General features: G+C 69.0%; 111 protein-coding genes, 2 tRNA genes and 3 pseudogenes (2 of these 116 only partly in view). 50 read left to right on the top strand and 66 right to left on the bottom strand.

The window, feature by feature from the left end; genetic code table 11:
• From NV348_RS26615 to NV348_RS26580, 8 genes are all read right to left on the bottom strand, one after another.
• A protein-coding gene (locus NV348_RS26615) for a vWA domain-containing protein (RefSeq protein WP_447149292.1) crosses the window boundary here: on the bottom strand, positions 1-635 show its 5' portion. The gene continues 607 nt to the left of window position 1, outside the view; the window shows 635 of its 1,242 coding nt (coding positions 1-635); it begins with the start codon at positions 633-635; its stop codon lies off the left edge, out of view.
• A gap of 111 nt (positions 636-746) precedes the next feature.
• A complete protein-coding gene (locus NV348_RS26610; protein ID WP_447149291.1) occupies positions 747-1,148 on the bottom strand; it encodes a hypothetical protein in 402 nt (133 codons plus the stop codon).
• Positions 1,112-1,762, bottom strand: coding sequence for a hypothetical protein (locus tag NV348_RS26605; RefSeq protein ID WP_447149290.1), 651 nt, complete (start codon positions 1,760-1,762; stop codon positions 1,112-1,114). The genes NV348_RS26610 and NV348_RS26605 overlap by 37 nt, the downstream gene beginning before the upstream one ends.
• A gap of 82 nt (positions 1,763-1,844) precedes the next feature.
• On the bottom strand, positions 1,845-2,465 hold the full coding sequence (locus tag NV348_RS26600; RefSeq protein ID WP_447149289.1) for a response regulator transcription factor: 621 nt from the start codon (positions 2,463-2,465) through the stop codon (positions 1,845-1,847).
• Positions 2,462-3,604 carry a sensor histidine kinase gene (locus NV348_RS26595; RefSeq protein WP_447149288.1) on the bottom strand — a complete coding sequence of 381 codons (1,143 nt, stop codon included), beginning with the start codon at positions 3,602-3,604 and terminating at the stop codon, positions 2,462-2,464. The genes NV348_RS26600 and NV348_RS26595 overlap by 4 nt, the downstream gene beginning before the upstream one ends.
• Entirely contained in the window at positions 3,601-4,407 is an 807-nt protein-coding gene (locus tag NV348_RS26590; protein ID WP_447149287.1) for an ABC transporter permease, read from the bottom strand. Before NV348_RS26590 ends, NV348_RS26595 begins: the two co-directional genes overlap by 4 nt.
• A complete protein-coding gene (locus NV348_RS26585; protein ID WP_447149286.1) occupies positions 4,404-5,345 on the bottom strand; it encodes an ABC transporter ATP-binding protein in 942 nt (313 codons plus the stop codon). Before NV348_RS26585 ends, NV348_RS26590 begins: the two co-directional genes overlap by 4 nt.
• A 160-nt stretch (positions 5,346-5,505) precedes the next feature.
• A complete protein-coding gene (locus NV348_RS26580) occupies positions 5,506-5,958 on the bottom strand; it encodes a hypothetical protein (protein ID WP_447149285.1) in 453 nt (150 codons plus the stop codon).
• A gap of 176 nt (positions 5,959-6,134) precedes the next feature.
• Between NV348_RS26580 and NV348_RS26575 the strand changes: the two genes are divergently transcribed.
• Positions 6,135-7,001, top strand: coding sequence for an alpha/beta hydrolase (locus NV348_RS26575; protein ID WP_447149284.1), 867 nt, complete (start codon positions 6,135-6,137; stop codon positions 6,999-7,001).
• 100 nt (positions 7,002-7,101) lie between these two features.
• Complete coding sequence (locus NV348_RS26570; protein WP_447149283.1) at positions 7,102-8,295, top strand: NAD(P)/FAD-dependent oxidoreductase; 1,194 nt, start codon at positions 7,102-7,104, stop codon at positions 8,293-8,295.
• A 56-nt stretch (positions 8,296-8,351) separates the two neighbouring features.
• Here NV348_RS26570 and NV348_RS26565 read toward each other — a convergent pair whose 3' ends face one another.
• Genes NV348_RS26565 through NV348_RS26555 form a run of 3 tightly spaced genes read right to left on the bottom strand, consistent with a single transcriptional unit; the run spans position 8,352 to position 12,399 of the window.
• Positions 8,352-8,852: a DoxX family protein gene (locus NV348_RS26565; protein WP_447149282.1), complete on the bottom strand. Its 501-nt coding sequence runs from the start codon at positions 8,850-8,852 to the stop codon at positions 8,352-8,354.
• A gap of 47 nt (positions 8,853-8,899) precedes the next feature.
• Positions 8,900-10,615 (bottom strand): ABC transporter ATP-binding protein, encoded by a 1,716-nt coding sequence (locus NV348_RS26560; protein ID WP_447151146.1) that lies wholly within the window; start codon positions 10,613-10,615, stop codon positions 8,900-8,902.
• Positions 10,615-12,399: an ABC transporter ATP-binding protein gene (locus tag NV348_RS26555; RefSeq protein WP_447149281.1), complete on the bottom strand. Its 1,785-nt coding sequence runs from the start codon at positions 12,397-12,399 to the stop codon at positions 10,615-10,617. Before NV348_RS26555 ends, NV348_RS26560 begins: the two co-directional genes overlap by 1 nt.
• 183 nt (positions 12,400-12,582) lie before the next feature.
• Here NV348_RS26555 and NV348_RS26550 point away from each other — a divergent pair, with 183 nt between their 5' ends.
• A complete protein-coding gene (locus NV348_RS26550) occupies positions 12,583-13,179 on the top strand; it encodes a TetR/AcrR family transcriptional regulator (RefSeq protein WP_447149280.1) in 597 nt (198 codons plus the stop codon).
• 158 nt (positions 13,180-13,337) lie between these two features.
• A complete protein-coding gene (locus NV348_RS26545; RefSeq protein WP_447149279.1) occupies positions 13,338-13,802 on the top strand; it encodes an anti-sigma factor antagonist in 465 nt (154 codons plus the stop codon).
• 3 nt (positions 13,803-13,805) lie between these two features.
• On the opposite strand, the gene NV348_RS26540 is transcribed toward NV348_RS26545, so the two are convergent.
• Positions 13,806-13,879, bottom strand: a tRNA-Ile gene (locus NV348_RS26540).
• A 107-nt stretch (positions 13,880-13,986) separates the two neighbouring features.
• Between NV348_RS26540 and NV348_RS26535 the strand changes: the two genes are divergently transcribed.
• Together NV348_RS26535 and NV348_RS26530 are read left to right on the top strand one after the other, a co-directional pair.
• Entirely contained in the window at positions 13,987-14,427 is a 441-nt protein-coding gene (locus tag NV348_RS26535) for a nitroreductase family deazaflavin-dependent oxidoreductase (RefSeq protein ID WP_447149278.1), read from the top strand.
• A gap of 952 nt (positions 14,428-15,379) precedes the next feature.
• Positions 15,380-15,883 (top strand): UCP032817 domain-containing protein, encoded by a 504-nt coding sequence (locus NV348_RS26530; protein ID WP_447149277.1) that lies wholly within the window; start codon positions 15,380-15,382, stop codon positions 15,881-15,883.
• 7 nt (positions 15,884-15,890) lie between these two features.
• Here NV348_RS26530 and NV348_RS26525 read toward each other — a convergent pair whose 3' ends face one another.
• The 5 genes from NV348_RS26525 to NV348_RS26505 all read right to left on the bottom strand — a co-directional run bounded on the left by NV348_RS26525 (position 15,891) and on the right by NV348_RS26505 (position 21,464).
• Entirely contained in the window at positions 15,891-17,663 is a 1,773-nt protein-coding gene (locus tag NV348_RS26525) for an SDR family oxidoreductase (protein ID WP_447149276.1), read from the bottom strand.
• Positions 17,664-17,695: 32 nt separating this feature from the next.
• Positions 17,696-18,802 carry a PDR/VanB family oxidoreductase gene (locus tag NV348_RS26520; protein ID WP_447149275.1) on the bottom strand — a complete coding sequence of 369 codons (1,107 nt, stop codon included), beginning with the start codon at positions 18,800-18,802 and terminating at the stop codon, positions 17,696-17,698.
• On the bottom strand, positions 18,799-19,701 hold the full coding sequence (locus NV348_RS26515) for a metal-dependent hydrolase (protein ID WP_447149274.1): 903 nt from the start codon (positions 19,699-19,701) through the stop codon (positions 18,799-18,801). The genes NV348_RS26520 and NV348_RS26515 overlap by 4 nt, the downstream gene beginning before the upstream one ends.
• Before the next feature lie 132 nt (positions 19,702-19,833).
• A complete protein-coding gene (locus tag NV348_RS26510; RefSeq protein WP_447149273.1) occupies positions 19,834-20,829 on the bottom strand; it encodes a YdcF family protein in 996 nt (331 codons plus the stop codon).
• Positions 20,830-20,885: 56 nt separating this feature from the next.
• On the bottom strand, positions 20,886-21,464 hold the full coding sequence (locus NV348_RS26505; protein WP_447149272.1) for a rhomboid-like protein: 579 nt from the start codon (positions 21,462-21,464) through the stop codon (positions 20,886-20,888).
• Between the two features lie 119 nt (positions 21,465-21,583).
• Here NV348_RS26505 and NV348_RS26500 point away from each other — a divergent pair, with 119 nt between their 5' ends.
• On the top strand, positions 21,584-22,336 hold the full coding sequence (locus NV348_RS26500; protein ID WP_447151145.1) for a DUF72 domain-containing protein: 753 nt from the start codon (positions 21,584-21,586) through the stop codon (positions 22,334-22,336).
• A gap of 53 nt (positions 22,337-22,389) precedes the next feature.
• On the opposite strand, the gene NV348_RS26495 is transcribed toward NV348_RS26500, so the two are convergent.
• Positions 22,390-24,423 (bottom strand): CocE/NonD family hydrolase, encoded by a 2,034-nt coding sequence (locus tag NV348_RS26495; protein ID WP_447149271.1) that lies wholly within the window; start codon positions 24,421-24,423, stop codon positions 22,390-22,392.
• A 162-nt stretch (positions 24,424-24,585) separates the two neighbouring features.
• On the opposite strand from NV348_RS26495, the gene NV348_RS26490 reads away from it, so the two are divergent.
• A complete protein-coding gene (locus NV348_RS26490) occupies positions 24,586-25,239 on the top strand; it encodes a TetR/AcrR family transcriptional regulator (RefSeq protein ID WP_447149270.1) in 654 nt (217 codons plus the stop codon).
• Between the two features lie 73 nt (positions 25,240-25,312).
• On the opposite strand, the gene NV348_RS26485 is transcribed toward NV348_RS26490, so the two are convergent.
• Complete coding sequence (locus NV348_RS26485) at positions 25,313-26,233, bottom strand: alpha/beta fold hydrolase (RefSeq protein ID WP_447149269.1); 921 nt, start codon at positions 26,231-26,233, stop codon at positions 25,313-25,315.
• A 178-nt stretch (positions 26,234-26,411) separates the two neighbouring features.
• Between NV348_RS26485 and NV348_RS26480 the strand changes: the two genes are divergently transcribed.
• Together NV348_RS26480 and NV348_RS26475 are read left to right on the top strand one after the other, a co-directional pair.
• Positions 26,412-27,497 (top strand): S-(hydroxymethyl)mycothiol dehydrogenase, encoded by a 1,086-nt coding sequence (locus NV348_RS26480; protein ID WP_447149268.1) that lies wholly within the window; start codon positions 26,412-26,414, stop codon positions 27,495-27,497.
• A complete protein-coding gene (locus tag NV348_RS26475) occupies positions 27,494-28,120 on the top strand; it encodes an MBL fold metallo-hydrolase (RefSeq protein WP_447149267.1) in 627 nt (208 codons plus the stop codon). Before NV348_RS26480 ends, NV348_RS26475 begins: the two co-directional genes overlap by 4 nt.
• Positions 28,121-28,201: 81 nt before the next feature.
• Here NV348_RS26475 and NV348_RS26470 read toward each other — a convergent pair whose 3' ends face one another.
• Positions 28,202-28,558 (bottom strand): DUF6223 family protein, encoded by a 357-nt coding sequence (locus NV348_RS26470; protein ID WP_447149266.1) that lies wholly within the window; start codon positions 28,556-28,558, stop codon positions 28,202-28,204.
• A 212-nt stretch (positions 28,559-28,770) separates the two neighbouring features.
• Here NV348_RS26470 and NV348_RS26465 point away from each other — a divergent pair, with 212 nt between their 5' ends.
• Both NV348_RS26465 and NV348_RS26460 read left to right on the top strand, forming a co-directional pair.
• Entirely contained in the window at positions 28,771-29,871 is a 1,101-nt protein-coding gene (locus tag NV348_RS26465; protein WP_447149265.1) for a sensor histidine kinase, read from the top strand.
• Entirely contained in the window at positions 29,868-30,536 is a 669-nt protein-coding gene (locus NV348_RS26460) for a response regulator (protein WP_447149264.1), read from the top strand. Before NV348_RS26465 ends, NV348_RS26460 begins: the two co-directional genes overlap by 4 nt.
• A 9-nt stretch (positions 30,537-30,545) precedes the next feature.
• Here the strand turns inward: NV348_RS26460 and NV348_RS26455 are convergent, their stop codons facing one another.
• The 5 genes from NV348_RS26455 to NV348_RS26435 all read right to left on the bottom strand — a co-directional run bounded on the left by NV348_RS26455 (position 30,546) and on the right by NV348_RS26435 (position 33,094).
• Positions 30,546-31,145, bottom strand: a complete 600-nt coding sequence (locus NV348_RS26455; RefSeq protein ID WP_447149263.1) for a methyltransferase family protein — start codon at positions 31,143-31,145, stop codon at positions 30,546-30,548.
• Positions 31,146-31,158: 13 nt separating this feature from the next.
• Positions 31,159-31,821, bottom strand: a complete 663-nt coding sequence (locus tag NV348_RS26450; protein ID WP_447149262.1) for a cation diffusion facilitator family transporter — start codon at positions 31,819-31,821, stop codon at positions 31,159-31,161.
• A complete protein-coding gene (locus NV348_RS26445) occupies positions 31,821-32,150 on the bottom strand; it encodes an ArsR/SmtB family transcription factor (RefSeq protein WP_447149261.1) in 330 nt (109 codons plus the stop codon). The genes NV348_RS26450 and NV348_RS26445 overlap by 1 nt, the downstream gene beginning before the upstream one ends.
• 75 nt (positions 32,151-32,225) lie before the next feature.
• Positions 32,226-32,684: an anthrone oxygenase family protein gene (locus NV348_RS26440; RefSeq protein ID WP_447149260.1), complete on the bottom strand. Its 459-nt coding sequence runs from the start codon at positions 32,682-32,684 to the stop codon at positions 32,226-32,228.
• Between the two features lie 17 nt (positions 32,685-32,701).
• Positions 32,702-33,094 carry a nuclear transport factor 2 family protein gene (locus NV348_RS26435; RefSeq protein WP_447149259.1) on the bottom strand — a complete coding sequence of 131 codons (393 nt, stop codon included), beginning with the start codon at positions 33,092-33,094 and terminating at the stop codon, positions 32,702-32,704.
• 77 nt (positions 33,095-33,171) lie between these two features.
• On the opposite strand from NV348_RS26435, the gene NV348_RS26430 reads away from it, so the two are divergent.
• A complete protein-coding gene (locus NV348_RS26430; RefSeq protein WP_447149258.1) occupies positions 33,172-33,759 on the top strand; it encodes a TetR/AcrR family transcriptional regulator in 588 nt (195 codons plus the stop codon).
• A gap of 21 nt (positions 33,760-33,780) precedes the next feature.
• Here NV348_RS26430 and NV348_RS26425 read toward each other — a convergent pair whose 3' ends face one another.
• Entirely contained in the window at positions 33,781-37,008 is a 3,228-nt protein-coding gene (locus NV348_RS26425; protein WP_447149257.1) for an AfsR/SARP family transcriptional regulator, read from the bottom strand.
• A gap of 110 nt (positions 37,009-37,118) precedes the next feature.
• Between NV348_RS26425 and NV348_RS26420 the strand changes: the two genes are divergently transcribed.
• The 3 genes from NV348_RS26420 (at position 37,119) to NV348_RS26410 (ending at position 39,539) form a co-directional block, all read left to right on the top strand.
• Positions 37,119-38,015: an alpha/beta fold hydrolase gene (locus tag NV348_RS26420; protein WP_447149256.1), complete on the top strand. Its 897-nt coding sequence runs from the start codon at positions 37,119-37,121 to the stop codon at positions 38,013-38,015.
• Positions 38,015-38,596, top strand: coding sequence for an NADPH-dependent FMN reductase (locus NV348_RS26415; protein ID WP_447149255.1), 582 nt, complete (start codon positions 38,015-38,017; stop codon positions 38,594-38,596). The genes NV348_RS26420 and NV348_RS26415 overlap by 1 nt, the downstream gene beginning before the upstream one ends.
• Positions 38,597-38,672: 76 nt before the next feature.
• Positions 38,673-39,539, top strand: coding sequence for an alpha/beta fold hydrolase (locus tag NV348_RS26410; RefSeq protein ID WP_447149254.1), 867 nt, complete (start codon positions 38,673-38,675; stop codon positions 39,537-39,539).
• Between the two features lie 42 nt (positions 39,540-39,581).
• Here the strand turns inward: NV348_RS26410 and NV348_RS26405 are convergent, their stop codons facing one another.
• On the bottom strand, positions 39,582-40,808 hold the full coding sequence (locus NV348_RS26405; RefSeq protein ID WP_447149253.1) for a serine hydrolase domain-containing protein: 1,227 nt from the start codon (positions 40,806-40,808) through the stop codon (positions 39,582-39,584).
• A gap of 674 nt (positions 40,809-41,482) precedes the next feature.
• On the opposite strand from NV348_RS26405, the gene NV348_RS26400 reads away from it, so the two are divergent.
• Positions 41,483-41,836: a MerR family transcriptional regulator gene (locus NV348_RS26400; protein ID WP_447149252.1), complete on the top strand. Its 354-nt coding sequence runs from the start codon at positions 41,483-41,485 to the stop codon at positions 41,834-41,836.
• A 31-nt stretch (positions 41,837-41,867) separates the two neighbouring features.
• On the opposite strand, the gene NV348_RS26395 is transcribed toward NV348_RS26400, so the two are convergent.
• From NV348_RS26395 to ehuB, 6 genes are all read right to left on the bottom strand, one after another.
• Positions 41,868-42,452 carry a copper resistance CopC family protein gene (locus NV348_RS26395; protein WP_447149251.1) on the bottom strand — a complete coding sequence of 195 codons (585 nt, stop codon included), beginning with the start codon at positions 42,450-42,452 and terminating at the stop codon, positions 41,868-41,870.
• An 84-nt stretch (positions 42,453-42,536) separates the two neighbouring features.
• On the bottom strand, positions 42,537-43,019 hold the full coding sequence (locus NV348_RS26390) for a nitroreductase family deazaflavin-dependent oxidoreductase (RefSeq protein WP_447149250.1): 483 nt from the start codon (positions 43,017-43,019) through the stop codon (positions 42,537-42,539).
• A 32-nt stretch (positions 43,020-43,051) separates the two neighbouring features.
• On the bottom strand, positions 43,052-43,816 hold the full coding sequence (gene ehuA, locus NV348_RS26385; protein WP_447151144.1) for an ectoine/hydroxyectoine ABC transporter ATP-binding protein EhuA: 765 nt from the start codon (positions 43,814-43,816) through the stop codon (positions 43,052-43,054).
• 4 nt (positions 43,817-43,820) lie between these two features.
• Entirely contained in the window at positions 43,821-44,498 is a 678-nt protein-coding gene (gene ehuD, locus NV348_RS26380; protein WP_447149249.1) for an ectoine/hydroxyectoine ABC transporter permease subunit EhuD, read from the bottom strand.
• The gene (locus NV348_RS26375; RefSeq protein WP_447149248.1) at positions 44,498-45,226 is read right to left on the bottom strand and encodes an amino acid ABC transporter permease; all 729 of its coding nucleotides are present in this window, start codon (positions 45,224-45,226) and stop codon (positions 44,498-44,500) included. Before NV348_RS26375 ends, ehuD begins: the two co-directional genes overlap by 1 nt.
• A gap of 3 nt (positions 45,227-45,229) precedes the next feature.
• Entirely contained in the window at positions 45,230-46,117 is an 888-nt protein-coding gene (ehuB, locus tag NV348_RS26370; protein ID WP_447149247.1) for an ectoine/hydroxyectoine ABC transporter substrate-binding protein EhuB, read from the bottom strand.
• Between the two features lie 375 nt (positions 46,118-46,492).
• Between ehuB and NV348_RS26365 the strand changes: the two genes are divergently transcribed.
• The 3 genes from NV348_RS26365 to NV348_RS26355 all read left to right on the top strand — a co-directional run bounded on the left by NV348_RS26365 (position 46,493) and on the right by NV348_RS26355 (position 49,101).
• Positions 46,493-47,203 (top strand): response regulator transcription factor, encoded by a 711-nt coding sequence (locus NV348_RS26365; RefSeq protein ID WP_447149246.1) that lies wholly within the window; start codon positions 46,493-46,495, stop codon positions 47,201-47,203.
• A 52-nt stretch (positions 47,204-47,255) separates the two neighbouring features.
• Positions 47,256-48,578 carry a sensor histidine kinase gene (locus NV348_RS26360; protein ID WP_447149245.1) on the top strand — a complete coding sequence of 441 codons (1,323 nt, stop codon included), beginning with the start codon at positions 47,256-47,258 and terminating at the stop codon, positions 48,576-48,578.
• A gap of 304 nt (positions 48,579-48,882) precedes the next feature.
• Complete coding sequence (locus NV348_RS26355) at positions 48,883-49,101, top strand: hypothetical protein (protein WP_447149244.1); 219 nt, start codon at positions 48,883-48,885, stop codon at positions 49,099-49,101.
• A gap of 54 nt (positions 49,102-49,155) precedes the next feature.
• On the opposite strand, the gene NV348_RS26350 is transcribed toward NV348_RS26355, so the two are convergent.
• The 4 genes from NV348_RS26350 to NV348_RS26335 all read right to left on the bottom strand — a co-directional run bounded on the left by NV348_RS26350 (position 49,156) and on the right by NV348_RS26335 (position 51,529).
• Positions 49,156-49,827, bottom strand: coding sequence for an MspA family porin (locus NV348_RS26350; protein ID WP_447149243.1), 672 nt, complete (start codon positions 49,825-49,827; stop codon positions 49,156-49,158).
• A gap of 38 nt (positions 49,828-49,865) precedes the next feature.
• Positions 49,866-50,531 (bottom strand): MspA family porin, encoded by a 666-nt coding sequence (locus NV348_RS26345; RefSeq protein WP_447149242.1) that lies wholly within the window; start codon positions 50,529-50,531, stop codon positions 49,866-49,868.
• Positions 50,532-51,017: 486 nt separating this feature from the next.
• Positions 51,018-51,335 carry a hypothetical protein gene (locus tag NV348_RS26340; protein ID WP_447149241.1) on the bottom strand — a complete coding sequence of 106 codons (318 nt, stop codon included), beginning with the start codon at positions 51,333-51,335 and terminating at the stop codon, positions 51,018-51,020.
• Complete coding sequence (locus NV348_RS26335; RefSeq protein WP_447149240.1) at positions 51,332-51,529, bottom strand: hypothetical protein; 198 nt, start codon at positions 51,527-51,529, stop codon at positions 51,332-51,334. Before NV348_RS26335 ends, NV348_RS26340 begins: the two co-directional genes overlap by 4 nt.
• Positions 51,530-51,842: 313 nt before the next feature.
• Between NV348_RS26335 and NV348_RS26330 the strand changes: the two genes are divergently transcribed.
• From NV348_RS26330 to NV348_RS26305, 6 genes and pseudogenes are all read left to right on the top strand, one after another.
• The gene (locus NV348_RS26330) at positions 51,843-52,463 is read left to right on the top strand and encodes a hypothetical protein (RefSeq protein ID WP_447149239.1); all 621 of its coding nucleotides are present in this window, start codon (positions 51,843-51,845) and stop codon (positions 52,461-52,463) included.
• Positions 52,463-54,334 (top strand): SPFH domain-containing protein, encoded by a 1,872-nt coding sequence (locus NV348_RS26325; protein ID WP_447149238.1) that lies wholly within the window; start codon positions 52,463-52,465, stop codon positions 54,332-54,334. The genes NV348_RS26330 and NV348_RS26325 overlap by 1 nt, the downstream gene beginning before the upstream one ends.
• A complete protein-coding gene (locus tag NV348_RS26320) occupies positions 54,331-59,331 on the top strand; it encodes a DNA repair ATPase (RefSeq protein WP_447149237.1) in 5,001 nt (1,666 codons plus the stop codon). The genes NV348_RS26325 and NV348_RS26320 overlap by 4 nt, the downstream gene beginning before the upstream one ends.
• A gap of 79 nt (positions 59,332-59,410) precedes the next feature.
• Positions 59,411-59,583 (top strand): annotated as a pseudogene (locus NV348_RS26315) (IS5-like element ISMra2 family transposase); the annotation flags it as partial.
• 229 nt (positions 59,584-59,812) lie between these two features.
• Complete coding sequence (locus tag NV348_RS26310; RefSeq protein WP_447151230.1) at positions 59,813-59,983, top strand: hypothetical protein; 171 nt, start codon at positions 59,813-59,815, stop codon at positions 59,981-59,983.
• A gap of 79 nt (positions 59,984-60,062) precedes the next feature.
• On the top strand, positions 60,063-61,001 hold the full coding sequence (locus NV348_RS26305) for a hypothetical protein (protein ID WP_447149236.1): 939 nt from the start codon (positions 60,063-60,065) through the stop codon (positions 60,999-61,001).
• An 18-nt stretch (positions 61,002-61,019) separates the two neighbouring features.
• Here NV348_RS26305 and NV348_RS26300 read toward each other — a convergent pair.
• From NV348_RS26300 to NV348_RS26290, 3 genes and pseudogenes are all read right to left on the bottom strand, one after another.
• Positions 61,020-61,881: pseudogene (locus NV348_RS26300) on the bottom strand (IS5 family transposase); the annotation flags it as partial.
• 46 nt (positions 61,882-61,927) lie between these two features.
• Positions 61,928-63,136 carry an FAD-dependent oxidoreductase gene (locus tag NV348_RS26295; protein WP_447149235.1) on the bottom strand — a complete coding sequence of 403 codons (1,209 nt, stop codon included), beginning with the start codon at positions 63,134-63,136 and terminating at the stop codon, positions 61,928-61,930.
• Between the two features lie 361 nt (positions 63,137-63,497).
• Positions 63,498-63,570, bottom strand: a tRNA-Asn gene (locus NV348_RS26290).
• A 214-nt stretch (positions 63,571-63,784) separates the two neighbouring features.
• On the opposite strand from NV348_RS26290, the gene NV348_RS26285 reads away from it, so the two are divergent.
• Complete coding sequence (locus tag NV348_RS26285) at positions 63,785-64,030, top strand: hypothetical protein (protein ID WP_218721605.1); 246 nt, start codon at positions 63,785-63,787, stop codon at positions 64,028-64,030.
• Position 64,031: 1 nt separating this feature from the next.
• Here the strand turns inward: NV348_RS26285 and dnaG are convergent, their stop codons facing one another.
• The 4 genes from dnaG to NV348_RS26265 all read right to left on the bottom strand — a co-directional run bounded on the left by dnaG (position 64,032) and on the right by NV348_RS26265 (position 69,288).
• Entirely contained in the window at positions 64,032-65,966 is a 1,935-nt protein-coding gene (gene dnaG / locus NV348_RS26280) for a DNA primase (RefSeq protein WP_447149234.1), read from the bottom strand.
• Between the two features lie 25 nt (positions 65,967-65,991).
• Complete coding sequence (locus NV348_RS26275; protein WP_447149233.1) at positions 65,992-67,245, bottom strand: deoxyguanosinetriphosphate triphosphohydrolase; 1,254 nt, start codon at positions 67,243-67,245, stop codon at positions 65,992-65,994.
• 6 nt (positions 67,246-67,251) lie between these two features.
• Positions 67,252-67,944, bottom strand: a complete 693-nt coding sequence (locus NV348_RS26270) for a YdcF family protein (protein WP_447149232.1) — start codon at positions 67,942-67,944, stop codon at positions 67,252-67,254.
• 666 nt (positions 67,945-68,610) lie between these two features.
• Positions 68,611-69,288: an MBL fold metallo-hydrolase gene (locus NV348_RS26265; protein WP_447149231.1), complete on the bottom strand. Its 678-nt coding sequence runs from the start codon at positions 69,286-69,288 to the stop codon at positions 68,611-68,613.
• A 72-nt stretch (positions 69,289-69,360) separates the two neighbouring features.
• Here NV348_RS26265 and NV348_RS26260 point away from each other — a divergent pair, with 72 nt between their 5' ends.
• Both NV348_RS26260 and NV348_RS26255 read left to right on the top strand, forming a co-directional pair.
• Entirely contained in the window at positions 69,361-71,370 is a 2,010-nt protein-coding gene (locus NV348_RS26260) for a TPM domain-containing protein (protein ID WP_447149230.1), read from the top strand.
• Positions 71,371-71,415: 45 nt separating this feature from the next.
• Entirely contained in the window at positions 71,416-72,234 is an 819-nt protein-coding gene (locus NV348_RS26255) for a MerR family transcriptional regulator (protein WP_447149229.1), read from the top strand.
• A 10-nt stretch (positions 72,235-72,244) separates the two neighbouring features.
• Here NV348_RS26255 and NV348_RS26250 read toward each other — a convergent pair whose 3' ends face one another.
• The gene (locus NV348_RS26250; RefSeq protein ID WP_447149228.1) at positions 72,245-73,513 is read right to left on the bottom strand and encodes a phthiocerol/phthiodiolone dimycocerosyl transferase family protein; all 1,269 of its coding nucleotides are present in this window, start codon (positions 73,511-73,513) and stop codon (positions 72,245-72,247) included.
• A gap of 127 nt (positions 73,514-73,640) precedes the next feature.
• The gene (locus tag NV348_RS26245; protein WP_387163000.1) at positions 73,641-75,041 is read right to left on the bottom strand and encodes a glycine--tRNA ligase; all 1,401 of its coding nucleotides are present in this window, start codon (positions 75,039-75,041) and stop codon (positions 73,641-73,643) included.
• Between the two features lie 191 nt (positions 75,042-75,232).
• On the opposite strand from NV348_RS26245, the gene NV348_RS26240 reads away from it, so the two are divergent.
• The 10 genes from NV348_RS26240 (at position 75,233) to NV348_RS26195 (ending at position 82,966) form a co-directional block, all read left to right on the top strand.
• Positions 75,233-76,129 carry a hypothetical protein gene (locus NV348_RS26240; protein ID WP_447149227.1) on the top strand — a complete coding sequence of 299 codons (897 nt, stop codon included), beginning with the start codon at positions 75,233-75,235 and terminating at the stop codon, positions 76,127-76,129.
• Positions 76,130-76,211: 82 nt separating this feature from the next.
• Positions 76,212-76,562, top strand: coding sequence for an ArsR/SmtB family transcription factor (locus tag NV348_RS26235; RefSeq protein WP_355278787.1), 351 nt, complete (start codon positions 76,212-76,214; stop codon positions 76,560-76,562).
• A gap of 4 nt (positions 76,563-76,566) precedes the next feature.
• Positions 76,567-77,016 (top strand): Fur family transcriptional regulator, encoded by a 450-nt coding sequence (locus tag NV348_RS26230; protein ID WP_447149226.1) that lies wholly within the window; start codon positions 76,567-76,569, stop codon positions 77,014-77,016.
• 127 nt (positions 77,017-77,143) lie between these two features.
• Positions 77,144-77,434 carry a hypothetical protein gene (locus tag NV348_RS26225; RefSeq protein ID WP_447149225.1) on the top strand — a complete coding sequence of 97 codons (291 nt, stop codon included), beginning with the start codon at positions 77,144-77,146 and terminating at the stop codon, positions 77,432-77,434.
• Positions 77,434-79,290 (top strand): alpha/beta hydrolase, encoded by a 1,857-nt coding sequence (locus NV348_RS26220; protein WP_447149224.1) that lies wholly within the window; start codon positions 77,434-77,436, stop codon positions 79,288-79,290. The genes NV348_RS26225 and NV348_RS26220 overlap by 1 nt, the downstream gene beginning before the upstream one ends.
• A 20-nt stretch (positions 79,291-79,310) precedes the next feature.
• A complete protein-coding gene (locus NV348_RS26215) occupies positions 79,311-79,790 on the top strand; it encodes a hypothetical protein (RefSeq protein ID WP_447149223.1) in 480 nt (159 codons plus the stop codon).
• A 136-nt stretch (positions 79,791-79,926) separates the two neighbouring features.
• Positions 79,927-80,508 carry a DUF3558 domain-containing protein gene (locus tag NV348_RS26210; RefSeq protein ID WP_447149222.1) on the top strand — a complete coding sequence of 194 codons (582 nt, stop codon included), beginning with the start codon at positions 79,927-79,929 and terminating at the stop codon, positions 80,506-80,508.
• Positions 80,509-80,521: 13 nt separating this feature from the next.
• A complete protein-coding gene (locus NV348_RS26205) occupies positions 80,522-80,902 on the top strand; it encodes a hypothetical protein (RefSeq protein ID WP_447149221.1) in 381 nt (126 codons plus the stop codon).
• Positions 80,899-82,209 carry a hypothetical protein gene (locus NV348_RS26200; protein WP_447149220.1) on the top strand — a complete coding sequence of 437 codons (1,311 nt, stop codon included), beginning with the start codon at positions 80,899-80,901 and terminating at the stop codon, positions 82,207-82,209. Before NV348_RS26205 ends, NV348_RS26200 begins: the two co-directional genes overlap by 4 nt.
• Entirely contained in the window at positions 82,196-82,966 is a 771-nt protein-coding gene (locus NV348_RS26195) for an ESX secretion-associated protein EspG (RefSeq protein ID WP_447149219.1), read from the top strand. Before NV348_RS26200 ends, NV348_RS26195 begins: the two co-directional genes overlap by 14 nt.
• Before the next feature lie 7 nt (positions 82,967-82,973).
• On the opposite strand, the gene NV348_RS26190 is transcribed toward NV348_RS26195, so the two are convergent.
• Complete coding sequence (locus tag NV348_RS26190) at positions 82,974-83,810, bottom strand: hypothetical protein (protein ID WP_447149218.1); 837 nt, start codon at positions 83,808-83,810, stop codon at positions 82,974-82,976.
• Between the two features lie 147 nt (positions 83,811-83,957).
• On the opposite strand from NV348_RS26190, the gene NV348_RS26185 reads away from it, so the two are divergent.
• Positions 83,958-85,568: a GMC family oxidoreductase gene (locus NV348_RS26185; protein ID WP_447149217.1), complete on the top strand. Its 1,611-nt coding sequence runs from the start codon at positions 83,958-83,960 to the stop codon at positions 85,566-85,568.
• A 108-nt stretch (positions 85,569-85,676) separates the two neighbouring features.
• On the opposite strand, the gene NV348_RS26180 is transcribed toward NV348_RS26185, so the two are convergent.
• On the bottom strand, positions 85,677-86,648 hold the full coding sequence (locus NV348_RS26180; protein WP_447149216.1) for a DUF1152 domain-containing protein: 972 nt from the start codon (positions 86,646-86,648) through the stop codon (positions 85,677-85,679).
• Positions 86,649-86,853: 205 nt separating this feature from the next.
• Positions 86,854-87,828, bottom strand: a complete 975-nt coding sequence (locus NV348_RS26175) for a hypothetical protein (RefSeq protein ID WP_447149215.1) — start codon at positions 87,826-87,828, stop codon at positions 86,854-86,856.
• A 103-nt stretch (positions 87,829-87,931) separates the two neighbouring features.
• Here NV348_RS26175 and NV348_RS26170 point away from each other — a divergent pair, with 103 nt between their 5' ends.
• Positions 87,932-88,540: a TetR/AcrR family transcriptional regulator gene (locus NV348_RS26170; RefSeq protein ID WP_447149214.1), complete on the top strand. Its 609-nt coding sequence runs from the start codon at positions 87,932-87,934 to the stop codon at positions 88,538-88,540.
• Between the two features lie 107 nt (positions 88,541-88,647).
• The gene (locus NV348_RS26165) at positions 88,648-89,400 is read left to right on the top strand and encodes an LGFP repeat-containing protein (RefSeq protein WP_447149213.1); all 753 of its coding nucleotides are present in this window, start codon (positions 88,648-88,650) and stop codon (positions 89,398-89,400) included.
• Between the two features lie 3 nt (positions 89,401-89,403).
• Here the strand turns inward: NV348_RS26165 and NV348_RS26160 are convergent, their stop codons facing one another.
• The 5 genes from NV348_RS26160 to NV348_RS26140 form a co-directional block, all read right to left on the bottom strand.
• Complete coding sequence (locus NV348_RS26160) at positions 89,404-89,757, bottom strand: YbjN domain-containing protein (RefSeq protein ID WP_355279261.1); 354 nt, start codon at positions 89,755-89,757, stop codon at positions 89,404-89,406.
• Positions 89,758-89,831: 74 nt separating this feature from the next.
• Positions 89,832-90,644 (bottom strand): isoprenyl transferase, encoded by an 813-nt coding sequence (locus tag NV348_RS26155; RefSeq protein WP_447149212.1) that lies wholly within the window; start codon positions 90,642-90,644, stop codon positions 89,832-89,834.
• Between the two features lie 77 nt (positions 90,645-90,721).
• Positions 90,722-91,495: a DNA repair protein RecO gene (recO, locus tag NV348_RS26150; protein ID WP_447149211.1), complete on the bottom strand. Its 774-nt coding sequence runs from the start codon at positions 91,493-91,495 to the stop codon at positions 90,722-90,724.
• A 54-nt stretch (positions 91,496-91,549) separates the two neighbouring features.
• The gene (locus tag NV348_RS26145; RefSeq protein ID WP_447149210.1) at positions 91,550-92,152 is read right to left on the bottom strand and encodes a TetR/AcrR family transcriptional regulator; all 603 of its coding nucleotides are present in this window, start codon (positions 92,150-92,152) and stop codon (positions 91,550-91,552) included.
• Complete coding sequence (locus tag NV348_RS26140; protein WP_447149209.1) at positions 92,139-93,005, bottom strand: alpha/beta fold hydrolase; 867 nt, start codon at positions 93,003-93,005, stop codon at positions 92,139-92,141. Before NV348_RS26140 ends, NV348_RS26145 begins: the two co-directional genes overlap by 14 nt.
• Positions 93,006-93,156: 151 nt before the next feature.
• Here NV348_RS26140 and NV348_RS26135 point away from each other — a divergent pair, with 151 nt between their 5' ends.
• Positions 93,157-94,584 carry an amidase gene (locus NV348_RS26135; protein ID WP_447149208.1) on the top strand — a complete coding sequence of 476 codons (1,428 nt, stop codon included), beginning with the start codon at positions 93,157-93,159 and terminating at the stop codon, positions 94,582-94,584.
• Positions 94,581-94,937 (top strand): hypothetical protein, encoded by a 357-nt coding sequence (locus NV348_RS26130; RefSeq protein ID WP_447149207.1) that lies wholly within the window; start codon positions 94,581-94,583, stop codon positions 94,935-94,937. Before NV348_RS26135 ends, NV348_RS26130 begins: the two co-directional genes overlap by 4 nt.
• Positions 94,938-94,983: 46 nt before the next feature.
• Here NV348_RS26130 and NV348_RS26125 read toward each other — a convergent pair whose 3' ends face one another.
• The 9 genes from NV348_RS26125 to hrcA form a co-directional block, all read right to left on the bottom strand.
• Entirely contained in the window at positions 94,984-97,815 is a 2,832-nt protein-coding gene (locus NV348_RS26125) for an ABC transporter substrate-binding protein (protein ID WP_447149206.1), read from the bottom strand.
• A 90-nt stretch (positions 97,816-97,905) separates the two neighbouring features.
• The gene (era, locus tag NV348_RS26120) at positions 97,906-98,811 is read right to left on the bottom strand and encodes a GTPase Era (protein ID WP_447149205.1); all 906 of its coding nucleotides are present in this window, start codon (positions 98,809-98,811) and stop codon (positions 97,906-97,908) included.
• On the bottom strand, positions 98,804-99,139 hold the full coding sequence (locus NV348_RS26115) for a cytidine deaminase-like protein (protein ID WP_447149204.1): 336 nt from the start codon (positions 99,137-99,139) through the stop codon (positions 98,804-98,806). Before NV348_RS26115 ends, era begins: the two co-directional genes overlap by 8 nt.
• Positions 99,132-100,505 (bottom strand): hemolysin family protein, encoded by a 1,374-nt coding sequence (locus tag NV348_RS26110; protein WP_447149203.1) that lies wholly within the window; start codon positions 100,503-100,505, stop codon positions 99,132-99,134. Before NV348_RS26110 ends, NV348_RS26115 begins: the two co-directional genes overlap by 8 nt.
• Positions 100,502-101,056 carry an rRNA maturation RNase YbeY gene (ybeY, locus tag NV348_RS26105; protein ID WP_447149202.1) on the bottom strand — a complete coding sequence of 185 codons (555 nt, stop codon included), beginning with the start codon at positions 101,054-101,056 and terminating at the stop codon, positions 100,502-100,504. The genes NV348_RS26110 and ybeY overlap by 4 nt, the downstream gene beginning before the upstream one ends.
• Before the next feature lie 63 nt (positions 101,057-101,119).
• Positions 101,120-102,181, bottom strand: coding sequence for a PhoH family protein (locus NV348_RS26100; RefSeq protein WP_218717394.1), 1,062 nt, complete (start codon positions 102,179-102,181; stop codon positions 101,120-101,122).
• A 209-nt stretch (positions 102,182-102,390) separates the two neighbouring features.
• Positions 102,391-103,131: a 16S rRNA (uracil(1498)-N(3))-methyltransferase gene (locus NV348_RS26095; RefSeq protein WP_447149201.1), complete on the bottom strand. Its 741-nt coding sequence runs from the start codon at positions 103,129-103,131 to the stop codon at positions 102,391-102,393.
• A 4-nt stretch (positions 103,132-103,135) separates the two neighbouring features.
• Positions 103,136-104,290: a molecular chaperone DnaJ gene (dnaJ, locus tag NV348_RS26090; protein WP_447149200.1), complete on the bottom strand. Its 1,155-nt coding sequence runs from the start codon at positions 104,288-104,290 to the stop codon at positions 103,136-103,138.
• Positions 104,291-104,421: 131 nt separating this feature from the next.
• The gene (gene hrcA / locus NV348_RS26085) at positions 104,422-105,456 is read right to left on the bottom strand and encodes a heat-inducible transcriptional repressor HrcA (protein WP_447149199.1); all 1,035 of its coding nucleotides are present in this window, start codon (positions 105,454-105,456) and stop codon (positions 104,422-104,424) included.
• Positions 105,457-105,747: 291 nt separating this feature from the next.
• Here hrcA and NV348_RS26080 point away from each other — a divergent pair, with 291 nt between their 5' ends.
• Complete coding sequence (locus NV348_RS26080) at positions 105,748-106,149, top strand: hypothetical protein (RefSeq protein ID WP_447149198.1); 402 nt, start codon at positions 105,748-105,750, stop codon at positions 106,147-106,149.
• 1,283 nt (positions 106,150-107,432) lie between these two features.
• Positions 107,433-107,708 (top strand): hypothetical protein, encoded by a 276-nt coding sequence (locus tag NV348_RS26075; protein WP_447149197.1) that lies wholly within the window; start codon positions 107,433-107,435, stop codon positions 107,706-107,708.
• Positions 107,709-107,798: 90 nt separating this feature from the next.
• Here NV348_RS26075 and NV348_RS26070 read toward each other — a convergent pair whose 3' ends face one another.
• From NV348_RS26070 to hemW, 3 genes and pseudogenes are all read right to left on the bottom strand, one after another.
• A complete protein-coding gene (locus NV348_RS26070) occupies positions 107,799-108,026 on the bottom strand; it encodes a hypothetical protein (RefSeq protein WP_218717366.1) in 228 nt (75 codons plus the stop codon).
• Positions 108,027-108,227: 201 nt separating this feature from the next.
• Positions 108,228-108,771, bottom strand: a pseudogene (locus NV348_RS26065) (DinB family protein).
• A 42-nt stretch (positions 108,772-108,813) separates the two neighbouring features.
• Entirely contained in the window at positions 108,814-110,001 is a 1,188-nt protein-coding gene (hemW, locus tag NV348_RS26060) for a radical SAM family heme chaperone HemW (protein ID WP_447151143.1), read from the bottom strand.
• Positions 110,002-110,571: 570 nt separating this feature from the next.
• Between hemW and NV348_RS26055 the strand changes: the two genes are divergently transcribed.
• The 4 genes from NV348_RS26055 to NV348_RS26040 all read left to right on the top strand — a co-directional run.
• Positions 110,572-112,362, top strand: coding sequence for a nitrite/sulfite reductase (locus tag NV348_RS26055; protein ID WP_447149196.1), 1,791 nt, complete (start codon positions 110,572-110,574; stop codon positions 112,360-112,362).
• Between the two features lie 20 nt (positions 112,363-112,382).
• Positions 112,383-113,102, top strand: a complete 720-nt coding sequence (locus tag NV348_RS26050; RefSeq protein ID WP_447149195.1) for a phosphoadenylyl-sulfate reductase — start codon at positions 112,383-112,385, stop codon at positions 113,100-113,102.
• A 72-nt stretch (positions 113,103-113,174) separates the two neighbouring features.
• Positions 113,175-114,134 carry a sulfate adenylyltransferase subunit CysD gene (gene cysD, locus NV348_RS26045; protein WP_355278694.1) on the top strand — a complete coding sequence of 320 codons (960 nt, stop codon included), beginning with the start codon at positions 113,175-113,177 and terminating at the stop codon, positions 114,132-114,134.
• Positions 114,134-114,878 carry the 5' portion of a sulfate adenylyltransferase subunit 1 gene (locus NV348_RS26040; RefSeq protein WP_447149194.1) on the top strand. The gene runs 551 nt beyond the window's last position, so 745 of the gene's 1,296 nt are visible here — the first part of the coding sequence; the start codon lies at positions 114,134-114,136; its stop codon lies beyond the right edge, outside the window. Before cysD ends, NV348_RS26040 begins: the two co-directional genes overlap by 1 nt.

Below are 114,878 nucleotides of genomic sequence, written 5' to 3'. Positions count from 1 at the left end.
CGTGCCCGGGTGCCGAACGCGCTCTTGTCGATGAGCACCTTCGCGACTTCGCGCTTGCGCAGGTCCAGCTTCGCGCGCTTCTCGAACGACAGCGCAGCCTCGCCCGGCACGCTCCGGACCTCCGGCTGGGCCGCTACCGCCTCGGGCTCGTCGTCGACGCTCACCCCGTGATCGGTGACCAGATCGGCGAATCCACCGGCATACCCCTGCCCGACCGCCCGCACCTTCCACTGCTCACCGCGCCGGTACAGCTCCAGCGCGATCACCACCGACTCCCGGTCGAGACCCTCGATCACATACTCGTACAGCGCGTTCCCCGCCGGGTCTGCCACCGACGCCACCGGTGCGACGGCCCCACCGAACGTATCCCCCTCGGCCGCAACGGTGATCACCGCGCGAATCTGCTCGATGTCGGCGGGCACGGCCGCGAGCGTCACAGTCAGCGCCGCCCCGTCGAGCCGAACGCCCGGCGCCTGGGGTTGATTGAAGAACACGAAATCGGCGTCCGAGCGGACCTTTCCCGCCCCGGTCACCAGCAGTGCCGATAGATCCGCCGCTACGCCGCCCCGCACGGTGAGCACCACCGCCGGCAGCGCCAACCCCGCGTTCTGCCCCTTCACCAGCCCAGCAGCCACCGCCACTCCTCATCCGTCGGCCGTACTGCCCACACCCTAAGGGCAGCGACCGGCACGGGCAGCGCGATCCGGGTCGGCCGGTCAGGTCATCGAACGTTTCCGGGCACGGAACTAGCAGCGTTCATAGAGACGCGCGAAGTGTTCCGACTCCGGTGAGACCTCGCGCCCGGATGACGGGCAGCCGCCGACCAGGACCGCGAAACCGGGGCCGTTGCGCGCGAAAATCGTGTAGTCGACCACAGCACCGGGCCGGGCCAGGTGCGGAAGATGCCTTTCGGCGAGTTCCGTCACCTGCGCGGCGTCGAATTTCTGTGTGACAGGCGGGAATACCTTGACGCCCAAGGTGCGTCCCGCTGTGTCGGGCGGGTCGAAGACCGACAGCTCGACGATGGCCGGGGTGGGTTGATCGGTCAGGAACCACTCCCACAATTCGAGTTCGCCGTGGGTGGGGAAGCGGGTCCGGCGGTCCGAATGGATCAGACTGGGTTCCAGTCTCGAGCAGTACTCGGACATGCTCTCCCATGAACGGGGGACACTGTCCAGTCGTTGGATGCCAGTTCCGGGAATTCCTGGATGATTCGGCGCATCGCCGCGGTGGCACGCTGCGGTTCGGCCTCGGAGCCCGCTCGGACACTGATGGATTCGGTCAACCCGTCCGCGTCGCCGGTGGCTTCGAAGCCGTGGGTGGCCCAGTGAATCTCCGCACCGGTTTCGGCGGATGACACTCGGGTCCAGGTGTTTGCCGCGTTCGCTTCCACGTCCACGTCCCGCCCGAAACGCCAGCTCCCGAAATAGGAGTCGGTCATCCGGCGGATCTTGACCATGGTCGAGTCGCCTCGATAGTGCGGCGGCAGTTGCTGAGCGCCCATGACCCGGACGACGGAGGCCGCCTCGGCTGGGGTGGCCTCGTCGTCGAGCCGCACGTCGAGCTTGGAGGTGTAGTACGAATTGTCACCGTACGGGTTATACGCGAACCGATGTGACGCGTCGGCCACCCCGGGAAGGGCCTCGACGGCCTTCGCGATCACCTGCGACCAGCGGTTGCGCTCGGCTTGATCGGGACCTTGCGCATACAGAGAACATCCGGTCAGCAGGACCGCCGCCATCATCGACACGATGGTCGGCACAGTGAAACGCATACCGCTCATCGTGCCAGCCACAGGCACGGGTTTCGGGTCGAGCGGCGACGGCATCGACCATGGGCGCGTGCTAGATCCAGCCCTTTTCCCTTGCCTTGAGGGCGGCTTCGTAGCGGTTGGAGACGCCGAGTTTGCTCATCGCCGAGGACAGGTAGTTGCGGGTGGTACCGGGGGACAGATGCGCGCGGCGGGCGATGTCGTCGACGGAGGAGCCGTCGGCGGCGAATTCGAGGACGTCGGCTTCGCGCGCGGTGAGGACGGTGTCGCCGGCGCTGATGGCCTCGGCGGCCAGTTCCGGGTCGACGTAGCGGCCGCCCCGGTGGACGGTGCGGATCACCTCGGCCAGCGTCGCCGCTGACGTCGTCTTGGGCAGGAAGCCGCGAACACCGGCGGCGAGCGCACGTTTGAGATAGCCCGGCCTGCCGTGGCTGGTGACGATCAGCGTGCCCGCGCCCGGGGTGATCCGCTGCAACTCGACGGCGGTGTCGACGCCGTCGATCCCCGGCATCTGCAGGTCGATGACGGCCACCGCCATCGGTTCGGCCGCCTCGGCCCGCCGCCGCCACAGATCGACGAGTTCGGTTCCGGAACCCACGTGCGCGATGACCTCGAGGTCGGTCTCCAGATCGAGCATCGTCGCCAGCGCGGCACGAATGAGGGTCTCGTCGTCGGCGAGGTAGACCGGAATCACAGCTTCTCCCAGTGGATTTCGAGGGTGAACTCGGTGGCGGTGGCGGTGATGTCGAGCGTCGCGTCGACGGCGGCGAGTCGTTCGGCCAGGCCGCGCAGTCCGGACCGCTCGCCGATGGTGGTGTGCGGCCGGTCGTTGCGCAGCGACATGCCAGCGCCGCCGAGCGCCAGCGTCGCGGCGGTCGCCGCCGAGTGCTCGACGATATTCGTCGTGCCCTCGCGGACCACCCACGCCGCGACGTCGTGGAATCGCTGGGGCACCGCGGCCGCGTCACCCTCGACGACGAGTGCACAGCCCACCGCCGACAGCAGCGACCGCGCCCCGGCCACTTCGCCGCGCAGATCGATATTGCGGTAGCCCCGTACCAGGGTGCGCATCTGCCCCATCGACTCGACCGCGAGTCCGCGCACCGCTTCCATCTCCACCACGGCCCGCTCGTGGTCACCGGCACGCGACAGCGCGACGGCAAGTTCGCTTTTCACCGCGATCGCGGAGAACCCGCGCCCGACCACATCGTGCAGGTCGCGCGCGAACCGCAGGCGTTCCTCAGCGACCTGGAGCTCTGCCTCGACGAGTTTGGCGCGGTCGAGTTCGTCGATGATGCCGAGGGCCCACACCGTCAGCAAGGTCATCCCGACGGCGAAGATCCCGATGATCAGCAGCGTCACCGCGGTCCGTACTCCACCCTCCAGCGACGGCGCGAAGACCAGCCCGGTGACGAGACTCAGACCGACCATGAGCCACCACTTGTGCCGGGTGAACGGCACGACCGCGAACATCACGAGCACCGCCGCGGACACTCCGGTCAGGCGAGCGACAGCGACGGCCGACTCGGCGGTCGCCAGCTGCGAGATCACCGCGCCGCCGACCCACAGCACGGCCAGCGTCGCGGTGGCGGCCTGCAGCAGCCACGGCCGTGTGACCACCCCGGCCACCGTCGCGAAGTCCGGTTGCGCCTCGACCGCGACGACGGCCGCGATGCCGCCGACGAGGATCGCGGGCATCGCGGCCACCGAGCTCGCGCTGGTCATCAACGCGATGACCAGCCCGACGATGGCCGCTTGGAAGGTGAGCCGCGAGTACAACCGGAACTTGGCCGCGCTCGACAGCTCATGCCACCAGGCGGTCCAGCGCCTCACCCCCGATCGTCCCAGCGGAAGCTCTTGCGGGTCAGCGCGAGTGCCAAGACGGTCCATATCGCCAGTGTCGCAAAAGCGGTGCCCGACGCGGCGAAGGTCCCGGCGGTGCTCAGCACCGGGTCGGCTTCCGCGGCCGTCGCGGTCTTGCCGGACGCGCCGAGGAACACCAGGTCGGAGACGGCGGCGAACGGCGTCCAGTCGGCGAGCGCGGCCAGCCGGTCGGGCAGGACGTTGCGGATCGAGGCGAGCCCCAGCATGGCGAGCAGCATCACCGGCAGCGAGGTGATCTGGGCGGCCTCGGCGTTCTTGGTGACCGCGCTGGTCGCCAGCGCCAGCAGCGCGAACACCACGATCCCGCCGAGGAGCGCGGCGATCATCAGCACCGGATTGGCCGGTGCGGGTGCCCCGCTGCCGTAGACGACGGCGGTGACGGCGACCGCGCACGCCAGGGTCACCAGCACTCCGGGAACCGCGGGGGCGGACTGGATCTGCCAGTCGGCGGCCTCGCCGGTGCGCAGTCGTTTCAGGACGCCCTCGCCGCGCCGGGTCGTCACCATCGACAGCACCGAGTAGTACTGGACGAACACCAGCGCCATCAACGCGAGCATCTCGATCGCCACCGCGGCCATCGAGGCGGTGGGCGCGGTGTCCCTGCGGGCGAGGAAGTAGGTGGCCAGCGGAATCCCGATCGGGAACAGCGTCGCCAGGTAGACGAGGGTCTTGTTGCGCCGGAACTGCAGCCACTCCGCCGCGGCGAGGGCGGCGAGCGGGCGGCGGACGCGGGACGCGGTGGCGGTGGTCATCGTCGGGCTCCGATCAGTGCGGTGGCGGGCGAGTGGGTGTCGTGGTCGCCCGCGATGTCGAGGAAGACCGATTCGAGGGAGGCGGCGCGGGCTTCGAGCCCCGCCAGTCGCACACCGGTCTCGCGCGCCCAGGCCAGCAGTGCGAACAGGTGCCCCTGGAGGTCGTCGGTGGTAACGGTGATGCGCTCGCGCGCCTCGATCCGCGCGCCGCGCAGTGGCGGCACCGGCAGTCCGGGATGGTCGAAGACGATCCGCGCCGGATGACCGTCGACGATCTCGCGCAATGTCCCGTGCCGCGCGACCGCGCCCTTGTCCATGATCACGATGCGGTCGGCCAGCGACTCGGCCTCGTCGAGATAGTGCGTGGTGAGCACCATCGTGACCCCGGCCGCTTTCAGATCGGCGAGCAATCGCCATGTCGCGCGGCGGCTTTCGGGGTCCAGGCCGGTGGTCGGCTCGTCCAGGAACAGCAGTCGCGGCCGACCGAGCAGCGCGCAGGCCAGGTCGACGCGGCGCTGCTCCCCGCCCGAGAGCGAGCCGACCCGCACCGCGGCGCGATCGACCAGCCCGACCTGGGTGAGCACGGTGTCGACGGTGGTCGGATCGCTGCAGGTCCCGCGCCACATCTCCAGCGTCTCGGCGACGGTCAGCTCCGCGGGCAGTCCCCCGGATTGCAGCATGATCCCGACCTGCGGGCGCACCTGATCGCGATGCCGGAGCGGGTCGAGTCCGAACACCTCGACCCGGCCCGCCGTCGGTGCGGCGAGCCCCTCCAGCATGTCCAGCGTCGAGGTCTTGCCCGCGCCGTTGGTACCGAGCAGCGCGAAGACCTCCCCCTCGACGATGTCGAGATCTACCCCGGCGACCGCCTCGAACGCCTGCGCACCGCGACCGTAGGTGCGGCGCAGCCCGCGTGCGGAGATGACGATGTCGTTCATCGTGTGCCCCTTTCTCACACTCTCCACGGTCGGCCATGCGGGCCCTCCCCAGTAGTAAGCGCGATCACCGATTGGCGATGAGTCCTGCACGGGCAACCGATGACAAAAGTCATGCCGCGCTGGTCCGGCGCTCGACCGGACGATGAATTCCGCAGCAGCGTCACGCCGTACGCGGCGAACCGGATCGCCCACAGCAGCCGACCGGACAAGCCGATCGGACCGAGCGGCACCTTCCCGTCGTGACCACCGGTGCGATGGTCGCGGCAGTGAATCGCAGTGCGGCGGTGAGGACCCCGATCACGCCGTGCCATCGCGGCACGAGGCCGCCGAGTCGTCCGGCGAGGGTCAGGCCGACCAGCGCCAGCGCCGGGAATGTGCCGTTGAGCGCGAGCACCGCATCATGGAGCGCCCACAGCGCCCCGGCGTCGGGCGCGATTCCCAGCGCGTAGCGGATCGCGACGATCACCGTGAAAGTGGCGTTCTGCAACAGCAATCCGGCGAAGCCGACCAGCAACCACGCGGCGCCGACCGCCTGTTCGGCCGTCGCGCCGCCGTCAGCACGCCCGCCCCGGAACACCACCGCGCACAACCACCCCAGCGGCGTCGGCGCCATGGGGCGGGTTCGGCGCCTACGACATCACCGCCGACGACCAGACCGAACTCGTCATCCGACGATGCCGCGAACTACTCGCGAGCTCACGCACCTGAATCCGCGGCACCCAGGAGGTAGACGGGCGACCGAACCCGGCTTTCCGTGCCCGCCATTTGCGCGAGACTACCGTCGACGACGTGCCCGAACTCGAAGAAGCCCGATTCGCCCCTCGATCCAGCCCGGAGGTTCGACCGACGTTCGTCCTCGTCCACGGTGCGCACGGCAACGCTGCCTCCTGGTCTGCCTTACTGCGGGAACTCGCGCTGCTCGGACACCGCGCACTGGCGGTCGATCTCCCCGGACACGGCCTCGACGCCCATTTCCCACTCGCTTACCAAGCGCCCCAGGATCTCGACGCCTTCGCATCGCAGCCTTCCCCCTTGGCATCGATCACGCTGGAAGACAACGTCACCCATGTCATCGACGCGGTGCGCCGAGTCCACGAACACGGACCTGTGGTTCTGGTCGGCACCAGCGGTGGCGGTGCGACGATCTCCGGCGTCGGGAACGCAGCGCCGGAACTCCTGGCCGGAATCGTCTATGTCTCGGCATGGTGCTGCGTGGAATTGCCCAGCGTCGCCGCCTATTTGGCAGCTCTGGGACACCACGGCGTCGCCGAGACGATGGTCAATTGGCGCTCCGCCGATCCTGGCCTGCTCGCCGCGCTGAAGCAGGGTCTGATGGCCGATGCCACCGATGACCAGTTCCGCGCCTGCCTCAACATGCTCGAACCGGCCGACTCGGCTCAGGTCCTCACCGCCGACAGTCGCGTTCAGGCCGCCACCTGGGGCCAGATCCCCCGCACCTATATTCGCCTGTCCCAGGACCGAGCGATCCCCCTGGACATGCAAGACCGGATGATCGCCGAAGCCGACGCCCTGACCCCGCACAACCCGTTCACCGTGCACACCGTCGAGACCAGCCATCTGGGCGTAGGCCTGCACGCAGCGCAGATCGCCGCGATCTTGGACACCGTCGCCCCACCGAACCGAACCGTCAGGTGACCAGGCCGCGGTGGTTCCGCAGTGACCTGAGTCACGACCTGTCACATCGGGCGGCCCGGCTGCGTCTTATGCCCGAAGCCCTCGAGTGAAGGAGAGACCGATGAGCGAGAAGATCGATGTGGTCGTGGTCGGTGGCGGATACGCGGGTGTGATGGCGGCCAATCGGCTGACGCAGCGGGCCGGGGTGGCGGTGACGGTGGTGAATCCGCGGGCGCGGTTCGTCGAGCGGATTCGGTTGCATCAGCTCGTGGGTGGGACCGATGACGCGGTCACCGAGTACAGCGAGGTGCTCGCTCCGGGTGTGCGGCTGGTGGTCGATGCGGTGACCGGGATCGACGCGGCCGGACGCACTGTGGCGCTGGCGGGCGGCGACACGATCGGCTACGACTATCTGATCTACGCGGTGGGCAGCGGCAGCGCGGCCCCTCGCGTGCCCGGCGCGGCCGAATTCGCCTATCCGATCGCGAGTTTGGAACAGGCGCAGCGGCTGGCGCCGGTGCTCGACGCAGCAGCACCGACGGCCACGGTGACGGTCGTCGGCGCGGGCCCGACCGGGATCGAGACCGCCGCCGAGCTGGCGGAGTCGGGTCGCGCCGTGACCCTCATCTGCGGTGATGTGCTCGGCCCGTACCTGCACGCGCGCGGTCGGCGCGCGGTCACCAAGCGGCTGACCGCGCTCGGCGTGACGATTCTCGAAGGTCCGGACGCGAAGGTCGTCGAGGTGACCGAGGACGCCGTGCGACTCAGCGGCGGTCATCTCCTGCGCAGCGCCGTCACCATCTGGACCGCCGGTTTCGGGGTCCCCGACCTGGCGACCCGCAGCGGCCTGCGCACCGACGCCGTCGGCCGCCTGCTCACCGACGAGACCTTGACCAGCATCGACGACGAGCGGATCGTCGCGGCGGGCGATTCGGCGGCGCCGTCGAACCTGCCGTTCCGGATGAGCTGCCAGGCCGCGGGTCCGCTGGGCGCGCACGCCGCCGACACGATCCTGCACCGGATCGCCGGCGACCGGCCCGACCCGATCGATCTGGGCTTCGCGGGTCAGTGCCTCAGCCTCGGCCGCCACGCGGGCGTCTTCCAGTTCGCCGACAAGGACGATGCCGCCAGGTGGTACCACCTCGGCGGCCGCCCCGGCGCGACGCTGAAGGAGTTCGTGTGCGCCCACACCATCAAGCAACTGGCCACCGAGGCGCGCAAGCCGGGCACCCATACCTGGGCCAAGGGTGACCAGCGCGCCCAACTGCTGCGGGACCGCACCGACACCGACGCGGCACCTGCCGGGCACCGGTGACCGCCCGCCGAGATCGGCCCCGGAGACCGCGGTAGGTCATCGGGGCCGACGGTCCGCTACCCCGGGACGGTCGCGCCGCGCCGGTCGGACAGCCGCACCCCGGCCGCCCACACCGCGATCGCGATGAACACGAGCTGCTCGGGAACCCGGAACCACAGCGGCGTGGCCGGCTTGCCGTTCAGCGGAATGTCCGAGACGGCCGCGTGCACATTCGCCGGGAGCATCAGCACGAACAGCACCGCGAGACCGAGCCCGGCGTAGCGGCGGGTGCGGGCGAAGACCAGCCCGGCCGCGCCGAGCAGCTCCAGTACGCCGGTCAGCAGGACCATCGCCTCCGGGAACGGAACGAACCCCGGAACCATGGCAGCCAGATCGTCACGGCTGGGCATCGCCTCGACCGAATCGGGGAGGAAGTGCGCGATGCCCGTGAAGACGAGCATCACGGCCAGACCGTGCGCGAATGCCACGCGCCAGGTGGCGAACCGGCGCACGCCGACGGCGCCGAGCACGCGGAATACGAGAGCGGGGACGAGCAACAACAGCGGGGTGGTGAGCACAATGGACTTTCTGTTGGGGGGATTCTGGGTGAAAAGGGCTGTGCCGGTCAGGTATTCAGCGGTGGTGTCGCGGTGATGCGCCAGAAGCCGGCGTAGCGGCCGCCTCGTTCCAGCAGCTCACGGTGGGTGCCTGCCTCTACGATGCGTCCACGGTCGACGAACACGACGCGGTCGGCGCTGCGGACGGTGCGTAGCCGGTGCGCCACCAGCACCACCGTTCGGCCCGCCATCAGATGTTCGATGCCCTGGTGCACGGCGGCTTCGTTCACGGGGTCCAGGGCGGAGGTGACCTCGTCCAGCAGGACGATGGGCGCGTCCCTCAGCAGGGCGCGGGCGATCGAAACCCGTTGACGCTCACCGCCCGAGAGCAATGCGCCGCCCTCGCCGACGGCGGCGGACCAGCCCCCGGGCAGGCGCTCGATCACCTCGTCCAGACGGGCGGCCGTCGCCGCCGCGCGGACCTCGGCGTCGGTGGCGTCGGGGCGGCCGAGGCGGATGTTGTCCTCGATGGTGCCGTCGAAGAGGTAGACGTGCTGGAAGACGATGGCGATGCGCGACATCAGGGTGGCGGTGTCGATCTCGCGAACGTCGACCCCGCCGATCCGGACGGCCCCGGCGTCCACATCGTGGAACCGCGCGAGCAGTTGGAGCAGGGTGCTCTTGCCCGCGCCGGAGGGACCGACGATCGCGAACCGTTGTCCCGCGGGCACGGTCAGGGAGAGGTCGTCGAGGACGGTGCGGTCGCCGTGCCGGAAGGTGACGGAGTCGAACTCCAGGTCGTGGCGATCCGGTGCGGTGGGTTGGTCGGGTTCGGGCAGTGGTTCCGTGCGCAGCAGATCGTCCAGCCGAGTGAGCTGGGCTCGCGCGCTGCGCAATCGGCCGCCGATGTCCGCCAGCGACAGCAGCGGTTCCGCGCACCGGGCCGCCAGGACGAGGATCGCCAGCAGCTCGGCCGCGCCGACCTGCCCGCCCAGCGCGAGGGCGGTGCCGAGGGCGAGCAGCACGGTGAACACGACCTGCACGGCCAGCGTCAGGCCGACGATGCCGGGCAGGGCCGAGTGCGCGGATCGGCGGGCGGCACGCTGGAGTCCGCGCAGCGCGTCGTCGAGCAGACCGAAACGTTCGGTGGTGCGGCCACCGGCGCGCAGAACCGGCTGGGCCTGCAGGTATTCGATCACCCGGCCGGCGGCCTCGTGGTCACGATCGTGGCGTTCGGCGTCGGCGGCGGCCATCGCTCGACCAGTCCATCCCTGGATCACCGCTACCACCGGAACGGCGACCAGGGCCGCCAGCCCCAGTTGCCAGTTGAACGCGAGCATCACGACGACGATCGTCAGCGGCGTCACCACCGCGCCGACGAACGGCGCGAGCAGATGCGCGATCACGCTCATCGCTTCCAGCACACCGCGACTGGCGAGCACCGACACCTCGCCGACCCGATCGGGGCCGTACCAGCCGAGCGGTAGCCGGGCCAGATGGTCGCCGAGCCGGTGATAGGTGCCGCGCAGCAGGGTGGTTCCGGCGCGGAAACCGGCGAGGTCGCTGAGATAGCGCAGCGCACCGTAGACCGCGACCGCGATCCCGAACGCGATCAGCCACGGCCGGGCGCCACTCGGGTTGTCCCCGAACAGTTCCCGCAGGACCGGGACCAGCAGGGCATACGACAGCCCTTCGAGGATCGCGGTGGCCGTCATCAGCGCGACGGTGCGGCGTACCGGGCCGGCGTACTGATGGCCGAGCACACGCAACAGGGTCCGGATCATCATTCGACTCCTCCGTGGGATCGCCGGAACGCGGCGAACCTGCCGTGGCCTGCCAGGAGTCGCGCGGGTGCGCCGCGCTCGACGATCACGCCGTCCTCCACCATGACGACGGTGTCGGCATCGGCGATCGTCTCCCAGCGGTGCGCGATGACCAGGATGGTCCGATCGTTTCGCAGGCTCGACAGTGCTTGCCGCACAGCCAGTTCGGTCTGTGGATCCGCGAAGGCCGTGGCCTCGTCGAGCACCAGGATCGGGGTATCGGCCAACAGCGCGCGGGCCAGCGCGAGACGTTGCGCCTCGCCACCGGACAGCCCGGCCTCCACGCCGAGCACCGTGTCGTATCCGCGCGGGAGCTCGGTGATCCGGTCGTGGATGCCCGCGAGCCGGGCGGCGCGGACCACCCGCTCGTGATCGGCGTGCGGCACGGCCAGCGCGATATTGTCGGCCACCGACGCGCGCAGCAATCGCACATCCTGGAAGACGAACGACACCGCGCGATACAGCCGGTGACTGGCGATCTCGCGCAGGTCGACGCCGCCGAGCGTGATCGTGCCGTCCGTCGGATCGAAGAATCGCGGAAGTAACTGCACGAGAGTGGATTTGCCGCTGCCCGACGGCCCGACGAGGGCGGTGACCGTACCCGGCTCCAGCACCAGATCGATCCCGCGCAGTACCTCGCGGTCGGTGTCGTAGCCGAACCGGACGCCGCGCAACTCGACTCGATGCCCGCGTGGCTCGACCGGCACGACCGGCTCGGGCAGCGGTGCGACATCGAGAACGTCCCGGATCCGGCCGACCGCGCGGCCCGCGGCCTGCAGATCGTCGAATCCGTGGCCCAGAGCCGCGACCGGAGCGGTCAATCCGAGGCCGAGCAGCAGGAACGGCAGGAGATCGGCGGGGACCATTCCGCCCGTCGTGATCAGCAGGGCACCGCCCACCAGCACGACCAGCAGCACGAACGGCGGTGACAACGCCAGCTGCATCCCGGCCGCGATCGGCGAGAGCCCGCGCGCCCAGTGCAGGAAGGTGTCGGCGAAATCGTCCACCGCCGAACGGAATCGGCGATGTGCCCGGTCGCCGCCGCCGAATGCCTTGACCTCGGCGATCCCCTGCACGAACTCCACGACGGCGTCGGCGATTCGGCCCATCGCCGCGTCGAACTCGGCCTGCTCGCGCTGTCTGGTCCGCGTCATCATCAACGGGACCAACGCGATCGCCAGCAGCACCGGGATCAGCGTGATCAGAGTCAGCCGCCAGTCGACGGTCACCAGATAGACCAGCGACACCAGCGGCACCACGAACGCCGACACCAACTCGCCGGGCGCGTGGGCGATGAACGGATGCACCGCGCTCACATCCTCACCGACCACCTTCGCCAGCTCGCCGGTGCCGCGCCGGGAGAACCAGCCGATCGGCACCCGCCCGAGATGGGCGGCGAGCTGCCGCCGGAACGACAGCTGCACGGCGCCGTCGAGGAGGTGTCCGAGCCCGGAGGACGCGGCGGTGAAGACCAGCCGGACGAACAACCCCGCCGCCCCCAGGGCGACCACGAGCCACACATGACCGTGGTCGACCGGGCCGGAGGACAACAACGTGCGCCCCAACTCGACCACGGCGAGCAGCGGCGCCAGACCCGCGACCGCACCGACGATCTGCAGGACGATCACGGCCGCGAATTTCCCGATCTGGGGACGCAGCAGGGCCGTGAGGCTCTGCCCCGCGAGCCCGGTGTCCGGCGGCGGAGTGGACGCCTCCCTCACCTCGACAAGGCCGGTGGTGGTCATCGCTCTCCCCTTCTCCTCATACGACGGGCGACATCAGCACTGGTCAGAGACCTAACGCATGATCCTCATGCCGTTTGAGAAAGTCACTGTCTCTAGCAAGTGACTGTAGGCAAGGGATTTCAGACAGTCAATGTCTGTAGCAAGTCACTCTCTGAAACGAGTAGCTATTGCTAACCTGCTCGCATGACCGGACTTCGCGAGCGGTGGCGGCTCAAGGCCATGCACACCATCCAGGAACGCGCACTGGATCTCTTCGACGAGAAGGGCTTCGGCGCGGTCACGATCGACGAGATCGCGGCGGCCGCCGAGGTCTCACCGTCGACGGTCTACCGCCTGTTCGGCACGAAGGAAGGGATCATCGTCGCCGACGAGTTCGACACCATGAGCGAGGCGGAGATCGCCGACCTGGTCGACCCCCGCAACCCCATCGAGAGCCTGCTCCGCTCGGTCCGCGCCGACGAATCCACCGGCGCCGAACCCACCCCGGCCGACAAAGGCCCCTGGCGTCGCGTCCGCTACCACTTCACCGAGCCCTCGGTCCGCATGGCCGCCTGCGCCTCCGCCGACCGCACCAGCCGACGACTCCTCCCCCTCATCGCCTCGACCGGACAGTTCACCGAAACCCAGGCCCGCGTAGCCACCAACGCCTTGACCTTCGGCTATTTCGCCGCCCTCGAACAGTGGTACCTCGACGGCGGCGACCGCCCCATCGCCGACTACGTCGAAGAGGGGCTGCGCCCCCTGCGCGCGCTGTGGCCGTCCGACGACCAGCTCGGCTGAATCCCGGCCCCGTTCACGCGATGTCGGCGGGCCGGCGCCTCGGGGAGCCCTGAAAACGAACGAGTTCCTCCTCGGCATCAGCTGCGTCACGACCGGGGACAAACGCGCGCCGACCGGTTAGCGTCGGGCCTGCAGGTTCCGCCGAGGAGGCAGGTCCGATGAGCAACCCGTACCGCCACGACGAGGACCTGTTCCCCGCGGTCGCCGGCGAGCCCGCCGACGTCTGCCGGCGCCTGCACGCCGAAGTCGAGTCCCGCAGCACCGTGGTCATCCTGCACGTGCACGGCGAAATCGACGCCTGCACCCTCGACCGCTGGCATCGCATGATCGACACCGCCGTCGACCGCGCCGCCGAGGACGGGCACCTGGTCGTCGACCTCAGCGACATCGAATTCATGGCATGCCGGTCGGTGCTGGATCTGGCCGCCCGCGCCCAGCGAGCCGCCGCCCATGGCGTGGTCGTCAGCGTCGTCGATCCAGGGCCCTCGGTGGTCGCCCGCGTCGTCGCCGTCGCTGGGCTGACCGAATGGCTCCCGTTGCACAGCGCGTTGATCGACGCGCTCGCCGCGCACACCCCGCGAGTTCGACCCCTCGCGCACACAGAACCGCAGGTCAAGGGATAAAAGTGGGGCGGGTGGGGCTCGAACCCACGACCAGCGGATTATGAGTCCGCGGCTCTAACCGACTGAGCTACCGCCCCTGGCCGCGGGTGTCCGCGGGCGAGTCGCATGGTACCCGCTGGGGTGCGACGTCGACCACTCGGCGAGCCGGGTCGCGGGGGTCGGCGGGACGGACGAGGATGGGGGTATGGGTGGTCTTTTCGTGCGGGTTCTGGCGGGGCATCAGTGGGTGTACGAGCACAGCGGTGGGCTGGTGGGGCATCGGTTGTTGTTCGGGAATCCGACGCTGTTGTTGCGGACGGTGGGGCGTAAGACCGGGCAGGCGCGCACGTCGGCGTTGACCTACGCCGCGGACGGGGCGGATTTTCTGGTGACCGCGTCGAACGGTGGGTCGCCGCGGCCGCCGGGGTGGCTGGCGAATGTGAAGGCGCAGCCGGACTGCGAGATCCAGGTGGGGACCCGCAAGATCGCGGTGACCGCGCGGGCGACCTACCCGGGCGATCCGGACTACGCCCGGCGGTGGGAACTGGTGAATTCAGTCAACGGCGACCGGTACCGCGCCTATCAGACGAAGACGCGGCGACCGATCGCCGTGGTGGTACTGAACCCGAGAACTGAACCCAGCTAAGCCTTTTCGGCCTTCTGACGCTGCACGTGCGCCCGCTGCTCGATGTCGCGCCGCTCGATCTTGCCCCCGGGGTTGCTGGCTAGCTTGATCACACCGATGACCAACAAGAGCACCGCTGCTATCACTGCTATAACAATTATTCCCTGCACAGTATGAACTTATAGCGTATTCCGTTGCGGCGCAGTCTAAGTTACAATGACGCGCCGATCGTCAACAGGGTTCGGCCGAGTGCCGATCGGGCCTCGATGACCGCGTGCGCGCGCTCGGCCCGCTGGATCGGAAACGTCTGACCGATCACCACTTCCACCCTGCGTGCGGCGACCTCGGTGGGTGCGCGCCGGGCGATGGCTACCCGGTCATGTCGCCGGCGACGACGTCGACCAGACCGATCACCGTGACCCTGCGGGCGGCGGCCGCATCGGCGTCGACGTGAGCGAAATCACCTGCCGCGGGCCCATATCCGAGGAACGCGCCGCCGTCGACATCGACGACCGTCTCGGCCGGATCACAAGATCACGAACCGCCGCCGCAACTACTACTCGAGCCACCACCACAGCTGCTACTCGAACCGCCGCTACAGCTACTGCTGCTCGACCCGCCACCGCACCCGCTGTTGCTGCCCCCGGAGCAACCGGCGCTACTCCCCCCGCCGCAACCGCTGGTCGAACCACCCCCACAGCTCGGTCCCGGACCGTGGGGCTCGGCCGCCCCGTCGAAGAACCGTAGCTCCCCTCCGACCCGGCCAGCCAGCTCTGATCGCCGTACGCCTGGTGGCCGCGCGGCGGACTCAGCTTACGAACCAGGACCACGATCGCCGTGACCAGCACCGCGACACCGACCACCGAGAACGCGAGCACGATCAACAGCATGACAACCATGTCTGCAGGTTAGCCGCCGTATCCGCCCTCAGCAGCGCCTACGGGCGACCACCCAGGGGGCTTACAGTGAATTCGTGGCGCTCTCGTTTCTCCGACGCGGTCCGCGACCGGTCGACCTCGCCGCGGTCGACCGCACGGTCGCCGACCTGCGTTTCCCCGACGCGATCTTCAAGACCTGTCCCTGGCAGCCGCGCGAACTGGTGGAAACCGGTCTGCGCCAATGGTTGCGCTGTTGCGGCGCGGCGATGCGCGACGACCAGGTGATCGGCATGCCCTCGCACGCGGTCGACGAAGCCTGGCACGGTTTCATCCTCTGCACCCAGCAGTACGCGCGGTTCTGCACCGCGGCCTACGGCCGGTTCCTGCACCACTTCCCCGACGGCGCGGGCGACAGCGCGCCCGAGCACGGGTCGATGCTCGACCAGCTCGGCCGCACCGTGGTGGCCTGGTCGCTGGTGGCGGAGCCGGACGAACAGTGCGTGCTGTGGGATCTCGACCGGCAGGTCGGCGTCGACCAGCCGTGGGGCGTGGACGCCCGGCACGTCGCCGCCGTGACGGAGCGACTGCGCCGGGCGTGACCGCGCGTCAGACCAGCTTCATCCGGCGGGCCGCGAACCGCACCGCGCCGGGCGCGAGCCGGTTGATCCGGTACTGCACCCACGATTCCGGCGTCACCGGCACGATGTCGCGGCCGCCGCGCACCGCCTTCACGATCTGCGCCGCGACCTTGTCGGGGGTGTAGCCGCGCCGCTCGTAGAGCTTGTCGAACTTGCGCTGGGTGGCCGCCTCGTCCTCGGCGGAGACACCCGAAATGCGGGTGGTGGCCACGATATTGGTGTGCACGATGCCCGGGCACACGGTCGAGACCGAGATGCCGCGGTCGGCCAGCTCGGCGCGCAAGCAGTCGGAGAACATGAACACCGCCGACTTGCTGGTGGCATAGGCGGCCATGTCCCGCTGTGGGCTGTAGGCGGCCATGCTGGACAGGTTCACGATGTGCCCGCCCAGGCCGCGCTCGGCCATCGCCGCGCCGAAGGCACGGCAGCCGTTCACGACGCCGCCCAGGTTGATCCGCAGGACCCGGTCGAATTCCGCCGACGGTGTGTCGAGGAACCCGCCCGCCTGGCCCACGCCGGCGTTGTTGATCAGGATGTCGGGCACGCCGTGCGCGGCGATCACCTCGTCGGCGTGCTCGCGCACCGCGGCCTCGTCCGAGACATCCAGCGCATAGGCGTGCGCGACACCGCCTTCGGTGATGACGAGCTCGGCGGTCTCTTTGGCGGCGTTCTCGTTCACGTCCGAGACCACGACTTCGGCGCCGAGCCGGGCGAAGGCCAGCGCGGTCTCGCGGCCGATACCGCTGCCGCCACCGGTGATCACCACCAGCTTGTGGTCGAATTCCTTACCGGCGCGGCCCACTTCGGCGCGCGCGAGGCCGCGCGGCACGTCGCCGCCGGCGAGCGCGTCGATCAGTTCCGTGGTGGCGGTGGCCAGCAGCTCGGGGTGCGAGAACGGCATCCAGTGCCCAGCGGGCACGTCGCGACGCCACAGTCGGTCGGTCCACTTGCCGGAATCGTCGTAGCCGGCGGGGCGCACCGCGACGTCGCGACCGGCCACGATCAGCTGCACCGGTACCTCGGTGCGGCGCTCGCGCGGCGACAGCATGCGCTGCACGATGTTCGCGCGGTAGATGAGCAGGCCGTCGACCATGTCGCGCCGGAACGTGGGTCCGAGCACGACATTGGCGGGCGCGGTGTCGTTCATCAGCGCGACAGCCCGCTGCCACACCTTCTCGGTGCCGATGGCGGTGAAGGTGGCACGTGGCAGCACCGGGGTCATGAAGAACGCGGTGTAGGCCGAGGACAACGCCTGGGTCACCGGCTGCCAGATATTGCGCGGGGTCGGCCGCGAGAGCCGGTCGCGCACCCAGGCGGCCAGGTGATCGAGGTTCGGGCCGGACACCGAGGTGAACGAGGCGATCCGCTCGGCCGCCCGCGGCTCGCACACCGCCTCCCACACCTGCACCGAACCCCAGTCGTGGGCGAGCACGTGCACGGGGCGGTCGGGGCTGACCGCGTCGATGACCGAGTAGAAGTCGCGGGAGAGTTCGTCGAGCCGGAAGTCGGCGGTGCGCTGGGTGCGGGTGGACTCGCCGTGGCCGCGGGTGTCGTAGGCGACGACGTGGAAGCGCTGCGCGAGACGAGGAATCACCTTGTCCCACAGGTGATGGGTGTCGGGCCAGCCGTGCACGAGCACGACGGTGTCGGCCACGGGATCGCCGTACTCGAACACGGCGAGGTCGAACTCGCCGTTGCGAACGGTGCGCCGGTTCGCGGCCTGTGTGGTGTCGACAGACATATCTCTTCGGACTCCTTGTCCTGGAATCGAACTCACAGGTCGAGCACCAATCGCTCACCGTGCGAACGGGATACGCAGGCGAGCAGCTCGCCCGCGGCATGGTCGGCATCGGAGAGGGTGTTCTCCCGATGGTCGGGCTCGCCCGAGAGCACCCGCACGACGCAGGTGCGGCAGAAGCCCTGCCGGCACGAGTAGGGCTGGTCGGGGCGGGATTCGAGGATGGCGTCGAGCGCGCTGCGGTCGGCGGGCACCTCGATCACGGCGCCGGTGGAGGCGAATTCGATCTCGAAGGCGGTGCCGTCGACGATCGGCGGCGGTGAGAACCGCTCGAAGTGCAGTTCCACGTCGGGCATGGTCCGCACGGCGGCGACGATCGCCGAGGTCATCGGGGTGGGGCCGCAGGCGTAGACCGCCGTGCCCGCCCCGACCTCGGGCAGCAATGCCGCCGCGTCGGGCAGGCCGTGCTCGTCGTCGGTGCGCACGATCACGTGCGCGCCGAAGCTCTCCAGCTCGGCCAGGAACGGGATGGTGTCGCGGGAGCGCCCGGTGTAGACCATCGTCCACGGCACACCGAGCCGATGCGCGAGCCGCGCCATCGGCAGGATCGGCGTGATGCCGATGCCACCGGCGACGAAGTGCAGCCGCCGGGCGGGCGAGCCGTGGCCGGGCACCGCGAACGGGAAGGCGTTGCGCGGGCCGCGCACCACGAATCGGGTGCCCACCGGCAGTTCGTCGTGCACCTCGCGCGAACCACCGCCGCCGTCGGGGATACGGCGCACCGCGATCCGGTAGGCGCGGTCGTCGGCGGGGTCGCCGCACAGCGAGTACTGGCGCAGCAGGCCGGAGGGGAGCTCGAGGTCCAGGTGCGCGCCCGGGCGCCACGCGGGCAGCACCCGGCCGTCCGGCGCCTCCAGGCGCAGGCTCACCACGTCCTGGTCGTGCGCCACGATCCGGCGCTCGGTCACGACCACCGGGAATCGGCGATCGTCGACGCGCGGGCGCAGGTCACGACGATTGACCAGGGCGCTCCAGCGCAGCCGGGCGGTGGCGATCGCGTCGAGTACCCGGGTGCCGGGATCGTGGCGATGCTTGCCGTAGAGGTCGCCGGGTAGTGCCCGCGGCACGTCGCGCACGGTCATGAGGCCGCCGCTCGCGCCGCGGGCGACTGCGCGAGATAGGCGACGGCCTGCGCGGTCGAGCCGACGTTCTCCGGGCTATAGCCGGGTTGGAAGGTCGACAGCGCGCTGATCAGCAGCGACGGGATGCCCGGCAACGCGCCGCGCCACATCGCGCCCAGGACCGAGGCGATCACCCGCGGGTACCCGTGGTCGGGCAGCTGCGGATCCTGCTGCACCAGGAACTTCGCCCCACGCACCAACAGCGCGATGAAGATCGGGAACACCAGCATCATCGAGGCGCAGCGGCGCACGTAGCCGACGCCGAAGTACTCGGCGACATCATGGGCGACGTTGCGGTGCTCGACCTCCTCGGCGCCGTGCCAGCGGAACAGGTCGGCCATGCGCGGGTCGGCGCCGAACTTCTCCAGGTCGGCGTTGATCACCCAGTCGCCGAGCCAGGCGAAGAAATGCTCGAGGCAGGCGATGAACGCGAGCCGTTCGATCAGCATCTGCCGTCCGGCGCGGTCGTCACCGCCGCGCGGGCCCAGCGTCTTGCGGAACAGGTATTCCATCTGCCGCACATAGGGGCCCGCGTCGATGCCGTTGGCGGTGAGCACGTCGCGCAGGACCTTCTCGTGGGTCTCGGCGTGCATCGATTCCTGCCCGATGAAACCGAGCATGTCCTCGCGCAGCTTCTCGTCCTTCACGTAGGCCAGCGCCTCGCGATAGGTCACGATGAACATGCGCTCACCCTCGGGCAACAACATGTTCAGCGCGCTGATCAGGTGTGATGCGTACGGCTCGGCCGACATCCACTGCAGATCGACATCGGACCAGTCGAAGGTCACGTTGCGGGCATGCAGGGCGACCTTGCCGGGATCGACCTCCGGTCGCCGCGCAGCCCGGCGAAGTAGCTTCATCGGTACTCCTCGTCCTACCGCGCGTTGCTCGGTCGAGCGCCGGGCGCCACGGTGCGCCGGTCGTGCGGTAAGGAAATGATACATGTACGTAGTATTTGAGGTAACACCTATTTTCCAGCGATTTCGCCGAAATCAGGACACGAGCAGCACCACAACCGGGAGCGCGACCACTACCGCGCAGACGGCGATATTGAGCCGCTTGTGCTCGGCGAGGACGCCGACGTACTCGCGCAAGATCGCGCTGGGCAGGTAGTAGTGAGCCGTCGGCGCGCCGACCGCCTGGGCATCGATGCCGACCGAGCGGGCGAGCAGCGCGGTGCGCAGCACATGGAAATTGCTGGTGACCAGCAGAATGTCACGCTCGATCCCCTGCCGGGCCAGCAACTCCCTGCTGAACAGCAGGTTCTCCCTGGTGGTCGTCGACCGATCCTCGGGCAGCACGTCCTGGGCGGGCACGCCGTGTTCGGCGAGGTAGGCGCTCATCGCGGCGGCCTCGGAGACCTTCTCGTCGGAACCCTTGCCGCCGCTGGGCACCAGCAGCGGGGTGCGCCCGCGCGCCCGATCGGCATGCCAGATGCCCAGCGCCCGGTCCAGCCTGCTCGCCAGCAGCGGCGGCACCCGGTCGCCCAGCAGTCCCGCGCCGTGCACGACTATCGCGGCGGCGCCGTCGGTGCGCGTGGCCATGCCGTAGACCACCGAGTACAGCAGGAACGCCACCAGCACGAAGCCCAGGTAGGCGGCCACGAGGACAACGGCGAGCAGCACCACGCCGAGCGCCTCCCACTCCGCGACCACGGCCACCACCAGCAGCACGTACGGCACGAGCAACACGACACCGAGGCCGAGCGAGAGCAGGTTGGCCACCCGCACGCCCTCCCGGCGCAACATCACCACCCCGTTGAGCATCAGCAAACCCGCCAGTACCAGCACGAGCAGCGGCGACAGGGCCAGCGCCAGCGCGAGCAGCACGTCCGGCCCCGCCCCTTCCGCACCGGAGGTCACGAGCGCCCCACCCGCGCAGAGCAGCCCGAGCAGCAACAGCACCCCGTTGCCGAACCGGCGCCGCTCCTGACGGAAACGCAGCGCGAAGACCCCGAGCAGAACCACACCGAGCACCAGCACGATCACCGGGCCAGCCTATCCGGCTACCGACAGGCAACCCACGTGGTGCGGGCGTGCGGTGCTCACCCGGGCGCGGTGCGGTGCCGGAACCGGCGCAGCGGGACTCCCGGGTCCCGGGCACCGCCGCGTCCCCGGGTGAGCGGATAGCACGCGAAGCCGATGGCGGCGGCGCTCGCGTGCCCGACATCGGTGAACGTGCGATGCACGAAGACCGGCGGCAGCACGACCGCCAGCACGCCCAGGATGTAGAGCCACCGCCACGGCGGCACCAGCCGATAGGCCAGCACCGCCGCGACGCCGGCCAGCGCGTAGCTGACGCCCATGTCCAGGGTGTACATCGCCCGCGCGGGCGCGTCGTCGTTGCGGATCGCCCACAGCAGCACGGCGTAGGCGAACCAACCGCTCCCGTCGGTCCAGAACGCGCTGCCGATCAGAACCCGGATGGGGTCCTCGGCGAGATGGTGCAGATTGGTCGACCGGTGGCCCAGCCACTCGCGGGCCTCGCTGTCCGGCAGTTGCCGGATGATCGCCGTGGTCACCGCCAGCGCGGCCAGCCACAGATAGGTCCCCGGCGCGCTGCGGACCCATCGCCGGACCGCCACCGCGCCGGTTCGAGCCCGCCCGCTGCCAGCTGCGCTCACCGCCTCAGTGTGCCGGATCTCCCCGGGACCACAATGGGAGGCACGAAGGCCGTTTCCGCGCGCGATGCCCGGGTAGTCGCCGGAGACAGGCGCCGCCGAGCGAGGGGCAGGTGAGTGACGTGATCCGGGTCGGCACCTCCGGCTGGCAATACCGAGACTGGCGCGGTGTGCTGTATCCGGACGGCCTGCCGATGCGGTGCTGGCTCGAGCACTACGCCGACGCGTTCGCCACGGTCGAATCGAACAATGCCTTCTACCGGCTGCCGAGCCGGGAGACCTTCGCCGCCTGGCGGGAGCGGACCCCGTCCGACTTCCTGGTCGCGGTGAAGGCCAGTCGCTACCTCACCCATATCAAACGCTTGCGCGAGCCACAGGAACCGGTGCGGCGTCTGCTCGACCGGGCCGACGGGCTCGGCGACCGACTCGGCCCGATCCTGCTGCAACTGCCGCCGACCCTGCGCGCGGATCCCGCACTGCTCGACGACTGCCTGCGCTGCTTCCCCGACTCGGTTCGCGTCGCGGTCGAGCCGCGGCACGAGTCGTGGTGGACCGACGAGATCCGGACGGTCCTGGAATCCCGGAACGCGGCGCTGGCCCTGGCCGATCGCGACTCCAGGCCGGTCACCCCGCTGTGGCGGACCACGACCTGGGCCTATCTGCGCCTGCACGCCGGACGCGCTTCTCCCCCACCGCATTACGGTCGCCGAGCGCTGGCGAGCTGGCTGGATCGGCTGCTCGACACCTGGTCTGACCACGCCGACATCTACGTCTACTTCAACAACGACCACGCCGGTGCGGCGGTCGAGGACGCCGTCACCTTCGCCCACCTCGCCGCCGCGGCGGGCGCGCGGGTCACCCGGGTGCCCGGGTAGCGACAACGAAGCACCCCCGCCTCGGCCTCGAGACGGGGGTGCGTCGGCGGAGATCACCAGCCGGGGTCGGTATCCAGCGGGACGTTGATCCAGCTCGGGCGAGCGGGGTCGAGTTCGAGGTGCTGGGTGCGCAGGCCGCTCTCGTTCAGCAACGGCCGCAACGGGATTCCGCTGGGGAAGTTGCTCGCGAACACGTCGATCCGCAGGCGGTGTCCCGGCAGCAGGACGCCGTCGGTGGCGCGGATGCCGATGTCGATCGTGGTCGGCTCGCCCGGGACGACCGGCTGCCGGGTGTCCAGGGTGAGGAACGGGTACGGGTCGGTGTAGTCGCCGTTGGGCGAGCGGGTCGACTTGGCGTCGTCGACCTTGCGCAGCGAGGCCATCAGCTGGCCCTGCGACCAGACCGTCGAACGGCCGTCGGGCGCAACGTCGTTCACCGTGACGGTCCAGTACCCGTCGGTCGCGTCGAGCACCGTGTTCAAGTGCGCGGCGATCGCGCCGGAGATTCGGGTCGGCTGGGTGACCGGTGCGGTGGTGAAGGTCAGCGCCGCGCCCTCACTGATCCGCGCGTCCTTGGCGCACACATCCGGCAGCGGGATCAGACCCGCCGTGCCCTGCGCGGCATCACGCGAGCAGATGGTGGTCAGGCTCGGATCGACCGAGACCCGCTGCGCCGCACCGGGCGCGCCGACGAGGCTGCCGTCGAACCTGGCGCCCGGCGCCGAACCGGACGACGCGGGGTCGAGGTACATCCGCCGGTACTGCATTCCGGGCCGCGGGAAGGCGACGTCGGTGGTCCACTGCTCACTGCCCTGCTGCCACAGGGTGACCGGCTCGTAGCGGTCGATACCGTTGTCGATGCCCTTGAGCCACTTGTCGAACCACGCGCGCTGCAACGACTCCAGCGGCGCGGGCGCACCGGCCTGGCCGAGGCCCGAGCTCACGGTCACGTGGTAGACGTTGCCCATGACGAGCTTCTTCTGCTCGGCGGGCACATCGACGGCGTTGTAGATGCGCGGGGTCGAGTAGGTGAAGATGTCGTGCCAGCCGCCGTAGAGGAAGGTCGGCACCTGCACCTGGTCCGGCTGTCCCACCCAGGCGGTGCGCAGCGGGCTCTCGTCGTCGAGGATGGTCGCCATCTCCGGCGGGATCTGGTCCACGCTCGGCGTGGTCAGGGCCGCGATCAGCACATTGAAGAAGGTGAACGGATCACGGATCCGGTCGCCCAGCCAGGTCCAGTCGAACTTGCCGGTCAGGATCGACACCATGTCCGGCAGCAGCTTCGCGCCGTCGACGGCGAGCAGCCACGGCGGGATGAAGCCGACGCCGAGCGCACCGCCGGGCGCGGCGACGTCGCGGATCAGGTCGCTGCCGGGCACGATCGGGAAGATCGCCTCGAGCGCGGCGGGATGGCGCTGCGCGGTGTGGAGCTGGTTGATCCCCGAGTAGGAGATGCCACTCATCCCGATCTTGCCGTTGGACCAGCCTTGTGCGGCCGCCCAGTCGACGACCTCGACGCCGTCGAGCTGTTCGCGTTCGCCGAACACCTGCCAGGTGCCCTGCGAGAACCCGGTGCCGCGCACATCGACGACCACCTGCGTGTAGCCGCCGCGGATCAGATTCCGGTCGACACCGAACGTGCGGGCGGCGCCGCCGGGCAGCGCCTTCATCATGTCGCTGAGGCTGCTGAAGCCGAACGCCGAGAAGTCCAGGTTCTGCAGGATCGGCATGAGCACGTCCGACAGGCCGGGTACCGCGAGCGCCGAGTCGGCGACGTTGGACACCAGCTTCGTGTACGGCGTCATGTTGACGATCGTGGGCGTCGGCTCGGTGATCGGCTGACCGTCGGCGCCGGCCGGGTGATAGACGTTGGCTTTCAATACCGTTCCGTCACTCATCGTGATCGGCACGTCCCACTCGATGAAGACGTTCGGGTACTGCTGCGGGCCGTTGTGGGTGGCGACGAACTGTGCGTCCAGTCCCCCGTTGGCCGGCAGCGCCTGGCCGACCGGGGCCGACGCGACAGCGCCCACGAACACGACGACGGATGCGACCAGCGCGGCAAGTCGCCCTCGATTGTTGATCATGCTTCGGTCTCAGCCCTCCACCATCGGGAACCACGACGTTCCCGTACCGGGAAGTAACGTAGCCTGCGTCACGTTCGATCGCAAGAACATGTTCTCGGCCCATTCCCCGCAACGACCAACCGCCGCGCCGACCCCCACGGGCCACCTGACAGAATCGATGGCGTGAACGCGCCCGATATCGATGCCGACGGACGCCGGTACCGCGGCGCCGCACCAGGGCAGCGCCAGCAGGAGCGCCGCGCCCGGCTGATCGAGGCGGCCACCGAAGCCTTCGGCACCGACGGCTACCGCAACACCACCGTCACCACCATCTGCGCCGCGGCCGGCGTCGGGAAGCGGTACTTCTACGAATCCTTCACCGACAGCGAGGACCTGCTGCTCGAGGTGTATCGCGAGGTCACCGCGCGGATGCTGGAGGCGATCCACGTCGGCATCGGCGACGTCGACGCCGACATCGACACGAGGGTGCGGACCACGCTCACGGCGTACTTCCAGCTCATCCTCGACGACCCCCGCGTGCCCCGGATCGCCTTCTTCGAGATCCTCGGCGTGAGCCCGACCGTCGACCGCGCCTACCACGACGTGCTCGACGCACTGGTCGACATCTGCCTGGCGCTGTTGACGCCGTATGTGGACCTGGACTCCTATCCCGCGCCGAGCGCGCGGATGGTGGTCCTCGGATTGGTCGGCGCGATCCTGATCATCGCCCAGAAATGGGTGCTCGACGAGTATCGCCAGCCGCTGGCCGATGTCGTCGACAGCGGTTGCCTGGTGGTCGGCGCGGTACTGGACCGGATCAGCGCGGACGCCGAATAGGTGTGCCCTGGAGCGCTTTCCGGGCGCCGATGCCGTCGAGCAGGGCGGTGCGGGTTTCGTCGTGCGCGCCGGGTCAGCCGATCCCGGCGGTGAAGGCGGTGAACCGCTCGGCGATGCGGTCGGGGTACTCGCCGTTGATCGCGTGCGACGCGTCGGGCCATACCTCGACCTGGGCGCCGGGGATCAGGCGCGCGGTGGCGGCGGCCCGGTCGGCGTCGTGCACGATGGAGCGGCCGGCGAACAGGGCGAGAACCGGGACCGCGAGAGCGCGCAGCTGGTCCTCGGTGGGGCGCGGGAGCAGGGGCTGGGCGCCGCGGTAGTCCGTCATCCCGGCGGCGATCAGCCTGCCCTCGGGAATCGAGTCGTCGACCGGAACGCCGCCGGAGATCCAGCCGAGCAATCGGTTTCGCAGCCTGGTGGGCATGGCGGGGATCGCGCTGCCCAGCGAGACGACGATCATCTTCCAGCTCAGCCGGGCGAAGGTGTTGGCCGGATCGAGCAGGGTGATCGAGGCGACGCGCTCCGGACGATGCAGCGCGGTCTGCACGGCCAGGTTCGCGCCGATGCTGACACCGAGCAGGTGGGCCCGCCGAACACCCAGTCCCACCAGTGTTTCGGCGACCCAGGTCGCCTGATCCGGTCCGTCGGTCAGCGCCGCGGTCTGCCCGCTCGCGCCCGGCTCGCCGACGCTGTCCACCGACCAGACCGTGCGCCGCGCCATCAGACCCGGCAGGTTGGTGGCCCACATCGGGGTCGACGCCTGGCGGCCGGCCAGCAGGATCACGGGGGTGTCGCCGCCCGGACCGAACCGGTAGGCACGCACCGGACCGAACGAGGTCGGTACCGCGGCGATGGCGTCGGGTGGCGGTAGTCGCGCCATACCGGCGCGGTAGGCGGCGGCGAAGTGCTCGAAGCTCGCCCGGTCGGTGAAGTACCCGACCTTGTCCGCTGGTCGGCCGATCGTGGGATCAAGGAACAACTCGTCCGCGGCCATGTCGCCGAGCGTAGACCGCTGACCTGAACGAATCCCGCAGTCGCGATCGGCACGTCAGCCAGCCGGTCAGCGACCCCGCAGCAGGGCGACGAGGACCGGGCGGATCCTACCCATCCCGATGTGATCCGCCGCCGGACCCCGCTAGCGTTGACGGCGACGTCAACCTAGGAGGTCCCGCATGCCCGACACCGTCCGCGGAGTCATCGCCCGCGCGAAGAACGCGCCGGTCGAAACCGTCGACATCGTGATTCCCGATCCCGGGCCGCACGATGTGGTCGTCCGCGTCCAGGCATGCGGGGTCTGCCACACCGACCTGCACTACCGCGAGGGCGGGATCAACGACGAGTTCCCGTTCCTGCTCGGCCACGAGGCGGCGGGCGTCGTCGAGTCGGTCGGTGCGGCGGTCACCCATGTCGCCGAGGGCGATTTCGTCGTCCTGAACTGGCGCGCGGTCTGCGGCGAATGCCGGGCGTGCCGGCGCGGTCGCCCCTGGTACTGCTTCGACACCCACAACGCCAGCACGCCGATGACGCTCACCGACGGCACGCCGCTCACCCCGGCGCTCGGCGTCGGCGCGTTCGCCGACAAGACCCTCGTGCACGAAAAGCAGTGCACCAAGGTCGATCCCGAGGCCGATCCGGCGGTGGCCGGACTGCTCGGCTGCGGCGTGATGGCGGGCATCGGCGCGGCGGTGAACACCGGCGCGGTCTCGCGTGGCGACAGTGTCGCGGTGATCGGCTGCGGCGGCGTCGGTGACGCGGCCATCGCCGGCGCCTACCTCGCCGGCGCAGGCACGATCATCGCGATCGACCGCGACCCGCGAAAGCTGGAGTGGGCCAAGGACTTCGGTGCCACCCACACCATCGACGCGAGCACCGCCGATGTGGTCGAGCAGATCAAGGAGCTCACCGACGGTTTCGGCGCCGACGTGGTGATCGACGCCGTCGGGCGCCCGGAGACCTGGAAGCAGGCGTTCTACGGTCGCGACCTCGCCGGCACCGTGGTGCTGGTCGGCGTCCCGACCCCGGACATGACCCTCGATATGCCGCTGATCGATCTGTTCTCGCACGGCGGCGCGCTGAAGTCGTCCTGGTACGGCGACTGCCTGCCCGAACGCGACTTCCCGATGCTCATCGATCTGCACCGCCAGGGCAGGCTGCCGCTGGATCGCTTCGTCACCGAGCGCATCGGCGTCGACGAGGTCGAGCAGGCGTTCGCCGCCATGGGCGCGGGCAAGGTGCTGCGCTCGGTGGTGGTCTGGTGAGTGCCCGCATCGAGAAGGTCGTCACCTCGGGCACGTTCGCGCTCGACGGCGGCACCTGGGACGTCGACAACAATGTGTGGCTGATCGGGGACGACACCGAGGTGCTGATCGTCGACGCCGCCCACGACGCCGACGCCATCGCCGCCGCGGTCGGTTCCCGGCACGTCACCGCCATCCTGTGCACGCACGGCCACAACGACCACGTGACGGTCGCGCCGGAGCTGTCCGAGCGCCTCGACGCCCCGGTCCTGCTGCACCCCGGCGACGAGCCGCTGTGGCGGATGACCCACCCCGACGCCGCCTACCGCTCACTGGCCGACACCAGCCGAATCACGGTGGCGGGCACCGATATCGACCTGCTGCACACCCCCGGCCACTCCCCCGGCTCGGTCTCGCTGTACCTGCCGGAACTGGCGGCCCTGTTCACCGGCGACACCCTGTTCGCGGGCGGACCCGGCGCCACCGGCCGCTCCTTCTCCGATTTCGACACCATCATCGATTCCATCCGCGACCGGCTGTTCGCCCTCCCGGACGACACCACGGTGCACACCGGCCACGGCCCTGACACCGCGATCGGGACCGAACGTCCCGCGCTCGCGGACTGGATCGCCCGCGGCCACTGAGCTCGCCGGGGGTGTCCGCCGCCTCGGTCGGCGGGCACTCCCGGTCGCTCGAATTCTTCAGCGCCGCAGTTCGATCGACGGTCAGCCGATTCGGCGAACGCGGACCAGCGCCAGACCGCCCAGCGCCGCGCCCAGGGCGCCGAGCACGAAGGCGATATACCCGCCCGCGATCCCGTTGCCGGTGCCGAGACCACCGTCGGCGGTGACGACGACGAACGCCCCCACGACAGCGGCGACCACCCCGGCACCCACCGCGATCGCGGCCCGGAGGCTCGACGGCCGCGCCAGCGCGAAGCCGCCCAGGACGGCCCCGAACAGGGCGAGGAACGCGGCCGAGGTCGCGATCGCGCGGTCGGCGGTCAAGCCGTAGGCGTCCGCGACGAGACCCGCGGCGAGGACGGTGCCGACGGCAGCGGTGAGGTGACGGAAAGACGACATGGCGTGCTCCTTCGATCTGCTGGGTACCGCTCGATCATCGGCCGACGCCCCGGGTCCGGTCGTCGTGCGACCGTGGACAATCCGCACTGCCGCACCCGCGGTAGCGGCTACCGCCGAGGCGGTAGCACCAGCGTGGATACCGCGGGCGCGGTAGTCACGGGATCATCCCGCCGCCGGACTCCCCGCGCCGCGGATCCGGCTAGGGTGCAGACATGGGCAGGGCATGGATCGGCGACTGGGCGATCGCGGTCGGCGTGGCGGCCGTACTGCTGGTCACCGCGCTGACCCGGCAGCCGTCCCCGGCCGAGCTGCGACCACTCGGCTACACGCTGCTGGTCGCCGGTGGACTGGCGCTGGCGGCGCGACGCCGGGCGCCGATAGCCGTGCTGGTGGCGACCGGGGCGTGTGCGCTGGGGTCCCAGGCGGTCGGGTTCGACGTGCCGGCCGTCGCGTTCCTGTTCGCGGTGTACTTCGCCATGCGCGCGGGCCACCGCTGGGTGACCCTGGCGGCATCGGTGCTGCTCCTGGCGACCCTTCCGTTCGCCGCGATGATCTCCCTGCACGACACCGCCGCCGCGCTCGCCCGGTCGCGCGACGCGCTCGAGATCGCCTGGCTGATCGCGGCGGCCGCGGCCGGTGAAGCGCTGCGGCAGGCCGAGCGCCGCGCCGACGAGGCCGAACGCACGCGGGAGGAGACCGCGCGCCGCCGCGCCGACGAGGAGCGCCTGCACATCGCCAGGGAACTGCACGATTCGCTCACCCACCAGATCTCGGTGATCAAGGTCCAGTCCGAGGCGGCCGTCCATGTGGCGCGCAAGCGCGGCGAGCAGGTGCCCGAGGCGCTGCTCGCCATCCGGGAGGCGGGGCGCGAGGCGGCCCGCGAACTGCGGGCGACGCTGGAAGCGCTGCGCGACGACGGTGCGCCTCGGCCGGGTCTGGACCACGTCGCCGAACTGGTCGAGCGAGTGCGGCTTTCGGGTGTGGACGCGACGCTGACCATCGAGGGCACGCGCACCGACGTCCCCGCCGCGGTCGACCGGACCGCCTACCGGATCGTGCAGGAATCGCTCACCAATGTCACCCGCCACGCGAACGCGGACACGGCCTCGGTGCGCATCGACTACGGCATCGACACCCTCGTGGTCGACGTGGCGGACGACGGCCGCGCCACCCCCACCACCACGCCGCTGCCCGGCGTCGGCCTGCTCGGGATGCGCGAGCGGGTGACCGCCCTCGGTGGGCACCTGCGTGCCGCGCCGCGTGCCGGCGGCGGCTTCGCCGTGCATGCCGAATTGCCGGTGGTGCGACCATGATTCGAGTTCTGCTGGTCGACGACCAGCCACTCATCCGCAGCGGATTCCGCGCACTGCTCGAGATCGAGGACGATATCGAGGTCGTCGCCGAGGCGGCCGACGGGCGCGAAGGCGTCGACCTGGCCCGGCGGCACCTGCCCGATATCGCCCTCGTCGACATCCAGATGCCGATCGTCGACGGCATCGAAGCGACCCGCCGCATCGCGGCCGACCCGGCACTGGCCGCGGTGCACGTCGTCATCCTGACCAACTACGGCCTCGACGAATACGTCTTCGACGCACTGCGCGCGGGCGCGGCGGGCTTCCTCGTCAAGGACATCGAGCCCGAGGACTTCCTGCACGCGATCCGGGTGGCCGCCCGCGGCGACGCCCTGCTCGCTCCCTCGATCACCCGCCGCCTCATCGCCCGCTATGTCACCCAGCCACCGCACCCGCCTGTCACAGATTCGGCGCTGCACGAACTCACCACCCGCGAACGCGAAGCCGTCGCCCTGGCCGCCCACGGCCTGTCCAACGACGAGATCGCGGCGCACATGGTGATCAGCCCGCACACCGCCAAGACCCATATCAACCGCGCGATGACCAAACTCCACGCCCGCGACCGCGCCCAACTCGTCGTCGTCGCCTACGAATCCGGGTTGGTCACACCGCGGGCGCGACCGTGAGGGCGGCCGCTACCGTCCGATTCCCGGCACGAATCTGCCTGTCGTAGCGCAGTACTGGCGATAGTCGGCGCCGTGCACGCGCCCCAGGTATGGCTCCTCCACCACCCGGACCTGCACCTCGATCGTCACCAGCAGCAGGACGAACGCCGCCAGGGCGACGACATTCGGGATGATCAGCGCGATCCCCGCCGCGAAGACGAGCATCGCGGTGAAGATCGGGTTGCGGACCAGAGCGAACACGCCAGTGTGCACCAGAGCCGTCGTCTCACTGACATCGACGCCGATGCGCCAGGATTCGCCCATCTGGTTCTGGGCGACGAGGGTAGCGCCGATGCCGACGACGGCCAGCACGATGCCGATCAGCTGAATCGCTGTGGCGGTGAGGAATTCGATCGGCGCCAGGACATCGGTCAGCTGGAGCACCGCCCCGGCGAGGCCGACGACGATCGCCGCGACGAAGCCGATCCCGGCCAGCCACTCGAGCGAGCCGGGGCGGCCGCTGATGCCACGGAACCCGGTCGAGCCGGTCGTTCGATACTGCCGCCAGCTGCGCCAGCCGAATCCGAGCGCGCCGAAGATCACGTACAGGACCAGTGCCGTTGCCGCCATCGCTGTTCTCCCCTCATCCGTCACAGCAGTCGCGAGCACCGATCGGCGGTGTCGCACAACAGGTGTCGCCCCGCCAGGCATTGCGCCCTTCCTTGACCGCGATGACCGCGATCACCAGCGCGGCGATCGGGTCGGCCCACGACCAGCCGAGCAGCGCGTTGAGTACCAGCCCGACCAGCAGCACCGCCGACAGATAGGTGCACAGCATGGTCTGCTGGGAGTCGGCCACCGCCGATGACGACCCGAGTTCGCGGCCCGCCCGGCGTTGGGCGGTCGACAGCACCGGCATGATCACCAGACTCAGTGCCGCCAAGGCGATGCCGACCGGCGAGTGCCGCGCGTCGTCCGCGCCGGTCAGCGCCCGGATCGCGTCGACGGTGATATAGGCGGCCAGCGCGAAGAACGAGAACGCGATGATCCGCAGCGCGACCTTCTCCCGCGCGTGCGGATCCCGGCCGGCGAACTGCCACGCCACCGCCACCGCGGACGACACCTCGATCACCGAATCGAGCCCGAACCCGATCAACGCCGTCGAGGACACGCGCGCGCCTTCGGTCAGCGCGATGCTCGCCTCGACGACGTTGTAGGTGATCGTCGCCGCCACCAGCCATCGGATCCGGGTCGAGAGGACCCGGCGCCGATCCGGCAGCGGCAGCGGCACCCCGAGATCCGCCATCAGCAGCAGTCCTGCGTCGCGGCCGCCGGGCAGCAGGCCGGATCGACCGCGAGCACCAGCCCGACCAGGTCGTCGAGCGCACGCCCGATGCGGGGGTCGGCCAGTTCGTATCGGCTGCGCCTGCCCTCGGGCACGGCGACGACCAGGCCACAGCCGCGCAGGCAGGCCAGATGGTTCGACAGGATCTGCCGCGATACCCCGATCTGGTCGGCCAGGTCCGACGGATATCCGGGCGCGGAGCGCAGGCTCAACAGGATCCGCGTCCGGGTGGGGTCCGACAGCGCGTACCCGAATCGGGACAGGGCGTCGCCGTGCATCGCGGTGCTCATAGGTCGAATAATACAGCTCATTCTGTATTCAGAAAAGGATGTATCAATCCGACCCGACTCCACACCGGAACAGCCCTAGTCGCCCGGCTGCCGCAGCCCCACAACGAGAGCGATGACCAGCGCGAACGCCGCGAACGCCGTTCCGGTGCGCAGGAAGTGGAACAGATCCCAGCGGGTGAGGATCGCGGCGTAGTCGGCCGGCGCCCCGGCGGTCACCCACTCGTTGATCCGGTGATTGATCGGGACATTGCCCCAGCGGGTGATCAGGAACGAGGCGACCACCAGCACGGTGGCGACCGCGGCGACGACCCTGCGCCGACCGGCCGAGCGGACCGCGAGGGCCAGACAGCTCAGCGCGGCGGCGGCCATCGTGGCCTGCATGCTGATGCTGTTGTTGCGCATGAGTTCGGTATGGAATTCCAAGCGCAGTTGCAGCGGCACGCGATGGAAGGTCGGCACCAGATTGGCGGCACCGTAGCCGAAGGCCCCGGCGAGCAGACCGGTCGTGAACAGGGCGAGCGAGCGGACGAGCACGGATTCTCCTCCGCCGGTCACGCGGCCGTGATGGCGCGGGTGAGCTGATCGGCACGACGGAGTTTGCCGTCCGGGGTGAACTCACCGAACAGGAAGACCTCCGTGGCCACGGTCCCGGTGGTGCGCATCGTGGCGTGAATGGTCAGGCGGGCCGCCATCCGGGCACCGTCCGCGATCACCTCGTGCACCTCGAATCGATAGTCGCGCAGGTTCTTTCGCACCGGGCGCAGGTGCGCGATCAGCCGGTCGCGGTCGAGCCGGATCCCGTCGGCGATCTGGACCACCTCGGGTGCGTGGAACCGGTCGATAACCTCGGCGGGATCAGCGTCGGCATCGAGGGCCGCGGCGGTGAATTCGGTGAAGAAATCGGCGATGAACTGCTCGGGCGAGCGGGGCGATGCGGGGTCCATGACACTCCAGCCGTAGAATTCTTACAGAGATGTAAAGGTTAAGCGCGATCAGGCAACTTTGACAAGGGTGTAAGACTTTGACCGGACCACGGGAACCGAAGCGGCGCGCCGACGCCACCCGCAGCCGGGCGGCGGTCCTCGACGCCGCCACCCGCCTGCTCGCCACCCAGCCGGACGCCGGCATGGCCGCCATCGCCGCCGAGGCGGGCGTGACTCGGCAGACCGTCTACGCCCACTTCGCCTCGCGCGAGGACCTGATCAACGCGGTCGTCGACCGCACGACCAGCCGCGCCGCCGAGGCCATGCGGGCCGCGGATCTCGACAGCGGCCCGGCCACCGCCGCCCTGCTCCGCATGCTCGACGTGGGCTGGCAGTTCTTCCGCGTCTCCCCGCTGGCCCACCACGTCGGCGCGTTCGCCCGGCAACGCGACGAGGACCGCCAGCTCCCCATCAACGACCGCCTGCTCCGCTTGCTCACCCGCGGTCAGCACGTGGGCGAATTCACCGACGCGGTCACCCCGCAGTGGCTCGTCACGGCGATCGTCGCGGTCAGCCACGCGGCGGGCGACGAGGTCAGAGCGGGCCGGATGACCCTGCCGGCAGCACAGACGGTCTTGCGCGACAGCGTTCTCCGCCTCGTCGGCGCAAGCCTCGACACGCCGTAAAGCGGCCCGGCGGCAGTGGCATCACACCACAGCGACCGCGTCGAGGAGTTCGCGGGCCGCGGTGGCGGTCAGGGCGAGTCCGGCGGTGTGGGCGGTGGTGAACGCGGTGGCGCCGAGTCCGGTGCGGATCACGGCGGTGGCGCGGTCGATATCGGGTTCTTCGGCGGGCAGCAGGGGCATGCCGGTGCTGGTTCGCAGGGCTTGCGCGGCGCCGAGCAGACGTGCGGCGGTGTCGAATTCGCCGAGGGCGGCGGTGGCGGCGGCCGCGCCACCCAGGGCGAACGCGGCATCGCGGGGGGCGTCCATGCGCTGGGAGCCGTCGAAGGCGCGCAGATGTTCGGTCAGGCCCGCGGCGGGTTCGCCGCGCAGTTCCAGCAGATAGCCCAGTTCGACCTGGAGCATCGGCACGAACAGCGGGATCTCGTCCTCGCCGGCCGGGTCGGTGGCGGCATCGGCGAGCAGTGCGCGCAGCAGCCGCTCCGCCTCGTCGGGACGGCCGTCCCGGCGCGCGGTGAAGGCCAGCACGATCGAGGCGAACAACCGGCCCGCGCCGTCGCCCTGTTCGGCCGCGAGCACCATGGCCTGCTCGGCGAAGTCGCGGGCCGCGTCGAACTCGGTGTGCTGCATGGCGATCCAGCCGAGCCAGCACAGATGCGACGCGGCCTGCCCCCACAGCTCCAGCTCCCTGGCCAGCACCAGGGCTTCGCGATGGATCTCGGCGGCACCGGCCAGATCGCCGGTCAGCTCGGCCAACCCACCGAGCCATTCCGCGGCTTGTAGCCTGCCCCACCGATCGCCGAGCTCGGCGAACAACCGAGCGCCTTCGTTCGCGTAGCGGGCCAGGGCCGTCACGTCGGCCCGGCTGTGCGCGGATTTGGCCAAGGCCACCTGGATGGTCGCGACACTCCAGCGGTCGCCGAGGGCCCGGGACTCCGAAAGTAGCTCGCGCACCGAGGTTTCCAGGTCCTGGTCGGCACCCGCGTCCAGCGCCGAGATCAGCAAAACGACCTCGGCCCGCACCCGGACGGCCGGGTCGTCGAGTTCGGCGAGCCCCGCCGACACCTGCGCGCGGCGCGCGCTCGCCTCGGTGAAATCACCCTGCTGGAAGGCGGCGGTGAGCTGCCACGCCGCCACCGGTGCGCGGCGGCGCGCGGTGCCGCCCAGCGCGAGCGCCGCGTCGAACCAGCGGCGGGCCAGGCCGAGGCGCCCGCGCAGCAGCCAATACCACGCCAGCGCGTCGGTGAGCCCCAGCGCCGCGTCGGCGTCACCCTCGCGCAGCGAATCATCGAGCACCATCCGCAGATTCGCGTCTTCGCTGTCGAGCTGACACAACCATCGTTGCTGGTCGGCGCCGTAGAGTTCGGGCGCGGCGCGCTCGGCCAGCGCACGGTAGTACGTGTGGTGCGCCCGCCGCACCGCGGCGTCCTCCCCCGCCTCGGCCAGCCGGTCCAGGCTGAACGCGGCCACCGATTCGAGCAGCCGATATCGTCGCCCGCTCTGCTGGACCAGGGATCGGTCGACCAGCCGCGCGATCACATCGGCGACCATGGCGGGCGCGACCGGCGCCGCGTCGCCGCCGACCTCGGCGGCGCACACGGATTCGGCCGCTTCGAGGGTGCAACCGCCCGCGTGGACGGCCAAGCGGCGCAGCACGACTCGCTCGTCCTCGTCGAGCAGTCCCCAGCTCCAATCGATCATCGCCGCGAGGGTCTGCTGGCGCGGCGGCGCACCACGATGCCCGGTGGCCAGCAGCCGGAACCGGTCGTCGAGCCGGGCCACCATCTCGTGCACGCCGAGCGCACGGACCCTGGTCGCGGCCAGCTCCAGTGCCAGCGGGATGCCGTCGAGCCTGCGGCACAGGATGGCGACCGCGTCGGCGTTCGCCGCGTCGAGCGCGAATTCCCTGGCGCCCGCCTGCGCGCGAGTCACGAAGAGCCGCACCGCGTTCGATTCGGCGATCGCGGTCACATCGCTGCCCGGCGGCGGCACGGTGAGCGGTTCGACGGTGACGACGTCTTCGCCGGCCAGGCGCAGCTGTTCGCGGCTGGTCGCGAGGATGCGCAGCTCCGGGGACGCGCCGAGCAGGGCCTCGGTGAGGTCGGCCACCTGCTCGACGATGTGCTCGCAGTTGTCGAGCACCAGCAGGAGTTCCTGCTCGGCCAGCGCCTCGCCCAGCGCCGTCGCCGAGCCCGCACCATCCTCCAGGCGGACGCCGATGACCTGCGCCACGGTATCGGCGATGCGGTCGGCGTCGGTGGTGGCCGAGGCCAGCGGCGCGAGCTCGACGAGCCAGGTGCCGTGCGGATAGCGGTCGGCGCGGCCTGCCGCGGTCGCCGTGGCGAGGCGGGTCTTGCCGACACCGCCCGGACCGATCAGCGTGACCAGGCGCGAGTCGTCGACCGCCCGGCTCAGGGCGTCGAGATCGGCGGTCCGGCCGATCAATTCGGTGCGGGACGCGGGGATGTTCGTCGTACGCCTGCGGACGACGGCCCGCGGGCGGGTGACCACCAGGCCGGGGTCCTGACCGAGGATCGACCGGTGCAGGTCGACCAGTTCCGGGCTCGGGTCCAGCCCCAGTTCGTCGGCCAGCTGCCTGCGCAGGTCCGCGTAGCTGTCGAGCGCGTCGGCCTGCCTGCCCGCGCCGTACAGAGCGCGCAGCTGGGCCGCGCGCAGTCGTTCCCGCAGTGGGTGTTCGGCGACGAAGCGGGTGAGTTCACCGGCCACCTCGCCGTATTCGCCCTCGGCGAGCCGGGCCTCGGCCAGTTCCTCGACCGCGACCAGGCGCAGCTCTTCCAGCTGGGCGATGGCCGAGCGGGTGAACTCCGCGTCACGGAAGTCGTCGAAAGCCGTTCCGCGCCACAGTCCCAGCGCCTCGGTGAGCGTCGCGATCCGCCGACCGGCGTCGGTGTGGGTGCGGGCTTGCGCCAGCAGCGCGCGGAACCGCAGCGCGTCGACCGAGGTGGTGGCCAGGCGGTATCCGGGCGGGGGCGACACGACCAGATCGCGGCTGCCGGGTTCGGCGTCGTCGAGCGCGCGGCGCAGCTGCGAGGCCTTGGCGGCGAGGGTGCCGGCGGGATTGCCGGGCGGGTCCTCGCCCCAGATGTCGTCGATCAACCGGTCGGCCGACACCGGCTGACCGGCGGCCAGCAGCAGATCGGCCAGCAGGGCGCGAACCTTGGTCCCGGGGACCGGCACGACGTCGCCACCGTCGGTCCACACCGTCAACGGACCGAGCACACCGAAACGCATAACCCGCACCCTATCGGGTTCCGCGCGCACCGGAATCCGACCGTAAACAAACCGGAAGGCACCGGGCGCACTGTGGTCCCAACGAGATCGACACACCACAGGAGAACGACATGAAACTCACCGCCCTCGCCCTGATCGCCGGGATCGCCGCCACCGCGCTGCTCACCGCCTGCGGTGCCGACAAGGCCGACGCGCCCACCTCGCCCGGCGCCTACGCCGAGGTCAACGGCCTGCGCATGTACTACGAGCGCCACGGCGTCGCCACCGAGCAGCCGCCGCTGGTGCTGCTGCACGGCGCGCTGTCGGGCATCGGCACCGACTTCGCCGAGCTGATCCCCGAGCTGTCGAAGACCCGCGAGGTGATCGCGATCGAACAGCAGGCGCACGGCCGCACGGCCGATATCGACCGCCCGCTGCGGACACCGCAGATGGCCGAGGACACCGTCACGCTGCTCGATCAGCTCGGCATCCGGCGGATCGACCTGCTCGGCTACAGCATGGGCGCCGGCGTCGCGCTCGACATCACGCTGCGGCACCCGGCATTGGTGCGCAAGCAGGTCCTGCTGTCGGGCGGGCTCGGCGTCGAGGCCATGCACCCCGGGCTGATGGACGGGATGGACGAGCTGAAGCCCGAGCACCTGCACGGCTCGACCTTCCACACCGACTACCTGGCGAACGCGCCGCGACCGGAGGACTTCCCCCAGCTGGTGGCCAGGGTCGTCGATCACGACGTCAACGGCATGCCGTCGGTGTCGCCGGAGGCCGCCCGCACGATCGAGGCGCCGACGCTGACCGTGATCGGCGACTCCGACATCGTCCGGCCCGAGCACGCCGTCGAGATGTTCCGGCTCTTCGGCGGCGGCATCATGGGCGACACTCCCGCCGGGCTGCCCAACGCCCAGCTCGCGATCCTGCCCGGCACCTCCCACATCACCGCGCCGCATCGCCCCGAGCTGCTGCTGCCGATGATCCCCGCCTTCCTCGACGCCCCCACCAAGGACGCCTGATGCGCGAGCCGATGCGGGTGGCGCTGATCGTCGGGTCCACCCGCACAGGCCGTTTCGGCCCGCTGGTGGCCGACTGGTTCGCCGGTCGCCTCGCCCGCCGCCCCGAGCTGAGCCTCGACCGGATCGACCTGGCCACCGCCGATCTCCCCCACCAGCTCCCCGACCTCGACGACGAACGTCCGGACCCGGTGCGCGCGTTGGGTTCCCGGCTCGCGACCGCCGACGCCTTCGTCCTCGTCACCCCCGAATACAACCGCAGCTTCCCGGCCCCGGTGAAGAACGCGATCGACTGGTTCGACACCGAATGGGCCGCCAAGCCGGTCTGCGTCGTCACCTACTGCCGCGACAGCGAAGGCGGCCACGGCGCCGCCCAGCTGCGCCAGGTCTTCGGCGAACTCAACGCCGTCCCGATCCGCCGCACCGTCACCATCACCAGGGCCTGGCAACGCTTCGCCGTCGACGGCTCCTGGCCCCGTCGCGACCCCGAACTCGACGACACCGTCGAATGCACCCTCGACCAGCTCACCTGGTGGGCCACCGCCCTGCACACCGCCCGCACCACCACCCCCTTCGTGCCGTGACGGACACCTCGGACCGATGAGTTTTCTGGGCGCACGCCGTCTGTTCTGGCGAGACGCAACCAGCAGAGGAGTCGCCATGCCACCTCCCGTCCGACCGTCGCTCGAGCAGGTGGTCGCCGTCGGCGACGTCGACCTGTGCGTGACCGCCTTCGGAGACCGGCACCTGCCCCCGGTGCTGCTGCCGTGCACGTCGCGACTGTTCTGGGAGGACGCGTTCTGCGCGCGGCTGGCCGACGCGGGCCGGTTCGTCGTGCGCTACGACATCCGCGACACCGGCCGGTCGACCGCCTACCCGACCGGTTCCCCCGGCTACAGCCTCCGCGACCTGGTCGCCGACCTCATCGGACTGCTCGATGTCTTCGACCTGCCGCGGGCCCATCTGGTGGGCTTCTCCGTGGCCGGCTGGATCTGTCAGCTCGCCGCACTCGACCACCCCGACCGGGTCTCGGCACTGACCCTGATCAACACCCGCCCGACCGCACCCGGCCCCGCCGACCCGGACCTGCCCGAACACGCGGACCGAGTCATGGCGTTCTTCACCCGGACCCCGGCCCCGGACTGGTCCGACCGGACGGCGGTGATCGACTACCGCCTCGAACAGGCACGAGTACTGGCGGGCACCCACGGATTCGACGAACCGACGGCGCGGGAGCTGGCGACCCGGATGGTCGACCGCACCACCGACGTGGCCTCCAGCGTCCTCAACCTGGCCTACGTCGAGTCAGGCGACCGCTGGCGCGAGCGCCTGGGCGATATCACCGCGCCGACCCTCGTCGTCCACGGCACCGACGACCCCTTCTTCCCCTACGGCAACGGCCTGGCCATGGCCGGGGAGATCCCGGGCGCCGAGCTACTCACCCTGGACGGCATCGGCCACGACCTCCCGGCCGCCACCTGGGACCGGCTCCGCACCGCCTTGGCAGCTCAACTTCCAGACAGCTGACCGAGCTGCGGCGACGTCGGGTGGTCGACGGATCACCTGACGTCAGACCGCCATCGGCAACTCGACCGGATCACCGGCTTCCGCGGCCGCGCCGCGCACCACCGCGGCCAGCAGCCCGAGCAGGACGAACTGATCGCGCGGCAGCAGCAGTGCCTCCGGTGCCCAGTTGTGCACGAACCCGACCGCCAGTCCCGACGCGGGATCGACCCAACCACCGGAACCGACGAAACCGATATGCCCGAACGCATTTCGCGCACCCGGCACCGGCATGGAGTGATAGCCCAGCCGCCAGCCCATCGGCAGCAGCAGGTTGCGGTCGGGCAGCACGGATTGCAGCCGCGCCATGGCGCGCACCCGCTTCCGGGAGAACAGCGGCGATTCGGTCGCGATCGCGTTGTAGACGGCGGCCAGCGAGCGAGCGGTGAACACACCGTTCGCGCCGGGCAGTTCCCCCCGCAGAATGGCCGGGTCGGCGCCGTGGGCCAGGCGGTCGATGCCCTGGGTATAGATCGCCCGCAAGAAGCCGGCGCCGGGCACCGGGGTGCGCGAAGCGAACCGGATCATCATCTCGGCCTGGGGAATTCCGAACGGAGTGGTCGATCCGTGCGTCACCGCCACGGCGGTCGGCGTGCCGGGACCGGGGGCCCCGAGGTGCAGACCGTCCACCCCCAGCGGCTCGGCCAGCTCGGTGCGGTACAGCTCGCCCATGCTCTTGCCGGTCACCGCCCTGGCGATCCCGGCGATGATGGTTCCGTACGAAATCGCGTGGTAAGCGGGAATTCCGCGGAATCGGTCCGGCGCGGCGGCGGCGAGACGTTCCTCGATCAGCCGATGGTCGGCGAGTTCGTCAGCGGTATGGGCGAAGACGCCGATTCGCGACAGCCCGGCCCGATGGCTCATCGCCTCCGCGACGGTGATCTTCGCTTTTCCGTTCACGCCGAACTCCGGCCAGTACTCCGCGACCGGCGCCCGATAGTCCACCAGCCCGCGTTCGGCCAGCACATGCAGCACCGTCGAGGTGACACCCTTCGACGTCGAGTACGACAACGCCGCGGTGTTCTCCTGCCACGGCATCGCGCCCGTGGCGTCCGCGCACCCGCCCCACACGTCGACGACCCGCCGTCCGTGCTGGTACACCGCCAGCGCACCGCCACCTCGCCCACCGTCGAACAGCCGCCCGAACCGGTCGATGGCTTCCCGGAACTGGGGTGCGGCGCTCCCGCGAATCGCGGTGGTCGGCGGCCCCGGACGAGACGATGATCCAAGCATTAGAAAACCTCACATGTCACCATTGACAGACGAATCCCGGATCACCGTCCGCAATCAGTCGGAGTGTTTACGTTACCCGAGATCAACAGGCATTTCGAGGCCAGGATGCCCCTTCGATGCCCGACCGACCAGATTCCTCTCGAACGCCGAAATCCGCCGGAAGAATTTGTCTCCGCCGACGACGTCGCCCACCACGATGCCGGCCCCTCTACCGGCCTGCCGATCCCGGATCGCTCGCACTGACGTCACCTCGACCGTGCGACACCGAGACCCGCTGGTGGAAAAAATCTGTTGTGCCGGGTGTAGACATTCTCGATACAGGGATATACAGTCGGTGTCGTTCCGGTTGAGAGATCAGATGGCCGGGCAGGTGAACTGCCCGGGACGACAGTTCGACCGTCCCCTCCGGCGGAGAAGAGAATCCGGTGCACCCGGCCGGACCGCCGGAGGGGACGAAGACCGTGAACGGCAGGCAGTACCGCAGGTAGAACCGACGATCTTGGAGGTGGTGGCCACTGAGCAGTCATTTACCAGTCCCGCATCCCGGGAGAACTCGGATGCGGTGTCTCAGATCGGCCTCCCCGGCCGGTGCAGTGAAATCAATCCCTCAGTCGTAAATCCAAGGCCCCGGCGCCCAGCGCCGGGGCCTTCCGGCGTTGAACCCGAGAGGCCTCGTGCAGCACCCGAACATCGATCCCGCCGACGGCCCCAGCGCCGCGGACAAACTCGACGACGACACCTACCCCGCCTACAGCATGGGCCGCGCCGCGGAGATCCTCGGCGTCACCCAGGCGTTCCTGCGCGGCCTCGACGCCGCGCGGCTGCTGACCCCGCAACGCTCGGCGGGTGGGCACCGCCGCTACTCGCGCTATCAACTGCGCATCGCCGCGCGCGTGCGCGAACTCGTCGATGCCGGTAACGCGCTGGAGGCGTCGTGCCGGATCGTGATCCTCGAGGATCAGCTCGCCGAGGCCCAGCTCATCAACACCGACCTGCGGCGCGAACTCGACAACCGCGGCGAGGACTGACGGCCTGAGGCCGCGACCAGTCGTCGGCGGGTCAATTACCGCTGCGCTTACCCCGGGATACACCGAGGACTACAGCGAGACCCACCCCCAACAGCAGTATCGCGCCTCCCGCGAGGATCCATACGGGCACTCCGGTGGAGTCGTCTTCGGTCTCGGCCGCCGCCGACGGTGTGTCGACCGGCGCGGCGGTATCGGTGGCACCGGCGGCCGGGGTCGCCGCAGCGGTGAGTTCGAAGCTGTAACTGCCCTGAATGGGGTGACCGTCCGCGGACACCACCCGGAACCCGACCGTGTACTGCCCCGCCGCGCCGAGAGCGCGCAGATCGGTGGAGAGATCGCTTCCGTCGGCGCGCAGGTCGCCGCCTTCGTAGTGGGTGCCGTCGGGCCCGAGCACGGTCAGCGTGGCGAAACTCGACTGAATGGCTTCGCTGAAAGTCAGGGTGACGCGTGCCGGCGCGACGTCGATACGCGCACCGTCGGCGGGGTCACTGCCGGCGAGGGCAGCGTGGGCAGCGGCGGACCCCGCGGTCAGGGCGAGAGCGGCGAAGGCAGCGGCGAACAGGGTGGCGATACGAACCAGCGAGTGGGCGCCGGAACGAACCAGGGGACGACTCATATCGGCACAGTACCGAGCCTCACTCGTGCGGGAGCTCCCCCGTCACCCTGTGATCGGCCAGGTTGAGGAGGATTCGGTGGAGGCTCACCGTTGGACGGCGTGGTCTATGCACAGGCGAACCATCGGCAAAGTGTCGACGGGCGACCCCGTGGCCTGTTCGATCGTCGCGCGTAGTTTCGTCCATGCCTCGGGGTGGGCGCGGGCATAGCGGTCCAAGGTCGCAGCGGAGTCACTCTCCGTCATCGGGGTCGCGGTCGCCGACACATCACGTCGGCGAGCGATCCACAGCCCGATCTTCGGGTCTGCCAGCACGTTGCGGTACCACTGCGCGGTGGTCCCGAAGCCGGACACGACTACGAAACAGTCAGCCGAGGGTTGGTCGACCACCTCGAGCACCACATACCGTGCGACGCCGGAACGCCGTCCGGTGTGCCGCAGCATCAACAGCCGTCGCCCCAGCAGAAAGCCGAGGCCGACGCGGTACAGCCAGATAGGTGCACGCACCAGCCATCGGGTGCGTAGCGCCCACGCGCCGAGCTTCGTCCCCAGATCCGATCCGGTCATCATGTCCTCACCGATCTACGTCTCACAGTCCGCAGTCATCTGCTATCGATGATCGCATCCAGGAACTGCCTGGTCCGTGGGCTGGCGGGGTCGGTGAAGATCTCCTCGGGCGGACCCGATTCGATGACACGACCGCCATCGAACATCAGTACCCGATCCGACACCTTGCGGGCGAAACGCATTTCGTGGGTGACGCAGAGGAAGGTGATATCGGTGTCTGCGGCGATGTCAGCGAGCAGATGCAATACGCCGGTGACGAGTTCTGGGTCCAGTGCCGAGGTCACCTCGTCGAGCAGGAGAACTTTCGGTTCCATCGCCAGTGCCCGCGCGATCGCGACCCGTTGCTGCTGACCACCCGACAATTGCGACGGCGGGGCGTCGGCCTTGCCTGCCAATCCGACCAGTTCGAGCAGCTCCCTCGCCCGCTGGTAGGCCAGATCTTTCGGGATGCCCAGACTGCGCACCGGGCCCAGCGTGATGTTGCGCAGCACCGACATGTTGGGGAACAGGTTGAATTGCTGGAACACCATGCTGATCAGGCGGCGCATCTCGCGCAGGTGCGTTTCCCCTGCCGGGATCAGTGCGTCGCCGTCGCGTTCGTGGCTGAGGTACTCACCTGCCACTTCGATCGTTCCGCTGTCGGCCTTTTCCAGGGTCATCAGCATCCGCAGGATCGTTGTCTTGCCCGAGCCCGACGGACCGATCAGCGTGACGAACTCGCCTGGTGCGACAGCGAAGTCGAGATGATCCAGGCAGACGGTGGTGCCGAAACGCTTCTCGACATCGGTGAACCGGATCATCGGTTCAGGTACTTGCGACACGCTTCTCCAGTTTTCGAATCAGCACCGAGCAGGGATAGCTCAGCGCGAGGAACGTCAGTCCGACCGCGAACCAGGCCTCGGGACCGGCTCCGCCGACGTCGGCGGCATAAACCGTCTTCACCTGATAGACCATGTCCAAGATGACGATCGCCGAGAGCAGGGGAACTTCCTTGAACATCGCGATGGTGTAGTTGCCCAGCGCTGGAACGACACGCGGCACGGCTTGAGGGATGATCACGTCGGTCCACGCCCGCCGACGGGGCAGGTTCAGCGCGACGGTCGCTTCCCACTGCGCGACCGGCACCGCGTCGATGCCCGCGCGGAACACCTCAGCCGTGTAGCAGGCGTAATGCACCCCCAAAGCAGTGACGCCGACGACCATGCGCTGAGCATCCACCGGCAGCCCACCCAGCAGTTCGGGCCGCACCACCCAGTAGAGGAAGAAGATCTGCACCAGCAATGGCGTACTGCGGACGAACTCGATGAATAACCAGACCAGCTGACTCAGCACCGGTATTCCGGATCGGCGGATCATCGCGAAGACCAAGCCCACCACGTAGGCCACCAGCGATCCGAGGATCGTGTACTCGATCGTGACCAGGAGCCCCTCCCAGATGAACGGGAAGGCATCGAAGAATCGTTGCCACCGCCACTTCTCCATCACGTCACCAGACCCGCTGGTGCGATGCGTCGACCCCACCGCACCGGCCGGCCCGCCCGGCGAGCCGCGATCTGTTCCAGCACCCGCATCAACACGGTGATGACGAGCGCGATCAGCAAATACGCCACCAGCTCGATCAGGTAGATCAGGCCCAGCTCGCGGGAGAACGCGGGCACCGCTCGCAACTCGTCCGCCTTCTTGAAGATCTCGGGCACGGCGATGAAACTCAGCAGCGCGGTGCCCTTCAGCAACTGGATGAACAGGTTGTTGAAGGAAGGCAGCATTTCCACGACCGCCTGGGGCAGCACGATCCGCCACAGGCGCTGCCGCGGTGACAGATTCACCGCGATGGCGGCCTCCACCTGTCCCGCCGGCACGGACCGGATCGCACCGCGAACGATCTCGGCACCGTAGGCGCCGTGGTTGAGGCCCAGCACGATGATGCCGATCACCAACAACCCGCGATCAGTCGCGCCCAGTGATACCCCCAGAAAGATCGGAAGAGCGACCGCGAAGAAGAACAGCTGAACCACCTCGGAGCTACCCCGCAGCGACTCGACGTATATCCGCGCCAGTACACGTGGCAGGCGGTGCGGCGACAACAATGCGATGCCGGCGACCGACGACAGCACGATTGTCAGCGCGATTCCACCGACGGTGGCCCACACGGTGAACGGCAGTCCGTCCAGAACCCGTTCGACGTAGGTCGGGAAGTTGTCCGAAACCACGGGTCAGGCGGTGCAATACTGCTCGGTGGTCGAGGTAGGGTCTGGCTCGTTCGCCGCGGTGAGGCCGAACGGTTCCACCAGCTTCAGCCACTCGCCGCTCTCGTGCAGCGCGCGCAACTCGCGGTTGAAATCCTCCCGGAACTCCGTGTCGTCGAGCCGGAAGTTGAACGTGCCTACCGCGGGCTTGTCCCCGAACTGGAACGACGGTGCGGTCGCCAGTCTCGCCTCGGGATTCTGCCGAACCAGCCACGCACTGGTGACATCGAGCAAGGCTGCGCCGTAGACGTCGCCCGCCTCGACCGCTCGCAGAATATCGTCCTGCTTCGCCATGGGCTCGATCAGCCCGCTCGGCACACCGGCGGACTCGGCGTACCCGTTCTCCACCGCGCCACCCAAGGTCGCGATTCGGACGTTCTCGCGGGTGATGTCTTCGAAGCGATTGATCGCGCGCGGATTGCCCTCCGGCACCAGGAAGGCCGACCCGACCTGGTAGTCGGGAATGGCGAACGCCGAACTCTCGCATCGCTTCGGGTTGATGAACATCCCCGCGGCGACGAATCCGTAGTTCTTGGCGCGTACTCCGTCGATGAGCCCGTCGAAGTCGGTGACGACGCCTTCGATCTTGTCGATTCCGAGTTTACCGAGCACCGCGCGCGCCACTGTCGGGGCGTAGCCGGTGAGTTCGCCATCGGGACCGAGGTAAGCCCACGGTGCTTCGTTGGCGAAACCGACCTTGATCGATCCGGAAGCCTTCGCCTCGGCATAGGTCACCGCCGCGGGTTCGCCGTCATCGCCGAGGCCGCAGCCGGCGGTGGCCAGTGCCAATGCCGCCGCGACAACCGTCGCGCCCCAGCGGAAACGACGGCCCGATTTCCGCACACCGATTCGCAAGATCCGACCACCCTGTTCGTTCCTGGTCGACTGCCGACCGAGTCCGGACAGAGTCGCTGGCCGATATTGAGATCCTCCGAATGGCTGTTTTGCGATCGTGTGACGATCGAACGATCTGACGTCGGCACGCCGTACCGGGCATGGCACGCCACCGAACTTCACGCCCGTCACCCGCCGACCGGGGAGGTCGGGACCATCTCCGTTTGCCATCGGCACCGCCTTGCGGCATCTTTTGCGGTAGGTGCGCCGGGAAGTCTGGTCGGCAACCCGGCTCGAGCCTCTCGAACCGGGAATTTCGCTGACGACTGGTACCAACCACTCGATGTTCGACGATCTCAGATCGCGCGAGGTACATCGATCTCAGGAGGATCCCCGATGACCATGCACCTGTTGATCGTCGAGGACGACACCCGAGTCCGCACATCTCTTCGGTTGGCGATGGAAGACGAAGGCTATTCGGTCGGTGAAGCCGAAGGGACCGAAGCGGCCCTGGACGCCGTGCGCACGCACGGCGTACCCGATGTGATGCTGGTCGATCTGATGCTGGGCGGGTTGGACGGATACACCTGTATCCGCGAGATCCGCCGCGATCACGACGTACCGATCATCGTGGTCAGCGCGCGCGACGACACCCACGACGTCGTCGCTGCCTTGGAGTCCGGCGCCGACGACTTCGTCACCAAGCCGTTCGAAGTCAAAGAACTCACCGCACGGATCCGTGCGCTGCGCAGGCGGGCGAGAGCCACGGTGGTCGAACGCGAAGTCACCGAACTCGTCCTCGACGCATCGCCGGAGCATCGACTGGTGCTCTGTCCGGAACGTGGATCGCTGCGGCTCTCGGGCGAGGAAGTGCACCTCACGCTCACCGAGTTCCGCTTGTTGTGCGAGCTCGCCCAGAACGACAGCCTGGTCCTGACCAGGCAGATGCTGCTCGACAAGATCTGGGACCGCGGCTACTTCGGTGACGAACGCATCGTCGACGTGCACGTGCGACGGCTGCGGACCAAAGTCGAACGAGACCCCGCCGATCCGAGCCTGATCGTGACGGTGCGCGGCCTGGGCTATCGCCTCGATGTCCAATCCTGACCACGTTCGGCATCGGCTGCTCACTCGGCTTCGCGGACTACGCGGGCGGGTCATGGTTGCCTTCATCCTCAGCGCGAGCCTGGTCACCCTCGTACTCGTCGTATCGGTCTACGCGATCAGCGCCGACTACATGCAATCGCAGCGCGAACGCACCGTCGATCGCGCTGTCGGCGTCCACGCGGAGCTGCTGCGGTGGCGACTCGACGACCCACACGTCACCGGTGAGCAGGCGTTGGCGGGGCTGAATCTGTCGACCGGAACCATCGCGATGTTGCGGTGGGATTCGCGCTGGTCGATCGTCGACGCCGATGATGGCCTCCCGGTGGTGCCGCCACCGGTGTTCGACACCGACCAGGGCGGCAGCGCGGCGGTGCGGGTGACGATCAGCGGCCAGCCCTATCTCCGGGCATCAGCGGCGATCGACGGCCGCGGTGATGCCATCCTCTACGAGTTCGCCCCCCTGCTCGAACTCGAGTCGACTCTGCGGATGCTGCGCACCATTCTCGTCGCCTGCACGGTGGTTGCCCTCGGTATCGGTGCTGCGCTGGGCGGTTGGGCCGCGCACCACGCGTTGAGTCCACTGCGTCAGGTGGCCAGGACCGCCTCGCGGATCGCGTCCGGGGAGCACGAGCTGCGCCTGGCTCCCTCCGACGACCAGGATCTGTCGACCACCGTCGATTCGTTCAATGCCATGGTCGATTCACTGCAACGCAGGATCGAGCGCGAACGCCGCCTCGTCTCCGACCTCAGCCACGAACTCCGGACCCCGCTGACGACCCTCACGACCGCTGCCACCGTGCTGGCTGGGCATCGTGACGAACTCTCCGAACGTCCCAGAACCGCGCTCGGCCTGCTCGTCGAGGAAACCACTTACCTGCGAGGACTCCTCGACGACATGCTCGCGCTGGCCCGCGCAGAGGCCGGAATTCACCGATCGGACCTCGCTCCCCTGTCGGTATCCGAGCTGATGACCCAAATCATGTCGGTCCATGCCGTCGTACCCGACGTGCTCCGAACACCTGATCCCGGGATGGTTCGCGCCAGACGCCTCGAGCTCGAGCGTGCGATCGTGAACCTCCTGGTCAACGCCGACCGCCATGGCGGCGGCGTCACCCGCGTGACGGTCGACCGCGAAGGCGCCGACATCCTGATCACCGTCGACGACGCGGGCCCAGGTGTTCCCCCAGCCGACCGCGAACGGATCTTCGGCCGGTTCGTCACCGCATCGCGAAATACCGCAGGCACCGGCATCGGGCTCGCTTTGGTCGCCGAAACCGTCATCGGACATCGCGGGCACATCTGCTGTGACGAACGGCCCGGCGGTGGCGCACGCTTCATCATGACGTTGCCCGCACTTGATCACGTTTCGTCATGAGATCGCAAAGTAACCGATCGAGCGGCTGCAACAGGACACTGCCACCCTCTGTGCGTGTCGCATGCCCAGCACCGCAGAGTGTGTCGCGCCGCGACGCGTCACCGCCCGGCCAGGACACGATGAGGGTCACGTCCGCCGGTCAGGAAGGACGCAGCGAGGGCACTGCGCACATCGCGATCATCGGGACCGAGTCGTCGTCCGAACGGTCGGTTCCGGAGGAGGACGTGCCGCCGCGTCGTCTCGACAGTGTTGTCGAGCGCTCGGCGACCGACACATCGACCGCGTCGCACAGCGCTCGGTCCCGGTGATCGCTTCGCAGGACGCCGATCCCCACGGCGCACGGATGGTCCGCATCCGACTGCGGTTTCCGCAGGGCGGCGTCGCACTCGACTACCGGACTACCGCCGCCATCGCGGAGCGGGTAGCGGCCGAACTCGGTCGCTACGGAATCCTCGTGACTGTCGACGGCAACGTCACGGCCGCACTGCGTGATCTGCCGACCGACGACATATGGTCGGCCTGACGCGCAACGACCACGGGCCCGGCGCTGGTGCGCCGGGCCCGTGGTAGGGCAATCTCAGCCGATGCTGAACGGCTGCCCCCAGAGGGTGACCACCGAATTCACGTTCTCGGTCGACACTTTCACCTTGACGAAGGCCCGCGCCTGCGCGTAGCCGGCGCAGCCGCTCAGACCGATGGTCGAGTCGGCCCACGTCACCGAGCCACTCGTGCCACTGAACTTGATCCGCTTCTGGTGGCTCTCACTGCCGAATGCGTCGGCTTCCTCGAGATCGAGCAGGTAGAACGAGGTCGCCTGGCCGGGACCCAGCGTCAGATCCGCACCGCTCTTGGCACCGACACTGACCTTCTCCCCGTCCCAGCTGCTCGCGCCGTCGACGCCGCCGCTGGCCGCGCCGCCGTCGATATTGACCTGGCACCCGACGACGTAACCCGGGTAGATCTTGCCGCCCTTGGCGTTGGGGCCCGAGAGCTCCACCTGTGCGCTGCCCGAAACCCAGGTGTTGCGGTGCACGGGAGTCGCGCCCATCGAAGGGCTGATCATCGCGGATTCGCCGACGAGGCGAACGGTGACGACGGTGCCGTCGGACAGCGTTTTGACGATCTCACCACCGGGCAGCGGCACGAAGGTATCGGCATCGGCGGCGCCGGCCGACAGCAGCCCGAGCGTCAGCGCCGCAGCTCCGACTACTCCGGCCGCGGTGCGGGTCGGCTTCATGCGGTCGATCATGTTATTCATCCTCGGATCGATTCTGGGTGTCTGCCGGGTCAGCCGATGCTGAACGGCGCGCCGTACAGGCTGGTCTTGGAGTAGTGGTCGCCGATGATTTCCACGACCGTGTAGGCGCGGGCCTGCGCATACCCGGCGCACCCCTGGATTTCGAGCTCGACATCCTGGTACTCGAGTGAGTAGACACCGGCCTTCTTGATGTCCTTGGCGTCGATCTGGACGAACTTGACCTCGCCGGGCCCCAACTTCAGACCGGCCGAACCGCCGACTTTGAAGCCGGACATGTCGATTCCGCCCGAGATGCCGGCTTTGATCGCGTCGTCACCGATGGACACCTGACAGCCGACGATGTAGCCGGTGTTGACCTGCGAGGCGCCATGGGTCGAGGAGTTGTTCGAGCCGGGACGGTTGGAGGGACCGTTGCTCGGGCCGGGGTCGCCTTGCGGCGTGGTGGTGACATCGGCGGTGACATTGCCGGAGACCCAGGCGACTCGCCCGGCGCCGTTGGCGGCCATCGACGGCGAGATCACGGCGTGTTCGCCGGTGCGCGTCAGCGTGACCCCGGGGCCGGTGCGCTGTCCGTCGGGCAGTGGAACGAACGCGTCGGCACCGGCAGTCCCGGCAACCATGGCGCCTGCTGCGAGTGCCGCGACGCAGGTACCGGCGGCACGCATGCCGACACCGTGGATACGGTTGATTCTCATTCTTCCCCTCATCAGGTTCGAGCACATGCCCCGACGGCGGCCACTGGTCGACCTGTTCGGGGCTCCGCAGAGCTTGCCGCTGACGCGTGGCGCGCATTGAACCGTGCCGCAGCGCCGTGATGAAGGTCCAGAAACGGGAGGTTGGACGGCCTTTTTCAGTGACGTAACAACGCCTGTAACACATTCGTCATACTCGATCGGGGTTCCGAGGAGAGGCGAATCGAGCGTCTGCCTGCACGGTGGTCTGGACTTGCGCCGGCACCTGAGTCCGGTGACCTACCTCGCTTGCGACGCCGCCCGACTCACCGCCGAATGTCAATTTGCGGCAGATGATCAGGTCGATCCCAGCTCACATGAAGCCGTCCAGGCCAGCAGCTAGCGCGTGTGCGAGCGCCAGCGCGTTGGATTCCAGGTCCGACTCCTGATGTGGTGTCGCGTTGTCCCGGTATGTCTTGTTCAGCACGACATGCAGTGTCGCGTTACCGACTAAGAAGTCGACTGTGTGGCGGCGCGCGGATCGACACTGTCGGCCGGGTGTTGTCTGCCGTCCTCGGTGTACGCGCTGTAACAGGTCAGCACCTCGGCGGATTCTTGCTCAGGACGCTCGCTACGAAACTCGATCTTCGGGTCGTAGAGGGTGCCGGCAAATCTCGACACCGTGTCCTTGCCGACGGTCTGAACCTGCACACAGTCAGCGGGCGGACTATTGAAGGGCGCTGCCGCATTCTCCGGCGTCGCTGTTCCACAACCCACTACGATCAGGCAGCCCGACGGTGCCACGACCAGCGTGCGCAACCAGGTCACAGCGCGGCCCGCCGGACAAGATCACGATCACCGCTGGTTTCTGCCTTCTCCCTGCCGGATTCGTACTGTGCGAGGCCGGCCGCCGTCGAGTTCACACTCCTTGTCGCGTTGGTGTAGGCCGTCGTGCAGTACCCGCCCAGATCATTGAGGTAGCCGGCGATCATTGAAATGAGTGAGTTGTTCGAGCGCATCATGTAGCCAGCCTGTCGTAGTGGCCCTGGACCGCTACTATCGCGGGCCCCGACGACCTGTCGCCCGTCGGCACGACGTATATCGAATCTTGGACGATCTGCATCGAACCCGCGAGCCGGCTCGGCCCGCAGCGATCTTGCAGGCGCCCCGCTGTCGAAACGGTTGCGCAACAGGCGATTTTACGGCATCCTTACGGGCAGGTGAGCCGGGAAGTCTGGTCGGCATCTCGAATTCGTTCGGGATTCGTTCGACGTGGGGAGACTTCTGTGCATAGTTTATGTTCGGCGCCTTTGTCGGTGACGGCTTTGCCGTCGCGTGAGTGAGTTCCTTACCGCGATCCTGACCTTTCCCACCGCGCTGTTCACGTTTGCGCTGCTCGTTGTCGTGGGCTTCTGGCTGCTTGTGCTCAGCGGCGGCGTCGAACAGGACCTGCTCGACGGCACGGAATCCAGTTCCGTCGTCGGCGCTTCGGATGCACTCGGGCTCAATGGTGTGTCCGTGCCGATCGCGGTGACGGGTGTTGTCACGGTGTCGTGGTTCACCAGTCTGATCGGGATGGTGCTCGTCGGGGCACTCGGGGTGTCCGGGGTGCCGTCGATTCTGGCTGGGTTCGTGGTCCTGATCGGCTCGGTCATCGCCGCCGTCGCGGCGACCCGGATCGTGGTGATACCACTACGGCGCTTCTTCGGCGCCGGCATTGAGCAGTCGCGACACGACTTCGTCGGCCGGGTGTGCGTGGTGCGCACCGGCCGCGTCGATACCGAGTTCGGCCAGGCCGAACTGACTTCCACCGACGGATCGTCGGCAATCATCCAGGTCCGGCAGAGCGCCACGCATGCCGCGATCACTCCCCTGACGCAAGGGGATTCCGCCGTCGTCTTCGACTACGACCCGGCCACCGAGATCTTCTGGGTGGCCGCATGGGAGGGGAACTGATGTCCACCATCGCTATCGGGATCGGGGTACTGCTCGCGGTACTGCTGATCGCCGGACTTGCCGGGCTGTTGCTGGTGAGCCGGCTGTTCAAGAAGGTCAGCCAGGGGCGTGCGCTGATCATTTCGAAGATGCGCAGAGTCGATGTCACCTTCACCGGCGCGGTCGTGCTGCCGGTACTGCACAAGGCCGAGATCATGGACATCTCGGTCAAGACCATCGAGATCGCCCGGGTCGGGCGCGACGGGTTGATCTGCCGCGACAATATCCGCGCCGACATCAGGATCACCTTCTTCGTGCGGGTCAACAAGACCGTGGAGGACGTGATCAAGGTGGCGCAGGCGATCGGCACCGCCAGGGCCAGCGACCAGGCCACCCTGCAGGAGTTGTTCAGCGCCAAATTCTCCGAGGCGCTCAAGACCGTCGGCAAGCATCTGGACTTCACCGACCTCTACACCCATCGCAACGAGTTTCGCGACCGCATCATGGCGGTCATCGGCACCGATCTCAACGGCTACAGCCTCGAAGACGCCGCCATCGACTACCTCGAGCAGACCCCGCTGATCCAGCTCGACAGCCAGAACATCCTCGACGCCCAGGGCATTCGCAAGATCACCGAGCTCACCGCGATCGAGCACGTGCGCACCAACGAATTCCGCCGCCACGAGGAGAAGGAGATCACCCGCCAGAACGTGGAAGCACGCGAAGCCGTCCTCGAACTCGAACGTCAGCAGGCCGACGCCGAGAACCGGCAGCGCCGGGAGGTCGAAACGCTGCGGGCCAGAGAAGAAGCCGAGATCTTGCGCGTGCAGGCCGAGGAACGGCTCAAGGCGCAGACCGCGGCGATGCGCACCGAGGAAGCCCTCGGTGTCCAGGCCCAGAACAAGGACCGGGAGATCGCTGTCGCGGAGAAGAACCGCGAGCGGGTGATCGCGATCGAGTCCGAGCGTATCGAGAAGGACCGCCAGCTCGAGGTGGCCGGCCGGGATCGGGCGGTCTCGCTCGCCCACATGGCCAACGAGCGCGAGCTCGAAACCGAACGCCGCACTGTCGCCGAGGTGGTACGCGAGCGGATCGCTGTCGACAAAACCGTCGCCGAGCAGGAAGAGCAGATCAACCGGCTGCGCGCGGTGGAGGCCGCCGAACGAGACCGCCAGGCCATCGTCATCCGGGCCGAAGCCGACGCCCAAGAACACCTGGTCAAAGACATCAAGGCCGCAGAAGCCGCCGAGGCGGCGGCGAAGTTCCGCGCCAAGGAGTCGATGACACTGGCCGAGGCAGAGGTCGCCGCCGCGGAACTGCAGGCCAAGGCCAAGATCCGGCTCGCCGAGGCCACCCAGGCCGAAGCCGCGGCACCGGGCCTGGGCCAGGCGCAGGTGCGGGAGCGCGAGGCCGAGGCGATCGAGAAGGTCGGACTCGCCGAAGCCGCGGTGCTGCGCGAGATGAATCTCGCCGAAGCGGACGGGCTGCGCGACAAGCTCAAGGGCGAGGCCGAAGGCCTGCACGAGAAAGCCGCGGCCATGGCCGTTCTCGACGACGCAACCCGCGAGCACGAAGAGTTCCGGCTCCGCCTGCAAATGCAGAAGGACGTGGAACTGGCGACCGTACAGGCACATCGCGACGTCGCCCAGGCGCAAGCCGACGTGCTGGCCACCGGCCTGCAGCAGGCCAAGATCGACATCGTCGGCGGGGAGTCGATGTTCCTGGATCGGCTCGTCGGCTCGATCGGTCTCGGCAAGGGCCTGGACCGGCTCCTGCACTCCGACACCGGAACCGCGGCCTCGGCCGTGGTCGGCTCGTTGCTGGCACGCAACGGCTCGAGCCCGGACAAGGGCGACCAGGCCGTGGCGCACGACCTGCTGCTGGACAAGTGAGCGCGCCGCACACGCGGCACCGGGACTCGGTAGGCGCCACCCTCGACGGTGGCACCTACGAGGTGCTGCGCACTCGCCTGCACGAGCAAGCCGACGCGTTGGCCCAGCGCTGCGAAGACCTCAACGCTCGCCGGATCGACAGTTTCGGCGGTATCGAACTGTCGCTGGCCGGAACCGAACACATCCGCACCGAACACAACTGTGTACCCCGCGACATCGTCGCGGTCGGTGACGGACGGATGCTGTTCGGCTACAACGGCATCCCCGGTCTGAAGCCGCACACCGAGATCGGCGACGTCTTCGCCGCCCACCGCCTCCACCGCGACGGCACCGACATCGGCTTCACCGCCGCCGAACCGCCGGGCCTGCTCGACGACCCACGGTTCCAGCGCGACTTCGCCGAGCTCTACCGGTACTACACCCACGCTCGCCTGCTCCAGCTGCGCACCGTGGAAGGGCGCGTGCTGGCCGTTTTCCAGACCGGACAGCGCGTCGACGACATCAAGGTCCTGCGGTGGGGCATCGACGCGACCGGTGCCGTGGAATACCTGGACGGCCGCGGCGAGCGCGACCACGTGTTTCCGCCGGCCTACGAGTTCGACTGGGTCGAGACCACCCGTGACGACCAGGTGGCGGGGGCTCACCCGCACCTGTCGATCCTGGGCAAGGTGTTCGTGGAAACCCTCGGCGGCACGCTCACGGTGAAGGTGGACAACAACACCGAGACCGGAGCCGGGATCTACACCGAACCGGTCGACGAACCGCTGCAGAGCCTGGCCGACGCCGACGTCCACTACGCCCGGATCGGCGCGCTGATCCTGCTGCGCATCCGCCCCTACAACGAAACAGCCTGGCGGCATCTGGTCTTCAACACCAGGACCCGCACCGTGGTTCGTCTCGACGGGATCGGGCTGTCGTGTCGCCTGCTGCCCGAGGAGCACGGGATCGTCTTCCCCGGCGGCTACTACCTCGAGACCGGAATCCACAAGACCTTCGACGCCGCCGTCGACGATCTGGAGTACGAACGCACGGTGCGCGCCGCCAACGGCGAAGACGTGCTCTACGTCTTCCACGCGCGCGCCGATGGCCGCACCTTGCTGCTGCCCTACAACATCATTCGCAAACAGATCACCACGGCGATCACCTGCCACGGATACTCGCTGTTCGACGACGGCACGATGGTGGTGTTCCGCGCGCTCACCGACGAACCGACCCGGGTCCACACCATGCAGGTGTGGCAGACACCGTTCGTCTCCGACACCCACGAGGCCGCCCGCACCGCCGGCAGTGGGCCGCTGGCCAGGATCGGTAACGCCGAACTGGTGCGCGGCCTGTCGGATTGTCTGTCGGTGACGCGCATCGTCGCCGACATGGCACCCACCGCAACGGTATTCGAAGCGATCATCGCAGCCTGCGATCGAACTACCGATCACCACCATTGGCTCGCCGACGACGAGCTCGGCGGGCTCGCCACGGCGCTGACCGCACTACGCGGCACCGCCGAACAAGTCATCGAAGAATTCGAAAAGGTCAGCGCCAGAACAGCACAGGCCGACGCCGACGTTGCGGCGGCCGCCGAGCAGATCGCCACGCTGGTGCGCACCGCGGGCGGGCACACCAGCGCACAGGGCTGGGTCGAGGAACTCACCGCGTTGCATCGCGCGGCCGGCCGGATCGAGACCCTGCGCGAGATGCGCTACGCCGACACCAGCAGGCTCGACGACCTGGCGGCGACCGTGGCGTCGACGCTCGACACCGCCGGGCGCGGCTGCGTCGAGTTCCTCGCCGAGCCGCACGCGTTCGACGACTATCTGCACGCCATCGACGACACCGTCGGGCGCACGCTGACCGTCGACACCGTCGCCGAGGCCGCACCGATCCGAAGCTGGTTGAGCGAACAGACCGACGCTCTGCAGACCGTCGTGGAGGTCGTGACCGGACTCGACGTGGGTGATGCGACCCTGCGCATCGGGATCCTCGAGCGCGTCGCCACCGTACTGGCCGCCGCCAACCGAGCCAGGGCCAGCCTCGAAGCCCACCTCACCGACCTGGCCGCGGCCGAAGGACGCGCCGAATTCGCCGCCGAGCACGCACTGCTCGGCCAAGCCGTCACCAACGCGCTCGCCGTGTCCGACACACCACAAGCGTGCGACGACCAGGTAGCGAAATTGCTGCTGACCGTCGAGCGCCTCGAGTCCCGTTTCGGTGCGTTCGACGACTTCGCCGAACGGATCGCCGGCAGCCGGGACGATATCTACGAGGCGTTCGCCACCCGCAAACAGACCCTGCTCGACGAACGTTCACAGCGGGCACGCCGGCTGCTCGATTCCGCGCGGCGCACGCTGTCGAGCGTTGCACGCCGAAGCCAGGCGTTGACCTCCGCAGAGGAGGTCAACGCCTACTTCGCCACCGATCCGATGGTGGCCCGGCTCCGCGCGACGATCACCGAGCTGCGCACCGCAGGCGAGGTGGTTGCTGCCGAGGAACTCGGCGGCCGGATCACCGTGGTGCGCCAAGAGGCGACTCGCGTCCTGCGTGACCGCCAGGACCTGTATGCCGATGGCGGGGCAACGATCCGGCTGGGCAGGCATCGGTTCGCGGTCACCACTGCGGCTCTCGAGCTCGCCGTGGTTCCGCACGAGGGTTCGCTGGTCTTCACGATCAGCGGCACCGACTACCGGGCTCCGGTGCCCGACAGCGCATTCGGCGCCGACACCGCCGCGCTCTGGTCACAACTGCTGGTCTCGGAGTCGCCGGGGATGTACCGCGGCGAGTATCTGGCGATCTCGATTCTGACCGACGCCCGAGCCCGCGCCGGGATCGAGGACCTCCACGATGCCGCCGCCGCGGGCAAACTCGACAATCTCGTGCGGGACGTGGCGCGACAGCGCTACGACGAGGGCTATCAGCTCGGGGTGCACGACCACGACGCCACAGCGATCCTGACGGCCCTGCTCGACATGTACCCCGCTGCGGGACTGCTCCGCTATCGCCCGGCCGACCGGGCGATAGCGCAGATGTGGTGGCAATTCGGTGCCCACGGCTGGCAGCCCCACGACGAGCAGACCCGCCTGCGGTGGAGCGCCCGGATCCGCTCGACCGACCGGGCGGCGACCCTGTTCTCCGATCCTTCCGCCCGGGTGCGGGTGATCGAGGAACTCACCGGGGCCATCACAGGATTCGCCAGCCGCCTCGGGGACACCGATGCCGAGCCGCGGCTGGCCGCTACCTACCTGTTCCATGAGATCGCTACCGAACCAGCAGGTTTCGTCACCGCTGCCACGGCGAGGACGTTCCTCACCGCGTTCGGCCGTCGGCTCGAGGCCGCGCAGTCCAGCGCCTTCGACGAGTTCCGTCGTGACGTGGACAGCCTCGGCGCCGACTTGCCGCAGCGGTATCACCTGATCAACACCTGGTTGGCGGCGTTCGCCGAAAAATGTTGTGACGATGAACAGCTCGACCTGCTGCCCGAAGCCGTGGCGATCGAAGTGTGTGGCGCCGAACTATCCCGCTACGAGTGCGCTGCCGATCTTTCGGTGACCGTCGACGGTCTGCTCGGCGAACATCCCCGCATCGCCGGGCGCTCCTTGCCGGTCCGGCTGGACGAGCTCACCACGCGTGGCTATCAGTTCAGCACCGACACGATGCCGGCGTTCCGTACCCACGTCCGCCGACGCAACGAACTCCTGGCGGCCGAGCGTGAGCGGTTACGCCTGGACGACTACAAGCCCGCCGTGATGAGCGGTTTCGTCCGCAACCGGCTGCTCGACGAGGTCTACTTGCCGTTGATCGGTGACAATCTGGCCCGCCAGCTCGGCACGCCGGAGGACACCGGCACTGCGGTGCAGTCCGGACTGCTGCTGCTGATCTCACCGCCGGGCTACGGAAAGACGACCTTGATGGAGTACGTCGCCTCCCGGCTCGGACTGATCTTCGTCAAGGTCGACGGACCGGCACTCGGTGCCGATGTGCGCTCCCTCGATCCGGCCGCGGCACCGAACGCCACCGCTCGCCAGGAAGTCGAGAAGCTCAATTTCGCGCTGGCACTGGGCAACAACGTGCTGCTCTACCTCGACGATATCCAGCACACCTCGCCGGAACTGCTGCAGAAGTTCATTTCACTGTGCGACGCGCAACGCCGCATCGACGGCGTATGGGAGGGCCGGTCACGCACCTACGATCTGCGCGGCAAGCGGTTCGCGGTATGCATGGCCGGCAACCCCTACACCGAGCAGGGCAAACGATTCCGGATCCCGGACATGCTCGCCAACCGCGCCGACGTCTGGAACCTCGGCGATGTCGTGTCCGGCCGCGACGAGGTGTTCGCGCTCAGCTATGTCGAGAACGCCCTCACTGCTAACCCCGTACTCGCGCCCTTGTCCTCGCGGGAACGCAGCGATCTCGAACTGCTGTTGCGGATCGCCCAGGGCGAGGACACCGCCCACACCGACCAGCTCATCCACCCGTATGCCCCAGCCGAACTGGCCGATATCGTCTCGGTGCTGCGCAAGCTCCTCCACGTCCGCGATGTCGTGATGTCCGTCAATCGGGCCTACATCGCCTCGGCGGCCACGACCGACGCCTCGCGCACCGAGCCACCGTTCCGGTTGCAGGGCTCCTATCGCGACATGAACGGACTCACCGCCCGTCTCCTCCCGATCCTCGACGAGGAGGAACTCGAGTCCCTCATCGATGACCACTACCGCGGCGAAGCACAAACCCTGGCCGCCGACGCGGAAGCCAACCTGCTCAAACTCGCGGAGCTCCGCGGGCGGCTCACCCCAGCGCTGGCGGCTCGGTGGGCCGAGGTCACCACCGCGTATCTGCGCGACCGAGCCCTGGGCGGCGGCACCGACGACCCACTGGCCCGCGCCGTGGGCGGCCTCGGCTTGCTGGCCGATCGTCTCGGCGCCGTCGAGAAAGCTATTCGCGGTCTCGAGGACGGCTCGCCCACCGGAAATCATGCGGCCAGGACGCTCCCGGGGCAACGTCGATGAACCCACCGCGAACGCGGGCACCCGAAATCTGCGAAGTCGTGGTCGATCCCGGTGGCCGCGGCAACGACGTGCTCATCACGATTCCACCGTTATCCGGGCCCACCAGCACGCTGCCGGTGCCCGAAAGAAGGGGGGGCACCACCAACGGCGATGTCGGCGTCGACGGAGAAGCGATCGGCCGGTCCAGAGGCAGGCTGAGTACCAAGATCCACCTCGCCCGTCGACGGCCGTGGCCTACCGATGACAGTGGTGCTCATCCCGGTCAGGCCGGTGACAACCCGCAGATCCTGCCGCTGCTCGACGGGATCAGCGTCGCCCGCACCGGGCCCCGGCAGGCCACGGACACGGCCGCAGACCGTGCTTGCCGACAAGGCGCATGCACATCCATCGACCCGGGCCACGCTTCGCCGACGGCGTATCGGGTTCGTCAGTCCCGAACGAGACGACCAGATCGCCCGCCGACGTGCCAAGGGATCGGCCGGTGGACGATCCACCGCTGTTCGACCAGGAGGCTTACAAGCAGCGCAACGTGGTCGAGCGATGCTTCAACCGGCTCGAGCAGTTCCGTGATCTGGCCACCCGCTACGCCGAACGCGCCGTCTCCTTCCAAGCCGAAGTCAGTATCGCCGCGATCATCCGCTGGCTCCGATGACTCACAGGACAGAACCTAGGGCGTGTCTGGCAAAGTCTTGGTCCAATCGATGACCGCCCGTGCTCGATACAGTGATCGCATGCTCATTTCCGCTGACGTGATCGACGTCCTGGACCCGATGTCGGGTCTCGTTTTTGCCGGCGAGGCGGGCGGGCGTCGAAATTTCGCGCTGTGGCGAGACGGTGCAGTGCGGCTTCTCGACGACAGACTCGCCGAGAACTCGCAGCGAGAGCTCCCTCTGGAGGATGACGTCTGCGTCCTTGCGGCATCCAGCCTCGATCTGGTCGTACTCGCCTCCGCCGGCGGGCTCGTCATCGCCGGAGAGGAAGTGGTCACGGCGCCCGGAATAGCCGCCGACGCGGCTGCGCTCCTAGGCGGTCTACTTGTCGTCGCTGTCCCGGACGGCGAGAGGCACCGGCTGCTCGCGTTCGATTCCGCGACCGGGGCGATCCTCGACGACCAGGCGATCGACGCCGACGATGCTCGCGCCTTCCTGTATCCGCATCCTGCTGAAGACACGGCGATTCTTGAGCTCGCCATGGGGCAGGATGGCGTTCTCGCGTTTCGCGTCGATGTCGAGGGATCGCGCCTACATCTGACCGAGATCCTCGCAGGAGATGATCCAGTGATCGCGGGCTTCAGTCCGTCGGGCGCGAGGCTGCTTGTCACCCCGTATCCGAGCGATCCGGAGACCATACGGATGCTGTCGTGGCCGGATCTGAAGGAGATCTCACGGCTCGACGCGAGTGATATCGACGCCGCGTACGGTTTCGGGCTCGCCGGGTGCTGGATCAACGACGACCGAGCCGCCGTGTACGCGACCGAGGACGCGTTGATCGTCACCGACGAGAACTTCGACTCGTCCGAACGCATCGCACTGCCGATCGACTTCGGCGACGAGGGAGAGATCGAGAGCCTCACGCATCTGAGTTCGGGAAACGTCGCTGTCGGCGCGTGGACGCCAGCCGGCCGACTCACCCTCGTCGTGCGCCTCAACGAAGGAAAGGGCTGTTGCTGACAACGCCTTTGTCCAGGCGACGACGGCGTTGAGGACGACCGCGGTGCGGTAGATGACTGCATGCTTGTCGTATCTGGTAGCGAGTCCGCGCCATTGTTTGATGTGGCAGTAGCGGCGTTCGATCACGTTTCGGTTCTTGTAGTCGGCGGCGTCGAGTCCGACGGGTCTTCCGCCGCGTGATCCTCGCCGTTTCCGGTGTCCTTTCTGGTCGTCGGGTTCGGGGATCACGGCCTTGATGCCGCGAGAGCGGAGGTGACCGCGGATCGCTCGAGATGAGTACGCCTTGTCGCCGCGCACCGCGTCCGGGCGGGTTCGTGGCCGACCCTTGTCGCGGCCGACGCGCAGTTGCGCCATCAGTGGCAGGAACATCGGCGAGTCGCCCGCCTGCCCTGAGGTGATCAGCGTGACCAGCGGTAGTCCGTTGCCGTCGACGAGTTGGTGGATCTTCGTGGACAAGCCGCCGCGGGAGCGGCCGATGCCATGATCAGGCGGCTCTTCCCGCGGATTCGTGTAATTCGATCCAGCCCCCTGTGAGGCGGGTCGCGTTCGTGGCGTGCTGATGCGCGCGGACGATCGTGGAGTCGACCGACAACGACCAGCCGATCGCCCCGGCCGCGTCCGCTGCAGCAGTGACTCTGGCGAGCACCTCGTCCCAGGTGCCGTCCGTCGCCATCCGGTGATGCCACGTCCACACCGTCTGCCACGGCCCGAACGCCTCAGGCAGATCACGCCAGGGGATCCCAGTGCGGTACCGGTAGATGATCGCCTCGACCATCAGCCGCGCATCGGAGAACCTCCGACCGGGTCGGCCCGTGGGACGCGGCAGCATCCCCTCGATCAGCGACCACTGAGCGTCCGAAAGCACTTCAAACCGCGACACCCGTCGAGCGTCTCAGCAAGCACCCCCAACCTTTGTCAGACACGCCCTAGTTGTTGGCGCGTTGGATGGAGCGTCGGACCAGGCTGCGGATGCCGGGGAGCTGGATTGCGCGGAGCATCAGTTCGCCCGCCCACACATGTGTGCGTGACGGCGGGGCGAATCGGCTGATTCCCCTCCGCGCCAATGCCTGTCGCTTGTTCACCTCCGGCCGCAACGTCGTCTCCCAGGCGTCGAGGGCGGCGGGAATGTCGTCGCCGTGTGCCGCCAGCGCGGTGCCGAGCTGGTCGGCACCGTCGAGGGCGAGGGCGGCGCCGTAACCGGCGAATACCGTTACGCACCAGGCCGCGTCGCCGAGCAGGACGACTCGGCCCTGGCTCCAGCGGTCCATCACGATCTGGCCGACCGAATCGAAGTAGGCGGTGCCGGGCTCGGCGTCGAGCTGACGGAGTGCGTCGGCGACACCGCCGCCGAGATCCCCGAACGCTCCGGTGAGGGCGGGTGCGGCGCCGAGAGCGAGTTCGGTGTCCGGGTCGAGGCAGCGGTAGGCGAAGAACGCCGAGGACCTTTCCGGTCCCAGGTTCATCACCGCGGCCGTGCGTCCGGGACCGATATACGTGGTGCCGACACCGTCGGGCATATCGGCGGGAGAAGTTTCCAGCGGAAATGCGCCGACCATATGGCCCAGATCCACGAAATACTCGGACTCGGCACCGAATACGAGCTCTCGAACCCGGGAGTGCACACCGTCCGCGCCGACCAGGAGGTCGGTGCGGAGGTGGGTGTCGTCGCTGAGGGTGACTTCGACCTCGCCGGGGGTCTGGGCAATGGCCCGCACCGTGGTGCCGAAACGGATATCGGCGAACTCGGCGACGGCGTCGTACAGTGCTGACTCCACATCGCCGCGGAACAAGCTCAAGGCCCGGTCCCCGACAGCAGCCTCGGTGACAGCGGCGGGAATCCTGAGTTTCTCCCGGCCGTCGGCGTGAACGAGGATCGAGGTGAAGGAACCGATATCGCGCGGGGTCAACGCCGGCAGCAGCCCGAGCCGCTCGGCAGCGGCATATCCGGGTCCGTGCAGGTTCACCAGGTAGCCGCTACTGCGGCGACTGGGCGCGCGTTCGACCACGACGACGTCCCATCCCTGCTGTCGCAATCGCAACGCGGCCGCCAACCCGGCGATCCCCGCGCCGACGACCGTCGCCCGCCTGCCCGATGACTCGGCTTGCCGGCGCGCAGCGCTTTCGAAGGCTTCCATTGCGACTCCTCGGTTCGATGTTGCTGTCGGCGAGCACCACTCACGAACTCTCGCCGTGCGTCAACTAGTAGTTGACGGTCGGCGTATCGTCAACCACTAGTTGACGCAGGGTTCGCTGCCGGCCGGTTTCGTCGATCAGGCGCAGCCGCGAGGAGTCGAATCGGGTGAATTCAGAGCGACGAATCTGCCGCTGGGGCAGATGACTCCGGCCGGGCGGATCGCGTTGGAACGAGTGACCCGCGTCGCCAGTCGGGTTGACACCGCCCAGGAATTTCGGGCCGGAAGTCTTGGCGTATTTTGGTCGCAGCCCGCAAACCAAAACAGGTCAGGCACGGTGACCGTGCCTGACCTGGTGGTTGTGCTCCCCCATCTGGACTCGAACCAGAAACCTGCCGATTAACAGTCGGCTGCTCTGCCAATTGAGCTATAGGGGAATACTCTCCTGAACCGTTAGACTCAGGCGGTCTGCCTTGGCGGGCTGACCGAGATGAAACTTTAGCGCATGGCATCGCAGGTTCCCAAATCGGGCTGCTACCTGCGGACATGCGGCGTATAACGATGTGCTGACGAACGGTGGCCGGATCGACAGGGGTGGGGCCGCTGGGGCAGGATGGAGCCCGCACACAGACGTGGGAGGAGCTCCAGGAGATGCTGCGGTTGATCATCGGCGTAGCGGCCGGTTATGTGCTGGGCACCAAGGCCGGGCGCGCGCGCTACGAGCAGATCAGTGCGGCGACGCGGGCCGTCGCGGGGAGCCCGGTGACGAGGAAGCTGGTGTCGGTGAGCCGGCAGAAGCTGTCGGACAAGTTGAGCACCCAGCCGAAGCTGGAGCCGATGGAGCCGATCGACGAGCGCACCACGGTGCTGATCCCGCACAACCAGCTGCGCCGCTGACTCAGGCGCCCGCCGCGTAGCCTTCGCTGCCCATCGCCTGGGCGGCGAGGCTCTTGCGGTACTGCTCGAGCGCGACCAGGTCGCCGAACAGGGTCATGTAGGTGTCGGGCTCTTCGCTGGCCGACAGCCGCTGCAGCTTCGACTTCAGCTCGGCGATCTGACGGCCGACCCAGGCTTCCTGGGTGCGCGCCAGCACGCCGGTGATGAAGCGCGGGATGTCGTTCTGCGATCGCACCGGCAGTTGCTCGTTGGCGAGCTCGGAGACCAGCGCGCGGGTCATCAGATCGTCGGTGTGGTCGGCCACGGCCGCGACCCACTCCGCGCCGCCGAGCCCGGCCGCCGTGCCACCGGCCTGCGCGATCATGATGCGCAGGGCCACGTAGGCCGGGTGCGTGAACGCGGCGGTGTCGATGGAGTCGAACACCACGCCCGCGATGCCGGGGTATTGCAGTGCGGCGCTGAGGGTTTGGCGCTGGGCGAGCAGCACCGGATCGTTGGGCGCCGGGCGCACCGAGTTCTCCTCGACCCGCGGCGCGGAAATCTGTTCGGCGCCCGCCTTGCCCGCCTGCTTGCCGCCCGGGCCGACGGCGCCGCCCATCCGGTTCTTCTTGGCTTCCTCGCCGACACGACGGACGACGAGCTGGATGTCGTCCCAGCCGACCCAGCCCGCCAGCTTGGTCGCGTAGCCCTTGCGGGTCGCGTTGTCCTTGATCTGGGCCACCACGGGCACGGTGCGGCGCAACGCCTCGACGCGGCCCTCGACATCGTCGAGGTTGTGTTCGGCGAGCAGACCGCGAATCACGAACTCGTAGAGCGGGGTTCGGCGCGCGACCAGGTCGCGGACGGCGGCGTCGCCGGAGTGCTGGCGCAGTTCGCAGGGGTCCTGGCCGTCGGGGGCGACGGCGATGTAGGTCTGGCCGGCGAGTCGCTGATCGCCGCTGAACGCCTTCAAGGCGGCGGCCTGGCCCGCGGCGTCACCGTCGAAGGTGTAGATGATCTCGCCGCGCCAGAAGTTGTCGTCCATCAGCAGCCTGCGCAGCACCTGGAGGTGCTCCTCGCCGAAGGCGGTGCCGCAGGAGGCGACGGCGGTCTTCACCCCGGCCAGGTGCATGGCCATCACGTCGGTGTAGCCCTCGACGACGACGGCCTGGTGGCCCTTGGATATCTCGCGCTTGGCGTGGTCGAGCCCGAAGAGCACCTGGGACTTCTTGTACAGCAACGTCTCCGGCGTGTTCACGTACTTGCCGGGCATGGTGTCGTCGTCGAAGAGCTTGCGCGCGCCGAACCCGATCACCTCGCCACCGAGGTTGCGGATCGGCCAGAGCAGCCGACGATGGAACCGGTCGATCGGGCCGCGCTTGCCCTGCTTGGACAGCCCGGCCGCTTCCAGCTCCTTGAACTCGAAACCCTTGCGCAGCAGGTGCTTGGTGAGCACGTCCCAGCCGCCCGGCGCGTAGCCGCAGCCGAACTGCTGGGCGGCGGCGCCGTCGAAGTTGCGGTCGGTCAGGTACTTGCGCGCGGCCTCGGCCTCGGGTTCGCGCAGCTGCGCCACATAGAACTCGTGTGCGGCGGCATTGGCGGCGACCAGCCGGGAGCGGGTGCCGCGGTCGCGCTGGACCGAGGTGCCGCCGCCCTCGTAGTTGATCTGGTAGCCGATGCGGTCGGCCATCTGCTCGACGGCCTCGACGAAGCCGATGTGCTCGATCTGCTGCAGGAACTTGTAGACGTCTCCGCCCTCACCACAGCCGAAGCAGTGGAACAGGCCGTGGTTGGGCCGCACGTGGAACGACGGCGACTTCTCGTCGTGGAAGGGGCACAGGCCCTTGATCGAGTCGGCGCCCGCGCGCTTGAGCGCCACGTACTCACCGACGACGTCTTCGATCCGGACCCGGTCACGGATCGCCGCGATATCGCGATCTGGGATTCGTCCGGCCACGATGAGTGAGTCTAGTCGGGTCGGATCAGCGGCAGTCCAGCGAGGCGGCGACGCGCTCGAAGCGGCTCTCGGTGTAGGAGGCGATCTGATCGATCACCACGCGCACCCGGGCGGTGTCGTCGGTGGCGGCGTTCCACCAGGGCAGCATCTGGTCGTCCAGGTGGGCGGGCGCGGTGGTGAGCAGACGGTCGGCGACGGCCTGCACCCGCTCGCGCTGGGTCTGCTGGCGGGCCAGGTGGCCGCGGTCGGAGCGCACGTAGCGCAGCGCGACGGTCTTGAGGACAGCCACCTCGGCGGCCACGATCGGCGGCACGATCAGATCGGCCTCGTAGCGCAGCAGCGGACCCGGCCCGTACCGCTCGTGGGTGGCGGCGATCGCGGCCGTCGCGAACCGGCCGACCAGCTCGCTGGTGAGCCGCTTCAACGCCACCGAGGCGGCGAAGGTGCCGTCGTAGTCCACCGCGTCGGCCACCACGTCGAGTTCGGACAGGCGCTGGGCGGCGGCGGCGAGCGCGTCGATCGACTGGTCGGGGTGCTGGCCGTGACCCTGCTCGGCGAGGGCGGCCTGTTCGCTGGGGTCGGCCAGGGCGCGCAGGTCGATCCGGCCGACGATCACGCCGTCCTCCACGTCGTGCACCGAGTAGGCGACGTCGTCGGACCAGTCCATGATCTGGCATTCCAGGCTCTGCTTGCGATCCGGCGCGTCCTTGCGGATCCAGGCCAGGCGCTCGAGGTCGTCCTCGTAGGCGCCGAACTTGGTGCCGGAACCGCTTCTGCCCCACGGGTATTTGAGGGTCGCGTCGAGGGCGGCGCGGGTCAGGTTGAGGCCCGCGCTCTCCCCGGCCGGGTCGAGCACCTTCGGTTCGAGGCGGGTCAGGATGCGCAGGTTCTGCGCGTTGCCTTCGAAACCGCCGTATTCGTCGGCGAATTCGTCGAGGGCGCGTTCGCCGTTGTGCCCGTAGGGCGGGTGGCCGATGTCGTGGGCGAGACCGGCCAGGTCGACGAGGTCGGGGTCGGCGCCGACACCGTCGGCGATGCTGCGGCCGATCTGGGCGACCTCGAGCGAATGGGTGAGCCGGGTGCGCGGGGTGTCGCCCTCGCGCGGGCCCATGACCTGGGTCTTGTCGGCGAGGCGGCGCAGCGCCGCCGAATGCAGCACGCGGGCGCGGTCGCGGGAGAACTCACTGCGGTGCCCCTTGTCGGCGGCGCCCGGCCAGGCGGTCTTGCCCGGCTCGTGGACCATCCGTTCCCGGTCGTGCGGGATGTAGCTGTCGGTCATCGAATCTCACTGTCCCGCCGTGTAAGAGAAATCTGCCGAGAAATGGGTGAGCTGGTACCAGAGCAGCGCGCCGGTTTCGCGGGCGATGCCGTGGAACTGCGATTCCCTGGTGTAGACCGCCGGTCCGGTGCGGGTCGGCGCGGTCCACGCGTCCAGTCCGGCGTCACGAGCCATCGTCCTGGTCCGCAGTGAATGCCACGGATCGCTGACGAGTACGGCCGATGACATCCCCCGCGCCTGCATCGCGGTCGACACCGCTTCGACGCTGCGCAGGGTGTCCGATCCGGTTTCCACCGCGAGGATGTCCGCGCTGGGGACGCCTTTGTCCTCGAGGTAGCGCTTGCCCGAGGCGGCCTCGGTGTAGAGGTCGCCCTCCTGTTTGCCGCCGACGGTGATCACCCTGGGCGCGACGCCGGCTTCGTAGAGCCGCCACGCCTGGTACAGCCGCGCCTCGAACACCGACGAGGGTGTGCCCGAGTACTGCGCGGCGCCGAGCACCACGATCGCGTCGGCCTTGGTGTAGTCGTCGATCCGGGCGACCTGCCACACCCGGAAGGCCGTTCCGGCGACGAGCACCACACCCATCAGCACCGCCCCCGCGATAATCCGGCCGATCCACAGCGAGACCGACGACGCGAGCCCATGCGGGCGCCGAGCATCCGGGGCAGGTGCGGCCGTTCGCGGGAAACCCGATTTCATCCTGATCAGTGTGCCAGGTCGGACCGACGACCGATCATGCCAGCGGTCACCGCCGGATTCCGGTCCGGTGAACTACTGACGGCGGGCTCGTCCGCCCAGATGATCCGCGCGGCGAGGTGGACCATCGAGCGGACCAGCCTTCGCGGCACACGGACTCCGCCGCGGCCGGGAAAGCGGGCGCGGACCGATTCGAGTAGTCCAACCACTCGACAATTGCCTGGTCAGGGGCGTGTACTGGGAATGGTGCCCTGCGACGACACCAGGACACCGAGTTGGGCGGTCTGGTCAACCGGGTAGCCCTCCCACCGGTCGTCCGCCTGGCGGGCGGCATCTCCCGGTCCCCTGGGCAGGGAGTGAACAGGTTCCACAAGCATCCCTCTGTTGCGCGAACCCGAGTTTTTTGTCACAACGGCTCCTCGAAGGAGGTTGCCCTCAGAGATCTCCGCGCGACCCCCACGATCTCGATCTGGAAGTCGCATGACCTCCTGCTGGCCGAGGCGTTGTCGGCAGGCCGGCAGTCTGATCCACTGCCCCTCCCGCTCGCAACGCCCGTTGTCGGCATCGGGTCGGCGGTGTAGAGCACCGTCAGGAGTCGGCGGCGTCAGAACCGTCGGAGGAACGGCATCATGGCCCGGGCCAGGTGCCGTTCCTTCTGTCCGGTCGAGCTCACCAGCCCCGTTCGCGCCACTCGGCGAGGTGGGGGCGCTCGGCGGCGAGGGTGGTGTCGTCGCCGTGGCCGGGGTAGACGACGGTGTCGTCGGGATAGCGGTCGAACAGTTTGGTGGTGACGTCGTCGAGGAGGGTGGCGAAGTCGGCCGGGCTGTGCGTTTTGCCCACGCCCCCGGGAAACAGGGAGTCGCCGGTGAACAGGTGGGCGCGGCCCGCGCCGTCGATCAGCGCCAGCGCGATGGAGCCGGGGGTGTGGCCGCGCAGGTGGATCACTTCGAGGACGACATCGCCGACCTGGACCGAGTCGCCGTCGGCGAGCAGGCGGTCGGGCCGGACCGGCAGGGTCCCGGCGTCGAGGGGGTGGGCCGCGGTCGCGACGCCGAGTGCGCCGGTGACTTCGGACAGCGCCTGCCAATGGTCGGGGTGCTGATGGGTGGTGACGATCAACTCGATCTGGCCCGGGGTTTCCTGGCCGGTCAGCTCGAGGATGCGGGTGGCGTCGTTGGCCGCGTCGATCAGGATCGCGGCGCCGGTGGCCGTGCTCTGCACGAGGTAGGTGTTGTTGTCCATCGGGCCGACGGACATCTTCACGATGCGGGCGCCGGGCACATCCCGCTGCTGGGCGACCCCACTCGCGGTGACATGTCCGGTGTAGAGGCGATCGACTGTGACCATGCGCCGATCGTAGAAGCCACGCTGCGCGCCGTCGTACCCGCGTGGTCGGCGTGCGCCCGATAGATTCGACGCATGCGGCAGTCGAGGAAGAGTTCGGCCCCACGATCGGTTCCGGCGCGCGCCACGGCCGGTCTGCTCTGCGCGGTGTTCGCCGCGCTGAGCCTGCTGTGCGCGCCGAGCGCGAGCGCCGAGCCGCCCTCGCGGATGGGACCACAGGTGGTCGACGCCGCCGAGGTGCTCAGCGGCGCCGACGAGGACAGGGTGCTCGAGGCCGTCGATCGGCTCTACCGGGAGCACCAGGTCAAGCTGTGGGTGATCTACGTGCGGAACTTCGCCGGGATGGCGCCGCGCGAGTGGGCCGCGCGGACCACCGAACTCTCCGGATTCTCCGACCGCGATCTGCTGCTCGCCGTCGCCGTGGACGATCGCGGCTACTGGCTCGACGGCATCCTGCCCGACGGCGTCAGCGACGGAGAGCTGGACGCGCTGCTCGCGGGCACGGTGGAACCCGATCTGCGAGAACGCAAATGGGCGCAGGCCGGGGTCGACACCGCCGACGGCATCGGGTCGGCGATGCGCGGCGCCGGCGTGCCGTGGGGATGGCTGGTCGGTATCGGGCTGGTGGTCGTCGTCGGGGCGGGCGGTCTGATCCTGTTCTCCCGCAAGCGCCGTCGCGACAGGGACCGGGCCGAGCTGAGCACCGCCCGCGAGCTCGACCCGGCGGATTCGGGTGCGCTGGCGAAGCTGTCGCTGCCGACCCTGCACGCGCTCTCGCGCGAACGGCTCGTCGAGATCGACGACGCCGTGCGCACCAGCACCGAGGAATTGGCCCTGGCCACCAGCGAATTCGGCGAGACCGCGGTGACCCCGTTCCGCACCGCGCTCAATGCCGCCCGCGCCGCCACCGCGAAGGCGTTCACGATCCGCCAGCAGCTCGACGACGCCGTCCCGGAGACCCCGGACCAGCAGCGCGCCATGCTGGTCGACCTGCTCTCCACCGCCGGCAAGGCCGACCGCGAACTCGACGCCCAGGTGACCGATTTCGACGCCATGCGCGACCTGCTCATCGACGCACCGGCCCGGCTGGACGGACTGACCCGCGACATCGTCGACCTGACCGCGCGCACACCGGCGTCCGAAGCCGAACTGGCCCGGCTGAATTCGGCCTACCCGGCCTCGGTGCTGGCACCGATCCACGACAACGTGCGGATGGCGGCGGAACGGATGACCTTCGCCGAGCAGAACATCGACACCGCGCGCGCCGCGCTGACCCGGCCGGTCGGGCAGCAGGGCGGCGCGGTCGCGGCGATCCGCGCGGCCGAGGGCGCGATCGGCCAGGCTCGCACCCTGCTCGACGCGGTGGACCGGGCCGCGACGAACATCCAGCAGGCCCGCGACGGACTGCCCGCCGCCCTCGACGAACTCCGCGCCGACCTGGCCGCCGCGGCGGCCCTGACCGAATACGGCGGTCCCGACCTGGCCACCGCCGCCGGCACGGCCACCAGCACGCTGAACACCGCCGCCACCGGCGCCGAGTCCGATCCGCTCGGCGCCTTCCACAACGCCGTGACCGCCGACGCCGAACTGGACCGGGCCATCGCGGCGGCCACGGATCGCAAACTCGCCGTAGAGGATCTGCGGCGCCGACTCGATCGGACCCTCACCGACGCGGCCGCCCGCATCGACGCCGCGTCCTCGTTCATCACCACCCGGCGCGGCGGCGTCGACGCCGAGGCGCGGACCCGGCTCTCGGAGGCCCAGCGCCATCTCGACGAGGCCCGCCGGCTCGCCGCCACCGCACCGGATCGCGCGCTGGTCAGCGCGCAGACCGCCGCCGAACTGGGTGGACGGGCGCTGGAGCAGGCGCAGGCGAGCGTGCGCGCGTGGGAGTCGCGGCAGCCGGTGGCGGGCAGCTCACAGGCCGGGGCGGTGCTCGGCGGCATCCTGCTCGACGGGTTCCTGCGCGGCTCGATCGGCGGGGCGACCCGGCGCGGTGGCGGCGGTTTCGGCGGCGGGTACCGGCCGGGTTCCTTCGGCGGATCGTCCGGTTCCCGCCGGGTCAGCCGGGGTGGCCGATTCTGAGCGCTTGACCCTCTCACCGTGTGAGGCCGTACACCGGAAGGCGTCATGTTCAGTATCGGAGATTTCGCCAGACACGGTCAGGTGTCGGTGCGCATGCTGCGCCACTACGACGCCGTGGGATTGTTGCGGCCCGCTCGGGTCGATCCGGCCACCGGTTACCGGTTCTACACGGCCGCGCAGCTGGCCCGGCTCAACCGACTCGTCGCGCTCAAGGACCTCGGCTTCACGCTGGAACAGGTGGGCCGGATGCTCGATCCGGGGCCTGCCGCGGAGGAACTGCGCGGCATGCTCACCTTGCGCAGGGCGGAGCTGGAGCAGCGGATCGCTGCCGACCACGCCCGGTTGACCGACGTCGAGGCGAGACTCCGAATCATCGAGAAGGAGGGCGTCATGCCCGATCAAGAAGTGGTGCTCAAGCCGGTCGCCGCCGTACGGGTGGCCGAATCGACCGGATCGGCGGCCGGTTTCGAACCGCAAGCGATCAGTCCGGTGATCCAGCCGCTGTTCAGCGATCTCGCCGATCGGCTGGCTCAGGCGAACATCGCGATCGCGGGACCGGCGATCGCCTACTACGACGCGCGCGAGGACGGCACCGTCGGGGTGCACGCCTGCATCCCGGTGGCGGTGGAACCCGAGGCGGCGCCGGGGTTCTCGATCGTCGACCTGCCCGCGCTGACGACGGTGGCGACGACCGTCTATCACGGCGATGTAGCCGAGATCGGCACGGCGTGGCAAGCATTGGGCCGCTGGGTGGAGGACAACGGCTATCGCACCGCGGCGCCGGTCCGCGAGGTCACCCTGGCCTGGACGCCCGATCCCGCGGGCTGGGTCACCGAGTTGCAGGAGCCGCTCGCGCCCCGCTGATCGGTCGGCCTCAGGCGGTCGCGGCCTCGTGATCGGCGCGCCAGGTGAGCTCGGCGGCCACCGCGGACAGCAGCTCGGTGGCCCGCACGCCGCCGCCTAGCCTGCCGATGGTCAGTCTGCCCAAGTAGGTGTAGACCAGGAACGTGACCGCCGCCGAGGCACCGGTCGACGGTCGCGGATGCGCGGACAGGTAGACGATCTCGTAGTCGTCGAGGATCAGCCCCGCCGGTGCGCGGAAGACGGGCACCGGCCCGGTATTGGTGAGCGCGATGTGCCCGGCCGTCGAGTGCACGCGGGTGGGGCCGAAGAAGTCGGGGAAGTGCAGCACCGACTGTTCGATCACGCCACTGGCCAAGTCGTCGTGCAGGCCGGTGCCGATCCGGCGGGCCAGGGCGACGATGTCGTCGGTGTCGGCGACCTTCGTGGTGAAGGCGGCGAGGCCGGAGATGTTCGTGCCCGCGGCCGCCGCGATCGGCGGGTCGAGCCGCCTGCGCAGGTCGACCGGGTAGACGCAGCCGACCTGCGTCACGTCGTAGACCGACGCGAACGCGCGCAGCACCGCCGCGGTGACCAGCCCGTTCACGCTCACCGCGTGCGTGCGCGCCAGCTCGAGCACCCGCGCGGTCTCGGTGGGGTCGAGCTGGATCCGCGCGGGCCTGGCCAGCGCGGGAGTGGCGGGCGGCGACGGCTCGACGACCCCCACCGCGTCGGCGACCACCAGCGGCCGGGTGACGGTCTCCAGCCCCGACCGCGGTCCGCGCTCGGTCCCCCGCCGCGTCAGCAGCGACTCCACCGACACCGGATACTCCCGCGGCCCGGCCGCGATCGACCCGGTCTCCACATGATCGGTGTAGTACCCCCACAGCCGCGCGAACAGTTCCACGCAGTGCCCGGCGTCGGCGACGCTGTGGTGCACGAACAGGGTGACCCTGGCCCGATCCTCTTCGGCCAGCACCACATCCAGGTACCCCAGCTGCGCGGCCGGGTCCATCGACTCGGTGGGAATCCTGACCTCGTCGGGCTCGCCGAAACTCACCCACGCGCCGACGGGCTCGATGTGCCCGGGACGCAACAGGATTCCGTTCTCCTCGTCGTCCTCGACGATCCGGCAGACCAGGATCGGGAAGGCGTGCTGCAAGGCCGCGAAGGCCGCGCCGAGGGCGACCGCGTCGAGTTCACCGCGCAGGGTTACCGAGCGTCCGGTGAAGGTGGCGTGCCGAACGAATCGTTGTTCGGACGGGTCGAGCCCCCGCAGCACGTCTTCCGGTTCCCACAGCACAACGGAAAGAGTGCGGCACGCGGCCTACCGACGCAAACCGCCGGGTACGCACTGTGATCACCTGCACGCCCCGGAACGCGAGAAGCCCGCATCGCGCGTGGCGATGCGGGCTCCCGTCGGTCCGGTGTCAGGCGCCGAGGAGGCGGGTGGCGAGGTAGGACTCCACCTTGTCCAGGGCGATACGCTCCTGCGCCATCGAGTCGCGCTCGCGGATCGTCACGGCCTGATCGTCGAGGGTGTCGAAGTCGACGGTGATGCAGAACGGGGTGCCGATCTCATCCTGACGACGGTAGCGGCGGCCGATGGCACCGGCGTCGTCGAAGTCGACGTTCCAGTGCTTGCGCAGCTGCGCGGCGAGGTCCTTGGCCTTGGGCGTCAGGTCGGCGTTGCGCGACAGCGGCAGCACCGCGGCCTTGACCGGCGACAGGCGCGGGTCCAGCCGCAGGCTGATCCGCTCCTCGGTGGTGCCCTTGGCGGTGGGCACCTGGTCGACGGTGTAGGCGTCGACCAGGAACGCCATCAGCGAGCGGGTCAGACCGGCTGCGGGCTCGATGACGTACGGGATGTAGCGCTCACCGGAGGCCTGGTCGAAGTAGCTCAGGTCGGTGCCCGAGTGCTCCGAGTGGGTCCGCAGGTCGTAGTCGGTGCGGTTGGCGATGCCCTCGAGCTCGCCCCACTCGCTGCCCTGGAAGCGGAAGCGGTACTCGATGTCGGTGGTGCCGGCCGAGTAGTGCGACAGCTTTTCCTTGGGGTGGTCGTAGAGGCGCAGGTTGTCGGGATCGATACCGAGGTCGGTGTACCAGGCCAGGCGGGTGTCGATCCAGTACTTGTGCCACTCGGCGTCTTCACCGGGCTTGACGAAGAACTCCATCTCCATCTGCTCGAACTCGCGGGTCCGGAAGATGAAGTTGCCGGGGGTGATCTCGTTGCGGAAGCTCTTGCCGATCTGGGCGATGCCGAACGGCGGCTTCTTGCGCGCGGTGGTCTCGACGTTCTTGTAGTTGACGAAGATGCCCTGCGCGGTCTCGGGGCGCAGGTAGTGCAGGCCCTCTTCGTCGTCGACCGGGCCGAGGAAGGTCTTGAGCAGGCCGGAGAAGTTCTTCGGCTCGGTCCACTTGCCGGGCTGGCCGGTCTCGGGATCGTTGATGTCGGCCAGGCCGTTGGCCGGCGGGTGGCCGTGCTTCTCCTCGTACGCCTCGAGCAGGTGGTCGGCGCGGTAGCGCTTGTGCGTGTGCAGCGACTCGACCAGCGGATCGGAGAAGGTCTCGACGTGGCCGGAGGCCTCCCAGACCTGGCGCGGCAGGATCACCGAGGAGTCCAGACCGACGACATCGTCGCGGCTGGTGACCATGGTGCGCCACCACTGCCGCTTGATGTTCTCCTTCAGTTCGACGCCCAGCGGACCGTAGTCCCACGCCGACTTGGTGCCTCCGTAGATCTCACCGCACGGGTAAACCAGACCCCGGCGCTTGGCGAGGTTGGCAACGGTGTCCACCTTCGACTTGGGTGCCACGCGAGATTTCTCCATCCCTTGGGAGTCGGACAAGTATGCCGACAAGCGTATCGGCACCGGCCAACCGGTTGTGCACCGCACGGGCGAAGTAGCGCCGCGACGGCCGCTCGGCAACGGGTTCGCCCACATTCTCGGGCAACCGGTGGCGGTGCCGTCCGCCGATGTTCTTCAATGGAGACAGTCGAGTTCGAACCGGGGGGTTCGTCATGCATCAGCCGCCATCCGATCCCATCGATGCCGCGGCCGCGCGTCGCCTGCCCCGCCCACGGTCGAAACGGGCGGCCGGTACCGCCGTCCTGGCGCTGGTCTCGACGCTGCTGGTCGCCGTGACCCTGATCTTGCTGCGAATGGAACCCGCGTCCGTCCAGTTCCCGGCAGTGCCCACCCGCCCCGAACGCGCCGCGATCGATCCGGCGCGTCCGTTCCAGAACACACCGGCGGCCGGCTGGGCCGAGGGCGAGGCCGGGGTCGTCGCCGCCGCGGCGACCCAGGTGGGCCGGTACCCCGCCGAGCAGGTGGCCGCGGTCATGGAGCGGGTGCGGCAGGTCATCATCGCCGCCCGGCTGAACCGGCATGTGCTCGAATCCCATGACGCGGAGCCCGTTCTCGCCCTGCTGTCGGCGCAGCAGGCCACCAGCGCGCGCGAGCTGATCCGGCCGGGCAACGAGGCCGAGACCTGGTGGCTCTCGGCCAAGATCGCCGAGGGCTACTCGTTGCTGTCCGCGACGCCCCGGGTGATCGGCACGATGACGCCGCGCATCGGCGACGACGGCGAACTGGTGATCGGCACCAACTACCTCGTCGCCTACGCTTTCGAGGCCTGGGACGTGGCCCAGCTCGACGACCCGCTCGATATCGTGGCCGTCGACCGCTGGGAGGTCGACTACGAGTGGGTCGAGGACTCGCGCTACGTCGAGCAGTCCCAGGGCCTGCACCTCGGCGCGACGCGGGGGTTCACCTTCGGCGCCAATTGCGCGATGGTCCGCAAGGGCTTCCTCGCGCCGGGCTACAGCGACACCGGCCTGGCCACGGGCCCCAGCAGTCAGCCGGTGGAGGCGTACTTCGATCCGAACGCGCCGCTGAACGAGCACAGCAACTGCTGATCGCCCCAGCTCAGCGCGCCACGTTCGACATGCGCACTTTTGCATGTCAAAATGGCATCGGTTTCCATTAAGGAGTTGGTTGATGACCACCGATGCCACGGCCGCACACGCGCACAGCCCGTATCACTCCCCCGCCCCCGCCACGGTGCCCGCGCGCCAGGTGCTCGAGGACGCGGGTGAGCTGCTGCGCGCGCTGGCCGCCCCGGTGCGGATCGCGATCGTGCTGCAGCTGCGCGAGTCGCCGCGCTGCGTGCACGAGCTGGTCGACGCCCTCGGGGTCACCCAGCCGCTGGTCAGTCAGCACCTGCGCATCCTCAAGTCGGCGGGCGTCGTCCACGGCGAACGCTCGGGTCGCGAGGTGCTCTACGAACTCGTCGACGACCACCTCGCACACATCGTCGTCGACGCCGTCGCCCACGCCGAGGAAGGGTAATCCGTTGGCAGACAATCCCTCCGGCAAGCAGGTCGGAATCCGCAGCACCCGCCAGCGCAGCGCGATCTCGGCATTGCTCAGCGATATCGACGAATTCCGTTCCGCCCAGGAACTGCACGACGAGCTCCGCAAGCGCGGCGAAGGCATCGGCCTGACCACCGTCTACCGCACCCTGCAGTCACTGGCCGACGCGGGCATGGTCGACGTGCTGCGCACCGACTCCGGCGAGTCGGTCTACCGCCAGTGCTCGAGCGGGCACCACCATCACCTGGTCTGCCGCCACTGCGGCCGCACCGTCGAGGTCGAGGGGCCGACGGTCGAGGCGTGGGCCGCGACCATCGCCGGCGAACACGGCTTCACCGAGGTCAGCCACACCCTGGAGATCTTCGGCACCTGCCGCGACTGCGTCGACGCGCGCGCCCGCGCACAGAAGGACGAGACCGCGACGGTCTAGCTTTGTGACTCACGTCACATAATGGAACCCTCGGTTCGACAGCCCCGTCCAACCTTCACGAAGAGACCGATCCGCACGGTGGTACCGACGGCCTGTGGCCGCCTCGGCGCCGAAGGAGGGGGCAATCGTGAGCACACTCGGTGTCGAACCCGATCAACTGACAGCGCTGGCGACGACGTGGCGGCAGGAGGCCGACGAGGTCGGCAAGCTCGCCTGGACCGCCATGAGCGAGGCCACCGGCGACGGCAGTGACGTCCTAGCCACCGTCCGCGGCCTGGCCGATCCCGCCCAGCTGGCGATGTCGTCGATCTCGACCAGATACACCACCCTGGCCAGCCTGATCGACAAGTTCTCCGCCGACATCCAGGCCGAGGATGCCGAGATCGCGGACGAGATCGGGAAGCTGGGTTCGCGCTGATGCGCCCGACCATCCCCCAGCTCGACGGCTGGAATCTCGACGGCCTGCACCGCGCCGCCGAGGCCGCCCGCGCCAATGCCGATGTCGTGTCCACCTCGGTCGACGACTGCTCGCGCGCGGTCTCGACGGCGGGCAGCTGGCACGGCCGGACCAGGGATGCGGCGGGCCGGCGGATCGACGAGGAGGTCGACCACGGCTACGAGGTGCGCACCGTGCTGCTGCGGATCGCCGACGACGCCGAAGACGCGTTCCAGGGCCTGCAGCACGCGCGCACCTACGTCCTCGATCAGCGGACGCTCGCCGTCGGCCAGGGCTTCCAGGTCGAACCCGACGGCCGGGTCTCCCACACCGATCCCGAGAAGGAGGGCGCCGCGGGTGTCTTCCAGCTGAACCTGTTCGGCGGCCTCGACGAGATCGAGCGTCTGGACAGCCAGTTCGGTACCCGTCTGAAGGAATCGCTGGCCGATCTGACCGCGATCCGCGACGGCCAGCCCGACATCACCCTCGCCGACGGCACCGTCCGTGACCCCGATGCCGTGGCGATCCAGCTGGCCGCGATGTCGGCGGACGAGCGGGCCACCTTCCTGGCCGGCCTGAGCCCGGAAGCGCAGCGTCAGCTGGTGATCGCCGCACCCGAGAAGCTCGGCAATCTCAACGGCGTCCCGTTCGCCATGCGGATCGAGGCCAACGAGATCAACATCCGCAACGCGCTGACGAAGGAGCGGGCGAAGCCGGATCCCGACGAGTCCCGGGTCAAGCAGCTGGAGGCGATGCTCGCGCCGATCCCGAACCCCGAGGGCACCGGCACGCTCACCGCGGCCGCCGCCGCGACCGGCGACAACGCGACGCCCAGGCTCGACATGGTGGACCGCAAGTTCGTCATGTTCAGCACCGAGGGCAACGGGCGGATGATCGAGATGCTGGGCTCGATGAAGGCGGGCTCGCCCGGTGCCGGCGTGTACGTGCCCGGCACCTCCACCAACCTCAACGGTTCCGGCTCCAACCACGTCGCCGCGTGGAATCTCGCCGACCAGACCGACAGCCCCGTCTTCCTCTATATGGAAGGTGATTTCCCGCAGAGCCTGACCAGCCTCTCCGATGGCGCGCCGAGCCCCCGGTTCGCCGCCGACATGGCGCCGAACCTGGTCGAATTCGGGCACGAGATCGACCGTGAGGTGGCCGCGAGTACCCCGGGCACCCCGGTGACCTATGTCGGCCACTCCTACGGCGGCTCGATCGTCGGCTCCGCCGAGCAGCTCGGTCTGCGCGCGGATCGGGTCCTGCACGCCTCGTCCGCGGGTACCGGCGTGTTCGACACCGGCTGGAACAATCCGAACCCCGACGTGCAGCGGTATTCGATGACGGCGCCGGGCGATCTCATCGGGGTGGTGCAGTCGTATCCCGAAGGGGGACTGACCATTCCGGGAGGCATCCACCTTCCTGGCAATCCACACGCATCCGAGGCGCTGGGCGGGGATCCGGATGAGGCTCCCGGGGTCATCCGGCTCGATACCGGGTACTACAGCCGCGGATCGAGCGACGATGCTCCCGTAGTCGTTTTCGGAACCGACGGGCACGGCCGGTACTGGGACGATCCCGGCTCGACCGCGTTCCGCAACATCGTCGGTGTCATCGAGGGATCGTCGGCGACCGCCTATGTCGAACGCGGGGTCGAGACCCCCTATGTGGATATCGGCCTGGGCGACAACGGAAACGGTGCCAAGGAGTCCCTCGATGCCGCCAAGGCCGCCGCTGCTGAACAAGCAGCCGCCGTGCTCGGCATCGATATCGACCCCTACGCCAGACCACGAGTCACCGACAATCCCGACACCGGCGCGCAGATCGGGATCCGATGAAGGCCGCTGCACTTCTGGCTATGGCGGTGGTGGTCCTCTCCGGTTGCACGATTCTGGAAGAGCAGGGCCCCACGAACGACGACGTCCTGAAGGGGACCGGCCTGACCGTCGCCACGGCCAAGCCGATCGTCGCGGACAATTTCGAGCTCATCTGGCCGGCACCGCTGTCGGTCGACCCGGAGACGGTCAGCGTGCGCACAGGCTGCCGATCCAGCATGACCTCCATCAGCGGTGAAGGTCCGCCTTGGCGCCCGAGATACGAGCGGGAGGTGGTCGATCCCTCGCCGGAATTCATCGACCATGCCATGGCGAATCTCGAGGCGATGACCGCCCGCGGCTTCACCCTCGTGCCCAGCCAGAATCCCTCCGCAGACTCGGTGAACAGGTACTACCGGGACTCTCGCGGGTTCTCGGTGGCCTCGTCCCGGATGCGTGTCGGCAAGAACGACGAGGAAGTGCGGTTCATCATGGCTTCCACCTCCCCGTGCGCCGCGGAGTGACGGGTCGACCAGCTCGGCGGCCGGACACCGCGCCAGGCGTCATCGGACGACTCGGCGACGAGATCCGGGTTCGGATTAGACTCTGCACAGCCGTGACCGCTCGCGACGAGAGCACAGCTGTCTACACCAGGAGGGGATGGTCGAGATGACAGTGGGACGCCATGTATGGAAGGCCCTCGGCGTCACCGCCATCGGGCTGGTTGTCGCCGGCTGCGGGGGCGGTGAGAGTGGGACGGCCTCGCCGACGACGAGCGGGGTGAGCGTGGCGGCGAGCCCGACCTCGGTGGATGCCGAGGCGAAGGTGTGGGATCCGTGTTCGCTGCCGGACTCGGCGATCAGTGGGGTGGGGCTGAACGTCGGCAGCAAGAAGAAGGATGTCGCAGGTGTCGACTTCACGGGGTGGAAGGTCTGCAGCTGGATGGACCCCGGCAAGCAGTACAGCCTCGCGGTCCTATCGTCGGAGCACACTCTGGCCGAATCGCGTGCACGCAGCGACTTCTCGGAGTGGGAGTCGTTGACCGTCGGCTCGCATTCGGCACTCGAATTCCGACAGTCCGGCGCGTCCCATGACCTGTCGTGCTTCGTTGCTGTCGAGGTACCGAACGGGTCTGTGATGTTCAGATTCCAGAATCGGGTCAGTGCAGACAACCCGCTGGCTCCGTGCTCAGAAGCTCGCCGGCTGAGTTCGGGCCTGGTTCAGAACCTTCCTACTGCTTGAGAGGTGGTCGACCATGCACTTCAACGTTGACCCTGCGCAGTGGAACCAGCTGTTGGTCCAAGCAGAGGCTGGTCAACTCGCGCTCGACCCCGAGATCGGCAAGGATCTGGACCGCGTCTGCGACGACCATCTGGACCGGCTGGAAGAAGTATTCGAGCAAGTAGCGATCGTCGGCGCGATCTCCGGCTTCGGAGACTTCAATTCCGGTAAGGCGTTGGAACGGAAGTTCTCTCTCACTGCCTCCGGAGGTGACCGCGCGCTCGATGAAGTACTCAAGCAACACATCGCGGCCGTGCAGACCGCGAAAGAGGTTGTCGCCAAGGCGATCGCCAACTTCATCGCCCAGGACGGCACCCTCGCCACCGAAATCTCCGCGACAGGAGAACCGACGTGACCTACGACGAATACAAGAGCAGAGTCATCGCCGCGCAGGAGCAGTGGAACCAGGAGCGCACCGGCATCTACAACCGGCAGCAGCAGGGCAACTACTCCACGATCTTCGGCGGCGATACCCAACCCCCGCACATCACCACGCCCGACAGCTACGACAGCATGTCGCTCGCGCAGATGCAGGCGGCGGTGGCGGCGATGAAGCCGAAGCTCGTCGACGACGCGGTGACGGCGTGGGCGAACATCGGGATGAACCTGATGGGCACGTTCTACAAGTTCAATCAGGAGTTCGCCCGCACGGTCACCGGCGCGAACGGTCACAGCGGATGGACGGGTGCCGCGGCGTCGGCGGCCGTCACCGCGGTGAACAACTATGCGGAACAGTCGATCCCGTTGTCCCAGGCGGCGACGGCGATCAGCCTGAAGCTGTCCGAGATGCGGACCGGGATCGAGGAGACCCAGGCGCTCATGCCGGGTTTGACCTCGCGGGAGTCCGTCACCGGCAAGACCTTGCCCGGTGACGGGGTGATGAAGGTCGACGAGCACAACCAAAAGGAAGCCGAGGACGAGGGCCGCCGGATCCTGCGCACGGTCTACGGCCCGGTGGCGGTCCAGACCGACAACGGCGTCCCCTTCCTGCCGTCGGCACCGACGATCACCAGCGGGACCGGTGACACCGGCGTGACGGGCGGCAACGGCGGCTCGAATACCGGTGGGGCACAGGGCCAGAACACGGCCGGTGGTTCGACCACCGACGGCGGCTCACCGGAGACGCCGGACGACGGCACGTCCACCGAGGACACCGGCACCTCGTCGTCGACCACACCGTCGTCCACCGACACCGGGTCGACGACACCGCAGAGCACCACCCCCCAGTCCACCTCGCCGAGCTCGACCACCCCGAGTCCGACCACGCCCGGCACGACGACCGCCCCTGGTACGGCAACCCCGGGCACGACCACACCGGGAACGGGTCGCCCCACCGGCACCGGGCGAGGTTCGGGCGGTGCACCGGGCGGCGGGTCCCCCTCGACACCGGCACCGGGCCGCAGCGCGCCCGGCAGCCAGTCCCCCGCCGCCGCGGCCGCCGCGGCGAGTCGAGCGGGTGCGGCGACCGGCGCCCGCGGTGCGGCGGGCATGGGCGGGATGGGGGCACCGGGCGCGGGGCGCGGCGGGTCCGACGACGAACGGACCAAGGGCATCCCCGACTACCTGATCACCCAGGAGAACGGCGAACTACTCATCGGCACGGACGGACTCCGGACCGTGCCCCCGGTGATCGGCGGAGACAGCGACAGTGCAGCGGGCTGAATTCACCGGCATCGAGTTCGAGATCCTGTGGTCGGGGTACGGCCGTGACCGGCTCCCCTACCCATTGCAGTACCGCACCGACATCGCGGACTTCGACGAGCTGAAGCGGCATCGGGAGGCGGCGGTCGGGAATCTGCTCGGCAAGTACGATCCCGCGGTCGAACAGGCCCTGGCCGTCCTGCTCGAGCCGGACGCCCGGGTCGAGTCCAAAGGCTATGTCGGACAGGATGACTCGAACGTCCTGCGGTTCCACGGCGCGATCCGCGGCCGGGCGGGCGCGACCCTGACGCAGGCACGTGGCCCCGCCGAGGACATCGGCGGCGACGTCGTGATGACCTACTGCACCGCCGATCAGGTCGCCGCCCTCGCGGTCGCGGCGCTGCCCCGCGCGAAACCGGGCACCAAGCCCCCGGTGGAAGTGCGCCGCGAACAACTCGCCGCCGAGGAGGAACACTTCGAGTACCGCGCGGGCCAGCTCAGTTCCGCCGACCAGCTCAATCGCATCTTCCGCCGCGAGCGCCGTGCCTTCGGCGAGATCTCCGCCTTCTCCGGGCCCGCCGTCGACGCCCGCCCCAGCCCCGGCCGCACCTTCTGGTGGATGGACTACGACGACGGCCGCTACTACGTCAAGACCGGCGACCCCATCATCGCCGAACCCCTCCCCACCGACCGCATGATCGCCGGCATCCGTCGCATGCTCGCCCGGGCCCAGCGCTACCACCAGGAATTCGGCGAACCCGACGAGCGCCTCGCCTGAGCGCTCCTCACCACCCGCCGTCGAACAGTGCCTGTAGCGCGGGCACCGGTTCCAGGACCGTCGTCGTATTCGCCACCGCGACAACGGCGAACACCACGGCCAGCCCCATCGCGAGCAGCCCGAGCCCCGCGAGGACCGCCTGCTCCCCCGACGACTTTCCCGCACGTCGCTTCCACAGCACCACGGTCGCGACCGCAAAGCCCACCGCCACCACGGACGCGATCACCACCATCGCCACGTGATAGCGCGTGAAGTCACCGATCATCACCTCGAGCGCGGGCGACGAACCCGACGCGGCCAACTGCCGACCGACGTCCGCCACCGTTCCCGCCAGTTCCGGCCCCACCGCTTCGTCGAACAGCATCGGCAACACCGATGCGTAAGGCGCCACCGCGCCTTGCACGTTCGCCATCACCGCCAACAACGCGAGCAGCGCGAACAGCGTGACACCCGCGCCGACCGTCCCGAGCGCCACCCGACGCCACCATCCCGAATCTCCTTCCCTCCCAACGACTTTCCACAACGCCGAGGCCAGCACTGCCAGCACCACCAGGAGCACAACCGCGATCAACGCCTTGACCATGTGGTACCGAAACCAATAGTCCACAACATCATTCAGCGCTGGAGAGAACTCCCCCTCCCCGGAACTCCAGTACCCGACGAACGCCACCCGCAACGCACCACGCAGCTCCCCCTCGTCCCCGATCCCGTCGGATCCCCACCCCGCCACCAGCCCCGGCACCGAGACGAACGCGACCCCGAGCAGCACACCCGCCACCGCGAGCAGCCCCATCCCACGTCCAGACATCCGCGTCTCGCGCGGTGCCACCGCCAGACCGTCCACGTTGATTCCTCCGATCAGAAACGGCCATCGCGACACCAACCGTCGCTCACACCGATGCTATCGAGGCGAACGAGACCCTTCTGGGGCGAAGCCGCAGCGCGCTAGAATTCTGGGGTCGTTCGGGTCGACTCCAGACCGGAGAACATTGTGACCGAGGCCGACTACGTCGTTGTGGGCGCGGGGAGCGCGGGCTGCGCGGTCGCGCGCAGGCTCGCCGACAGCGGTGCGTCCGTGGCGCTGCTCGAAGCGGGTGGCGCGGACAACACGGGCTGGGCCCAGATGCTGTTCCGGATTCCGGGCGCGATCAACGTCATCCATTCGACGCCGCAGCTGAAGAGACTGTTCGACTGGGGCGACAAGTCGACACCGCAGCGCCATGCGCTCGACCGCCGGATTCCCATGACGCACGGCCGGATACTCGGCGGATCGAGCTCGGTCAACGGGATGCTCTTCGTCCGGGGTAACCGGAAGAACTTCGACGACTGGGCCGCCGAGGGCTGTCAGGGGTGGGCCTACGAGGACGTCCTGCCGTACTTCAAGCGGATGGAGGACTGGGAGGGCGGCGCGAGCGATCTGCGCGGGTCCGGCGGTCCGATCAAGGTCACGCGCCAGCACACGATCACCGACGCGGCGCGCGCGTTCATGGACGCCACCGTGACCCGCCTGGGTGTGCCGGAGCTCGACGACTACAACGGTGCGAGCCAGGAAGGCGTCGCGGTCTTTCAGCAGAGCGCCTCGAACGGTCTGCGGTACTCCGCGTCCAAGGGCTACCTGCACCAAGATCCGTTGCCCAATCTCACCGTGCTCACGGACGCGACCGTGACGAAGGTCGTCATCGAAGGCTCCCGTGCGACGGGCGTGGAGGTCCTGGTCGACGGCGGCACGCAGGTGATCGGAGCGTCGCGCGAGGTCGTCGTGTCGGCGGGCACATTCGGGTCGCCCCGGATTCTGCAATTGTCCGGAATCGGGCCGGCCGCGCACCTGAAAGAGCACGGCATCGCCGTCATCGCGGATCTGCCGGTGGGCGACAACCTGCACGACCACCTCTTCGTCCCTCTCTCCTTCAAGATGAACTCGGCATTGCGCAAGCCGACGGCTCCGTACTTCATGCGTGGACTGGCGGCGGAACGGTTTCGCCCGGGATCGTCCTGGGCGGCCGGTTCCTCCTTCGAATCCGTCGCATTCGTGCGCACCTCGCATGCGCGCGAGATCCCCGACCTGCAACTGCTCAGCCTCTACTGGGTGTATCCGTCGCCGAATCAGGACTCCGACCAGCGCGTCGTTCCGGCCACGAAGAAGCCGGGCCAAAGCGTCTTCCCGGCGCTCATCTATCCGGAGAGCCGGGGCACCGTCCGATTGGCCTCAGCGGATCCGACGGCCGCACCACTCATCGATCCGGGATATCTCACAGCCCCCAGGGACACCGAGGTGCTGCTCGAGGGCATCGCCATGGTCCGCGAGATCATGGCGGGAACCGGCGACAACGAGGGCGAAATCGTCCCCGGCGCACCCTTCACCGACGAAGCAGCGATGCGCGAAGAACTACCCAACCGCATCCACACCGTCTACCACCCCGTCGGCTCGGTCCGCATGGGTGCCGACGAACGCGCCGTCGTGGACCCGCAACTCCGAGTACGCGGAATCGACGGCCTCCGAGTCGCCGACGCGTCGATCATGCCGAGCGTGACCGGTGGCAACACCAACGCGCCCACCATCATGATCGGCGAAAAATGCGCAGACCTGATCCTCAACGGCTGAGTCCAGCGCTCGCACCTCGCCAGTCGATGGCGATCACCTCGACCAGGCAATGCCGCCCGATTCGGGTGCCGCGGGCCGGGGCCGAGGTCGGTCGCACGTCACTCGGTGTCAGACGGGGATGTCGCGCCAGGGGCGGAGGGGGATGGTGGTTCGGAAGGCTTCGATGGCGGCGGAGACCTCGAAAGGGGTGGCGGCGTGGGCGATGTGGTCGGTGTAGCGGACCTGGTTGGCGACGGTGTCCAGGTCGAAGCCCCAGGCCATCGACATCAGGGGGTTGATGAAGAGGGCGGCGTTCTTGGTGCGGGTGCGGTCCAGGGAGTGGTGGTTGCCGAATTCGCCGCGGGCGGCATCGGCAATGGAGGCGCTGACGATGCTCTCGCGGCCGGGGGTATGGCGCTGGACCCAGGCGACGGCGTCGAGCCAGGCGTCGACGGCGGGTGTGCCGGGGGTGAGGGCGAAGACGCCGTGATAGGCGCCGAGTTTGGCGAGTGCGGCGACGTTTTCGAGGAAATGGGCGTGGCAGACGCCGTGGTAGGTGTCGTTGCCGAAGCCGACGCAGACGGCGAGTTTGACGGGGACGTCGAGGGCGGCGGCGGCGAGCAGGCTCGTGACGTCTTCCACCGGGGTGCCGAGGCCGGCTTCGTCGCCGGTCATCAGAAGGTCGGTGCCGCCGTCGACAAGGACGACGCTGTCCAGGCGTAGTTCGCGGGCCAGCCATTCGTAGGCGGCGCGCACCGCGGCCGGTCCGCCTTTGCGGATCAGGTAGACGGTGTCGGAGTAGCCGTGGTCGGCCAGCCAGGTGGCGACGTGCTTCTCGGGGAAGTAGTGCAGCTGGCCTTCGGTGTCGGCGTGGACTTCGAATACCCCGGGAGCGACGGGTTTCGCCGTGGTGCGGGTGGCGGCGGTGAAGGTGAGGTTCGCCAGGAAGACGGTCTTGCCGCGTTCCTGGAGGGCGAAGGCGATCGGCAGGCCGCTGAGGAAGTCGAAGCCGCCGCCCGCGCCCGCGATCAGGACTCGCTCGGAGTCACCCAGCGGGAACAGCACCGAGGAATCGAGCAGGGAGGCTGAGCGGTGAGTCATCGTATGGGCCGATCGGTATCGATCGGGACGTACCCGACTTCGCGCATGTCTCCCCCTCGGACGCCGATCATTGTCACCGTAGCGAAGCGGGTCCGGGCGTGCCACGGCTGGAATGACCTGCGCGACGGTAGATCCGAACGACTGGGCGGGCACGTGGCGATGCTCCGCACGAAAGTTGTTCGTGCGGAGCATCTTCGGAGGGACGTCAGGCGGGAACGGCGGTCGATGCCGGGGTGACCTCCGGAGTGGTCGAGGGGCGAGCGCGCAGTGCGCCGAGGCCGAGCAGGGCCAGACCGGCCGCCGACCAGGCGAGCAGGACGGCGAGGGGCGCCAGTGCGCCCGCGCCGTCGAAGTAGGCGACCGAGCGGAGCAGTGATGCGGCCGCGCCGGGTGGGCACAGCTGGCCGATGGTGCCCCAGGGCTGCGGGAGGAGTTCGGGGGCGGAGGTGGCGGCGGAGAACGGGTTGCCGATGAGGAGCATGGTCAGGGCGCCGAGGCCGATGCCGGGGCGGCCGATCGCGGCGGCGAGGCCGACGATGGTGGTGGCGACGGCGAAGGCGGCCAGGCCTGCGATCGCGGCGAGTTCCAGGTAGGAGCCGGGGACGATCGAGAGCCAGCTGTGGAAGACCAGGGTGCTGAGCAGGCCACCGGCGACGGCGAAGGTGAGCAGGCCGACGAGGCGGCCCGCGAAACCGGGGATCAGCAGGGTGAGCAGGACACCCGCGGCGATCCCGGACATGACCAGGGGCAGGACCATCGAGCCGAAGCCGGCACCGCGCGGGTCGTCGGGATCGGTGGCGACGACATCCTGAACCGGCGCGGCGGGGGCGCCGCTGAGCTGCTGGGCCAGGGCGGTGAGCTGCTGGGCGACCGCGGGTGAGGCGGCCGAGGCGACCAGGACCTGCGGCGCGCCCTCGCCGGTGACGATGGCGCCGTAGATCTCGTTGTCGGTGAGCGCGGCGCGAGCGGCACCGCCGTCGGCCAGGGTGGTGATCTCGAAGGCGTCGGGACTGCGCTGCTGCAGTTGCTGGGTGACCTGCGTGGCCTGCGGGCCGGTGACGGCGATGGGCAGGTCGCGCGGAGCGAGGTTGACGGCGGGCCAGGCGAAGGCGATCAGGAGCAGAGCCTGCAGCGCGGTGGCCGCGAGACCGAGCGCGACTGCTCGTCGGGTGATCGTCATGGCGGTTCTCCCCTTAAAGCGAATGTTCGTTCTTTTTGGTGGTTCAACGGTGGCATCGGCCACCCTCGCTTGTCAAGAACGGATATTCGTTTTATTTTGAGTCATGCCCCGAGTCAGCGAAGAACACCTCGAACGTCGCAGGCAGCAGATCCTCGACGCCGCGCAGCTCTGCTTCGCCAGGAAGGGCTTCCACGAGACCTCGATGCAGGACGTGTTCGCCGAGGCCGGGTTGTCGGCGGGAGCCGTCTACCGGTACTTCACCAGCAAGAACGAGATCATCGCCGCTCTGGTGATGCAGACCATGGTGCCGTTGCGGGAGCGGCTGGCCGAGGTCATCCGCGCCGAGACGCCGCCGGTGCCCGCGGAGGTCGTCCGGCTGCTGACCACCGAGGTGATCAAGCGCAGCGGTCCGGACGGGCCGTTGCGCCTGGCGCCGCAGGCCTGGGCGCTGGCGATCGTGCAGCCGGAAGCGGGCGTGCCGGTGCGTGAGGGCATCGCCGCCATGCGGGATCTGTGGCTCGAATACATCCTGCGGATGCGCGAGCTCGGCTGGATTCCGGCCGACGCCGATATCGACGCCCTGGCCAAGACGATCATCGGGCTGCTGCCCGGGTTCATCCTGCAGCATCTGCTGCTCGGCGATGTCGACCCGGACGAGATAGCCAGAGGCGTGGCGGTGCTACTGCCCGTCGCCCCGGCCGGGGACCGTTAGAAAGCTCACTGTTACCGATGCCGGGGAACGGGTAGGTTCGGGTGCGGCACAGGTGGGGTCGTGGGGCCACCGAACCGCCGACAATCGATCAGACCAGGGAGTTTCCTGTGGCGTTGCACCGACGAACCCTTCGATCACGCGGCATCGCCGCCCTCGCGACCGCGACCGTGGCGGCCGTGCTGCCCGTGGCCGTGGCAGGCACCGCGCAGGCACGCATGATCGGCGGATTCGAGGTGGGCGGCGCGATCGAGATCGAATACGACCAGGCCGGCGGCGGCGCGCTCGGTGACCCCACCTCCCCCGAATCCGACGCCGCGGCCGGCGGCAAGTACCAGACCTTCGCCAACAACGCGGCGATCTACTGGCACCCCGACACCAACGCCAACACCGTCGCCGGGCAGATCCGCGACAAGTTCGCCGAGCTGGGCAACGAGTCGGGCAAGCTCGGCTACCCGGTCACCCGCGAAGAGTCCACGCCCGGGGGCGCAGGCCGCTACAACCACTTTCAGAAGGGCTCGATCTACTGGTCCGTCGGCACCGGCGCACACCAGATCAGCGGCCCGATCCGGGACAAGTGGGCCGCGCTCGGCTGGGAGTCGAGCCCGCTGGGCTTCCCGCTCAGCGACGTCTCCAAGGCGGGCAAGGGCGACGGCCAGTTCTCGATGTTCCCGACCGGCGCCATCTACTGGTCCTCGTCGACCGGCGCGCACGCGGTGTGGGGCAGCATCCAGGCCGACTGGATCCGCGCGGGCTCCGAGGGCGGCCGCTACGGCTACCCGACCAGCGACGAATACGACTACCAGGGCGGCAAGGCCCAGGATTTCCAGGGCGGCAAGATCACCTGGAAGCCCTCGAACTGACGCCTACGGCGCGAGCAGGCCCTGCCTGGCCCTGCTCGCGCCGGTCAGCGTGAGCAGGAGCATGGTGGTGAGGGCCTGATCGTCGAGGCCCTCGGCCGGGAACGTGTAGCGCAGGATGACATCGCCCAGTTTGCCGCGCCCGATCAGGGTGACCGAGCCGAACTGGATCTCGTTGTTGCGCTCGGCGACGCGCTTGTGCAGCTGCGGCTTCAGCGGCCGATCCCAGGCCAGCACGCTGGTCAGCGACAGCACGGTGAGCCCGGGCGCCAGGGTGACGGCGCGGATCGAGCACAGCGCGCCGTCGTATTCGAAACCGAGCGAGCCGTCGGCGTCGACGCGGATATCGATGTCCTGCATCTGCAGGCAGGCGCCGGTGCGCGCCTGCAGGTCCAGTTCGGGTGTGACCACCGCGTCCATCTCGGCTCCGTCGCTCATTTGGTGCCGCCGAAGCGACGATCGCGCTTGGCGTATTCCAAGCACGCGTCCCACAGGTTACGCCGGTCGAAATCGGGGAAAAGCGTGTCCTGGTAGACGAATTCGGCGTACGCGGCCTGCCAGATGAGGAAGTTCGAGCTGCGGAACTCGCCGGACGGTCGCAGGAACAGGTCGACGTCGGGCATATCGGGTTCGTCGAGGTACCGGGCGACGGTCGCCTCGTCGACCTTCTCCGGATCGATCTCCCCCGCCGCCACCCGGCGCGCGATTTCGCGTGCGGCGTCGGCGATCTCGGCGCGGCCGCCGTAGTTGACGCACATGGTCAGCGTCATCACGTCGTTGTCCTCGGTGAGTTTCTCGGCGATCTCGAGCTCCTTGATCACGCTGCGCCACAGCCGCGGTCGGCGACCGGCCCAGCGCACGCGCACGCCCATCTCGTGCATCTCGTCGCGGCGGCGGCGGATCACGTCACGGTTGAAGCCCATCAGGAAGCGCACCTCGTCGGGGCTGCGCCGCCAGTTCTCGGTGGAGAAGGCGTAGGCCGACAGCCACTTGACGCCGATCTCGATACAGCCTTCGACGGAGTCCATCAGCACGGCCTCGCCGCGTTCGTGACCGGCGGTGCGCGGCAGGCCACGCTCCTGCGCCCAGCGGCCGTTGCCGTCCATCACCAGCGCGACATGGTTGGGGACCAGCTCCGGCGGGATCGCGGGCGGACGCGCACCGGAGGGATGCGCAGACGGCGGGCGCACGGTGCGGGCGGGCTTGCTCGCGGTGGAGGAGTCACGACGCAGGATCACGGCATCCATCCTGCCTGATCGTCGAGTACGGCCCGCACGGGCTCCGCGGATGGCACGGATCGAGGGCTGTCGGCGGGAGCGTTCGATCAGCTGACGTTTCCCGCGACCGGGCGGTACTCGCCCGCATCCCGGCTTCGCTCGATCAGCGGCAGCGTGCGCAGCTGCCGTTCCAGATGCCACTGCAGGTGGGCGGCGACGAGTCCGCTGGCCTGACGGCGGATGTTGTCGGGAACACCGGCGATGGAGTCCCACTCCCCCTTCAGCAGGGCGACGAGCAGGTCGAGGACGCCCGCGGCCGGGGTGCTCGCGCCCGGCGGCCTGCAGTGCACGCAGACCGCGCCGCCCACCGCGACGTGGAACGCGCGATGCGGGCCCGGCGTCGCACAGCGGGCGCATTCGTCGAGCGCGGGTGCCCAGCCCGCGAAACCCATGGCGCGCAACAGATAGGCATCGAGGATGAGTTCGTGCGGTCGCTGCTTGGCGGCGATGGCGCGCAGGGCGCTCGCGGTGAGCGCGTGCAGTTTCGGCGCGGGCGCGCGTTCCTCGCCCGCGAGACGTTCGGCGGTCTCGAGGATCGCGCAGGCGGTGGTGTAGCGGCCGTAGTCGTCGATGATGTCGGCGGCGAACGCCTCGACCGTGGTCACCTGGGTGACGATGTCGAGCGTGCGGCCCGGATGCAGCTGCACGTCGATGTAGGCGAACGGCTCCAGCCGCGCCCCGAACTTCGACTTGGTGCGCCGCACCCCCTTGGCGACCGCGCGCACCAGACCGTGTTGCCTGGTCAGCAGCGTGACGATGCGATCGGCCTCGCCCAGCTTGTGCTGACGGACCACCACCGCCTCATCTCGATACAACCGCACGGCCTCAGTCTTCCACGTCGACCCGACACCGCCACCACGGACACGGCGGGCCGGTCAGTCCCGCCGGAGCAGACCGGCGATGAGCAACAGCAGGGACTGCTGGGTCTCGGCGCGGGCGCGCTCGGGGTCGGTCGCGTGGGCGACGATGAGCGAGGCTTCGGTGATGGCGCTGAGCAGCAGTTGCGCGAGCACCGGGACCGGGACGGCCGGGACCAGACCGGAGTCGACGGCGCGTTGCAGTTCGCCGGTGATCAGGCCGAGGCCGTGCCGGGCTTCGAATTCGCGGAAGGCGGGCCAGCCGAGCACGGTGGGGGCGTCCATCAGGACGATGCGCAGCATTTCCGGGCGGCCACAGAGATCGAGGAAGCAGGCCAGGCCCGCGGTCATGCCCGCGAGGACATCGTCGGGGTCGACGGCGGCGACCGCGCCCGCGATCTCCGCGGTGGCTTCGGTCTCGACCTGTTCGAGCACGGCGAGGAACAGCCCGCGCTTGTCGCCGTAGTGGTGGTGCAGGGCACCGCGGGTGACGCCGGCGGCGGCGACCAGCTGTTCGGCCGACGTCGCGGCGAAGCCGCGCTCGGCGAACAGGCTGCGACCTGCCCGCTCGAGCGCGGCTCGGGTGGTGCGGGAGCGATCCTCCTGACTACGGCGCTGCATGCAGCCGAGTGAACTCCACGATCAGTTCGGCGAGCAACTCCGGCCGGTCCTCGGGCAGGAAGGTGTAGGAGTCCTCGACGGTGCGCAGGCTCGCCTTCGGCAGGGCGGTGACGAGCCGCTGCGCCAGCGTCATCGGGAACAGCCGATCCTCGGTGGACCACACCACGAGCACCGGGAAGTCGACCTCGGCGAAGCGCTCGGCGGCCGCCAGGGTGACCCGGTTGTCCACACCCGCGGCGAAGCGGCGCAGGTCGGCGCGGATCGCGGCGCTGCGCCGGGCCGGACCCAGGTAGGACTCCGCGATCTCTTGCGGCAGATGATGTTTGGTCACCCAGCCGAAGGCCAGCGGCAGCCGCTGCATGGGCTTCCACCGGATCGGCGCCAGCAGCGGGGCGATGGCGCCGGGCAGTTTCGCCACCTTCAGCAGACTCGCGAACGGCCGCGGCGGGAAGACCTCGAAGCAGTCGACGGCGGCCAGCACGACCCGGCCGATCCGTTCCGGCCTGCGGGTCATCAGGATCTGGGTGAGCGCGCCGCCGGTGTCGTTCGCGACGACGGTGACGTCGGTCAGGTCGAGCGCGTCGAGGAACTCGGCGATGAGGTCCGCGATGCCGGTGGGCGTGAGGTCGGCGTCGGGCAGCGGGATCGAGTGCGATCCGAGCGGCCAGTCGGGAGTGAGACAGCGATGTCCGGCGGCGACCAGGCCGGGGACCACCCCGCGCCAGAGGTCCGCGTTGACGAGCAGGCCGTGCACGAAGACGACCGGCGATCCGGTGCCGGTGTCGTGATAGCGGAGGCGGCCGGACGACAGGGCGATCTCGTGCGCCGGGCCGAGTGCTGAGCTGATTCCCATGGGGTCCTCCCCTGGTCGAATGCTGGGCCCATCCACTGTTACATACATACGGTATGTATGTCTACAGCCGGATACTCACCCTAGGGGATGTGGACGGGTGACCAGTTATCGCGCTACGGTCGAGCACACGCACTGCAGAGACGGAGCTCACATGTCCGCGCCCGACCGCCTCGCGCCGAAGCCCTCAGCCGACCTCGGCCTTTCCGAAATGTCCGCCGCGATCGCCGACGGCAGCGTCTCCTCCGTCGCGGCCGTGACCGAGGCGCTCGACCGGATCGAGGCCTCGCAGCCGACGCTCAACGCCTTCCGCGTCGTCCGCCGCGAGGCCGCGCTGCGGGAAGCCGCCGACGCCGACGCGCGCCTGGCCGCCGGCGCGCGGCTGCCGCTGCTCGGCGTGCCGATCGCGGTCAAGGACGACACCGACATCGCCGGGGAGATCACCGCCTTCGGCTGCGGCGGCGAGTTCACGTCGAAGTCCGAGGACGCCGAATCGGTGCGCAGGCTGCGCGCCGCCGGTGCGGTGATCGTGGGCAAGGCCAATACCTGTGAGCTGGGCCAGCTCCCGTTCACCAGCGGCGACGCCTTCGGCCACACCCGCAATCCGTGGGATCGCGCGCGCACCCCCGGCGGTTCCTCGGGCGGTTCCGCCGCAGCGGTGGCTGCCGGATTGGTGCCCGCCGCACTGGGTTCCGACGGTGCGGGCTCGGTGCGCATCCCGGCGTCGTGGAACAACCTGGTCGGGATCAAACCGCAGCGCGGCCGCATCTCCACCTGGCCGCACGCCGAGGCGTTCTACGGGCTCACCGTCAACGGACCGCTGGCGCGCACCGTCCGCGATGCCGCGCTGCTGCTCGATGTCGCCGCCGGGCCGCACCACGGTGACCTGCACACCCCGGCGCCGATCGACGCGAGCGCCGCCGTCGGGCGCGATCCCGGCAAGCTCAGGATCGCGCTCTCCCTGCGGATTCCGTTCACCGCGACCAAGACCGCGCTGGACCCGCAGATCGCGGCCGCCGTCCACGCGCTGGCGCGGACGCTGCGCGGTCTCGGGCACACGGTCACCGTGGCCGACCTGCACTACGGGCTGATGATCGGCGCGTCGTTCCTGCCGCGCTCGATGGCGGGGATCACGCGCGTGCGCCGGGCGATGCCGGAGGCGATCGTCGACCCGCGCACCACGGCCAACGCCCGGGTGGGCGGGGTGCTCGGCGGTCCCGTGCTCGCGGCCGCCCGCCGCGCGGAACCGTTGCTGCACAAGCGGATCGGCGCGTTCTTCGATGACTACGACCTGGTCCTCGCCCCGACCACCGCCACCCCGCCCCCGCACGCCGAGGAGATCGACGGCATCGGCGTCGGCGCGACCAACAGTCTGATCACCGCCGCCTGTCCCTACACCTGGCCGTGGAACGTCCTCGGCTGGCCGAGCGTGAACGTCCCCGCCGGCTTCACCGATGCCGGGCTGCCGATCGGCGCACAGCTGATGGGCACCGCCGATACCGAGCCGACCCTGATCTCGCTGGCCGCGCAGCTGGAACAAGAATTGCGCTGGGAGCGGGCGCGACCCACGCCGTGGTGGTGAATCACAGCGATGTACTGCATCGCGATCCACAGCGCGCCGTCGACGAGGCCGCGATCGTGCACAGCCACCACGTTCGGGTGATCGATCCGGGCCGCCAGTTCGGCCTCCCGGATGAACATGGCCCGGAATTCCGTTGCACCGCTGTGGGCTTCGCTCAGAACCTTGATCGCGCCCAGGCGCGAATGACGCGCAGCCTAGCGCCCGTGCAGCACTCGGCGGGCATAGCGCACGGCGGGCCGGCCGGTGGCGTCGTCGCCACGGTCACAGTGCTGCCGGGCCCCTTCCGGCAGCGTTCCGAATCGGTCGCCGCTGAAGCCGGTCCCCACCCGGAGGTCATGTTCGAGCGACTGTAACAGCACGAATCCGGTGGCGCGGTCCGGTAATTCCGGCATTACCGCACTACCGCGCTGGTTCGGCCCAGCCCTCGAGATCGCTCTTCGTCCCCGCCGGGCAGCCGTGCTGACCGGTCTGGCGCGGGAACATCATCAGGCAGCGTTGCGGGCCGGGGCCACCGACCGCGGTGGTGACCAGCACCGCGATCGACGAGCCGTCGGCGACCCGGCGCGTCGAGAAGCCCAGGGTGCCGGTGACGCCGCGATAGTCGCTCTCGCGCAGCTGCACCGCGATCGCGGTGCGGTTCGGCGGCAGGTCGGCGAGCACACCGCGGCTGGCGCGCACGGCCTGCAGGAACAGCCCGCTGACGTCGAACGCGAGACCGGTGCGGTCGCCCGCCCAGGTCGGGCGGTAGTCGGCCAGTTCCGGGTAGCCGCGCAGGTCCTCGATCAGTCCGGCCAGTTCGACGCACAGCTGCTCGTGTTCGAACGGCACCGGCTGATCGCCGAGTTTGCCCACGCCACCGACACAGTCGGCGCCGCCGAGCATCACCGGCGCGGCCTTGGCCACATAACGCACCGTCAGGTTGGCGGGCAGCGCGGCGGTGGCCCTGGGGTCGGTGATCAGCCGGGTGACCGCGTCGTTGCCGAGGATCGCCGGGCCCGCGCCGCTGAGACAACCGCGACTGACCGCTTTGGCGAAGGTGGGGAAATCGTCGTTGCGGCCCGCGAAGAACAGCAGGGTGCGCCGGTCGGCGCCCTCGGTCTCGCACGGTGCGGGGAACCGGTAGAGCTGCTGCTGTTCGCGCCAGCTCAGACTCTGCTGGGCGACACCGCGTGTGGTGAGCTCGGCCTTCAGATCGGCGACCAGGGTGGTCACGTACAGGTCATCGGCCGCTTCCGGATGATAGATCGCCACCTTGTCGTAGCGGGCGGTGCCGTTGGTGTCGCGCGCGCCCTGGACGTAATCGGCGATCAGCCTGGCCTGCACGGTATTGCTCGGCGCCGCTTGGAAATACAGGGGCGAGGCCTGGTCGAGGCCGTCGGCGGACAGAGTCGTCGCGACCGCGGGCACGCCCAGCTCACCGAGCCGGGCGATCGCCGTGCGGGTCTCGTCGGTACTGCGATCGATGCCGACCACGCCGAGCACACTGGGATCGTCGGCCACCAGGCCGCGCAGCGAATGCTCTACCACCCAGCTCGCCTGGCGCATGTCCGAGCCGCCGTTGGCGATGACGATGCGCAGCAGCGGTTCCGATTCGTCGGAGGCCAGCAGGGCGCGGCGCTGCTGCACCGCGAGCCCGGCCAGCTCCTCGACCTGGGCGTGCGGGTAGCGCACATTGGTGTCGGCGTAGCTGAGACCGGCGAAGTACACCAGCGAGACCAGCGGCCGGTTGGGATTGCTCTCGCGGGCTTGGACCGCCGCTTCGTTGAGCCGGAACACCTCGCGCTGCATCGCCGTCAGCTCGGGGTCGTCGGCGAAGAGCTGCGCGGTGTTGTCGCTGTAGCCGACGCACTCACCGTCGCGCAGGCTCACCGAGACGCCCCCGGTCCACGGCCACTGCGAGCACGGCGCGCCACGCAGCGGCGGGAAGTAGACCAGCGCGGCGGCGACGGCCAGCGCGATCGGGATGAGCACGCACAGGCCGACGAACCAGCTGCGCGCCGCCATCGGCGGTGCCGGCGGCAGCGCGAGACCGCGGAAGCGGGGGTCACTGATCCGTGGCGGGGTGTCGGCGGGCAGCAGCGCGCGCAGCGGCAGGAACCAGGCGTCGGCCTGGCGGTGGGTGCGCCGGTTGTCGATCTCGCGCACCCAGCTCTGCAGCGGGTCCGGCGGTTGCGGCGACGGCTGGTCGGCCAGGCTCTCCAGCGTGCGCAGCGTGCGCAGCTCACCGATGTCGCCGAGCTCGCCGACCTCGCGGTTCGGGCCCTCGTCGCGGAAGGCGACGAGCACCAGCGGGTCGAAATGGCCGGTCTCGTTCCTGATCTCGTTGATCCAGGTGAGGATCCGGGCACCGTCGCTGCCCTCGGCCAGGCCACCGAGCAGCGCCACCGGATAGGCGGTGCGCCGCCAGCTCGACGGCCGCCAGATCCGGCGCCGGTACGCGTCGCGCAGATCCTCCAGGAACGCGTGGATCAGCAGCTTGGCGACCTGCTCCTCGTTCTCGTCGACCCGGTGCGAGGCGGTCAGACGGGAGGCGAAACCCAGGAAGCTGCCGGACAATTCGGGCGCGAGGTAGCGCTGACGCAGGAACCACCTGGTCACCTTCGACATGCCCGGAATGCGCCCGGACACCCACAGCCACAAGCGCAGCACCGGCCACAGCGCGAGCACGCCGAAGACCACGCGCGAGATGGTGTCGCCCGCGACGCCTTCCGCGGTGTCGGAGCGGCTCGTCGGCGATCCGCTGCGCAGTAGTTTCGGCAGCCGGCGGCGCAATTCGTCGGGCGCCTCGGACTCGTCGCTGGTGACCCGCTGGCGCGTCAGCCAATCGGCCGTGCGGTAGCGCGGGAACTTGATCGCGCCCATCGCGGTGTCGTCGGCCGCGAAGCCGGCGACGAGCTGCTGGATGATCGGCAGACAATGTCCGGCGATCTCCTGATCGTCCTGTGAGCTGACCGCGGTGAGGTCGGGAGTGAGCGCGGTGCGCGGCAGATCCGGCGCGTGCAGGTCGATCTTGGCGCGCGGCGTCGCCCGGCGGCCGCCCGATTCGCCGAGCCAGCTGTAGAGGTCGGCGACCAGTGCGGAATGCCCTTGCACCCCGACCAATTCGACGATCGGCCGGGGCAGCGTGCGGCGCCCGCGCAGCAAGGTACGCAGCACCCGCGGTTTGGTGTCGGGGATCTCCAGCGCCCGCAGCAACTCCAGCAGCTTGCCGACATCATTGGCATCGGGCACTTCGACGGCCTCCCCGGGCGATCAGCGAGCACACCGAACACTGTCGGCGTATTCGCCGAACGATACCCCGTACCGCCGACGCTCAAACGATCAAAAGCCCAGCTTCCCCAGCTGTTTCGGGTCGCGCTGCCAGTCCTTGGCCACCTTCACGTGCAGGTTCAGGTAGATCCGGGTGCCCAGGATGTGCTCGATCTGCTTGCGGGCGTTGGTACCCACCTCCTTGAGGCGGGCACCGTTCTTACCGATGACGATCGCCTTCTGGCTCGGCCGTTCGACATACAGCAGGGCGTGCACCTCGAGCATGTCCTCGTTGGCCTCGTACGGCTGGATCTCCTCGATCACCACGGCCAGCGAGTGCGGCAGTTCGTCGCGCACGCCCTCGAGCGCAGCCTCGCGGATCAGCTCGGCCATCAGGGTTTCCTCGGGCTCGTCGGTGATCTCCCCGTCGGGGTAGAACGCCGGGCCCTCGGGCATCTTCGAGGCGATGACGTCGACGAGCACCTCGACCTGTTCGCCCTTGACCGCCGACACCGGAACGACCTCGGCCTCGGGACCGAGCAGCTTCGAGACCGCCATCAACTGGTGGGCGACCTGGTCGCGGCTCACCTTGTCGATCTTGGTGACCACGCCGAGCACGGTGGTCTTGGGCGCCATCATCTTGATCTGCTCGACGATCCAGCGGTCACCGGGGCCGATCTTCTCGTCGGCCGGGATGCACAGGGCGATCACGTCGACCTCGGAGTAGGTGTCGCGCACGAGGTCGTTGAGGCGCTGACCGAGCAGGGTCCGCGGCCGATGCAGACCGGGGGTATCGACCAGGATCAGCTGGGCGTGCTCGCGATGCACGATGCCGCGGATGGTGTGCCGGGTGGTCTGCGGGCGCGAGGAGGTGATCGCGATCTTGGTGCCGACCAGGGCGTTGGTCAGCGTCGACTTGCCGGTGTTCGGGCGGCCGACGAAACAGACGAAGCCGGAGCGGAATTCCTGCTCAGCCACCGTGCACCTCGCTCAGCACGGCGCCGGAGCGGTCGGCGCGGATCACCGCGGCCGACGGCGAGACCTCGCGCACCGCGGCGATGCCCGCGTCCTCGGTGTCACCGCCGACGACGACGGCCGCCTCGAAACCCTCGGCACCGCTGGAGATCGCGGCGGCCACCGCGGCCTGCAGCGCGGTCAGGCGCAGCGCGGTCAGCGCGACCTCGCCCGCGGCGTAGGTGCGGCCGTCGGTGTCGCGGATGGCGGCGCCACTCGCGCCGCCGGTGCGGCCCAGCGCGCCCCGCGCCAGGACCAGCAGTTTGGTGTCTTCGGCGTCCAGTTCACTCATCGGTATCTCCGTTGTCGTCGGGCACGGTGACCTCCGCGGGCGCGGTGCCGTTGGTGGTCTGCTCGGTGCCGTTGGTCTTGCCCTTGCGGGACTTCTCGGCCTTCTTGTCCTTCTCGGCATCGCGGCGCACCAGCACGGTGTTCACCCGCATCCGCCCGCGCGCGTCGGCGCCGCCCTCGCCGCGCAGGACCAGGCCGTAGACGGTCACCTTCGACCCGGGCAGCGGGACGCGGCCCAGCTCGTGGGCGAGCAGTCCGCCGACCGTGTCGACGTCCTCGTCCTCGATGTCGAGGCCGTACAGCTCGCCGAGGTCCTCCACCGACAGCCGGGCCGACACCCGGTAGCGGCCGTCGCCCAGGTCTTCCACCGGCGGGGTCTCGTCGGTGTCGTACTCGTCGGCGATCTCGCCGACGATCTCCTCGAGCACGTCCTCGATGGTCACCAGGCCCGCGATGCCGCCGTACTCGTCGACCAGCAACGCCATGTGGTTGCGGCGGCGCTGCATCTCGTCGAGCAGATCGTCGAGCGGCTTGGAGTCGGGGATGAACACCGCGGGGCGCATGACCTCGCGCACGGTCACCTTGCGACTGCGATCGGCGTACGGGACAAGGTCTTTCAGGTACACCACGCCGAGCACGTCGTCGACGTTCTCGCCGACCACCGGGATCCGGGAGTGCCCGGACCGCACCGCCAGCGACATCGCCTGGGCCGCGGTCTTGTCGGCCTCGATCCACACCATCTCGGTGCGCGGCACCATCACCGCGCGGGCGACGGTGTCACCGAGCTCGAACACCGACTGGATCATCCGGCGTTCGTCGTCGGCGACCACGCCGCGCTCGCGGGCCATGTCGACCACTTCCCGCAGCTCGATCTCGGAGGCGAAGGGGCCGTTGCGAAATCCCTTACCCGGGGTGATCGCGTTGCCGAGCAGGATCAGCAGCCTGCTCACCGGCCCCAGCAGCGCGCCGATGATCTGCAGCGGCACCGCGGCGCCGAGCGCGATCGAATAGGCGTGCTGGCGGCCGAGCGTACGCGGACCGACGCCGATCACGACATAGGAGACGACCACCATGACCGCGGCGGCCACGAGCAGTGCCGTGCCCGCACTCCACAGCTCCAGGGTCGCGGCGGCGAGCAGGACGGTGGCGGTGATCTCGCACAGAATGCGCAGCAGCACCATGAGATTGACGTACCGCGGGCGGTCGTCGACGATCTTGCGCAGTCGTGCGGCGCCGGGCCGTTCCTCGCGGACCATGTCGTCGAGCCGGGCCCGCGACACCGTGTTCAACGCCGAGTCGACCCCGGCGAATACCCCGCCGAGCCCGATCAGCAGGATCGCCAGCAGGATCTGGGTCAGTGAGGTCACGCCGGGCCCAGTGTGTCACCCGGTGCGGTGAAACCTGCCTTGCCGAGGAGTTGGGCGTCACGCTCTGCCAGTTCGGCGCGGCGCTGTTCCTCGCGCAGGCTCACGTACCACTCCTCGAGCAGCTGGGCCTGCAGCGCGAACATCTCCTTCTCCTCCTCGGGCTCGGCGTGGTCGTAGCCGAGGAGGTGGAGGACGCCGTGCACGGTGAGCAGTGCCAGCTCGTGGTCGAGGGAGTGGCCGACCTTCTGCGCCTGACCCATCGCGAACTCGGGACACAGCACGATGTCGCCGAGCATCGACGGGCCGGGCTCGGGGCTGTCGGGGCGGCCGCCCGGCTCCAGCTCGTCCATCGGGAACGACATCACGTCGGTCGGGCCCGGCAGGTCCATCCAGCGCACGTGCAGGTCGGCCATGGTGTCGAGATCGACGAGCACCATCGACAGCTCGGCGGCGGGATGCACGTCCATCCGGCCGATGACGAAACGTGCGACGCTGACCAGGTCTTCTTCGGGGACGTCCATGCCCGATTCGTTGGCGATCTCGATGCTCACCTGTTCAGGGTACGGTGCCGACCCGACGCCGCCGGGAGCGGCATCGGGCCAGCGTGGCGTGAGTTACCCCCGGTTCGCACGCCCGGCGGCACGGCGCTGCGCCCGGTTGCCCGGGTAGTGCGGGCCGGGGACCGCGCGGGTGTCGGACTCGAACCGGTCGTAGGCGTCGACGATGTCGGAGACCAGCCGGTGCCGCACCACATCGGCGCTGGTGAGCTCCGAGAAGTGGATGTCGTCGATGTCGACGAGGATCTCCGCCGCCGCCCGCAGCCCCGAGCGCTGCCCGTTGGGCAGGTCGACCTGCGAGATGTCACCGGTGACCACCATCTTCGAACCGAAGCCGAGGCGGGTCAGGAACATCTTCATCTGCTCGGCCGTGGTGTTCTGCGCCTCGTCGAGGATGATGAACGAGTCGTTGAGGCTGCGGCCACGCATGTACGCCAGCGGCGCGACCTCGATGACGCCGGAGGCGAGCAGCTTGGGGATCGCTTCCGGGTCCATCATGTCGTGCAGCGCGTCGTAGAGCGGCCGCAGATACGGGTCGATCTTGTCGTTGAGCGTGCCGGGCAGGAAGCCCAGCCGCTCGCCGGCTTCGACCGCGGGCCTGGTCAGGATGATGCGGGTGACCTGCTTGGACTGCAGAGCCTGCACCGCCTTGGCCATCGCCAGGTAGGTCTTGCCGGTACCGGCGGGACCGATGCCGAACACGATGGTGTTGGCGTCGATCGCGTCGACGTAGCGCTTCTGGTTCAGTGTCTTGGGCCGGATGGTCTTGCCGCGCCGCGACAGGATGTCCAGGCTCAGCACCTCGGCGGGCGATTCGGACACGCCTTCGGTGAGCATCGAGACGGTGTGCCGGACCGCTTCGGGAGTGATCACCCGATTCCGGCCGGTCAGCGCCACGAGCTGCTCGATGACGCGCTCGGCCAGCGCCACATCGCCGGCCTTACCGGTGATGGTGACGGTGTTACCGCGCACATGGATGTCGGCCGGGAGCAGTTTCTCCAGCTGACGAAGATTCTGGTCGGCCGAGCCGAGGAAGGGGAAAACAGACTCCGGGGCGAGTTCGATGCTGGAACGCACTGTTCGCGCCGCGGGACCCGCGTTGTTTCCGCCTGCGCCGATGCCTGATACGGGGTTGGTGGGGTCGCCGATCTCGCCTGAGTTCTTCAAAAGTGGCTATGGCCTGCTTCCGGTCTCGACTGTGTGTTCGATGAGCTCAGTTTAACGCGCGGCACCGACACCGCCCAGCGATATAACGGCGGGATCGGCCGAACCGCGATCGACCGGTGATCGCAGGTCACGAGCGGGAGGCGGCCGTTGAGAGCCGTGATCTACCAGCGCGGGGTGAGCGCGCCGAGGGCACCGAGTGCCACCGCGGCGGCCGTGGAGGTACGCAGCACGGTCGGGCCGAGCAGCACGGTAGCGGCGCCCGCCTCGGCCAGCGCGGCCAGTTCGGTGTCGTCGAGGCCGCCCTCGGGCCCGACGATCAGGACGACCTCGCGCGCCTGCGCCAGCGGCAACTCGGTGAACTTGCCAGCGCCGGATTCGTGCAGGGCGGCGACGATCGCGCCGTCCGCCGCGGCTTTCCGCACCAGGTCGACCAGATCGCGGGTGCGGTGCAGGTCGGCGACCTCGGGAATGTAGGCCCGCCGGGACTGCCGCGCGGCGGACCTGGCCGCGGCGCGCCACTTCTCGACGCCCTTGGCGGCCTTGGCTTCCCAGTTCGAGACGCACCGCGCGGCCTGCCACGGCACGATGACGTCGGCGCCCGCCTCGGTCATCAGCTCAACGGCCAGCTCGGACCGATCCGACTTGGGCAGCGCCTGCACCACGGTCACCCGCGGGGTCACCGGCGCGGCGATCCGGCGCTGGTGCACCGCGAGTTCGAGGCGGTCCTTCTGGGCCGCGACGACTTCCGATTCGGCGAGCACGCCGCGTCCGTCGGACAGCGTGATCGGCTCACCGACCTTGATCCGGCGCACCGTCGCCGCGTGGCGACCCTCCGGACCGTCCAGGACGGCGACGGCGCCCGGTTCGGGCACCTCGTCGAGGTAGAAGACCGTCGCGGCCACGGCCTCAGCGTCCGCTGAAGGAAGCGCGCAGCCGGGCGAACAGGCCGCTGTTGTGCTCGGACTGCGCCGACATCACCTCGGCGCGATCCTTGTCGCGCATGCCCTTGAACTTGCGCAGCAGATCGGTCTGCTTCCCGTCCAGCTTGGTCGGCACGACGATGTCGAGGTGCGCCAGCAGGTCGCCACGGGCGCCCGACCGCAGCCGGGGCATGCCGTGAGCGCGCAGCTGGATGACCTCGCCGGGCTGGGTGCCCGCCGCGATGGTGAGCTCGGTCGGGCCGTCGAGGATGGTGTCGACCACGACCGTGGTGCCGAGGATCGCGTCGACCATCGGGACCCGGACGGTGCAGTGCAGGTCGTCGCCGTCGCGGACGAAGGTGTCGTGCGGCTGCTCGACGACCTCGACGTAGAGGTCACCGGCGTGGCCGCCACCGGGACCGACCTCGCCTTGGGCGGCCAGCCGAACGCGCATGCCGTTGGCGACACCGGCCGGGATCGGCGCGGCGATCTCACGGCGGGCGCGGACACGACCGTCGCCACCACACTTGTGGCAGGGATCGGGGATGGTCTCGCCTGCGCCGCGGCAGGTCGGGCAGGGGCGCGAGGTGAGCACCTGGCCCAGGAAGGACCGCTGCACCGACTGCACTTCACCGGCGCCGTCACAGGTCTCGCAGCGCACCGGCTTGGAGTTGCCGTTGGTGCCCGCGCCCTGACAGATATCGCAGAGGATGGCGGTGTCGACGGTCAGGTGCTTGGTGACGCCGACCGCGCATTCGGCCAGGCTCAGCCGCGTGCGGATCAGCGAGTCGGCGCCGGGCTGGACGCGGCCGCGCGGCTTGCGCGCGCCACCACCCTGGCCACTCATGCCGCCGAAGAACGCTTCGAAGACGTCGCCGAGACCGCCGAAGCCCGCGCCGTTGAAACCGGCTCCGCCGCCGCCACTTTCGAGCGGATCACCACCGAGGTCGACGATCCGGCGCTTCTCCGGATCGGTCAGCACCTCGTAGGCGGTCGATACTTCCTTGAACTTGGCCTGGGCGGCCTCGTCCGGGTTCACGTCGGGGTGCAGTTCGCGGGCCAGTTTGCGGTAAGCGCGCTTGAGCTCCTGGTCGGTGGCGTTCTTGCCGACGCCGAGCAGTCCGTAGTAATCCCGTGCCACTGTGAGTTCTCTAGTCCTTGGTCGCTGTGGTCCAGCCGAGCGCCGGGCGCATCCTTAAGTCGAATCCACTCAACTTTACCGGCCGAAGTATCGACCTTAACAGTTGCGGGTCGGGCCGATTCCGGCCCGCGTCACCTTTCGGCCAGTACCTCGCCGATGTAGCGGGCGACGGTCGCCACCGAAGCCATCGTTCCCGGATAATCCATGCGGGTGGGGCCGAGCACACCCATGCCGCCGAGTACCGCGCCCGCCGCGCCGTAGCCGGTGGACACCACCGAGGTGCCACGCATCTGCTCTACCTGGGTCTCCTCGCCGATCTGCACCATCACCTGGCCCGGCTGCTGTGCCGCGGCCAGCAGTTTCAGCACGATGACCTGTTCCTCGAGCGCTTCCAGCACGGTCCGCAGCGAGCCAGGGAAACCGAAATCGGCGACGTTGCGGGTGAGATTGGCCGTGCCGCCGAGGACGAGCCGCTCCTCCGGGTGCTCCACGAGGGTCTCCACCAGCACCGTGGAGACCCGGACGAGCACGTCCTTGATCTTGTCGGGGGCGCGCTCCGGCAGGCCGGCCACCGAGGCGCTGGCCACCGACAGCAGCTTGCCGTCCATGGCGCTGCCGAGCAGGCCGCGCACGGCTGCGAGATCGTCGTCGGAGATGACGGCGCCGAGGTCGACGATGCGCTGATCGACCCGGCCGGTGTCGGTGATCACCACCAGCAGCAGGCGGGCCGGATTGAGCGCGACGACCTCGATGTGGCGCACGATCGACGCCGACACCGTGGGGTACTGCACGACCGCGACCTGGCGGGTGAGCTGGGCCAGCAGCCGCACCCCGCGGCGCAGGACGTCGTCGAGATCGACACCGGATTCGAGGAACTCCATGATCGCGCGCCGCTCGGCGCCCGAGAGCGGTTTCACCTCGGCGATCCGGTCGACGAACTCGCGATACCCCTTGTCGGTGGGGATGCGGCCCGAGCTGGTGTGCGGCTGGGTGATGTACCCCTCGGCCTCCAGCACGGCCATGTCGTTGCGGATCGTGGCACTGGAAACACCCAGGTGGTGCCGTTCCACGAGCGACTTGGAGCCGATCGGTTCCTTGGTGGCGACGTAGTCCGCGACGATCGCTCGCAGGACCTCGAATCGCCGATCCTCGGTGCTCGACGCCATCGACCCCACCTCCTCGCTCGTGCCGGGTACGTCATCGGCCCGCGTGTGCCGCTGTGTTCGACGCACAGACTCGCATGCGGACGCTCGGAGCGTCTCGTTGTCCAGTCTAATTGTCCGGTCCCGGATCGCCCGCCCACATGGTCGCGACGGAGCCGAGTTGTCCACAGGCCGCGGTTTGTCCACAGGTGGTGCGCGGGGGCTGTCGCCGCTGCGGACAGCGGCGTACGTTCGGCACTGATTCAGCTGTTTACCAGCATTTTTCGGGTGTCGACGGCGGGCAGGGAGGGGCTTGTGATGCGGCGGAACGGCAGCGATGCGGCCACGGGAGTGGCGCTGAAACCGGCGGAGTTCGCCGGGTTCGATCGGGGATGTGCGGCGTTCTTGGGGGTGATCGGCCAGCTCATCGCGCTGGCCGGGGAGATCGGCGAGCAGACGCGGTGGGGTCTGGGTGAGGACCAGGCCGGGTTGATCTCGGCGGCGACGGTCGTCGCCCGGCTTCGCGCCAAGGCGGACGGCGGCGCGAACAGCGTCGCCGCGGTGCTGTCGGCCCATGCCGATGTCGTCGCCGAACTCCGGTGCGCGTATCGGGCCGCGCGGGATGAGTTGGTGCGCACCGACGACGAGTGGGCCGGGCGACTCAGGGCGGTGGAATTCGATGCGGGACAGCCGACGTCCGGGAAGTCGCTGCCGTGACCGGGTACGAGCCGCCGGCGATTCCCGGTAGCGGTGAGAACGCGTGGAATTGGCGTCACGCGGAGATCGTGGCGGCGTTCACGTCGCTCGAGGTGACCGATGCGGCCGCCCAGGCGGACCGGTTCGAGCGGATCGCGGCCTGGTGGGCTGCGGGACTGGACGCCTTCGAGCGCGCCATGCGGGAAACGCTTGCGACGGCATGGGCGGGTATCGGAGCCGAGGCGGCCGGAGCCGCTGTCAGCGCGTATGTGGCGCAAGCGCGGGAATTGACGCCGGCGCTGGCGGAACTTCCCGGCCTGGTTCGGGCGGCAGCCGAGGCGATCGTGGCGACGAAGTACGCGATCCCGGAGCGGGTCGCGAACGAAGCGGAACCCTCGATGTCGCCGGCGAGTGGGGCGGCGACACATCGTGCGGCAGCGGACGCGGAGGAATCCGCGCGAGCCGCGATGCGGGAGCGGTATGTGGTGCCGTTCGGTGCGATCGACGGCCGGATTCCGTTGCTGCCCATGCTGATTCACAGGGGTGGTCCGGGCCGACGGCGGGTACTCGTCGGGAGTGCGGACGGCGGGAACGCGCTGTCGGCGGGAACCGACCATCGGCTGTCGGCCGAAGGCGATCACGCACTGTCGACGGGCGGCGACCACCAACTTCCGGGCGACCGCGATCACACACGGTCGACGAGCGACGACCACCAACTATCGACCGAAGGCGATCACCCACCGTCGACGAGCGGCGACCACCGACTGTCGACGGGGGGCGATGACGGACCGTCCTCGGGGGATGCGGCGAATGGCGCATGGGATTCCTCGGCCGCGACTGGAGACCAACCGCTTCAGGTCTCGTCACCGAGTGCCATCGAGGCGGAGGACGACGCAGCGGCGATCGGCGAGTCGGCCACCTCCGGCATGGTTGTGGCGGACTCGGTTGCGCGTGAATCGGTCGGCGACGCGGGGTCGGACGTGGAGTCAGCGGCGGTTGGTTCAGGGGTGGTGTCGTCATCGAGCGGGGGCGTGAGCAACGCACCGCTCGCGGCCACACCCAGTGGCCCGGGATTTCCTCCACCCGGTGGTCCGGGGATGCAGACAGCGCATGCGGCGCCCGCGCTGCCGGGTACCGAGGCGCCGACGACGTCGCTCGGCCGCACGTTCACCGAGCTAGGGGGCAACCGACCAGGCTCGAATGATGTGTCGTCGACAGCATCGGGCGATCGGCCGTCGGTCAGTGGCACGGCTTACCGGTCGGCGCACAATGGCGCCCTCGTTCGACCGGATGCGGGACGCAGTGTGCCCGGGGCGGTGGGTCCGGTCATCGGCGCGAATCCGCCGACCGTCCCGGCGCCGAGCCCGATGTTCGATCGGCTGTTCCACTACGCCGGGCCACTCGGTCCCGCGCAGGCCCCGATCGGCGAAACGGAACGTGGGTTGCCGAAGTACCTGATCACGCAGGCGAATACCGAAGCGCTGCTCGGCAATCGGCGACCAGCGGTCACCGGGGGCGTGATCGGTGGCGCGGACGACGTCGGGCCGGACGCGCAGCACGCATCCTCGGCTCGGGCATGACCGTGTCAGCGAGCCGAGCGCATCGCGCCCGTGCGGCCGAGCCGATCGACCGCCGGTTCGGACCGCCCACACGGGGCGGTCCGGTCCGATTCAGCTCCGGGCGGCGGCGGTGGAGGCCGCGCCCACCTGCTTGCCCGCGAGGGCATCCAGGCCGAGCATCGCCAGCAGCGATACGCAATCTTCCGCGTCATTGGAATGTGACGCGACCGTGCGGGCGGCGACCGCGCACTGCCGCGCGTTCTCCGCCTTCTCCGCAGAGCGCGCCTCGGCGAATTCGCTCTGCTCGTGGACGAGGGTGATGTGCCGTTCGGTGGACATATAGCTCCCTAGGATCGAGCCGAAGCCTACGCCCCCAATCGTTATCTTCGGCCCCGAACCCACCGAAACCCGCGCTTCGCGACCCCGGTGCGTGGTGCCCGCGCTGAGGTGTGCATCACGTCTGCTCGTCGCGCTGACCGGGCGATCATCGATGTCGCCTGCGACACTCGCCGACCCCGGAATTCCGGTCACGAAGCGGTGTCAAGCGACCTGAGTCCGGGCCGCTCGCAGCAGTCGCAGCTGGCCGACCTCGGCCACGTTCTTCATCAGTTCCGCATCGACCCAGGAGACCAGATGAGCGATCGTCAGCCCGGCGTCGGCGGGCCAGGGGTAGGCCGAGGCCGCGTCGAGCGCGTCGTCGTCGAGCGCGTCGACGATCGCGATCCACTCCGTCCGCAACCGACGCAGCCAGGCGATCGTCGGCGCTCCCGGTCCTGGCCAGACGATGTCGGTCCGCTGCCGCGGTGGCCGGGCGGCCGACATGGTCGATGGCCACGCTCCACCACCAGCCGATATGCCAGCTCAGCCACGCGATCGTCGGGACCGGGATCGGATCGGGTTCGATGTCGGCCCAATCCGCGACCCATCCGCCGGTGTCGCCCGGCCGCAGAGTCCAGCACAGTTCGGCCGGCTCCCAGAGGAAGTCCGCCGCCGACAACCGATCCAGGTGGAACTCGAACAGCGACCAGGTCAGGTCGAACTGCCAGCGCACCAGCTCATTCCGCGAGGGGGACACACGGCGCATCGTGCCACGGCGGCCCGGGCACCGACACCGAATTTCCGCGGGTCAGTCGAGCAGGTCGCGAACCACGCCGTCGGCGAGCAGACGGCCCCGGTCGGTGAGGACGAGGTGGTCGTCGGCGATCTCGGCGAGGCCGTCGGTGAGGACACGGTCCAGCGCGGGACGGGCCGTCGGCGCGAGGGTGGCCAGTGGCAGACCGGTCCGGAGGCGGACGGTGAGCATGAGGTGTTCGGTGTAGCGCTCGTCGTCGGTGAGGGCTTCCCAGCCCGCGGCGGGCAGGCCGCCGAGCGCGACACGGTCGGCGTAGCGGGCGGGGTGCTTGATGTTCCACCAGCGGACACCGCCGACGTGGCTGTGCGCGCCGGGGCCTGCGCCGAGCCAGTCACCGCCGTCCCAGTAGCCGAGGTTGTGGCGGCAGCGGGCGGCGTCGTCGGCCGCCCAGTTGGAGACCTCGTACCAGGACAGGGCCGCGTCGGCGAGGCGGGCGTCGATGCGCTCGTACCTGGCGGCGAGGACGTCCTCGTCGGGGGCGGGCAGTTCACCGCGACGGACCTTGCGCGCCAAGGCGGTTCCGTCCTCGACGATCAAGGAGTAGGCGGAGACATGGTCGACCCCGGCAGCCAGTACGGCGTCGAGGCTCGCGTCCAGATCGGTGTCGGTCTCGCCGGGTGTGCCGTAGATGAGGTCGAGATTGACGTGGTCGAATCCGGCGGCCCTGGCTTCTTTCGCCGCCGCGACCGCGCGGCCGGGCGTGTGCGTGCGGTCCAGGATCTTCAGCACGTGCTGTGCCGCGGACTGCATGCCCAGCGACACCCGGGTGTAGCCGGCGGCCCGGATGCGCTCGAAGAACTCCGGCGAGGTGGATTCCGGATTGGATTCGGTGGTCACTTCGGCATCGACGGCCAGGGTGAAGTTCGCGCGCACCGCGTCCAGGACCGAGGCCAGTCCGTCGCCGCCGAGCAGCGAGGGGGTGCCACCGCCGACGAATATCGTCGACACCGCCGGTGTCGTGCTCGGCAACGCGGCGAACTCGGTCGCCGCGGTCGCGAGCTCACCGCGCAACGCCTCGAGCCACGACTGCGGCGATGCCGAGGTGCCCAGCTCCCCTGCCGTGTAGGTGTTGAAGTCGCAGTACCCGCACCGGGTGGCACAGAACGGCACGTGCACGTAGACCCCGAACGCGCCGCCCCCGAAGTCGCGCAGCACCGGCCGATCGGCATCGGCCGGTGTCACGCCGGGAGCCCCGGAAGCAGCGCTGATAGTCACCCCACCAGTCTGCCGGGCTCCCGTCGGCTCCGGCACGCTGGGGCCGCCGGCGGCCGCGGGGCCGCCGGCCGACGATCAGCCGGACACCACGGGGTGTTCCGGTCGGCGGTGAGCGTGGCCGGTCGTCCAGATCGCGTCAACGCGTTGTGCCACACCGCACAACCGGAGCCCATGACGAATCACAGGTCGCTTCCAGCAGGTGAACTATGACCCCCGTCACAGAACGGGACGACCGTCCAGGGAATTTCCCTCGAAAGTGCGGGAAATATCTCCTTGCGGTCGGAACGACCGGGCTGACATGGCACAATAGGCCCATGCACGCAACTGGAGTACGACTCGTGGCCCGTCGCCACGTCGACTTCCAGCGTGTCTGCAGCGCCTGTTGTCGGCCCGGTTTCCACCGGTAGCGCAGCGGCGTCCACGCCCGGGTTTCCCCCGGTGCCATCGACTTTCATCGGCCCGCTGACCACCTGACGCGAGCCAGCCCCTCGCGCCTTCAGCACGGATGTATCACCCACCCCGCAGGAGCGACCCCACATGACGTCGAGCACCGACGCCGCTTCGACCGAACAGTCGACGCCGGCCCGCCCCGAGCGCCCGGCCGCCGAACGCCGCGTCCGACCCGATCGGCCGCGCAGCGAAGCCCCCGTCGCGCCGCGCGAGCGCACCGGCAAGCCGGTCCGCCGCCGCTCCGAAGGCCAGTGGGCCCTCGGCTACCGCGAGCCGCTGAACCCGAACGAGCAGTCCAAGAAGGACGACAACCCGCTCAACGTGCGCGCGCGCATCGAGAACATCTACGCCAAGGGCGGCTTCGACTCGATCGACAAGGCCGATCTGCGCGGCCGCTTCCGCTGGTGGGGTCTCTACACCCAGCGCGAAGAGGGCTACGACGGCACCTGGACCGACGACGACAACATCGACATCCTCGAAGCCAAGTACTTCATGATGCGGGTGCGCTGCGACGCGGGCGCGCTCGATGTCGCTCAGCTGCGCGCCATCGGTGGCATCTCCACCGAGTTCGGCCGCGACACCGCCGACCTGTCGGACCGCGAGAACGTCCAGTACCACTGGATCGAGGTCGAGAACGTCCCGGAGATCTGGCGCCGGCTGGAGTCGGTCGGCCTGCACACCACCGAGGCCTGCGGTGACTGCCCCCGCGTCGTCCTCGGCTCGCCGCTGGCCGGTGAGTCGCTCGACGAGATCATCGACCCCACCTGGGCGATCGACGAGATCGTGAAGCGCTACATCGGGAAGAAGGAGTACTCCAACCTTCCCCGCAAGTTCAAGACCGCGATCTCGGGCCAGCAGGACGTGGTGCACGAGATCAACGACGTCGCCTTCGTCGGCGTGCACCATCCCGAGCACGGCCCCGGTCTCGACCTCTGGGTCGGTGGTGGTCTGTCGACCAACCCGATGCTGGCCAAGCGGGTCGGCGCGTGGGTGCCGCTCGACGAGGTACCCGACGTGTGGGAGGCCGTGGTCTCGCTGTTCCGCGACTACGGTTACCGCCGCCTGCGCACCAAGGCCCGCCTGAAGTTCCTGGTCAAGGACTGGGGCATCGAGAAGTTCCGTCAGGTGCTCGAGGACGAGTATCTGAAGCGCAAGCTGATCGACGGTCCCGCACCGGAGCAGCCCGCCGAGCCGATCGACCACGTCGGCGTGCAGAAGCTGCGCAACGGTCTCAACGCCGTCGGCTTCTCCCCCATCGCCGGTCGCGTCTCGGGCACCATCCTGAGCAAGGTCGCCGACGCCGCCGAGAAGTACGGCTCGGACCGCATCCGGTTCACCCCGTACCAGAAGCTGATCATCCTCGACATCGCCGACGACCAGGTCGACGCGCTGATCGACGAGCTCGAGCCGCTGGGTCTGCAGGCCCGTCCGTCGATCTGGCGGCGCAACCTGCTCGCCTGCTCGGGCATCGAGTTCTGCAAGCTGTCCTTCGTCGAGACCCGCAAGCGTTCGCAGGTGCTCGCGCCGGAGCTCGAGCAGCGTCTGGCCGACATCAACGCCGAACTCGACGTGCCGATCACCATCAACATCAACGGCTGCCCGAACTCCTGCGGCCGGTCCCAGATCGCCGACATCGGTTTCAAGGGCCAACTCGTCGACGACGGCGACGGGAATCAGGTCGAGGGTTTCCAGGTTCACCTGGGCGGCAGCCTCGGCCTGGATTCCGGATTCGGCCGCAAGCTGCGTCAGCACAAGGTGACCAGCGTCGAGCTCGGTGACTACATCGACCGCGTCGTCCGCAACTTCGTCAAGAACCGGGAAGCCGGTGAGCGGTTCGCGGTGTGGGCCGTGCGCGCCGACGAGGCCGACCTCCGCTAGTGGATGAGGGGATCTCAACTGTGACAACGAATCTCGCCGCCAAGCTGTCCGAAGACGAGCTGCGGGCCATCGCCGAGCAGGGCGCGGCCGAACTCGGCACCGAGGCATCGGCCGCCGACCTGATCGCCTGGACCGACCGTGTCTTCGGCAGCGGCTACATCGTCGCGTCGAACATGCAGGACGGCGTGCTGGTGCACCTGGCCGCGCAGACCCGGCCCGGCGTCGACGTGCTGTTCCTCGACACCGGATACCACTTCGCCGAGACCATCGGCACCCGCGACGCGGTCGAGGCCGTGTACGGCGTGAACGTGGTCAACGTGCGCCCCGAACACAGTGTCACCGAGCAGGATCAGCTGCTCGGCAAGGATCTGTTCGCCCGCGACGCCGCCGAATGCTGCCGGTTGCGCAAGGTCGTTCCGCTGAAGAAGTCGCTGGCCGGCTACAACGCCTGGATCACCGGTATCCGCCGCGTCGAGGCTCCCACCCGCGCCAACGCACCGCTGATCTCCTTCGACGAAGGCTTCGGCCTGGTGAAGATCAACCCGATCGCACCGTGGTCCGACGACGAGATGCAGGCCTACATCGAGGCCAACGGCATCCTCGTCAATCCCCTGGTGGAGGAGGGTTATCCGTCCATCGGCTGCGCACCGTGCACGCGTAAGCCCGAGCCGGGGTCCGATCCGCGCAGCGGCCGCTGGGCCGGCCTCGCCAAGACCGAATGCGGATTGCACACCGCCTGACCGCATCAGGGCCCCGAGGCGGCAGCCTGCGTCACCACGGAGGGCCCCGCGGACAGGCAGATAGGACACAGCATGACCATCACCACCACCGGGAGTGAGCCTGTGAGTACCAACACCACCGAACGCGACCTCGGCTTGACCGAGTTCGACACCCTCGCGGCGCTGGAATCCGAGGCGATCCACATCTTCCGTGAGGTCGCGGGCGAATTCGAGCGGCCGGTGATCCTGTTCTCCGGCGGCAAGGACTCGACCGTGCTGCTGCACCTGGCGCTCAAGGCCTTCTGGCCCGCGCCGCTGCCGTTCGCGCTGCTGCACGTCGACACCGGGCACAACCTGGACGAGGTGCTCGAGTTCCGCGACAAGGTGGTGGAGAAGTACGGCCTGCGCCTGCACGTCGCGTCGGTCGAGGAGTACCTGGCCGACGGCCGCCTCACCGAGCGCCCCGACGGCATCCGCAACCCGCTGCAGACGGTCCCGCTGCTCGACGCCATCACCGAGCACCGGTTCGACGCGGTCTTCGGCGGCGGCCGCCGCGACGAGGAGCGTTCGCGCGCCAAGGAGCGGATCTTCTCGCTGCGCAACGCCTTCGGCCAGTGGGACCCGAAGCGCCAGCGCCCCGAGCTGTGGAACCTCTACAACGGCAAACACGCCCCGGGTGAGCACGTGCGGGTGTTCCCGCTGAGCAACTGGACCGAGCTCGACATCTGGCGCTACATCGCCCGCGAGGACATCGACCTGGCGAGCATCTACTACGCCCACGAGCGCCCGGTGTACCAGCGCGACGGCATGTGGATGACCCCCGGCGTGTGGGGTGGCCCGGCCGAGAACGAGGTGCTGGAGACCCGCTCGGTGCGCTATCGCACCGTCGGCGACGGCTCCACCACCGGCGCCATCATCTCCGACGCCGCCGACAACGAGGCCATCCTGGCCGAGGTCGCCGCGTCCCGACTGACCGAACGTGGTGCGACCCGTGGCGACGACCGCGTGTCCGAGGCCGCCATGGAAGACCGCAAGCGAGAGGGTTATTTCTGATGTCCGACCTATTGAGGCTGGCCACCGCCGGTTCTGTCGATGACGGCAAGTCAACCCTGGTCGGACGGCTGCTCTACGACACGAAGTCCGTGCTGGCCGATCAGATCGACGCCGTCACCCGCGCCTCGGTCGACAAGGGTCTGTCCACCCCCGACCTGTCGCTGCTGGTCGACGGTCTGCGCGCCGAGCGCGAGCAGGGCATCACCATCGATGTGGCGTACCGCTACTTCGCCACGCCCAAGCGGTCTTTCGTGCTGGCCGACACCCCCGGTCACGTGCAGTACACCCGTAACACGGTGTCCGGCGCGTCCACCGCGCAGCTGGTGATCCTGCTGGTCGACGCGCGCAAGGGCGTCATCGAGCAGACCCGCCGCCACGCCGCCGTGCTGGCACTGCTGGGTGTGCCGAAGCTGGTGCTGGCGGTGAACAAGATCGACCTGGTCGACAATCCGGCCGAGGTGTTCGCCGAGATCTCCGCGGAGTTCAACTCGCTGACCTCGAAGCTGGGCTGGGCCGACTCCGATGTCCTCGAGATCCCGGTGTCGGCGCTGCACGGCGACAACATCGCCAGCCGCTCGGACAACACCCCGTACTACGACGGCCCCTCGCTGATCGAGCACCTGGAATCGGTGCCGGTGGACGCGGATTCGACCGGCACGCACGCCCTCGGCCTGCGCTTCCCGGTGCAGTACGTGATCCGTCCGCGCACCGCCGAGTACCCCGACTACCGTGGCTACGCGGGTC

The organism is Nocardia fodinahabitans (assembly GCF_052983615.1).
This window is presented reverse-complemented; position numbering and strand designations above follow the sequence as displayed.

Coding starts and splice junctions, on each gene's coding strand:
- NV348_RS26465 (WP_447149265.1), top strand. CDS start 28,771: ATGGGCAGGGCATGGATCGGCGACTGGGCGATCGCGGTCGGCGTGGCG.
- NV348_RS26365 (WP_447149246.1), top strand. CDS start 46,493: ATGACCATGCACCTGTTGATCGTCGAGGACGACACCCGAGTCCGCACA.
- NV348_RS26160 (WP_355279261.1), bottom strand. CDS start 89,757: ATGCAGGACATCGATATCCGCGTCGACGCCGACGGCTCGCTCGGTTTC.
- NV348_RS26435 (WP_447149259.1), bottom strand. CDS start 33,094: ATGGACCCCGCATCGCCCCGCTCGCCCGAGCAGTTCATCGCCGATTTC.
- NV348_RS26215 (WP_447149223.1), top strand. CDS start 79,311: ATGGCGGTGGTGGTCCTCTCCGGTTGCACGATTCTGGAAGAGCAGGGC.
- NV348_RS26275 (WP_447149233.1), bottom strand. CDS start 67,245: ATGACCGACAGCTACATCCCGCACGACCGGGAACGGATGGTCCACGAG.
- NV348_RS26410 (WP_447149254.1), top strand. CDS start 38,673: ATGCCACCTCCCGTCCGACCGTCGCTCGAGCAGGTGGTCGCCGTCGGC.
- NV348_RS26055 (WP_447149196.1), top strand. CDS start 110,572: ATGACGTCGAGCACCGACGCCGCTTCGACCGAACAGTCGACGCCGGCC.
- NV348_RS26210 (WP_447149222.1), top strand. CDS start 79,927: ATGGTCGAGATGACAGTGGGACGCCATGTATGGAAGGCCCTCGGCGTC.
- NV348_RS26445 (WP_447149261.1), bottom strand. CDS start 32,150: ATGAGCACCGCGATGCACGGCGACGCCCTGTCCCGATTCGGGTACGCG.
- NV348_RS26425 (WP_447149257.1), bottom strand. CDS start 37,008: ATGCGTTTCGGTGTGCTCGGTCCGTTGACGGTGTGGACCGACGGTGGC.
- NV348_RS26255 (WP_447149229.1), top strand. CDS start 71,416: ATGTTCAGTATCGGAGATTTCGCCAGACACGGTCAGGTGTCGGTGCGC.
- NV348_RS26180 (WP_447149216.1), bottom strand. CDS start 86,648: ATGACTCACCGCTCAGCCTCCCTGCTCGATTCCTCGGTGCTGTTCCCG.
- NV348_RS26390 (WP_447149250.1), bottom strand. CDS start 43,019: ATGATGACCGGATCGGATCTGGGGACGAAGCTCGGCGCGTGGGCGCTA.
- NV348_RS26220 (WP_447149224.1), top strand. CDS start 77,434: ATGCGCCCGACCATCCCCCAGCTCGACGGCTGGAATCTCGACGGCCTG.
- NV348_RS26520 (WP_447149275.1), bottom strand. CDS start 18,802: ATGACCGTGCGCGACGTGCCGCGGGCACTACCCGGCGACCTCTACGGC.
- NV348_RS26395 (WP_447149251.1), bottom strand. CDS start 42,452: ATGAGTCGTCCCCTGGTTCGTTCCGGCGCCCACTCGCTGGTTCGTATC.
- NV348_RS26515 (WP_447149274.1), bottom strand. CDS start 19,701: ATGAAGCTACTTCGCCGGGCTGCGCGGCGACCGGAGGTCGATCCCGGC.
- NV348_RS26480 (WP_447149268.1), top strand. CDS start 26,412: ATGCCCGACACCGTCCGCGGAGTCATCGCCCGCGCGAAGAACGCGCCG.
- NV348_RS26405 (WP_447149253.1), bottom strand. CDS start 40,808: ATGCTTGGATCATCGTCTCGTCCGGGGCCGCCGACCACCGCGATTCGC.
- NV348_RS26470 (WP_447149266.1), bottom strand. CDS start 28,558: ATGTCGTCTTTCCGTCACCTCACCGCTGCCGTCGGCACCGTCCTCGCC.
- NV348_RS26260 (WP_447149230.1), top strand. CDS start 69,361: ATGCGGCAGTCGAGGAAGAGTTCGGCCCCACGATCGGTTCCGGCGCGC.
- NV348_RS26550 (WP_447149280.1), top strand. CDS start 12,583: ATGACCGGACTTCGCGAGCGGTGGCGGCTCAAGGCCATGCACACCATC.
- NV348_RS26140 (WP_447149209.1), bottom strand. CDS start 93,005: ATGGGAATCAGCTCAGCACTCGGCCCGGCGCACGAGATCGCCCTGTCG.
- NV348_RS26610 (WP_447149291.1), bottom strand. CDS start 1,148: ATGTCCGAGTACTGCTCGAGACTGGAACCCAGTCTGATCCATTCGGAC.
- NV348_RS26155 (WP_447149212.1), bottom strand. CDS start 90,644: ATGGATGCCGTGATCCTGCGTCGTGACTCCTCCACCGCGAGCAAGCCC.
- NV348_RS26535 (WP_447149278.1), top strand. CDS start 13,987: ATGGGTGGTCTTTTCGTGCGGGTTCTGGCGGGGCATCAGTGGGTGTAC.
- NV348_RS26270 (WP_447149232.1), bottom strand. CDS start 67,944: ATGAAATCGGGTTTCCCGCGAACGGCCGCACCTGCCCCGGATGCTCGG.
- NV348_RS26485 (WP_447149269.1), bottom strand. CDS start 26,233: ATGGCCGCGGACGAGTTGTTCCTTGATCCCACGATCGGCCGACCAGCG.
- NV348_RS26170 (WP_447149214.1), top strand. CDS start 87,932: ATGCCCCGAGTCAGCGAAGAACACCTCGAACGTCGCAGGCAGCAGATC.
- NV348_RS26545 (WP_447149279.1), top strand. CDS start 13,338: ATGAGCAACCCGTACCGCCACGACGAGGACCTGTTCCCCGCGGTCGCC.
- NV348_RS26555 (WP_447149281.1), bottom strand. CDS start 12,399: ATGACCACCACCGGCCTTGTCGAGGTGAGGGAGGCGTCCACTCCGCCG.
- NV348_RS26570 (WP_447149283.1), top strand. CDS start 7,102: ATGAGCGAGAAGATCGATGTGGTCGTGGTCGGTGGCGGATACGCGGGT.
- NV348_RS26285 (WP_218721605.1), top strand. CDS start 63,785: ATGCTGCGGTTGATCATCGGCGTAGCGGCCGGTTATGTGCTGGGCACC.
- NV348_RS26145 (WP_447149210.1), bottom strand. CDS start 92,152: ATGCAGCGCCGTAGTCAGGAGGATCGCTCCCGCACCACCCGAGCCGCG.
- NV348_RS26495 (WP_447149271.1), bottom strand. CDS start 24,423: ATGATCAACAATCGAGGGCGACTTGCCGCGCTGGTCGCATCCGTCGTC.
- NV348_RS26460 (WP_447149264.1), top strand. CDS start 29,868: ATGATTCGAGTTCTGCTGGTCGACGACCAGCCACTCATCCGCAGCGGA.
- NV348_RS26360 (WP_447149245.1), top strand. CDS start 47,256: ATGGTTGCCTTCATCCTCAGCGCGAGCCTGGTCACCCTCGTACTCGTC.
- hrcA (WP_447149199.1), bottom strand. CDS start 105,456: ATGGCGTCGAGCACCGAGGATCGGCGATTCGAGGTCCTGCGAGCGATC.
- ehuD (WP_447149249.1), bottom strand. CDS start 44,498: ATGGAGAAGTGGCGGTGGCAACGATTCTTCGATGCCTTCCCGTTCATC.
- ehuA (WP_447151144.1), bottom strand. CDS start 43,816: ATGATCCGGTTCACCGATGTCGAGAAGCGTTTCGGCACCACCGTCTGC.
- NV348_RS26305 (WP_447149236.1), top strand. CDS start 60,063: ATGCTCATTTCCGCTGACGTGATCGACGTCCTGGACCCGATGTCGGGT.
- NV348_RS26415 (WP_447149255.1), top strand. CDS start 38,015: ATGCGCGAGCCGATGCGGGTGGCGCTGATCGTCGGGTCCACCCGCACA.
- NV348_RS26420 (WP_447149256.1), top strand. CDS start 37,119: ATGAAACTCACCGCCCTCGCCCTGATCGCCGGGATCGCCGCCACCGCG.
- NV348_RS26235 (WP_355278787.1), top strand. CDS start 76,212: ATGACCACCGATGCCACGGCCGCACACGCGCACAGCCCGTATCACTCC.
- NV348_RS26580 (WP_447149285.1), bottom strand. CDS start 5,958: ATGGCGCCGACGCCGCTGGGGTGGTTGTGCGCGGTGGTGTTCCGGGGC.
- NV348_RS26245 (WP_387163000.1), bottom strand. CDS start 75,041: ATGGAGAAATCTCGCGTGGCACCCAAGTCGAAGGTGGACACCGTTGCC.
- NV348_RS26335 (WP_447149240.1), bottom strand. CDS start 51,529: ATGATGCGCTCGAACAACTCACTCATTTCAATGATCGCCGGCTACCTC.
- NV348_RS26590 (WP_447149287.1), bottom strand. CDS start 4,407: ATGACCACCGCCACCGCGTCCCGCGTCCGCCGCCCGCTCGCCGCCCTC.
- NV348_RS26115 (WP_447149204.1), bottom strand. CDS start 99,139: ATGAGTGAACTGGACGCCGAAGACACCAAACTGCTGGTCCTGGCGCGG.
- NV348_RS26265 (WP_447149231.1), bottom strand. CDS start 69,288: ATGGTCACAGTCGATCGCCTCTACACCGGACATGTCACCGCGAGTGGG.
- NV348_RS26455 (WP_447149263.1), bottom strand. CDS start 31,145: ATGGCGGCAACGGCACTGGTCCTGTACGTGATCTTCGGCGCGCTCGGA.
- NV348_RS26450 (WP_447149262.1), bottom strand. CDS start 31,821: ATGGCGGATCTCGGGGTGCCGCTGCCGCTGCCGGATCGGCGCCGGGTC.
- NV348_RS26585 (WP_447149286.1), bottom strand. CDS start 5,345: ATGAACGACATCGTCATCTCCGCACGCGGGCTGCGCCGCACCTACGGT.
- NV348_RS26350 (WP_447149243.1), bottom strand. CDS start 49,827: ATGATCGACCGCATGAAGCCGACCCGCACCGCGGCCGGAGTAGTCGGA.
- cysD (WP_355278694.1), top strand. CDS start 113,175: ATGACCATCACCACCACCGGGAGTGAGCCTGTGAGTACCAACACCACC.
- NV348_RS26240 (WP_447149227.1), top strand. CDS start 75,233: ATGCATCAGCCGCCATCCGATCCCATCGATGCCGCGGCCGCGCGTCGC.
- NV348_RS26525 (WP_447149276.1), bottom strand. CDS start 17,663: ATGTCTGTCGACACCACACAGGCCGCGAACCGGCGCACCGTTCGCAAC.
- NV348_RS26135 (WP_447149208.1), top strand. CDS start 93,157: ATGTCCGCGCCCGACCGCCTCGCGCCGAAGCCCTCAGCCGACCTCGGC.
- NV348_RS26205 (WP_447149221.1), top strand. CDS start 80,522: ATGCACTTCAACGTTGACCCTGCGCAGTGGAACCAGCTGTTGGTCCAA.
- NV348_RS26175 (WP_447149215.1), bottom strand. CDS start 87,828: ATGACGATCACCCGACGAGCAGTCGCGCTCGGTCTCGCGGCCACCGCG.
- NV348_RS26560 (WP_447151146.1), bottom strand. CDS start 10,615: ATGATCCGGACCCTGTTGCGTGTGCTCGGCCATCAGTACGCCGGCCCG.
- NV348_RS26325 (WP_447149238.1), top strand. CDS start 52,463: ATGTCCACCATCGCTATCGGGATCGGGGTACTGCTCGCGGTACTGCTG.
- NV348_RS26295 (WP_447149235.1), bottom strand. CDS start 63,136: ATGGAAGCCTTCGAAAGCGCTGCGCGCCGGCAAGCCGAGTCATCGGGC.
- NV348_RS26345 (WP_447149242.1), bottom strand. CDS start 50,531: ATGAGAATCAACCGTATCCACGGTGTCGGCATGCGTGCCGCCGGTACC.
- NV348_RS26070 (WP_218717366.1), bottom strand. CDS start 108,026: ATGTCCACCGAACGGCACATCACCCTCGTCCACGAGCAGAGCGAATTC.